The following is a 114,610-nucleotide window of genomic DNA, read 5'->3' as shown; positions in this document are numbered from 1 at the left end:
GTAATAATGAGCCTGTTCTCCGCTGTCGAAATGGCACCCCGCGATCCAATCCTGGGCCTCAACGAAGCATTCAACGCCGATACCCGGACCACCAAGGTCAACCTGGGTGTAGGTGTTTACTGCAACGAAGAGGGGCGAATTCCCCTGCTGCGCGCGGTGATCGAAGCCGAAACCATTCGCGCTGCTCAGCACGCCTCCCGTGGCTATCTGCCGATCGACGGCATCGCGGCCTACGACCAGGCGGTGCAAAAGCTGCTGTTCGGTAACGACTCGCCGCTGATCGCTGCCGGTCGCATCGTCACCACTCAGGCTGTCGGCGGTACCGGCGCACTGAAAATCGGTGCCGACTTCCTCAAGCAACTGCTGCCGAACGCCGTCGTGGCGATCAGCGACCCGAGCTGGGAAAACCACCGCGCGCTGTTCGAAACCGCTGGCTTCCCGGTGCAGAACTACCGTTACTACGACGCTGCCACCCACGACGTGAACCGTGCCGGCATGCTCGACGACCTCAACGCCCTGCCGAACGGCTCGATCGTTGTGCTGCACGCCTGCTGCCACAACCCGACCGGCGTCGACCTGACCCCGGCCGACTGGAAAAACGTTCTGGAAGCGGTCAAGGCCAAAGGTCACGTGCCGTTCCTCGACATGGCTTACCAGGGTTTCGGCGACGGCATCGACGAAGACGCGGCGGCTGTGCGCCTGTTCGCTGAATCGGGCCTGACTTTCTTCGTCTCGAGTTCGTTCTCCAAGTCGTTCTCGCTGTACGGCGAGCGCGTTGGCGCCCTGTCGATCGTCAGCGAATCGAAAGAAGAAAGCGCGCGCGTGCTGTCGCAGGTCAAGCGTGTGATCCGTACCAACTACTCCAACCCGCCGACCCACGGTGCAAGCATCGTCGCCGCTGTGTTGAACAGCCCGGAACTGCGCGCCCAGTGGGAAGCGGAACTGGCAGAAATGCGTCTGCGCATTCGCGGCATGCGCGAGCAGATGGTTGCCCTGCTGGCCGAGAAAGCCCCACAGCGTGACTTCAGCTTCGTCGGCCGTCAGCGCGGCATGTTCTCCTACTCCGGCCTGACCACCGAACAGGTGCACCGCCTGCGTAACGAGTTCGGTATCTACGCCCTGGATACCGGCCGCATCTGCGTCGCGGCACTGAACCAGAGCAACATCAAAGCGGTCACGGATGCGATCGTTCAGGTCATCTGATTTCGCCTGGCAATGAAAAACGGGAAGCCTTGGGGCTTCCCGTTTTTTATTTGTCCGAAGGAATGCAACATTCCCTCTAAACTGCACACAAATCTGAATTGTGGGAGCGGGCTTGCTCGCGAAAGCGGTGTATCAGCCAAAGATCATGGCGACTGACCCGACGCTTTCGCGAGCAAGCCCGCTCCCACAGGTTTCGTATATATCCAGGAATTCTGTGAGAACCCAAATGAAAAACGACAACCTGCGCGCCGACCGAGACGATCTGGATGATTTCATCCCTCGCACCACGGCCAAGCGCGACAAGAGCCTGGTACTGCAAGTCGCAGCGGGCGTGTTCCTTGGTGGCCTGGCCTTGTGGCTGGTGCAACTGGCCGCCACCGCGGCTTATGCCAAGCTGATGCTCGGCACCATCACTTTCGGCGGTTAAGCCAGTTCCGTCGCACGCTGACTGGCCGCATCGTCATAGGCGACGTACAGCGATTCGGCGATCTGGCTTTTGATTGCCTTGGTGCTTTCCAGGCCGAGCACGAAACCTTCGGCCTTGCCGCCGGCGCGATTCAACTCTTCAGCGGTGCTGGCCTGGGTAATCGCGTCGAAGAGTTTCTCGGCGTGCGGGCCGACCCCTTTGGGCAGGCTGATCTGCGTGACGCTCATACGAACACCTCGCGTGAAAGAGAAATCAGAACGGTTTGAGTCATGGCGCGTACCTTTTGGCGAATGGCCGGCAGCGCGTGTGTCCACTTCCGGGCAGCCATGGTAGACCTGTGAGGCGGTTCTGGTAATCGCTAATCGCTGACAAAGCACCGTCCGTCCTGCTCAAACCAGAAATTTTATATCCCGTGCTTGACTTCTCTTTTTGAATCAGTAACATACGCACCAATTCCGCAATAGCTCAGTTGGTAGAGCAAATGACTGTTAATCATTGGGTCCCTGGTTCGAGTCCAGGTTGTGGAGCCAAATAGCAAAGCCCCTGAATCGAAAGATTCAGGGGCTTTTTTGTGGGCGATGGAAAATCTGCTGCGAAACGAAAAGGGCCGATCTGTCTCACAACAGATCGGCCCTTTTCATGCATTCAGCGATCAGACGTGTTCGCTGCTCTTCACTTGGGGCTTCGGCGTACCGTGACCGTGGTCATGATCGGCATCGACCTCGATCACCGGCACTTCCTTGCCATCGCAATCGTGCAGCTTACCGTCGCTGAAGTAATCGCCTTCACGCAGCGCCGCCAGGTCGCGATAACGCAGGGTGCGCTCTTCCGCTGCGGCAAACACCGACTGCTGGTCCGAATTGCCGGCAGTGAAGTGGTTGAAAGTCAGGTTCAGCACGATCGCCATGATCGCCGACGAGCTGATGCCCGAGTGGAAAATGGTCGCGAACCAGCTCGGGAAATGATCGTAGAAGTTCGGTGCGGCAATCGGGATCATTCCGAAGCCGATCGAGGTTGCGACGATGATCAGGTTGACGTTGTTGCGGTAATCGACCTTCGACAGCGTGCGAATCCCGCTCGCCGCCACCGTCCCGAACAGCACGATACCGGCACCGCCCAGCACTGACGTCGGCACCGCAGCGATCACCCGCCCCATGAACGGCAGCAGGCCGAGGATCACCAGGAAAACACCGCCGGTGGCCACGACATAACGGCTCTTGATTCCGGTCACCGCCACCAGCCCGACGTTCTGCGCGAAGGCGCTCTGGGTGAACGAACCGAAGATCGGCGCAAACATGCTCGACAGCATGTCCGCGCGCAGACCGTTGCCCAGGCGCTTGGAGTCGACTTTGGTGCCGATGATCTCACCGACCGCCAGAATGTCTGCCGAGGTTTCCACCAGCGTCACCATGACCACAATGCACATCGACAGGATCGCGGCGAAGTGGAAGGTCGGCATGCCGAAGTGAAACGGCGTCGGAAAGCCGAACATCGGCCCTTGGGCGACACCGGAGAAATCCGCCATGCCGAGGAACACCGCGAGAATCGTGCCGATCACCATGGCCAACAGGATCGACAAACGCGAGATGGTCGAGCTGCCGACCTTGCTCAACAGCAACACCAGTACCAGCGTCACCGCCGCCAGACCGATGTTCTGCATGCTGCCGAAGTCCGGCGCATGGCTGTTGCCACCCATGGCCCAACGCGCGGCCACCGGCATCAGCGTCAGACCGATGGTAGTGATCACGATGCCGGTTACCAGCGGTGGGAAAAACTTGGTGATTCGCGAGAACACCGGGGTGATCAGCAAGCCGATCAACGACGCGGCAATCACCGCGCCCAGCACAGACTGGAAGCCGCCCTCCCCGCCACTGCTGACGATGGCAACCATGGTCGCCACACCGGAGAACGACACACCCTGCACCAGCGGCAACTGACAGCCAAAAAACGGTAGACCCAGGGTTTGCAGCAGTGTCGCCAGCCCCCCCGCAAACAATGAAGCAGCAATCAACAAACCAATGTCCGCCGGCGACAGCCCGGCCGCCTGGCCGATGATCAGTGGCACCGCAACGATACCGCCGTACATGGTCAGAACATGTTGCAGGCCGTAAGCCATATTCGCGCCGACCCCGAGATTTTCGTCCTCGGGCCGTTGGTGTGAAACATGGGGCGTTTTCATGTGGGGGGTTCCCTGGTTTTTGTTATGCGCACACTGTATTCAATACTCGTGACAAATGTCCATAGAGTTGTATACAACTTATCAGTCACATAATGGATAGGTAGCCATCCAAGCTTCTATCCCGGCGCTTCGATCCCCCACAAATCCGGGAACACACCCACTCCTGTCCCCGGTTTTTATCTCACCAGGCTGATAGTGTTCATGGCGACCAGCGGCGCTCAATTAGACCCGTGTCGCATGGTCAGGCTGGCAGAATCATCCGCCCCAGCGCCTGGCGCACATGCGGCTGGTCAGGCACGCGCAGGCCGAATTCCTGCTCCAGCACTTCAAGCAGTTCATCGACATCCGCCACCTCGCGTCGCTCGCTGGCGGCGCCCATATGATGAATCGCGAAACTGCCGTTGTTCAGGGTCCGGCGCCAGCCATCGCCAGTGCGCGCAACCATCAGCCGCTGAGCAAACGGTGATTCCGGATGAGTCGATACGTACCAGTTGCCGAGGGTGTAATCGATGTCTTCCTGGCGTTGCAGATCAAACAGGTACATCGCGCGCCATTCGCCGGCGACATTGGCGCGCAGCATGTAGCCATCGGCCTGTTTCTCGATGCGATAGGACTCGTGCGGCGTCGCCTGTTCAGCCTCGGTATCGAGCAGCAGCGGCGCGGTCGGCACCATACCGCCAAAGCCGACGTCGGTGATGTAGCGCTCGCCATCGATGATTACCAGGCTCAAGCGATGGGTACGCGCCGTCCACGTGCCTTCGGGTTGCGCCAGCACCACACGCCCGGAGATGCCACGGGCGTCGAAGCCCAGCTCCAGCAATAACGCCAGAAACAGATTGTTCAGCTCGTAGCAGTACCCGCCACGGCCACCGTGGAGAACCTTTTGTTCGACCGACGCCAGATCGATCAGCACCGGTGCACCCGTGATCGTCGACAGATTCTCGAAGGGAAAGATGCCGGTATGGCGCAACTGCAACTGCCGCAGGGTTTCCAGCGTCGGTGCCGGTGGGGCATCGAAGCCCAGGTGTTGCAGGTACAACGTCGGATTCGCCAGACGTGGCTCGCTCATTGCTCAGTCCTTTTGCATGTGGCCGCGGATCGCTGCGCCGCTGGCCGACATGTATACGGGATTGGGCGCCGATTCCGACAATTGATTTCGCCAATCAACGTTACCGACGTTTGCGCGAACCGATGCGAATCCAGGTCGGCGCATGGTCGCTGGCATGCGGTTCGTTGCGCACCCAGGCGTCTACACCGGCTTCGTGCAAGTACGGGCTGAGTGCCGGATTGAGCAGCAGATGATCGATGCGCAGGCCAGAGTTGGTTTGCCAATGCTGACGAAAGTAATCCCAGAACGTGTAGAGGCGATCGTCGGGATACAGATGGCGCAGCGAATCGGTCCAGCCCTGATCAAGCAGCCGTTGATAACACTCGCGGCTTTCGGGTTGCAGCAGCGCATCCTTGAGCCACGAGCGGGTGTTGTAGATGTCCATGTCGGTGGGCACCACGTTGTAATCGCCAGCGAGCACCACCGGATGATCGCTGCCTTGCAGATCCTTGGCGTAGCGGATCAAGCGCTCGAACCAGGCCAGTTTGTAGTCGAACTTCGGCCCCGGCTGCGGGTTGCCGTTGGGCAGGTACAGGCAGCCGACCAATACCCCGTGCACCGCCGCTTCCAGATAACGACTGTGCTTGTCCTCGGGATCGCCCGGCAGGCCGCGGCGGCTCTCCAGCGGTTGCGCATCGCGGGCGAGGATCGCCACCCCGTTCCATGACGCCTGACCGTGCCAGATCGCGCCATAACCGGCGGCTTCAAGTTCAGCTACCGGAAACGCACTGTCGACTGACTTGAGTTCCTGCAGGCACGCGATGTCCGGTTGCTCGCGCTTGAGCCACTCCAGCAGGTTCGGCAAGCGTGCGCGCAGGCCGTTGACGTTGAACGTGGCGATCCGCAGGTTTTTCATCGTCCAGACTCCGGCGACAAGGTGTGAAAATTGTGACTCTGTAGCGGCGACGGTGGTTGCATCGGATCAACCGGCTGCGGCGTAATAGGCGCTCGCCACTGCCCCAAACTGCCGAGACCTGCTCCCAGGCTCACCACGCTGCAAGGCCCGCGCATCCTCCTGCGCCCGCTTCAGTACACCGACGCCGACGCCCTGCTCCAGGCCGCCGCTGACGGCGAACTGTGGAACCTCACCGTCACCGTGGTGCCTTCGGCGAGCACCATCGACAGCTACCTGAAGAAGGCCCTGGACGGCCGCGACGCCGGCACGGTCATGCCCTTTGTGATTGTGTTGAAGGATAGCGGCGAGGTCATCGGCTCGACCAGTTTCTGGAAGATCGACCCGCTCAATCGCAAGCTGGAAATCGGCAGCAGCTGGATCTCCGCGCGCTGGCAGAAATCCTTCGTCAACACCGAAGCCAAATACCTGATGTTGCGTCACGCCTTCGAGGTGCTCGACTGCGTGCGAGTGCAGTTCACCACCGACGAGAACAACCAGAAGTCGCGCAACGCGATTCTGCGCCTCGGAGCGCAACAGGAAGGCATCGTGCGCCACGAGCGGATCATGCCGGACGGGCGCAAGCGCAACTCGGTGCGCTTCAGCATCATCGATGACGAGTGGCCGCAGGTGCGTCAGGCGCTGGAGCAGAAACTGGCTGACGACAGGCGCTGAGGCTGAACAACCGCTCGTCAGCCAATCGGCACCAACGGGCAAAAGTGTCAGACCAAAGTCAGGTAACCGACCCTTACTGGAGACGTACCATGACCACACGCACCCTCACCTCTTTGTTGCTCGCCGGCCTGCTCGCCGCCACCTCGGCTGCCAGCTTCGCGGCGAACGACAGTTCTGGCACATCGAGTACCAACCCCGACGTCAACAAAAGCACGCCTAAGCCGCCGGACAACACCCCGGGTGCGCCTGCCGGCAGTAACGGCGCTGGTAGCCCTGGTTCTGGCAACGGCACCGGCACCAACGGCGGCGCCATGGGTTCGGGCTCCGGCGCTGGCGGTGGCACAGGCGCGGCCGGGGGCGGAACCGGCGGTGCGGGCGGTGGCTCGGGCAGCTGAACGAACCGGCGTTACGGTTGGTGATGAGACCCGCGTGAGGGAGCTTGCTCCCTCACCCTTTTTGAAGCGTCGAAACGTCAGCGATCCGAACGAATCAACTCGGCAAAGCCTGCATCCAGCGACAACACCGCCGCGCGATTGCGGCCGGCATTTTTCGCCTGATACAGCGCTGCGTCAGCCCGCTGGATAAACACTTCGAGGCTGTCATTGCCGCTGGGAATGAATGAATAGCAGCCCAGGCTCACCGTCAGATACCCGGTCGGCGAGCCGCTGTGGGTGATGCGTTTGTCCATCACGCTGCGACGGATCTGCCCGGCAATCGCCAGCGCGCCGTTGATGTCGGTGTCCGGCAACAGCACCGCAAACTCCTCACCACCGTAACGCACCGCCAGGTCAGACTTGCGCTGGGTACAATTCTTCAGCACCTGCGCCACCTGCGTCAGGCAGTGATCACCCGCCACGTGACCGTAGGCATCGTTGTAGCGCTTGAAGAAATCGATATCGAGCATGATCAGACCGACCGGACTCGACTGCCGTGCGCCCCGGGCGAATTCGATCTCCAGAGATCGCTCGAACAGCCGCCGGTTTGCCAGCCCTGTCAGGCTGTCGTGGGTAGCGATCTGCTCCAGTGCGCGCTGCGCCTTGCGCAGGTTTTTCTCGATACGCTCGCCGTCGCGCACCTGATGAATGAACACCCAGCCGAACAGGCCGACGCCAAGAATCACCAGCGCCACAATCACGCTGGACTGAAAGGCCCGCTCATACCAACCCTTGAGAATCGTATCGCGCGATGACGCCGCCGCGACCACCAGCGGATACGACGCCAATTGCCGGTAGCCGTACAGACGCACCACGCCATCGACCACCGACTTGATCATCGCGGTACCGGCCGGGGCTTCGGGCAACAGCTTCTGGTAAATCCTGCCTTTGGCCAGCGACGAACCGATCAGGCCTTCGTCGAACGGCCGCCGCGCCAGCAACGTGCCGTCCTTGAGGCCGAGAAACATGATGCCGTTGTCATCGAGGCTGAAGCTTTTGAAGAACCGGTCGAAGTACGCCATCTTGATCCCGGCCATCAGCACGCCCTGGAAATTGCCGGCACGGTCGTTGATGCGTTTCGAGATCGGGATGATCCACTCGCCATTCTCACGGCTGCGAATCGCCGGGCCGATGTGCGCCACGGAGGACACGTTCTGCTGGTGAAACTTGAAGTACTCACGGTCGGCCACACCATTGCCACGAGGCAGATCCGTAAATGACGTGATCACCCACTGACCGTCGCGATCGAACAGGAACATGCCATGCAACTGTTCCAGTTGTTGCACCCGACGCGCGAAGGTTTTTTGCAGACGTGGTCGTTGCGCGGCGCCGTAACCATCGTCCTCGACCCAATCGACCAGGCTGGTGAGCACCAGATCGGCGGCCAGAAACGTGTCTTCGGCCTGCTGCGCCATGGCCCGGGTCAGGTTGGTGGAGGCGATCTGCGCATTTGCCAGATCCTGGCGTCGGGTCTGCTCCAGTTGCAGATACAGCAAGCCGGACAGGCACAGGCACACCGCAACGATGAACAGCGCTGCCGCCTTGCGCAGCGGCAGGCGTTTAAGCGTGCCGGGAGTCTGATGCGGATCGTGAATGGGGATTGGCAAAAACGTGTCCTGGGCAGGTACGACAGGGGCCGCAGCCCGAAACCCTTACTTTTCGTGAGCGTAGCCCACCGGGGTGCGCACAGCAAACCCGCCGCGCCAACACTCGCCCGCCCCGTTGTATCGGCGCGCAAGAGATTTGGATGAACGCTGTGCCTCGATTTATTTTCAGTTGTGGTTTTGCGCGTGATCACCCTAGCGTATATGCGCCGGGCAATCGCGTGGGGCACCGATTACGCCTATCGGGGTTTGTTGATTTCGCGCAGCAGGTCCGCAACTGGCAGGTTCATGGTGTTTGAGTAGTAGGGTTTGTAGCCGTACGCGGTGACGACGACTTTGCAGGGGATTTGTTGTTTGTTGGCGAGGAGGTGATTCAGTTCTGTCACTGAAAGATTTCTCTCAGAACTTCGGTTGCTGGAAGTTTCACTGAGGAATGCGCGAGTAAGGTAGGAAAACTTTCCCTTGTTGTTTTCATTTTTTTCCGACCGTATCAAACCGGAGGCGGAAAACTGTATGGCTTTGCCTACTGAGAAATCATGATCATCCGCCAATGCGCAATGAAGCATGCCCGAAATCATCCCAACTCGCTCCCCGCGATCAAAAAGATCCAACACATCAACGTCCGACTGATACCGGATGATGTATAGCAGCGACTTTTCTCTTTCCACAGATTCGAAGCTCAGGTTTGCGGGAGGCTTTGTGTGGTCTTTCGCACAACCTGAGCAAATAACGAGCAAGCAACAAATGAGCACCCTGTACATCATGGAAAATCCTTCATGATTGAGTCGAAAAGCATATCGGCTGCCGATTTGCTCCCCGCGATACGGGCAGTAAACAACCCCAATGCATTTGCATGATTAGTGTCTACATTGACGTTCAATGAAGGGCCACAGGAGATAAGCCACTTTTCACCAAAATCAGCGACCCCATCTGACGAATCTCTTTTAGTTGGCATCGCTTTGATATTGATCCAGTCGGCAGCAATTGGATTGGGGCGTTCGCGATAAATATCCGACCCCAACCAGATCAGGGCCCCTTCACCCACGGGATCAAGGGTAATCAGCATCTGAATCCTGTAACCCCATTCCGACATGATCTTTGTCAGATGCGCACCGTTCCACCCACCGAGGCTATGACCCACGATATAGACAGGACAGCTCTTGTAGGGGATCAGACTCAAGACATGTCGCTGAATATCCTGTTTTCCTCTGACTTCGTTATAGCCCAGCCACTCAGACTTATATTTACCCTCCTTTGCCAAGCTTGTCGTGCGCTCATCAAAGTCCTGCCGTGCCTCTTGGATGTTTCCATAAGGCCCCGAAAAATAATAACGTTCCTTATCCCCAGCGCCTCCGACGAAAACAACAATCGCCTTGGTACTCTCCACCGGCACCTGCTTGTCACTGACATCCTTCTTATCCGTCAGCGCATGTTCCTTGTGCAGCTTGTAATTGTTGCCTTTCGCGCACGTTACTGTTTCAGCGGCCATGCCTCACTCCTCCAAAAACAGCTTGATGGTTTCAGGCAGGTGCGAGCTGACTTCGTGGGTGAACCCGTTAGCGTCAGACACCCCGTGTTCCAGACGCCCGTCTGCACGCTGGATCACGTAGGGATGATTGGGCCAATCCGTCGAAATTCACATTCGGCGAGCCACTGGCAATCGGATTGGTGCCATGTCCCGGGAGCGGGCAGGCGGTTGGATCGGTGACGCGGGCGGCGGGTTTCCGCTCATGAACAGCTCCTTGCAGTGTTGCGGGTCATCCTTTGGGGGGCGCAAGCATGCGTGAATTTTCCGGGTGCTTCAAACCTTCAGGCGAAAAAAAGGCGCCTGCTTGGGCGCCCTTTCCTGTTCGTGAAACCGCTCACATCAACGCGACGGCGGTACCCGAATATCTCCCGCCCGGCACTGGGTCTTCACGCCCTTGCCGCACGCGCCGAACTGCAGATCCTTGCCCATGCACACTCGCACTTCCGAGAGTTCCGGGCCGCTGCAGATCACCGCGATGCCATCCGCCGGGATCCCCGGGTTGGCCTTGCGGAACAGGTCGGCGATTTCCTGGGCTTCGAAGTAGTACGAGGAACTGAACGGTTGCAGCTCTTGCGGGATTTTCACCGCGCCGACCGCTTTGTCCGCTTCGTCCAGATAACCCATCGCGCCCAGACCGCTGCAGGTGCCGTGCTTGGACCATTCGTGGTCAAGCAGTTTCTTGGTCGGGAACAGCGTCAGGCCTTTGGTCGTTTCCGCCGCCGACAACGTGGTCAGCGGTGGGCAGGACTCCGGCCAGCCGCCATTGGCGTATTGCGGCCACAGACCATGCAGCACAAAACCGTAGCCCTTGCCGGAACACTGCACGTCGTCCTTGTGTGTCAGGCAAAAGGTCGGCGACCAGGACAGCGTCAGCAGGTAGTAATCGAACTGCCCCGCCACCGCTTCCGTTTGCACCTTGCTGGCGTTCGACTGACGCGCCGAACTGAGGCCGATGCTACCGGCCGTCAGCGCAATCACTGCCAAAATTGTAAACAGCTTTTTCATCTACCCGCTCCTTGGGACGCCTGCGTCCGTGGTTTTCGATCCTGACCAGACTTGGCCAGCGCTGATTTCGACATGCTTGTGTTGCAAGCGCATGACGCAAGGCAACGCCGTACGCCGTTGAAAGGTCTACGATTAACAGGCAGACATCAAACCAAGGGATCCGAAATGAGTAAAGCAGACGAACTCGCCGCCAAACTCAAGCAAACACGGCACACCCATGCGGATGCCGCGCTGGAGATCGATTGCTGGCCGGCGCAGGTCTACGATCTGTACCACCGCATCGAGGGCTGGCTGCAGCCAGTCACCGAAGTCGGCCTGAAAATCCGCCGCAATCCGACCCACGTTTGCGAAAGCTCACCCGACGGCGAGAGCCACGATTACGCGATCGACCAACTGGTGATCGAAGCCAATCAACAAACTCTGACATTTGATCCCATCGCCCGGTTTACCAAGGACGGCGCCGGCCGCGTGCAGATCACCCTGCCCGAGCGCAACACCTATCTGCTGCGCACCGTCGATGAACATCACGAAAGCCATTGGTGGTTGCAAACGGTGGAAACCGGTCAGGAGCTGGATGCGATTGCCCTGACGGAGAACAATCTGTTGCAGGTGGTGCAGGAAGGTCTCGGCCTCTGACCGCGAGCTACCCATAGGGATCAGCGCCGAGAACGTGGTTAACTTCTCGCTCCGATCCCTTTGAAGCCCGACAGACATGCCCATCAATAAAAAACTGCTCTTGCTCGGTTCATTGCTCGCGCTGAATTTAAGCGCTCAGGCCGCCGAGCAACCGTCGCACCTCGACACCATCCAACAACAAGGCCAACTGCGCGTCTGCACCACTGGCGACTACAAGCCCTACACCTTCAAACGCAGCGACGGCGACTTCGAGGGTATCGACATCGCCATGGCGCGCTCGCTGGCCGACAGCCTCGGGGTGAAAGTCGAGTGGGTGCAAACCACCTGGAAAACCCTGATGCCGGACATGCAGGCCGGCAAGTGCGACATCGGCATGGGTGGCATTTCGGTGACGCTGGAGCGGCAGAAGAAAGCCTACTTCAGCAACACCCTCGACAGCGACGGCAAGATCCCGCTGGTGCGTTGTGCCGATCAGTCCAAGTACCAGACCGTCGAGCAGATCAACCAGCCCAACGTACGCCTGGTCGAACCGGCAGGCGGCACCAACGAAGCCTTCGTCCACGCCTTCCTGCCCAAGGCGCAACTGGCCCTGCACGACAACGTGACGATCTTCGAGCAACTACTCGACAACAAGGCTGACGTGATGATCACCGACGCCTCGGAAGCGCTGTATCAGCAGAAACTCAAACCGGGTTTGTGCGCGGTGAATCCGCACCAGTACATGCAGTACGGCGAAAAAGCGTACCTGCTGCCGCGCGATGACATCAGTTGGAAACTGTACGTGGACCAGTGGCTGCACCTGAGCAAAGTCACTGGCAGTTATCAGAAGGTCATTGGTGAGTGGCTGGCGCTGCCGCAGTAATCTTCCAGGCACAAACATTTGTGGCGAGGGAGCTTGCTCCCGCTGGGCTGCGCAGCAGACCTTCTTTTTGGGGGGCGCTGCGCGCCCCAGCGGGAGCAAGCTCCCTCGCCACAGGTTCAACCTCGATTTTGATCAATCGTCGTGCAACATCCCGGAGCTGTACTGGTTCAAGCTGCTACCAATACTGTTACCGCCGAATTTGAGGGTCGTTGCATTTGTGCGACCCTCCGGCGATTGGCAATCCGAGGAGAAACAACTGGTGGTGGTCAGCCCACCGGAGCCCGAACAGGCACTCAATACCGAGACAGCTGCAGCGATCAACAGCACTTTGACGACATTGGTGCACATGGTACGGCTCCCCTTGGGATGATCTTGTGCAAGCATCCTAGGCCTAAGTCGCGCCCGGCAAGATGAAATTTTGCTGATCGACAGCGCGGGTTCAGAATCCAGGGCTGCGGCAATCGGCTGGTCTGCCGACAACGCCGCAAAAGACTCTGTCACCCCATTGGAAAAACGCCCCCGGCCCGCTCATTCCCTTCCCGGTCTGGGTATCGCAATACGGCTACTGGTCTTGACCTCACGCAACGCCAGGCTGGACTGGATGGACGCAATCCCGACTTGGCGCCTGAGCACCTGCTCGATGAAATCGCTGTAGCTATCCAGATCCTCGGCCAGCACCTGCAACACATAATCGGCATCGCCGGTGATCTTGTGACAGGACAGCACCTGGGGCAGTTGCGCAATCACCGACTCGAAGGCGTCCGGCGCGTGATCGGCGTGGGTGGAAAAACGGATGTGCACGAACGCCATGATGTCCAGCCCGAGCATTCGCCGATCAAGGTTGGCCTGATAGCCCTTGATCACCCCGGCCTCCTCCATTCTTTTGCGCCGCCGCCAGCAAGGCGTAAGGCTCAACGACAGCCGCTCACTGAGTTCAGCGTTGGAAATACTGGCGTCTTCCTGCAACAACTCAAGAATCGCCAGGTCGGTCTCGTCGAGACTGATGCGTTTGGATGATTTTTTCTGCATGACGCCAATCCTGAGTAAGAACGCCCGATTAATCTACTGAATCAAGAAAACAAAGCAAAGAAAGCGCAGGTCAGCCGGAACAGAATATTTGCACTGGCTCACATTAACGGATGCGCAGAATGTTTACAGTTTTCAGTGATTCCCACCGTTTGCACCATGGCACCGAATTGAAGGACGGCGTGCTCAAGCCGTCATTCGAACAACCGAGTCGGGCCGATACGGTGCACAACCGCGTCAAACAGGTCGGGCTGGGGCAAATCGTCGAACCGCGTGCGTTTGACCGCTCGTGCTACGTCAACGCGCACAGTGAGCGCTACGTCAGTTTTCTGGAAAGTGCCTGGACCGAATGGTGCGCAACCGGACGCACGCACGATGCCTTGCCCCTGATCTGGCCGGTACGCGATCTGGCCAACGAGCAAGTGCCGACGTTCATCGACGGCAAGCTCGGCTTCTATGCCATGGATGCCGGTTCGCCCATCACCGCCACGACCTGGCAAGCGGTGAAAACCAGCGCGGATATCGCCCTCACCGGACTCGCACTGATTGATGAAGGCCACGACAGCGCCTTTGCCCTGTGCCGCCCGCCCGGCCATCACGCCGCGCGCGAATACATGGGCGGTTATTGCTACCTCAATAACGCCGCGATTGCCGCGCAACAGGCCATCACCCAAGGCGCCAAACGTGTCGCGGTTCTCGACGTCGACTTCCACCACGGCAACGGCACGCAGAACATTTTCTACCAGCGCAGCGACGTCATGTTCGTCTCGCTGCACGGTGAACCTGCGGTGTCCTACCCGTACTTTTCAGGTTACAGCCACGAAGTCGGCGCGGGTGTCGGCGAGGGTTACAACCTCAACTACCCGCTGCCGAAAAACACCACGTGGGAGAGCTACCGCAACGCCCTGCTCCACGCCTGCAAAAAACTCCAGCAGTTCGCACCTGAAGTGCTGGTGATATCCCTCGGTGTCGACACGTTCAAGGACGATCCCATCAGCCACTTCCTGCTGGAAAGCGAGGACTTCATCGGCATCGGAACGCTGATCGCCAGTGTCGGCTGCCCCACCCTGTTCGTGATGGAGGGCGGCTACATGGTCGATGAAATCGGCATCAATGCGGTGAACGTGCTGCATGGTTTCGAAAGCAAACGCAGCTGAACCATCCCCGCTCTGCGGCCTTTGAATGACTGAATCGGAGAACAACAACATGACGCTTTTTATTGATGTCGATGATGCTGCACGCCTGTTCACCCAGGTCGGCATCCGCCGGGCCATCCGCGACATGGCGGGCTACATCGAAGCGGACTACGCACGCTGGGCGCAATTTGATAAATCGCCGCGCACGGCCAACCACTCGGCAGACGGCGTGATCGAGCTGATGCCCACCGACGATGGCCAGCAGTACTCGTTCAAATACGTCAACGGCCATCCGGACAATGGTCAGCGCAACTTGCTGACCGTCATGGCTTTCGGGCTGCTGGCCGATGTGCAGAGTGGCTATCCGACCCTGCTCAGCGAACTGACCCTGACCACCGCTGTGCGCACGGCTGCCACCTCAGCACTGGTTGCGCAGTCGCTGGCTCGCCCGGGTGCGACCTCGATGGCGATCATCGGCAACGGTGCGCAGAGTGAGTTTCAGGCGCTCGCCTTTCATGAAATGTTGGGCATCAGCGAAATCCGCATCTTCGATATTGATCGCGACGCTTCGCTCAAGTTGAAGCACAACCTGGCGGCGTTTCCGCAGATCGAAGTGATTCTGGCCGACTCGGTAAAGGACGCGGTCAAGGGTGCGCATATCGTCACCACGGTCACCGCCGACAAAGCCTACGCAACGATTCTCACGCCCGAAATGATCGAACCCGGCATGCACATCAATGCGGTCGGCGGCGACTGCCCGGGTAAAACCGAACTGCACGCCGACATCCTGCGCAACGCCCGGGTCATCGTCGAATTCGAGCCGCAAACACGCATTGAAGGCGACATTCAGCAATTGGCAGCCGACTCTCCAGTGGTCGAGTTTTTCCGGATTGTGCAGGGCGAAGTTCGCGGCCGCGAGAGCGATACGCAGGTGACGGTCTTTGATTCGGTGGGCTTTGCTCTGGAAGATTTTTCGTCACTGCGCTACCTCAACGACCTGGCTCAGCAACAGCAAATCGGCCAGCGCATCCACCTGGTACCGACGCCGGCCAACATCAAAAACCTCTTCCAGTTGCTGGAGCCGCAACCGGCAACAGCCTCACGTCTGCGCACTGTCAGTTAAGCAGTAAGGGCCGCCCCCAAGCGATTTTGCGAGGGGGCCATTCACTCTCCAGGCATCGCTGTGATTAGCCGCTGCCTCTCTAACAAGAACGCTCGACACCTACTTTCTGCCAAAACTCAAAAACATAAAATCAAGAGGTTTTGCAATGAAATCGAATCCTTCCGGGCTGCTTGAACAGCCCGCGCTGCAGCGCACGCTCAGCAATCGTCACATCCAGTTAATGGCCATGGGCGGTGCCATCGGTACGGGCCTGTTCATGGGCTCCGGGAAGATCATCGCCCTCTCCGGGACGTCGATCATCCTCATCTACATGATCATCGGTCTGTTCGTTTTTTTCGTCATGCGCGCCATGGGCGAAATGCTCCTGTCCAACCTGAACTTCAAAACCTTTGCCGACTTTGCCGGCGCCTACCTCGGCCCGCGCGCGGCATTTTTTCTCGGCTGGTCGTATTGGTTGAGCTGGAGCGTGGCGGTGATCGGCGATGCCGTCGTGGTCGGTGGATTCTTCCAGTACTGGTTCCCCGAGGTACCGGCGTGGATACCCGCCGTCGGCATGCTGGCGACGTTGTTTGCGCTGAATGTGCTGACGGTCAGGCTGTTCGGTGAGGTGGAGTTCTGGTTCGCGATCATCAAAATCATTGCCGTCGTGACCTTGATCGGCGTCAGCATCGTGCTGATTGCCACGTCCTTCGTGTCCCCGAGTGGCGTCACCGCATCCCTGAGTCACCTGGTGGATAAACAGGCGGCCTTCCCTAACGGCTTGTTCGGCTTCTTCGCCGGATTTCAGATGGCAATTTTCTCCTTCGCCGGCACCGAGTTGATCGGCACCGCCGCCGCTGAAACCCGATCTCCAGAGAGGACTTTACCCAAGGCCATCAACTCGATTCCGCTGCGGATCATCCTGTTCTACGTGCTGGCACTGACCTGCATTATTGCCGTGACCTCGTGGCAGCAGGTGTCTCCGGTCAAGAGCCCCTTCGTCGAACTGTTTCTCGTGGCAGGGTTTCCCGCGGCCGCCGGTATCGTCAACTTCGTGGTCCTGACATCGGCGGCATCATCGGCCAACAGTGGCGTGTTTTCATCGAGCCGCATGCTGTTCGGCCTGGCCAACCAGCAAAACGCTCCGGGCATCTTCCGGCGACTGTCAGGAAACAGCGTGCCGCTGCTGAGTCTGGCGTTCACCACACTCTTGATGCTGATTGGGGTGCTGGTGCTGTTCATCGTTCCGGAAGTGATGACCGCCTTCACCATCGTCTCCACCGTGTCGGCGATTCTGGTGATTTTCACCTGGTCGACCATCCTCGCGTCGTACATCGCCTATCGCAAAAAACGCCCGGACCTGCATGCGAAGTCGGCTTATAAGATGCCCGGCGGCGTACCGATGGCCTGGTTTTCCCTGGCATTTCTAGGCTTTGTGCTGTGTCTGCTGGCATTGCGACCTGACACGCGGATCGCCTTGATGGTCATGCCGGGTTGGTTCGTATGGTTGGCGATTGCTTACCAGTTGACCCGCTCAAGGCAGACGAAATCGGCAGTTGAGTCGGCGAGCCAGTTTGGCTGAATCTGCACGCCTGAGCCGTCACCTCAACGTGATGGCTCAGGCTCAAAGACCAGCCGCCGTCAAATCGGCTGCCACGCCTCCACCGGAATCTGCGCCATCGCCTCAAACGCCGGTCTGGCGAACCAGAAACCCTGCATCAGATAAATCCCGCAATCGGCGAGAAAATCCCGCTCCTCGGGGTGCTCGATGCCCTCGGCAATCACCTCGACGCCCAACTCGGCACACATGCCCACCACGCCACGCACAATCGCCTGGCGTACGCGGTCGCGATGGATATCGCGAATCAGCGCCATGTCCAGTTTGATCAGATCCGGCTGAAAGTCCGCCAGCAGGTTCAGCCCGGAATACCCCGCACCGAAGTCATCAATGGCGGTCTTGAAGCCGAACTCGCGGTATTCGCGCAAGATGTTCATCAAGTGTTTGTTGCTTTCGACGTGCTCGCCTTCGACCGCTTCGAAGATCAGCCGATCGAGCGGGAACGCATGTGCGCGGGCCGCCTCCAGCGTGCTGCGAATGCACATGTCCGGGCGATACACCGCGTTGGGCAGGAAATTGATCGAGAGAAACCCGGTGAGCCCCAACTGCGCAGCCGTGGAGATCGCACGCACGCGGCACAGTTGATCGAAGCGATAGCGGTTCTGGTCATCGACCTGCTCCAGCACCGACAGCGCACCCTCGCCCTGCACGCCCCGGACCAGCGCCTCATGGGCGAAGGTCGATTGATCACGCACATCCACAATCGGCTGGAAAGCAAAGGAGAACGCCATATCGGCCTCGCCTTTTTGCCGGCATCCTTGGCACCCCCCGCTGGGCTGGGGGAAAACGGGAATATTGGTCATGACGCCCCCTGAGAGCGGGTTGTAACCTTCCATGGCCCAGAAAATAACAGCACGGACCGGATGGCCGCCGCTCGGCGGCCCCCACTTATACACGCTGACCGGTCAGGCCAGCCCAAGTTCATCTCAAAACGCCATCAGATTCGAAAATGCGATGTCATGCGCTGCAGGTCCTGCCCCAGCGACGCCAGTTCAATGGTCGCGGCAGCACTTTCTTCGCTGGCGACGGCCGACTGATCGGCCACATCGCGCACACTGACGATGCTGCGATTGATCTCATCGGCCACCGCACTTTGCTGCTCGGCGGCGGCGGAAATCTGCAGGCTCATTTGCTGGATCGTGCCGATCGAATGGTTGATCTCGGTAATCGCCTGCTCGGCCTTCTGCGCCAGCACCACGGTGTCCAGGGTGCGCTCGCGGCTGGATGTCATCAGTGTAGATGCCGCTTGCGTGCCCTGTTGCAGGGTGACAATCAGCGCTTCGATTTCCTTGGTCGAATCCTGCGTGCGCTGCGCCAGCGACCGCACTTCATCGGCAACCACCGCAAAACCACGGCCCTGCTCTCCCGCCCGCGCCGCTTCAATCGCCGCATTCAGCGCCAGCAAGTTGGTCTGCTCGGCGACGGCCTTGATCACATCGATGACCTTGCCGATCTGCTCACTGTCCTGGGACAGTACGTTCATCGCTCCGCCCAACTCTTCGATCGCCACCGACAATTCGCTGATCTGCACGGTCGCCTGCTTGACCACTGCACTGCCGTGACGCGCCTGCTGATCGGCGAGGGTCGCAGCGGCGGATGCGTCCGTGGTGTTGCGCGCCACCTCCTGCACCGTCGAGGCCATTTCGTGCATCGCCGTGGCGACCTGATCCACCTCGACTTTCTGCTGGCGCACACCGGCGCTGGTCTGCTCGCTCATCGCCGATAGCTTCTCCGCCGACGTCGAAATATGCGTCACGCCGTTACCGATCCCCTGCACCAGCGTGTTCAGGCTTTGCGCCATGTCCTGCATCGCATTTTGCAGATCGCCCAACTCATCCTTGCGGCTGGATTTGGCTTGCACCGTCAGATCGCCCTTGGCAATCCGTCGCGCCAGCTCCACCGTCAGCGCCAGCGGCCCGGTGATCTGCCGCGAGATCAGCACCGAAGCAAACAGACCGACCACCAGCGCCAGCACCGTCAGCACTGCAATCTGGATAAACGCACGCTGTTGATCGTCCCGCGCCAGACGCTGCTGGGTGTCCATCAGGCCGGTCATGATGCTGTCCATCGCCTGGCTCTGCTGATCCACCTGCTGACGCAGGCTCTGCTTCTGCTCGAACAGCGCGGCGACCTCCACCAGCACCTCACGATAACGGCGCATGCCGGCCTGCGCCTCTTCAAGCTGACTCGACAGGGCCGCCGGCAAACCGCTGCGCGCCTTGCTCATGTCGGCCAGAAACGCATCAGTGGTGTCCAGCAGCACCTTCTTGTTGGCCTCGCTCGGCACCGCGATATAACGCCGCAACATCAGACGAAACATCGTCATGCCATTGCGCAGATCCGCCACCGTGCGCAAGTCCGCCACCCGCGCGCTATCAGCAGACGCCAGCGCACTGGCCGTGGTGCTCTCGAACATCCTGTTGAAGGTCTCGGCGTACTTGTCCGACATCGCCCCCAACGGTTTCAACGCATCGCTGGTCGCCTTGTCCGCCTCGATCAAGCGCTTGACCCGCTGATCGTAGCCCAGCGTGGTGTCCTGCAACTGCTTCAAGGCCTGCTGGTTTTCCGCCCGCGTCAGGGTCTGCAGCGCCTTGGCGATCAGCCCCTGCAACACCGTCAGCTGCGACTGATAAGACTCGGCAAACGCCGCATCCGCCGCCGCTTCGTACTGCTTCTCTGAAAGACGCATGTCCTGCGACGCATCGTTGAGCGTGCCGATCAGGCGCGTGGTGTCCAGGCGATCCACCAGCACATTACTGCTGCTATAGCCAATGAAGGCCACCGCCCCCACCGCCAGCAAAAGAACGCCAAACCCGGCCCCCAACTTTCGGGAAACCTTGATGTTGCCCAGGAAATTCGATGCTTCTGCCATGTTCAGCCTCTAACGCCCTGACGCGATTCAGCGTCAGGCACAAAAAAAGTAGATCTCTGATAACCGGAGTTACCACTCATATTCGGGGTCGTCGTCCTGGGCGAAATACGGGCAGCTTCCACTGACCCGGCTGCAAATAACCGCTGCGAAAACCGTTTTGACGGCCCACGCACCGGCGGACAAATCCAGGACTCAAGCTGGATTTATCGTTTCAGCAAAGGTGTTGGGAACGGATGCTATAAACTTTGGGAAAAGTTGTACAACTTTATATTTTTGTACAAGCAGTGAACTTTTTCGTGCGCATGATGACGCATTGCCATCATTTTTCGTGGCACATCGCTATTGCAGCGGAAACAAGCTGAAAACCGCCATTTTGAGCGGTAGTTTGCGTATCGACAGAACGCCCTCCACGACCACGACCTCGCCGCTCGCCACGGAGGGCAGCGCTCTACGCCTTGAGCTCGACGTTATCCAACGCCTGATTCACCGCCAACTCCCCCAACATCACCACCTGTGCAATGCCCAACAGCGTCTTACGGCGCGAGACATCCAGCAACGCGGCGAAATCGTTGAGCATGGTCGTGGCGGAACCCAGGGATTCACTGGCGTTGGCGAGCAGGGATTCGGTGTCGTAGGCCGGGTTGGCAAAGAACATTGGTTTGGATTGATCACCGCTGGCCATGATCTGGCTGGCCGGGGTTAGGTAGTGATCGAGGGCGCGCTCGGCGGCTTCGTGGAGTTTGCGGGAATCGAGGGATTCGTAGGGGGATGCGGGGTTGGATTCTGGGGGATTCGGTGTTGGTTTGAACATGGTGTAACTCCTGACGGATAAACGAAAAGGAGCCATCACTCTCGCTACCAAACGAAGGGTGGAGGCCATACGCAGGTTGGTAGACCGGTCGTCAGGAACCCCGGCGCATCCGAAGACGCCCCGCGCATGACCACCATAAAACGAAGACGAGAAACGCCCTCGCAAGACAGTAGTCTTGTGCTTCTGACGGAGGCGGGCTACCAAACCCGATCACTGGTTTTCAGTGACGTAGGGACGATAGAACCCGCGAGCTAGACGCACAAGCCGGCGGATTCTGTCTTAGGTGTAGGGGGAGGCGCAAGGTGGTGTAGGAGCGGGACTGCAACAATAGGCTTCATTTAAACAGACGCGATTTTTCTGTTCGCAGAGGTTCTAAGAGCACGCTAATAAGATACGGTCACCAGTACAAAGAGCAATTCGGCCCTTTTTCAAGCGCTGTAAGTCGCTCCAGTGAGAGGACGGCAAAGCGTGCTATCAATCGTGAGTGATCAAAACTCCAATCTAAAAGAACTCCGGCAAATTAGCTTTCAAAATAGCGAGCGACATCGCCTCCGGTGCACGAAACCATATGTTGTAAGCCATCAGTAGGCCCGTTATTTCCTTGTCTTGGACCTTCCAATAAAGATGCTCAAAGCCTTGGACCTTAACGAAAAAACTCAGCATCTCATTGCTGAAGGCATAAAACTCGTCGTGATCTAGGCTGAAAGCTTCCGCTGACTCAAGCAGTTTTAGGTAGTAAAAAGCGACCTCATCTTGATCGTCACCACCTTGTGCCCCTATTGGCAAACTGAAATCAGGTCGCCCATTGAATCCCTCATGTGCGATCTTGTGACATTGATAGCAAAGCGTGATCCCATTGCCGGTTTCGTATCTAGCATGTGGAAGCAAGGTTCTTCTGAACACATGATGCGCCTGAATCCGATCGTCAGAGCTGCAGACTACACATTGCTGGCCGTCTCTAGCCCTAATAAATCGACTCCAAAGCGACAAACACCACCTGTCAGATCGCTTGTTTACGATCGCTCTAAGCAATTTTTCCCTGAGCCTCCTCAACTGCTCCTGATCAATTACAGGTCCTCCAGAACAACTCATCATTCACTCCTTGGTCATCAAACGCGCGTTACGCCGACCACCTTTACGAAATGACTCCCCAACCAAAAAATATTTCCGATTGAAACAACTATCAAAGGTAATAAGTATGGCAAGTAGCCGCAAATCAAAGCCATCTAATGAGAGGAAAAATTTTGGAAAGTCAAAAAGCCCCATTTTCTACTTTTGAGTAGAAAAAGAAAAAACGAAATCCTCCATGGACACGGGACGAGTTAATTCTTGCTCTTGATCTCTATTTCCGCCATCGACTGTCATCGCCCCCACGATCCTCACCAAGACCTCGCTGTACTCTCCGCTTTCCTAGGCCGAATGGGGAAATTACTCGGCATCGCTAGTCAGGAGATGTTTCGAAATGAGAATGGCGTGACCATGAAAATGAGTAACTTCAGTCGACTTGATCCTGGGTACACCGCTGACGGTAAAGTTGGCCTGCAAAGAGGGAATCAGGACGAGCAAGTGGTATGAACAAATGGGACGGATTTATTTGCCGCCGGCTTTTTTACCGTCGAGCACCTAGCATTAAATAAATCCGTCGCTTTTTCATCCACGATGAATGATTGAGTCATTTATCGCGCCAACGACTCTGGAAATCCAAGAAAGATCCGCATCTTGCAGAGCTTGCTGCTCCCCAGAAGACGTAGTAAGTACAATTGTATATATCGTCTTCTGCATAAGGAACCAAGCAAGACCTGCAAAAAACAAGACGACGGAAGCGGTATTTATACCTTTGTTATATCCGATAATCGCCCCGACAATCATCAGCAGTATGGGCCAAGTACGGTTAGGATTTATTTGAGAGGTTTTCACTGCCGTGACTCCGCTCATCGCGAACGTCTTTTGCCCCGGAAGGATGAATCGGCTGTTGGTAACCTTTACTTCACGTTCGTCAAAAAAGACTTTTTCTTGCTGAGCGTCCATTGCTTCTCCCTGCACAGGCTTGGTTTTGTTGGTTTAGAAAATAGGGATTTAGCCATCAAATAGCCACCCTATGCTAGTCAGATGATTGAAAAAAGCACTCACAAATGTCGCAATCATCGCGGGAGAGCATCTGCAAGCCCGCCACTCTCAATCCTGATAAACTCCCCCACCTCCCAGCCCCACCCAATCCAGAACCGCCAATGTCCCCTATCACCGCCACACCCGCCCCACTCTCCCGCCGCTTCTCCGTCGCCCCGATGATGGATTGGACTGACCGCCACTGCCGTTTCTTCCTACGCCTCCTGTCGAAGAATGCCCTGCTCTACACCGAAATGGTCACCACCGGCGCGCTGCTCAACGGCGATCACGAACGCTTCCTCCGTCACAACGAAGCCGAGCACCCGCTGGCGCTGCAGCTCGGCGGGAGTGTTCCGCTGGATCTGGCCGCTTGCGCGCGCATGGCGCAGGAGCATGGTTACGACGAGGTGAATCTGAATGTTGGCTGCCCGAGTGATCGGGTGCAGAACAATATGATCGGTGCGTGCCTGATGGGGCATCCGCAGTTGGTGGCGGATTGTGTGAAGGCGATGCGCGATGCGGTGTCGATTCCGGTGACGGTGAAGCATCGGATCGGGATCAATGGTCGCGACAGTTACGCCGAGTTGTGTGATTTCGTCGGCACGGTGCGGGATGCCGGGTGTACCAGTTTTACCGTGCATGCGCGGATTGCGATTCTGGAGGGGTTGTCGCCGAAGGAGAATCGCGACATTCCGCCGTTGCGGTATGACGTGGCGGCGCAGTTGAAGGCGGATTTTCCGGAGCTGGAGATTGTGCTGAACGGCGGGATCAAGACGATGGAGGCCTGCCATGAGCATTTGCAGACCTTTGACGGTGTGATGCTCGGGCGTGAGGCTTATCACAATCCGTATTTGCTGGCGGAGGTCGATCAGCAATTGTTCGGCAGCAGCGCGCCGGTGATCAGCCGTGCTGAGGCGCTGGCGCAGTTGCGGCCGTATATTGCCGAGCATTTGCAGGCGGGCGGCGCGATGCATCACATCACCCGGCATGTGCTGGGGTTGGGCACCGGGTTCCCGGGTGCGCGTAAATTCCGCCAGTTGTTGTCGGTGGATATTCACAAGGCCAAGGATCCGCTGGCCTTACTGGATCAGGCTGGCGAGTTGCTGCAAGGCCGTTGATAGATGGTTTGAATGTGCGGGCAACGAATGAGCGTTGCCCGGAGTTTTGATGTGCTGACAGGATGTCTTTTGTTTATGCCCGCGTTTCGCTGTGTTTCGTTCAAGCGCTTTATCCCCCTCGCTCTACTCGCCACCGCCTCTGCCAGTACTCACGCCCACTGCGATTTCATTTGTGGCGCGGGTGAGGAAAGCCCTTTGCAGATCACGCAGTTCACCGGTTTGATGGTGGCGACGACGGTGTTGTCGCCGTTCTACGCAACCTCCAAAGTTTCCGGTCTCAATAAACGTGTTTACTCGCCAGAGGAAATCGAAGCGGCGCGCTATTACCTCGCCAGCGACGGCATGCTGCAAGCCGCGTATTTCACATCAGCCTTGCAGCGCTACCGCCAAGAGTCGCCCAACTCGGAGTTGAACGACCTCGCGGTTGCTACATTGATCAGCAGTCAGTGATCACGCCGCCGCTTCCGTCCAGTTCACCCAGCCAAACACCCACGTCGCCAGAATCAACAAGCCAAACGCGATCCGATACCAGGCGAACGCGGCGTAGCTGTGGTTGGCGATGAATTTGAGCAGGCCGCGCACGGCGATCATGGCAAAGATGAAGGCGATGACGAAACCGAGGGCGAACACTGGCAGGTCGCTGGCCTGGAACAGGTCGCGGTATTTGTAGCCGGAGTACACCGCGGCGCCGACCATGGTCGGCATGGCGAGGAAGAACGAGAACTCTGTGGCGGCTTTCCGGGACAAGCCGAACAATAAACCGCCGATGATGGTCGAGCCCGAGCGCGACGTGCCGGGAATCATCGCCAGGCATTGCACGAAACCGATCTTCAACGCGTCTGACCAGCGCATGTCGTCGACGTGATCGACGCTCACCACATGGTTGCGCTGTTCGGCCCACAACATGACGACGCCGCCCACTACCAAGGCCATGGCCACGGTGATCGGGTTAAACAGGTATTGATGGATTTTGTCAGCGAACAGCACGCCGAGGACCACCGCCGGCAGGAAGGCGATCAGCAGGTTGAGGGTGAAACGTTGCGCATTGCGTTGGGTGGGCAGGCCTTTGACGATGTCGAAGATCTTCGGGCGGAACTCCCAGACTACGGCCAGGATTGCCCCCAGTTGAATAATGATGTTGAACGCCATCGCGCGTTCGCCGCCGAAGTCCAGCAAGTCGGCGACGATGATCTGGTGGCCGGTACTGGAGATCGGCAAGAACTCGGTCAGGCCTTCCACTGCGCCTAAAATCAACACCTGGATAAAGGTCCAGAAATCCATTAATCCTCCGTCAGAGCGCTCTTGATGAGCGACCGGTCAACTGTATTCAGGAATTGAGTATCTGAAGTTAAACAATCGGTATAACGCGACACCCATTGCCTGATCAGGCGACGGAGAATATGTCTTATCAAAAGACACACTCAAGCCATGTTAATAATCGTCCGCCTACGAACCGCTCGAAAAATATTTAGGCATTTAGTAGAAAAAAGTAGGATCAGCCAATAAAGTGTGATCAAGCTCACACTATCTCACGATCACGGACAGTGGCAATTGGACATGAATAAAGCCGTGGCCATAGACTCAAAATAGTGGCACAATTCCACATTGCCACCATGTAACGACTAGTTCACAGTCCCGAGAAAATCAACTAAAAGCTTGAAATACTTAATTATTGTTAGAAAACTCGGGAGCCACGTCTAAAAATCGCGTGAATGTTACCAATTGTCAGTCACAGATGAGAACCGGTGCTTTAACATCCCGATGTCAGCACCTAATTCGAGTCAATGCATGATGCTCTCAGGGAACTTGGCGACTAGAAGTCCGCGCCCGACAAACGACGTACCCGGTGTTCTCACTCTGGGCCGAACCTGTGGCGTGGCCGAACATTTTAGAGCGCTGGTCGCAAAGCACGTACGCACTGATATGGCACTTGAGGCCAGTTCGTACACTAGTTCATTTAAGCACAATGAACTTTCTGGTTCGTATCGAGCCATCTTCATCGTTATCGACACTCCGCAAGCGCTGGAAGACAATCTTGCGCTGATCGAGAACCTGCGCACCAATAACTTGAAGCCGATCATTTGCGCGGTCATTACCGGTCGCGGCGCGTTCAACAAGATCAAGTATTTCCTGGCCGGGGCCGACTTCTGTATCAAGCTCAATACCCTTTCCGACGAGGGCGACGAGTTGCTCGGTGAGTTCTTCACCAGTGAAGAATGGCAGCGGGATATCAACCTCACACTCGACCCTACGCGCATCTGCCTGCTGGGCGGCGCCCGCCAGAAACTCGACATCTCGTTTGCCGAGATGAAGATCCTGGAAGCCTTTGCGCAGACCAGCAATCACATTCTCAGCCATGATGAAATCGCCAGCATCATGGGGCTCAATACCAATTTCTACGACCCGAGGGCGCTGGAAAAATCCATCAGCCGCTTGCGTGGAAAAATCAAGGACATGTATGGTACGAACGCGATTCAGAGCATCCGCGGCTACGGCTATCGCCTGATGCGGGGTCTGATATCGACTGCCTGACTCTCGGGCAGCCATCCTCTTTGCATACTTACGAAGGATCGTCATATGCAACCATACCGCTCTAGTTGTACTTCATACCTAATTATAATCAAGCAATTGAATGAGCACGGCTACACCGAACCATAACAATAAACTTAACAACATAGCAGCAGAACGAGTGGAACTTATCGAGGGCCATTTTGGGCCCAGACCCTGCCTGTCGATTACTTCCAAGGAAGTTATTGCTCGCCTGCCGATTTATCTTTTCGCCCATTTTGGTGCACATTTTAGGAGAGAGACATGGAAACTAGTACAACCCTCCCAAGAAAATATTTTGTCGTCGTGACCAACAGTACAACGTCGCAGCGTGAACTTGAGAGCATTCTGTCCAGCGAGCGCTTCAATTCGTTTGGCACGTCTCAGGCACAAATGTTTATTGAAGGTGCTACTTCGCCCTCTTCCGCCCCGATGCTGATGGAGTTTTCTTACCCAAGCGGCACTCGGAAAAACGTCGCCCGCACGATTGAACACGATACCCAGCGCATACTGGCCACCCTCGAATCGGAATGGCTCGCCGCACAATCGGCAAACCCGTTTCACCAATCCCCGACAATGAACGCGGACACCAGCCACCAGACTTCAGCCAATGAAGACGGCACTCCGTGCAGCGAAACCTGGCACCTGGACAACGATCAAGGCGCTCTGGTCAAGGAAGGCGTCGAGATCAGCCTTACCGGCCTGGAAACCGCACTGGTGCGCAAAATGCTCCATCACGAGGAACGCGTAGTCAGTCGTGATGACCTGATCCTCAGCATCGGCCGCGAGCCGGAGCAATATCGTGGCCTGGAGATGTGCCTGAGTCGCCTGCAGGACAAGTTCAAAAGCGCGAGTAATGGTGAGCGTCTGTTTCGTGCCGTAAGAAACCGCGGTTATTGCCTCATCCAGGAAATCGTTGCGTAAACACGTACGATATCCACGAACAAAACAAACAGAAAACAGTGCGATTACAAAAACAACAAGAGCACTCTGTTTGACTTCACCTCCCTGGTAATAATAGTTCCCTGCCTCCACCCCTCCTACAGTAACAAACACAACATAATTTATTCACCCCCTGCTCTGCGACCTTTTCTAACAACCTTGTATTTGATTATTAAAAAGTTGGCACTGTGCCATCTTGTTAGAACTCGTCAGACACCCTCTCCGGCAATAACTTAGTCTATTGATTGACGACAGTTCGGCCTATCGACGTTGTTACCTCAGGACACTCGTCCAATAACAACAACAAGCCTATCTAGCAACTCGGACTTCAACTGTCGAAACCTGAATGGACGTATTTCTGGGGATATCTCATGGAACTTTCTCTACGGATCAATCGAAATAACGGCCTCAAGGGACTTACCTTCTGGGGCCAATGGGCATTGGCGCAGGCTTTCATTGTTGCGTTGTTATTCATACTGGCTGAACGGCACACAGGCACCGTCGAGTTCTATTACCGCATGTGCGCGACACTGGCGGTACTGGCCTCGGTACCGGCGTATACGTTCAGCGGCGTGTATCGCAAGCAGGACAATTACCTGACCGGGCTCGGACGTTTGTTCATGGGCTGGTCGATGACCATGGTCGCGCTGGCTTGCATCGCGTTCGTGTGCAAGGCCGACGAGGTGTTCTCCCGCGAGGTGACGCTGAGTTGGGCGGTGTACGGTTTCCTCGGTCAGGCGTTGCTGTACGCACCGTTGCACGCCTTTTCCAAGTACTACCAGCGCTCCCGCACCAGCGCGCAGAAGACCCTGATCGTTGGTACCGGCGAGCTGGCACTGGGTCTGGCGAAGAAGATCAGTCAGGTGGAAAACCTGCCGTTGGTAGGCTTGGTGAGCAATGGCCCGACGTCGAATCTGGATGCGGATGCGCCGCGTGTGGTCGGCGATCAGGAAGATTTGCTCGAGCTGATCAAAGACCATGACATCCGTCGTCTGTACATCACCCTGCCGCTGGCGGAGGCGGCGAAAATCGAAGCGATGTACGTCGATTTGCTCGGCGCCAACGTCGATGTGGTCTGGGTGCCGGACTTGAACAGTCTGACCCTGCTCAATCACTCGGTGAAGGTCGTGGACGGTCTGCCGGCGATCTGCCTTAACGAAAGCCCGCTGACCAGCCGCCCTACTGCTGCGCTGAGCAAGAGCCTGTTGGAAAAAGGCGTGGCGTTGCTGGCGATCATCCTGTTGAGTCCGGTGCTGCTGTTCATTGCGTTGGCAGTGAAGATCAACTCGCCGGGGCCGGTGTTCTTCAAGCAGGATCGCCACGGCTGGAACGGCAAGGTGATTCAGGTGTGGAAATTCCGCTCGATGCGCGTGCACGATGACCGCGAAGTGGTTCAGGCCAGCCGCAACGACTCGCGTATTACTGCGGTCGGGCGCTTCATCCGCCGCACTTCGCTGGACGAGCTGCCGCAGTTGTTCAACGTGCTGCAGGGGCAAATGGCGTTGGTCGGTCCACGTCCGCACGCGGTGGCGCACAACAACTACTACTCGGGGAAAATCCTCGCGTACATGGCTCGTCATCGAATCAAACCGGGTATTACCGGGCTGGCACAGATCAGCGGCTGCCGTGGCGAGACCGACACCATCGACAAAATGCAGCGGCGGGTGGAGATGGATCTGCATTACATCAACAACTGGTCGTTGTGGCTGGATCTGAAGATCCTGGTGAAGACGCCGTTTACGTTGTTGTCGAAAGACATTTATTGATGGGCGAGTGGTAGATCAGGCAATACCGCAAGGGGACGAAAGTCCCCTTTTTTGTGGGCGGGATTTGGGTGGTGGAGTCAGGTAGTTGCGATGGCGGCAGTGATGGCGACTTCGCGAGCAAGCCCGCTCCCACAGGGTCCGGCGGCGTTCACTCAAATCGGGCGCACCACAAAATCACTGTGGGAGCTTGCCTGCAAGCGATAGCGGTGGATCAGGCAACATGGATTTTGAATGGACTGGCGCCTTCGCGAGCAGGCTCGCTCCCACAAGGGATCTCGGTGTGGATCGAGATATTGACTTCACCCCGTTCCCCTGTGGGAGCGTGGCTTGCCCGCGAAAGCGGTGGGTCAGGCAGCACAGATGTTGAATGTGCCGATGCCTTCGCGAGCAAGCCCGCTCCCACAGGGATTGTGGGATCGCGTCGGGATGTATGGCCTCACCGCAGCCCCATTGTAGGAGTGAGCCTGCTCGCGATGGCGGTGTTTCAGGCAACAGGGATGTCGACTGGGCTGACGCCATCGCGAGCAGGCTCACTCCCACAGGGATCGGGGGGGATCAGGATATCCAGTTCATCCAGTTCCACTGTGGGAGCGTGGCTTGCCCGCGAAAGCGGTGGATCAGGCAGCACAGATGTTGTATGTGCCGACGCCTTCGCGAGCAAGCTCGCTCCCACAGGGATTGGGGTGTGGATCAAGATATTTGCTTCACCCTCGAACCACTGTGGGAGCGTGGCTTGCCCGCGAAAGCGGTGGGTCTGGTAGCACATATGCTGAATGTGCCGACGCCTTCGCGAGCAAGCCCGCTCCTACAGGGATCGGGGGTATGGATCGGATATTCGCTTCCCCCCGGGCCACTGTGGGAGCGTGGCTTGCCCGCGAAAGCGGTGTGTCTGGTAGCACATATGCTGAATGTGCCGACGCCTTCGCGAGCAAGCCCGCTCCCACAGGTCTCAAGGGGTTTTCGGGACTACTCGGCAATCTTCGAGAAGTTGCGGTAGAACATGTCGCCCTCGCGGCTATCGGTCATCGAGTGCAGCTGGAAGCTGCGATTGAGCCTGGCGCCGCCGTCACGGGTCAAGGGGGCCCAGACCAGGTTGGCGCGGCGCATGGTCGACATGCTCATCATTTCGTCGAACGGGATCGACAGGTAGAGGCCCTTGTCGAAACTACCCTCCCCGTACTCGGCACTGCCCGCCGTGGTGATCGTCGCCCAGGCGCCGAAGCGCACGCCGTTGAAGAACTCGCGAGAGATGTCGAGCGTGCCGCCCCAGTCGCCGGCCAGGTAGCGACCGACGCTGACCGCCGCCAGCGTGTCGTACGGCAAGTCGGTGTAGCCGGTGATGTGCCCGGTCCAGACCGAATAGTCGCGCAGGCCAAAACCCTGGTCGAACTCGCGCTGACGCACATAGTTCAGATCCGCCCCCACCGACCAGCGCTCGCCGGTCGGACGGAACAACACCTCACCGCCGACGCCGGCAAACATCGACTCCAGATAACCACCGTAGACCATGCCATACAGGTCTTTGTCCAACTGCTCGGAATGGCTGACCTGGAACAACGGCATGGTCACTTCCGAGGTGGTCAGGTACTGACGCAAATCGGTACGCACCCGCGGCAGGCCGCTCGGCGCATCGTAGGTGAACTTGTCGAAGTTGTTCACCAGGTTGGCACTGACCAGCCCGCTCCACCAGGTGTTGCGGTTGAAGCGGTACTCGGCGTCCGCATCGGCACTCAATTGATAGAGCAAACCATCCGGGCCGCCGACGTTTTGCTTGAAGCCCAGACCGACGCCATGGCTGAAATGCTGCGGCGCTTCGCTGTAGAGGGTTTTCTCGTTGTGCGGCATCGCCGGGTTGATCTCGGTGGTGCGGTGCAACGACTCCAGCGGCTCCTCGTTGTTGATCACTTCGCGGAAGGTCTGGCGCGGCACGCTGGTCTCTTCCAGCGGCAGGTCGTAACGCTTGTTGACCACGGTGAACCAATTGATGTCGTCATTCACACTGTTGTCGAGAATCCGGCTTGCGCGGCCAACGGCCTTGGACGAATGGAAGTAACGCTGCTGCTCGCCGTAGACGATCAGCTCGGAATCACGCTGGCTGATGCGCTCGACCTTGTACCCGGCGTTTTGCTGCAAGCGTTGCGACACGTCGGCCCAGTTGACCTGTTCCATCGGCGTGGTCGGCATCTTCGCCGGCAGCGGTTCAGGCGTCGGATCGTAGGTCTTGGCCGGCGCCTTGCGGCTGACGAAATTGGTGTGAAAGGTCACGCCGAACATCGCCGTGTTGCCCCGCTCCCACGCCGCGCTGACGTCCACCGAATCCGCCACCTTGAACACCGCGCCGAAGTTGATCGGCGAGTCTTGCTTGATCACGTTGTCCTTGGGCTCGTGCTTGTAGTCGTTGCCTTCGTATTCGAGTTTCAGGCTGAGTCGATCCCACGGTGTCTGATAGCTCACGCCACCGAAGAACGACGGCTTGCCGCGAAAGTACGAACCCGCGTTGACGTCGCCGGTGCCTTCCAGGGCCGGACGGGTCTTGAAGCGATCGTCGAGGTAGCCCAGCGGGTTATCGAGATCGCCACGATTACCGAGATAACCCCAGGCAATGCCGGCGCTGAAATCGAAATTATCAAAGCGCTTGTTGGCGACGAAATATTCGCTGGCGAACAAGCCGGTACCGCCAATGTCTCGGAAGCCCAAAGCGACATCGGGGGCCCAGTGGGTTTCCTGCCACAGCCGGACTTTGGCATCGACCGCCTTGTCCTTATAGCTCTGGCTGCCGCTCATCGACTCCGGCCCGTACGGGCGGTTGGTGATGGCGGTGTAGCGGAACGAGCCTTCGAGCCAGTCCAGCGGCTGCAGCGACACGCTGTAGCGGCTGTAAGGCTCGGTGCGGTTGGCGTTGACGCTCAGCTCGCCGGCCGGGGCCATGCGTGCGGTCGGGGTCTGCAACAGACCGGTGCCACCGAAATCATTCTGGGTAATACGCGGTTCGGCATGCACCAGACCGCACGGCAATAACAACACAGCTGCAACACGTAACTTCAACGAACCACCTCAGCCAGCTGCGTGGCAATCAATTCGGCCAACTGCTGATTCAGTTCAGGAACAGGCGGATCCAGATCATCGTTTTTCACCGGCACCAGAATCTTGCTGCCGGCCACGGGAAACTGCCCGCTCTCGCGATTCCAATGCGCGATACCCACGCGCCGAACCGCACCATTGGGCTGGATCAGCCACAGGTAATCGGCCTCGGCATCGTCCAGCGGCGTGCAGCTTTCCAGGTACTCGCGCGCCTCCAGCAGAGGCTGATAAGGCAGGTGGCAGGTTTCGGCGACGGCGCCCAATACCTGCACCTCGTCGACCCGTTTCGGGTAAATCAGGCGATCGCCATCGTCGAGACGAATGTTGCGCGCAAAACCGACTTCCACCGCGACCGGATCGAGATCCGCGACCTGGCGCCCGGTGACCGGCATCTGCCGCACCTGCTCGGCCAGACGCAGCGCCAGCGCCGCGCGACTGGGTCGGTCAAACAACGAAGCCATGCGTTGCAACACATCAAGATCGAACAGCACCCCGGCCTTGAGCCGGGCCTGCTGTTCCAGCAACGACTGGCGCAGCAACTCACCGGCCAGCCAGTAACCTTCGGCATTCGGTACGGCCACGCTGATCACGTCGACCAAGCGCCCGCCCGGCGGCAATTCCACCGGCCCCGGATTGGCCACATCGCCACTGACCGTGACCGCTGCCTGACTGACGCCGCTGAGCAACAGCAAAACCGCCGATAACATCCGTAAGCGCTTCATGGCAGGTGCCTGCGATCGGGGGTCAATTGCACGATGCGCACGCGCATTTGCGCGGTCAGTTGCTGCTCGCTCTGCAGGATGAAACCGTCCACCGGATCGACCCAGTAATGGTTGGTCGCGCGCAGGCCGATGGCCGGAACGTCAATGCGCTCGTCGACACGCAGCACGGTGTATTGCTTGTCGAGAATGTCCAGGGTTTGCGTGGATCGACGGGAGAACCGGCTGTTGACGATCAAACCGACTTCCTGGCCCTTGTACAGGTCGATCCAGCGCTGACTGGTGAAGCCATCGGCAACTTGATGCAGGCCGCGTTTGAACGGCGCGTTGTCGGCCAGCCGCGTGCCGTCCAGATCGCCTTCCACACCGAGGCCGATGGTGCGCACGGCGAGGCCGTCACGCAGGAGCAACACCTGTTTGCCGGAAGCGACCCAGAACTGCAGATCATCACGCTCACGCACCAGCGCCAGCACTCCGGAGCCGGAGGGCGTGGTCAGTTTGACTTGCGGATACTTGACCTCGGCCACCTGGGCCGCGCTCACGTCCAGCTCATCCGGGCCGATCACCGCCGACTTGAGGTTGCGCACCGAAGCAGTCATCAGCGGGTTACAGCCACACAACATCAAGGCCGCCATCAGGCAGACGCCAACTTTCAAGGTTTTCACGGTCGGCCTTATTTGCTGTTGTTACTGAATTCGCTCCAGTTCTTCGCAGCGGAAGCCCCGGTCCCGACAATCGATGCCGACGGCACCAGTTGGCTGATGAAGCGGTTCCAGCGCGTGACGTTGGCCGGGCCGACGTACACCACATCCTGGGGACGCACTTCAAAGTGCGAAGCGAGTGCCATGGCGGTCGGCGACTGGGCTTCCAGTTGATAGATCTTCGCCGGCTCGACATCGAGGTTTTCCACCCCGCGAATCACGTACACCGCGTTACCGTTGGAAGTGGTCTGGCTCAAGCCGCCGACCGAACCGAGTACGTCGGAGAGGTTCATCGTCGCGGTCTTGAAGCTCAGCGCACGGGGCTGATTGACTTCGCCCATGACGTAAATGCGCTTGTTGTCGTTGTACGGCAGATAGAGCTGGTCGCCGCCCTTGAGAAAGACGTGCTGCAACTCGGAATCCTGATGGTTCAGCGAGTCGAGATTGAGCGGATACACCCGGCCATTGCGGGTCAGCAACAGGCCCGACAGATCGGCGTTGTTGGTGTCGATACCGGCAGTACCGAGGGCTTCGACCACGCTCAACGGGTTGGTGGAAATCGGCTGCGGGCCGGCCTTGGCCACGGCGCCCGAGACCACCACTTTCTGACTGGCGAAACGCAGCACCGCGACATCCACTTGCGGCTCGGCGATGAACGCCGACAGGCGGGATTCGATGTCCGCACGCAACTGTTGAATAGTCTTGCCGGCCGCCTGCACTTCCTTGATGAACGGGTAGTACAGCGTGCCATCGGAGCGCACCAGTCGACCGTTGGCGTCGATCTGCTGTTGTGCCCCGGATGGCGCGGTCAGCTCCGGGTGATCCCAGACCGTGATGTACAGCACATCGTTGCTGCCGATGCGGTATTCCGCCGGCGTCGCCAACAATTCCGCCGGCACCGTCTCACGCTTTTGCGTGGCGCGGGTCATCGAGATCAGCTTGGGCGTGATCGGAATCAGCTCGACCCGACTGCTTTCGCTGGCGCCCTGGCGCGTGATGTCGCCGGTGCTCAGGTATTGGCCGGGGGAAAACATGCAACCTTGCAAAGCGATACTTGCCAACAGCAAAAGAGAAAAACTACGAGTCATAATGGCACTACGCTATTCAAGGGCGAATCTAAAAACAAAGTCACCCGACTTGCGTCGGGCGACCCTGTACTGCACTAACAAATGTTCCTGTTAGTTGTGCGTGCCGGTTGTACCGGTGGTACCCGTAGTACCGGTGGTACCGCCGTTGGCACTTCCACCACTGTTGGACGCCGCCACTGCACTGGCAACCATTGCCGTACTGGCAGCAGGCGCGGTAGAAGCCGCGACACTGCCAGATACATTGGTCACCGCAGTAAGCGGCGCTTCAGCAGCGGACGCCCAGTTGCTCAACATCGTCAACAGGGCAATCGCCATCACTTTTTTCATATCAACTCCTTTCTAACATTCGGCCTGTTAAAAACCGGCCTGTGTTAGCGGTGGTAGCGTTCAAGTCCGCAAAATGCGCGAACAAGATCCGTCGTTCTTTCACAGTCTTACCCAACTGATAAAAGTCGAACGGCAGGTTTATATCTACGGACATGCAAAAGGCATTTCCAGCGTATTTTCCCGACGATATCTAACAGCTGACCGAAACTAACATTCAGTATTAGAACGACATCATTCGAGATAACCGCGCGGATGATTGGATTGCCAGCGCCAAGTGTCGGTGACCATGTCCTGCAAACTGCGCGTGGCTTTCCAGCCGAGCTCTTTGGCAGCCTTGGACGCGTCGGCCCAGCTCTCGGCAATGTCACCGCTGCGACGCGGCATCACCCGGTACGGCACTGGTCGCCCGCTGGCTTGTTCGAAAGCGTGCAGTACTTGCATCACGCTGTAGCCGTCGCCGGTGCCAAGGTTCCAGGTGTGAATGCCCGGGCGTCCGGCAATCGACTGCAAGGCCTTCAGATGGCCATCGGCGAGGTCGACGACGTGGATGTAATCGCGCACCCCAGTGCCATCGATGGTCGGGTAATCGTCGCCGAAGATCGATAACTCCTGCAGGCTGCCGACCGCGACCTGGCTGATGTAAGGCAGCAGGTTGTTGGGAATGCCGTTGGGGTCTTCGCCCATATGCCCGCTGTGATGCGCGCCGATCGGGTTGAAGTAGCGCAGCAAGGCGATGCTCCAGCGCGGCTCGGCCTGACTCAGATCGCGCAACACGTTCTCGACGATCAGTTTGGATTGACCATAAGGGTTGGTCGGAATGCCGGTGGGGAAATCCTCGCGGATCGGCATCTGCTCAGGCTCGCCGTACACCGTGGCCGACGAGCTGAACACCAGCCGGAACACCCCGGCCGCTGCCATCGCCTGACACAAGGTGATGCTGCCGCCGACGTTGTTCTCGTAGTAATCCAGCGGCTTGCGCACGCTCTCGCCGACGGCCTTGAGCCCGGCAAAATGCAGCACCGCGTCGATTTGATGCTCGCGGAAAATCCGGTCCAGCAACGCCCGGTCGCAGACATCGCCACGAATCATCAGCGCGCTTTTGCCGCAAATACCTTCTATCGCGTGCAGTGCGGCATCGCTGCTGTTGCAAAGATTATCCAGTACAACAACTTCATAACCTGCTTCAAGCAGCGCAAGTGTGGTGTGCGAGCCGATATAGCCGGCACCACCCGTTACCAGAATCTTCATAGCGCGGTCCGTCATTGGATAAGTGACAAGTAGCGTGTCAAGTCCCTTTTATTCAATCTGTGGCGCACCACACAAATAAGGACGACAACAGCCTCAAACAAAATTGGTTCAACCACTGGCAATAAATATTTTTGCAGGTCAAACTGTATTGCCCGGTACTTATTAGCACCCCAAGTACACTCATCACTATCAACAGATACCGACTAAAAATAACTAATAACGTTGTTACCGACATCTCATAACATTGTCATGTTTTAGCCTTCGCGCTAATTGCCATTAACAACCTGACTCAGGTATTAAAGTACTCGTTCAATAATCATTGAAACTTGTGCGCTTTCGTAAGTGCGCGCATCCGTTGCCTGTGTTCCATGACTGTCCAGGATACTTTTATGATTCGTAAATGTTTGTTCCCCGCTGCCGGTTACGGCACGCGTTTCTTGCCGGCGACCAAAGCCATGCCGAAAGAGATGCTGCCGATCGTCAACAAACCGTTGATCGAATACGCCGTTGAAGAAGCACGGGACGCCGGCCTGCAACACATGGCCATCGTCACCGGTCGGGGCAAGCGTGCGCTGGAAGACCACTTCGATATCAGCTACGAACTCGAACACCAGATTCGCGGCACCGAGAAAGAAAAATTCCTCGCCGGCACCCGCGAACTGATCGACACCTGCACCTTCTCCTACACCCGTCAGGTGGAAATGAAGGGCCTCGGTCACGCGATTCTCAGCGGCCGCCCGTTGATCGGCGATGAACCCTTCGCCGTGGTGCTGGCCGATGACCTGTGCCTGAACCTGGAAGGTGACGGCGTGCTGTCGCAGATGATCCAGCTGTACAAGAAATTCCGCTGCTCGATCGTCGCCATCCAGGAAGTTCCGGCTGACCAGACCCACAAGTACGGGGTGATCGCCGGCGAGCTGATGTCCGACGGCATCTATCGGGTCAATAACATGGTGGAGAAACCGGCGCCGCAGGATGCCCCGTCGAACCTGGCGATCATCGGCCGCTACATCCTCACCCCGGACATTTTCGACCTGATCGCCGACACCCAACCGGGCAAGGGCGGCGAGATCCAGATCACCGACGCGCTGATGAAACAGGCGCAGAACGGTTGCGTGCTGGCCTACAAGTTCAAGGGCCTGCGCTTCGACTGCGGCGACGCCGAGGGTTACCTGCAGGCGACCAACTTCTGCTACGACAACGTTTACCTCAAGGGCCGCTGAGACGGTCCCCCGCCCACTTCTCTATTCAGGAGACCAGCATGAACATGGCACAACATTCAGCGGACATTGAACGGGAGGTGGGCAACCTCGGGGCGGTGAGTTGGCTGCCACGCCATCAGCCGTTGCCCAGCGCCAACGAGTCGTGGCTGGGCAGCATTCTGCTGGTGGAGCGCATCGGCATGTTTCCGGCGTCCGGCGACATTCGCCGAGCGCTGGCGGATCCCTACCCCCTGCTCGCCCATCTGAAACAACGCTATGCGGAGCAGGCGCTGGAAATGGATGACCGTGATGGGTTGAAAGTGATCTTCAGCGACTGGCGATTCCGCGTACGCCTGTGCTGCAACGAGCCGGCGATCATCATCAATGTCGAGACGCGGTGTGCGACGCAGTTGATGCCGCAGAAGCTCAAAGAGCTACTGAGCCAGATCGAACAATTCGAATAGCACACTACCCCCTGTAGGAGCTGCCGAAGGCTGCGATCTTTTGATTTTAAGAGCAAGATCAAAAGATCGCAGCGTGCCGCAGCTCCTACAGGGGTTTGGTGGTGTCACAACTGTCCGCGTTGATGCCACTGACAATCCAGCGATAGAAGTAATCAGCAATCACCTTCCCGCCCGTGGCCGGCTGCGGATGAATCCTGTCCGGCCCGATCATCGCCGCCGCATAGCGTTTGACGTCAGGACCGAACGCGCATTGCAGATTGGCAAAGCCCAACTGCTGCTCATGCGCCCACGGTTGCAGGACTTGCGCATACGCTGACATCGGATAGGCACTGGAACGCGTGGTGTCCTGACGCATGATCAGGTTGATGCTTGCCGCCGGTTGAATCTCGCGGATCATCGCCACCAAGCCCTGAACGTTGTGCAGGTACTGTTCGGGTTCGACCCCGAAGCCCTGATCGTTGCCGCCGAGCATGATCAGGTAAACGTCGGCGGGAATCTTCGATACGACGGCTTTCCACTGCACCTGCCATTGCGGGTCCTGGTGATAGAAATCCGCCGATGCCGCGCCCGATGCCGCCAGTTTCGAGACCCGCACGCCGCTCTGCTCGTTGCTCATCCACAGGCCAAACAAGGTCGGCGCGCCCTTCACCACTTCCAGTTTGAATGACCAGTCTGCCGCCGAAGAGAGACCTGCGAGCGGTACTTCCTGTACGCCCGAACCCTTGAGCGTCAATGGCTGCCAGTCTTGCGCGGGCGTCCAACGGTAACGCAGCTCACTGGGCTCGCCGTTGCCCAGGTAGAGCAGTTTCGCCTGGGTGACTTTGGTGTCGATGGCGGGTGTCGGACTGGCATCGATTTGCAGCCAGGCACCGGGTTTGCCGGTCACCGTGCGGCTGTCGGGGCTGGCCTGGCCGAGGCCGGACACTTGCCAGCCACCACCGAAGTATTTTTCGCTGCTGCGGGTGTATTTGAAGTGCGTGCCACCAAGCGCCGCGCCATGGTTGAAACCGACATAACCGGGGCCGGCAAAACCGACCTCGCCGGCCACGCGCTGCACCAGTTTGTTCAGATAAAAATTCTGCCCGGCGCTGTAGCTGTCGCCGATCACCGAGACCGACAACACCTTCCCGACCTTGCCTTCGCGCCACTGCGCAAAGCGCTCGCGGGCATCGCCCACTTCCACCACCGACGCCGCGACGGGCTGAGCGTCATCTACTGCCAACATGCGTTATTTCCTTCAGTCTGGAATGGCCCCTTCGCGAGCAAGCCCGCTCCCACATTGGATCTCGGCAACTCACACAATCCCTGTGGGAGCGGGCTTGCTCGCGAAGCTTTTCAGCTATTGGCCGGCACCACCGGAGTAACGCCAACCGCTGGCTTCTTCTTCGCCGCACGCTCCCCGAGAAACAGCACCGAAGTGACATTGAAGCGGCTGAAAATCATCGACAACACCACCGGCCCCAACAAGCCAAACAGCACGCCGCTGAGCACCAGAATGCTTTCGTCTTTTATCCCCAGCCGCCCCATGACAAACCGTGACGTCGCGGCGAACAGCACGTGGAACAGGAAGATCGCGTAAGAGTAGCCGCCCAGCCAGGTCAGCCATTTCGAGCGCATGTCACTCGACAGCAAGGCGATGCACGACACGCAGCCCACGGTCAGACCGATCAGGCTACGGCGGTCGACAATCAGCTCGCGATCAATCGCCGCCACGTACAGCAGCGTCAGCGAGATCAGCACAAACACCAGCGGCCCGATTACCTTGAAGCGCTGCTTCAGCGCCTCGACATTTTCCTGGCCGATCATCCCCGCCACAAAAAACGGCAGCAGGTAAATCGCCCCATTGATGCCGAACGCATCAAGCTTGAACGGTGGCAACAGAAACACCGCCGCAGCGAACCCGAACAGCAGGTACAAGCGCGTCATCGAGCGCAGCAGCCCGCGCCATTCGAGCAGCCCGACAAACATGAAAATGATGAACACCGCCTGCAGGAACCAGAAGTGATTGACCGGCACCCAGAACGACAACAACGCATCGATCACACCCACGTCCTTGTTCACCCCCGGCCCCACCGCCTGCAACACCGAGAACGGCACGCCGACGCAAAACAGCGGCACGATCAGCCGCCGCACCTTGCCGCTGAAGAATGCGGAAAAGTCATTGCCGCGAATTTTGTAGATCGAATAGATGTAGCCGGAAATGAAGGTGAACAGCGGCATGCGCACGTACACCATCGAGTCGGCGATGACGCGGAACGGCGAGCCGAGATCGATTTTCAGCCCCCCGCCCAACGGGCCGATGACGTGATAAAGCACCAGCAGCAGGCACGCCAGGCCACGCAGGGTTTCGATCTCCAGCGATTTTTTCTTGCTCGACATACAGCACCCGCCTTAATTCAGAACTCTTGATTCAACCCGCACCGGTTTGTTGGCGCGCAACATCAAACCCAGGCCGACAAACAACACCGGCACCACCATGGAAAAGTGCCGGGCGAAGGAGCCGAAGTCCGGTTCGAACAAACCCTGCACCAGCAGGAACGCCAGCGGAATCGCGATCAGTTCCTTGGGTTTGGTCTCGATCGGCGCGCCTTTGTAGTCGGTGGAAGTGATGACTTTGAACAGCAGCAGCGCGGTCATGATCATCAGCGCCACAAAGATCACCTGGCCCGGCCCGGACAACAGAATCAGTTCCACCGGGAACGACAGCCGGAAGAAGATGATCATCGAGTCCAGCGCCTGCGATACGAAGTCACTGCCGCTGAGCCACGAGACGATCAGCGATTTCGAGCCCTCCTCCCCCGCCGTACGCAACTCGTTGTTGCTGGCGCGAATCGACGACACCGGAAACCCCAGCGCCAGCTGAATCGCCATGGCCACCGCCAGATAAAACAGGAACAACATCAGGAAGAAAGTGAAGCGCGACACGTACTTCTTCATCACGCAAACGCCGACCCACGACAGCGAAAACAGAATCCAGTAAGGCCGGATCAGCACGCCGTAGATCACCGCCGACAGAAAAAATCCGCCGCGGTATTTGCGCGTCAGCGAGCTGAACAAGATGCTCAGCACCGCCACCGAGACGATGATTTCCTTGGTCAGGTTTTCCAGAAAAAACGAACGCACAATCCCCCATAGACACAGGGTGCCGAAGATCGCCAGCGGCATGCGGCGGAACACCACCACCGGAATCGCCGTGAGGAAGAAATTGCAGAACATCCCGTAGGCCCAGGCGTTGGTCAGGTTGATCCCGGTGGGCCGCAGCAGGAACGCCGAACACTCGTAGGAGGAGCGATCCGGCGAGAACGGGTTCCAGAAATTGCAGTTGTCGGCGCGCGCATAGGAAGACCACAAGGTCATCGCATCCGGGCCCGGAGCGCGGGGGATCAGCAGCGGCATCGCCACCGACAGAAACAGCCCGGTGAACAGAATCAGGAACGACAGCGAGGAATCGAGTTTGCGTCCGCGAAACTCGATGCACGGCAACTTCAACCCCATGCCAACGCCCCTTTTGCACGGGTCGCACGGGTCAACACGGCAATCACCCCGAGCTGGACGATGATCGCGAAGACATTGCCCCACGCCGCGCCATAAATCGAATAGTGCTTGATCAGCAGGTAGCTGACCGGCACCGACACCAGCAGGCAGATCGCCGCGCTGGCGAATGACACCCGACTGTTTTTCGAGGCAATCAGACCGCCCCAGACGATGTCGCCAATGGCCCGCAGGGCAAAGGAAAAGATCAGCACGCCGAGAATCGCGTTATCCGGACGCGGCACGCTGGTGGCGACGTAATCGAGCACCACGTTGAAGAACAGATAGATCAGCACCGCCACCGCCGCCGAAACCAGCAGCGAGCGCATCACCCACTTGTTGACGAACAAATGCCTGACCGTAAACGCCTGCTGATCCGCCTGAAACCGCTTGGCCAGCACCGGAATACCGACCACCGCCACCACCGCGTAGGACAGCGCTTGCAAAGTGTTCGCCGCCGACCACGCGTACACGTATTTACCGAGATTGGCATACGGTTCGAGATCGGCAATCAGAAACCGCTCGGCGTACTGACTGAGCGCGATCAACCCCGTACCGAAGTAGAACGGCAACCCGGCCTTCCACACGGTCGCCGTGGTCAGCGCCGCGCTGACCCGGCCCTTGTGCACGCTCACCACAATCAGGTAACCGGCGATGATCACCAGCACGTTGGCGGCCACCCACAGCCACAGCACACTAGCGATGCCGGGCACCCAGTCGAGCATCATCCCGCCCACCGCCAGCAGCGCCCAGAGGCCGGTCTTGATGAAGAACAGCAACGCGCCCGCCGTGGCTTTCTGCGCGGAAAACACGAACGAATTGATCTCGAACGACAGGTGTTCGGTGAGCAGCACCAGCGTCACGCAAAGAATCAACGCGGTGCCCGCCTCGACCTGCTGGAACAGCGAGTAAATCCCCACCGTCACCAGCGACAGCAGCAGCCCCACCGCCAGATACAGCAGCAGGACTTTGTCGACCACCCGCCGCGAGCTGCCGCCGACGCTGATCAGCCGATTGATCTCGGAACTGAAACCGACGCTGTAGAACTTCGAGGCGATCAGCGACGCTGCGACCACCACGCCATAAAACCCCAGCGCTTCGTAGCCCAGGTAATGGGTGATGGCCAACACCAGCAAGAACTTCGCGCCTAGAGCTCCGCCGCGCAGCAGCAGGCGAAATATCATCGAACGATCCCTTTGATGATCTCGTCCATGGCCACGGTTTTTGCCTCGATCTCGCGGCAGGTGTCGGTCAGGCGCTTGCCGAAATTCGACAGGGCATTCGGCGCGTAAACGGTGTCGATGATCTGCTCGACATCGATGTCGCCACCGTTGATCACCCAGTCTTCCACGCCCATGTCCTGATAGGCGCCAAAGCCCTTGCGCTCATAGCTGATGTGGTACGCCGGGACACCGGACAGCAGCGACTCGATGGCGCCGTGCAGACGCACCGAGATCACCAGATCCGGCTGATATTTGGCAATCGTCGCCTTCAACGACAGCAGGTCTTCGGTGATGCCCAGTTCGCGATAGAACGCACCGTCATCGTTGCCGCGCACGGCGCTTTGCACAGCGCAGACCACTTTGCTTTTGTTGTTCAGGCGCTGCAGCAGCAACTTCAGGTTGGCGACGTAGGCGATCTTCTTTTCCTTGCTCCACTCCGGCGGCTTGCGCAGCACCACGCACACGGTGGCCGGCGACGCGGCGCAGCGGGTGAATTTGGGTTGCTGAAGGATCTTGCTGGCCAACGACTGCACCGCCAGATCCGGCGCGCGGTAGACGTTTTCGCAGGCATCGAACATCGCCGAGGAGCGGTTATCGCGCACGAACACCGCATCGGCACTGGCGTAGTGCTCGACGATCTTGCGGCTCTCGCCATGGAACGGCCCGATGCTTTGCGGCAGGTACACCGACGGCACCTTGCTGAGAATCGCCGTTTCCAGTTGCTTGGCGTGGCCCAGTTTCAGCTTGATGTGTTCGAAGGCACTTTTCGAGCGCATGTAGCCGCCACCGACGCCAACGATCAGATCAGTCTTGCGCAACAGATCCGCCAGCCCGGCATACGACTGATTGAGGAACACCGCCTGCTTGACCCGGCCCAGCCCCTTGGCCGCCATCACCGGTGCGTCGAAACGCGGGTGCGGCAAGTAGGCGAAAGACTGCGGATCGGACGCCACGACATTGATCGCGGTGTCGTCGCCAAAGTTGCGCTGCACCAACGCGATGGCCAGATCGACGAGCAGGCCGTCACCGGAGTTGGACGCACTGTAGCCATGCAAAATCGTTACGTTCATAAGCTTGAGTTCTACTTAATAAGTGGGAGCGCAATACACGTCGTAGGTCTGGCGGATCATCAGCGCGGCGCTGAAACGCTCGCGCACGATGTTCCGGCCCTCGCTGCCGAGGTCGAGCAACCGCGGCTTCTGGATTCGCGCCAGCACATCGGCCAGCGCCTGGTGATCACCGGTAGGAAAGACGTAGCCGGACACCTCATGGGTGACCAGTTCGGGCAGCGACGTGCAGTTGCTGGCAATCACCGGCAAGCCCATGGCCATGCCTTCCAGCGGCACCATGGCGAAGCCTTCCCAGCGACTCGGGACAATCAGCGCGTCGGCCTGTTGATACAGCGCCTGCACCTCGGCCGGCGTGACCCACGGCAGGTACTCGACGGCGTCCATCGGCGGACACTCGACCGTGTCCTCGTTGACCGCACTGCCGACCACCGTCAGTTTCAGATCGCTGCGCTGCACCTTGGCAAACGCCTTGAGCAACACGTCGAAGCCTTTCTGGTAGTCGAGACGACCGACGAACAGCAGATGAATCGGCGCGGGACTCTCGACCTTCGGCGCCTCGTCACGCTGATGAATGCCGTTGTAGATCAGTTTCATGCGCTTGCGCTGAATGCCGAACCGCGCGGCCTTGTCCATCTCGTAGCGGCTGACGCAGATGATCACGTCGGTCACCCGCTGCAGGACGCGCTCGATCCACGCGTAGAGCTTCTGCTTGGTCGGCGAGCTTTCCATCAGGAACGAAAAGGCGTGCGGGCAGTAGACGATTTTCGGCTTGCGCCACGGTCGCAGAAGCACGCAGACCACGCGGCCGATCACCCCGGAAAAAGTGCTGTGCAAATGCACCACATCGGGTTTTTCCTTGAGCATCACTCGGGTCAGTTGCCAGGCAAAACGCAGCAGCGAACGCACATCGCGCCCGCTGCGTTCGAACGTGCGAATCTGCTGCTCATCGATACCGTGCAGCTCTTTTTTCTGGTCGAGCGGCACCAGATAGACCAGCTCGTAATTCGAGTCCTGGCCTTCGGGAGAGGCCGAGATGGTGCGGATAACGGTGGCGACCCCACCTTTTATCGTTTCAGCCACGTGCAGTATTTTCTTCACAACCCACCCACTTCCTTGCATGTAAGGACAATCGCTGACACTCAGGATTTGTCGGACGCGTATTCGTAGTTGTAGTAACCGTAGTTGCCGTTGCCGTAGTAACTGGCGGCGCGCTTCTCGACGCCGTTGAACACCGCGCCCTTGAGTTCGATGCCGTTCTGCGCGAAGCGGCGAATGGTCATTTCGATCTCCTTGGCCGGGTTCACCGCAAACCGCGTGACGATCAGGCTGATACCGGCTTCACGCCCGACAATCGCCGCGTCCGTCACCGCCAGCAGTGGCGGTGTATCGATGATCACCACGTCGTAGCGTTCACTAAGCTCGGCGAGCAGATCGCGGAAGTTGGCGTGCATCAGCAGCTCGGAAGGATTCGGTGGAACCTGGCCACGGCTGATGAAATGCAGGTTGTCGATTTCCACCTTGTTGATCGCCTGCTCGATGCTGCAGCGCTTGACCAGCAGGTCCGACAGACCATTGGCGATCGGTACATTCAGCGTCTTGTGCAGGTGGCCCTTGCGCATGTCGGCGTCGATCAGCAACACGCGCTGACCGCTCTGCGCCATGACCGCCGCGAGGTTGGACGAGACGAAGGTCTTGCCGACCTGCGGGCTGGGGCCGGAGATCATGATGCGGTTGTTGGTCGAATCCAGCGCGGCGAAATGCAGGCAGGTGCGCAGGCTGCGGATCGACTCGATGGACAGGTCGGTCGGGTTGCGCAGCGCCAGCAGATAGGCCGGTGTTTCGGCGGTGATTTTGGCCCGGCCCTTTTTCGTGTCCTCGTCGCGCTGCAAGGCGCTGTAGGGAATCGAGGCGTACACCGGCAACCCGAGCTGTTCGATGGCTTCCGGGCCTTCCAGACCTTTGCTCAGGGATTTGCGCAACAGCACCAGCGCCACACCGAGAAAGGCGCCGAGGAACGTCGCGATCAACACGATCAGGGCTTTTTTCGGTTTGACCGGACTGCTCAGGTCGACATCCGCCGGATCGATCAAGCGCACGTTGCCCACCGCACCGGCGCGGACGATGTCCAGCTCCTGGGATTTGTTCAGCAACTGCGTGTAGATCTGCGAAGCGACTTCCACATCGCGGGTCAGGTTGAGCAGTTCCTGTTGCGTGGCCGGCAGATCACCGACCTTGCCTTCCAGCGATTTCTGCTGCTGGGTCAATTCGCCGATCTGCGACATCAGCGCGCGATACGCCGGATGCTGCTTGGTGAACTTGCGGTCCATTTCCGCCTGCTGCATTTTCAGCTCGGAAATCCGCGTTTCCAGCGCCACGGATTGACCGAGCACCGATTGGGTTTCCAGGGAAATGTTCACGGTCTTGCCACGGGTCTGATACGCGTTGAGCGCATCGCTGGCCTTGGCCAGATCACGCTTGACCTGCGGCAACTGGCTTTGCAGGAACGCCAGGCTTTGCGCCGCCTCCGCCGAAGTGCGACGCACGTTCTGATCGACGTACAGCGCGGCGATCTTGTTGAGGATCTTCACTGCCTCGGCGGCATCGGAACTGGCCAGCGCCAGGCGAATAATCCCCGACTCCTTGCCTTGCTCGGAAATATCCAGCGCATCCTGGTAACCCTGAATGGTCACGATCCGTGGATAGCGCACCACTTCAAAGCGTGTGCCGGGGTTGGCTTGCAGGCGTTCGATCAAACCCTCGACGCCGTCCTGGGCGAAAGCTTCGCCCGCGACGCCCTCGACCAGCAGGTTGTCGTCGTCATCGAGCAACTGGAAGTGCTGTTGTTCGCCAGCCACCAGGGTGAGCTTCTTGCCCAACAGTTCTTTGGGCAGGTTGAGGCGGGTAAACTCCAGACGCTCGCCGCCCCAGGCGTAGCTGTTGAGGCCAAAACGCGGCGGCGCCACGCTGAATTCGGTTTCGCCGCGATAACGCCGTGCGAGAAAACCGCCGATGACCGGGAAGGTGTTGGGGGTGACGTCGATGTCCAGGCGCAGATCGTCGACGGTTTTGCCGATCACCGCGCGGGACTTGATGATGCCGATTTCGGTCACCGACGGCGATTGCCCGCCGAGCATGCTGCTGAGGTCGGAAAAGCCGAGCATGTCGTTCTTTTTCGGTTCGACCTGAACCAGTGCGTTCGCCAGGTACACCGGCGTCGCCAATACCGCATAGGCAACACCAGCGGCCATGAAGGCACCGGTGAATGCACCGATCAGCCATTTCTGGTCGATCAAACTGCCGAATATACCCAGAAGATCAATACTGTCTTGATCGTTATCACGGTTGGCGATTACTGACGGTAACTGCATAAGTCTTTCTTACCATTCACTGATCTGAAGAATATTCATCAATGTCCGAGGCGCTGCGCCCACGAGCTAACAGCATCTTCAATCAATGCATGGGCATGAATAAAAGCGGCCTTACCTTGACGATACGGATCCTGTATTTCTCTTTCGCTCTGCCACTTGCCAAGAAGAAACACTTTGCCTCGGGCGTGTGAGGCAATCTTCAGTACCTGATTCACATGTTGTTTTTCCATGACCAGAATCAGGTCTGATTCATTGACGATATCGGCGGTCAATTGCCTGGCCTGGAAGCCCTCGGCGCTGTGCCCGTGGTCTTCCAGCACCTGGCGCGCCGACGCTTCCATGCCTTCGCCAACCCGCGCCGCGAGGCCTGCGGAAGTCACAGAGATGGTTGAAGGGGTCAGCGCGTTACGCAGCAGAAGTTCTGCTGTCGGACTTCGGCAAATATTGCCAACGCACACGACAAGGATCTTTTTGAACAAGGTTTACATTCCTGTGTAATATCATTCTGCCAACATCTAGAGCGGATCTTAATGAACCCACTAGATCATTCTGCACTCAGAAATAGATTCGCCCTGTCAGTACCAGTGTATTAAGTACCACAGCGCCAAAAGTCGCCAAAATAGAATTACCGGACTAAAAATAACTGTGATTTTCAGGTCTGGTTTTCCTGACAAAAAATAACATTGGCGCACTTAGTGCCAATGTTAGTTTCGAAGCAGTTATCACGAGATACCTTTTCGCCGTTGTCATTTCTCACCTGGAGAACCGACATGAAGTCAGCCCATCTCAAACACCTGAGCGCCCTGACCCTGTTACTGCTGGCGGCAACCGGCGAGAGTCAGGCCAATGAACTGTTCCCGGCATTACCCACCAACAAGACCATCGGAGTTCAGGTCAAAGTCCAGACCTTCTCCGCTGCCGACGCCGAGCGCGTCAAAGCCACCGGATTCAGTTTCGTGCGTTTTGGCGTATGGACTGACAGCCTGCCCAGCGCGGCCTACCAGAAGCAGATCAGCGATGCCTTCGCCGTGGCCCGCGCAGCCGGTCTGCCGGTGCTGATGACCCTGCGCGCGACCAAGCCGTTACCGGCCAATGATCTGGCGAACGCGGGGGTCGCGTATGCCAACGCGCTGACCAGCCTGGCAGCGACCTATGGCTCACAACTGGTCGCAGTCGAGCTGTGGAATGAGCCGGACCTCGACACCTACTGGCCGACCGGCAATTTCGATACGACGTTCGTGCCGTTCATGAGCGCGGCGTGCAAAACCCTGCAGGACAAGCCGCAAGCCATCCCGGTGATCGGTTTTGGCTTTGCCCGCCCGCCGACTGCCGGCTCGGCGTCCACCGTGGCACTCAACCGAATTGTCAGCGAATACCCCAAATGCCTCAGCGCGGTTTCCTACCATCCCTATGGCATGACCGGCACACAGATCAGCAACGCCCAGACGTTTATCCAGCAGAACTTCCATCTGCCGGGGGTGATCAGCGAATGGGGTATCTCGGCGCTTCCCTCCAACGGCGGCACCGAGGGCCAAGCCAGTAAAATCAGTGCATTCGTGGCCGATATCAAAACCCGCAACATTGCCCTGACCTCGATTTACGAGTGGAAAAACAGCGACACCGGCAGCAACGACCGCGAGAAGAACTTCGGTCTGTTGACCGCCGACGGCCAGCCGAAACCGGCGGAAACAGCGGTCAAAACCCAACTGAGCCAGCAATGACCTCCATTGATGTGCTCAAGGGGCGCTGGCCGTCAGTTGCTTTGAACCTGTGACCGCTTTTGGCATCGTATTCATCGATACCGCGCCCCGCCCATCAAGCAGCCGTTCTCAGGTTGTTGCCAGCGGGGCCTCCGATACGCCCGGATACCCTTGAGTGACTGTCAGCGCTCGGGTAATGTCGTCAAACCCACAGGACAGAGCACACCCATGACTTCCAAGCTGGAACAACTCAAACAGATGACCACCGTGGTCGCCGACACCGGCGACTTCGAAGCGATCGCCCGGGTCAAGCCGGTCGACGCCACCACCAACCCTTCCCTGCTGCTCAAGGCAGCCGCTATCCCGGCTTACGCCGAGCTGCTGAACGCCTGCGTCAGCGACTGCAAGGGCGATGTGGGCCTGGCCAGCGACCGTTTTGGCGTCGCCGTGGGCCAGGAAATCCTCAAAGTGATCCCGGGCCGGATTTCCACCGAAGTGGATGCGCGCCTGTCGTTCGACCAGGATGCCGTACTCAAGCGTGCGCATCGCCTGATCGAACTGTACGACAAGGCCGGCATCGGCCGTGACCGCGTGCTGATCAAGATCGCTTCGACCTGGGAAGGCATCCGCGCCGCCGAAATTCTCGAGAAGGAAGGCATCCAGACCAACCTGACCCTGCTGTTCTCCTTCGCTCAGGCTGCCGCTTGCGCTGACGCCGGGGTATTCCTGATCTCGCCGTTCGTGGGCCGCATCTATGACTGGTACAAGAAGGCCAACGGCAACGACTACACCGGCGCCGATGATCCGGGCGTGCAGTCGGTCACTCGCATCTACAACTACTACAAGGCCAATGACTACAAGACCGTGGTCATGGGCGCCAGCTTCCGTAATCTGAGCCAGATCGAGCAACTGGCCGGTTGCGACCGTCTGACCATCAGCCCGGACCTGATCGACAAGCTCGCGGCAGACACCGGCAAACTGGAGCGCAAACTCGCCCCGGGCCACGCCGGCGAAGCCCGCCTGATCCTGAACGAAGCACAATTCCGTTGGTTGTCCAACGAAGACGCGATGGCCACCGAGAAACTGGCTGAGGGCATCCGTCAGTTTGCCCGTGACCAGGAGAAGCTTGAGGCGCTGTTGCAGGCCAAGCTGTGATCTGAGTCGCTGAAACGCAAAAAGGGCGAACCCGGTTGGGTTCGCCCTTTTTTGTTGGTGTTGGCCAGTGCAAATGATGACTTATTGCAGGTGGTGTCCCTGTGGCGAGGGAGCTTGCTCCCGATGGGCTGCGAAGCGGCCCAATTGGCTATCCGAGTTCTTCAGAAACACCGTGCCGGCAGGTTTTATGGCTGCTGCGCAGCCAAGCGGGAGCAAGCTCCCTCGCCACAGAGGCCACTCAGTGTCTTTCGAGGGCATTCACCAGGTCATGGAAGGCTTCACGGTTGGAGTCGTTCAGGCCCATGAGGATCTTGTGCGCTTCGAGCACCTTGATCCGCACCACTTCTTCGGACTGATCCTGATCCGGCAGGTCGTCCAGGCACTCGGGGCAAGGCACCGGGTGGTTGACGATGTTGAACACCTGCTCGAAGCCCATCGACTGCAGCAGACGGGTGATGTCTTCGTGGGTGGTGACGACGGTCGGCAGCAGGCCGACCTTTTGCCGCGACAGGATCGACAGTTTGGCCAGCAGACCGAGGGTGGTGCTGTCGATGCTACGGGTTTCGGTCAAATCGATCACGATCGCGTTGAAATTCAACGCGGTGAAGATTTTCTCAATAGTCGCATCCAACGCCGAACACAGGGTCAGGCGAACTTCACCGACGAACTTCAGGACGAAGGTGCCGTCCTGCTCGGCGAACTGGATTCTACCGGTACTCATTGAAGGTTCCTGCTCAACACCAACAGGGCGATATCATCCGGCATCTCCCCTAGCGTGGCCAATTCAAACACTTGCCGCAGACCATCCAGGCTGCCGCCCGCCGCCTTCACCCGTTGAGGCAAAGCAGCTTCTTTTTCCTTGAGCGTCGGTTCTGGCAACAGATCCAGAATGCCGTCGGACATCAGCGTCAGGCTGAAAGTCGGAGGCAGCTCAAGCACGTGATCTTCGTAGGTGGCCTCATTGAACAAGCCCACCGGCAAACCGCGGCCTTCGAGGTAACGAACACTGTCAGGCGTGTACAACACAGGCAACGGCAGATGGCCGCCGATGCTATAGGTCAACAAACCGGTCTCCTCGTCGATGACTCCACCGACCATTGTGACGTGCTTGCCCAGCTTACAGCTGATCAGCCCCCGGTTGATATGACCAAGCACTTCCGAAGGCTTGAATTCCGGCAACGTGCCGTTGCGCTTGGACTCGAACAGCAAGCGCGTGGTCATGAACTTCAGCAGCACGGTGACGAACGCTGAAGAGGCGCCATGGCCCGAGACGTCGGCCAGGTAGAACGCCACCCGACGCTCGTCGACGCGGAAGTAATCGACAAAATCACCCGACAGGTACAGCGACGGGATGATCTGGTGAGCAAACTGAAATTCGTCAATGCGCCACGGGCTTTCCGGCAGCATGTTCATCTGCACCTGGCGACCGGCGTTCTGGTCTTCCTGGAGCAGGTTCAGGCTGGCTTCGAGCTCGCGGTTGGCCTTCTCCAGCTTCTCGCGGTAGCGCTGGTTCTCCAGCAACAGGCGCGCACGATCGAGTGCACGACGCACCGAGTGCTCGAGCACGGCCAGGTCTTCGAGAGGCTTGATCAGGTAGTCCGCTGCACCCAGGCGCAGCGCCTCGACCGCGTCGTTCATCACGCCCGCACCCGAAACGACGATCATCGGCGTTTGCGGTGACCGCTCGGTGACCTGACGGATGAATTCGAGACCGCCCATCTGCGGCATGCGCAGATCGCAGATGACCAGGTCGGGCTTGTCTTGCTCGAATACCTGAAGACCCTGTTGGCCGTTGCTGGCCTGCAGGACGCTGAAACCACTGTCTTCCAAATAGGCCGCGAGGCTCGCGCGCACTACTTCGTCATCATCGATTATCAGCAGCGTGGCACTGGTTTTTGGCATGTGGGCAAACGGCGCCAGAATTAGGTTGGCGTAGCAGGCGGGGCATCGGCCCGGCTCAGACTACTGGATTCGCTTTCTAGCCTCTCTGCTGCACCGCTTTCGAGCACTGAGCCGGAACGCGATTGCACCAGAGGTGCCCTTCTAAGGCGCAGACGGTACTCCCATCCGCGGGGCGTTTCAAGCATGCGCCGATGGTCGCTTGACGACTTTACTTGTCAAATCACCGAGAGTTATAAGAACAGCTCAAACCGTAACCCAATGGAAGGTCAAAGCCATGAGTCAAACCGGTCGGGACTACAGCGAAAAGCGCGATTTCATCCGCATGCGGGTCGATGCCGATGTGGTGTTGATTCATGAAGGGGATCAGGTGTCGGGCGTGTGCATCGACCTCTCCAGCAGTGGCATGCAGGTCGAAGCACCGCGCCAGTTCGCGGTCGGCGACCGCTTGAGCGTGCGCATCGACTCCGAGCACGCGGCGCTGAGCGGACTGGAGGCCGAGACTGAAGTGGTGTGGGTCAAGCCCCAGGACGGTGACAGCCAGAAACTCGGTCTGACCATTCTGAAGATGAAATAAGCGCACACAAAAAAGGCGGCCTCAAGAGGCCGCCTTCTGCTCATGGATCGACATTAAAAATCGTCTACGACCTTACCGTCCTTGACCTTGAACTCGCGGTTCTGCAGGTAGGCGTTGCGGATGAAGGTGTATTTGTCGCCGCTGATCAGCTTCTCGCTCGACAGCAGGCTGGCGCGGGTGTCGACGATGTTCAGGCCGAACGTCGAGTTACGCACCGGAATGTCGTTGATGTAGCGGTACGGACCGGTGTAGCTGTCGACGTATTTCGACGGCGCGTCACGCAGGGTGCTAGGGCCGAGCAACGGCAGCATCACATACGGACCGCTGCCAACGCCCCAGTAACCGAGAGTCTGACCGAAGTCTTCGTCGCTGCGATGCAGGCCCATTTTGGTGCCGACGTCGAAGAAGCCCAGCAGGCCGAAGGTGGTGTTGAAAATGATACGCGCGGTATCGACACCGGCTGCTGCAGGTTTGGCCTGCAGAATGTTGTTCGCCAGGTTGGTGACATCACCGACATTGCGGAACATGTTGTGGATGCCGTCCTCGAGGAACTGCGGCGTCACGTACTCGTAACCCTGCGCCAGCGGCTTGAGCGCGTAGGTGTCGACGAAGTCGTTGAACTGGAAGATCGGGCGGTTGACGCTTTCCCAAGGGTCTTCTTCCGTTGCGGCGTTGGCGGCGAACGGAACCAGCAAGACGCTGGCACATACACATAGCTGAGCGAGAGGATTGCTCCAGCGCATAGAAAAACTCCTTGGATTTTTACTGGCGCGGGCACCCGGGCCCAGGCGTTAAGACCGCTAGTATAAGCGCAAAAGCCGTTTTGGGCAGTCTACCAATGAAGAGTCGTGTAGGACCTTTCCAAGCCCCCTTCACACGCCTGTCATCCAACTGTCACCGGCGTCCCCTAGCCTCATGACTATTTCAGGGACGTTGCCATGACACACGCTGAAGCCTTGCCTGTCGCCGCACCCGGTCTGACCGCCGTGCTGTTCGGACTCAGTGGCTGTCTGGTGGATTTCGGTGCCCGCGCCCATCAACACGCCAGCGTGCTGCCCGAGCAGGCCGATGCCACGCCCGGCGCCCTCGACAGCCTGCTCAGCCTGCAGCGCCAGCAGATTCCCTGTGCGTGGATCGATGAGCTGCCCCCGGCCCTCGCGCAACCGTTGGCGGCCTCGCTGCCGGGTTGGATCAAACCGACGCAATATTCAGCAACAATCAATCCATGGCCAGCGCCGAACGCCTGCTGGCAGGCGCTGATGGGATTGAACGTCAGCCGTCTGGATGGCTGCGTGCTGGTCAGCGGCGAGCCACGCCTGCTGCAATCGGGCCTCAACGCCGGGTTGTGGACCATTGGCCTGGCGTCCTGCGGCTCGTTGTGCGGCCTGGCGCCGAGCGAGTGGCAAGCCTTGAATCAGAAGGAGCGCGAGCAGTTGCGCGGCAAGGCGACCATGCAGTTGTTTGGCCTCGGCGTGCACTCGGTGATCGATCATCTGGGCGAACTCGACACTTGCCTGGCCGACATCAGCCTGCGCCGCCTCAAAGGCGAAAAGCCCTGACCGGGATCATGCAGGTTGCAGCAGAGTGGATTAATCTAAAGGTCAGCCATAGACCTTTGGCGCGCGGCTGCGGTCAATGCCAGTGCCTATAGATAAAAGGAACCACACCATGCCCGCCCGTGAACTTCAAGAACAGCTCAATACCCTGCGCGAGCAACTGGAGCAGAATCCGCCGTTGTCCGAAGCCGAGCGTGAAGATCTGCGTGCGCTGATGGCGCAGATTGAATCGGAAATCAAACTGGAAACTGCCACTCAGGACGCGAGCATCGCCGACGGTGTGAACCTGGCGGTGGAACGCTTCGAAGTCGAACACCCGGCCATTGCCGGCACCCTGCGCAATATCGTCAATGCGCTGGGCAGCATGGGGATCTGATTCCCGCGCCATACAAAAAAGCCCTGCCATGTCTGGCAGGGCTTTTTCATATTCGTGATGTGAACACGGTCATTGTGGGAGCGGGCTTGCTCGCGAAAGCGGTGTGTCAGCCAATGCATCATCAACTGACACACCGCTTTCGCGAGCAAGCCCGCTCCCACCCTTCAGATGTTCATTGACGCACCAGGCGATGGTTCGGCAGTTGTACCGCTTCAGTGCTGCGATACGGGTTGATATCCAGCCCACCCCGACGCACATAGCGCGCAAACACCGTCAGTTTCTCTGGCTTCAGCAAACGTTGCAGGTCGAGGAAGATCCGCTCCACGCACTGTTCGTGGAAGTCCGAATGCTGGCGGAAACTGACGATGTACTCCAGCAGGCTCGCGTGATCCAGCGCCGCGCCGCGATATTCAACTACCACGCTGCCCCAGTCCGGCTGACTGGTCACCGGGCAATTGGATTTGAGCAGATGGCTGTGCACGCTCTCTTCGACAATCCGCGAATCATCGCAACGCAGCAGTTCCGGACGCGGATGCTCATAGTTGCTGACGCTGATATCCAGATCGTCGATGCACACGCCCGGCAACGCCACGACGCCTTCGGCTTCGACATCTTTCAGGCTGCGCACGCGCACGCCGACCGGTTTGCCGGCAGCGGCCGACAGGTCCTTGACCAGCGTCGCTTCCAGGCTGGCGATGTCGGCAAACGGCGTCTGGTTCAGCGAGTTCAGGTACAGCTTGAACGACTTCGATTCGATGATGTTCGGCGAATCCGCCGGAATGCTGAATTCACCGATCGCCACCACCGGTTTACCCGAGGGCAACAACCACGACAGTTCAAAGCAGTTCCAGAAATCCACGCCTTTGTACGGCAGGGTTTCGGCGGTCAGGCCCAGCTCGGCCCATTTCGCGGTGCGCGGAATCGGGAACAGCAGGGACGGCGTGTAAGTGGCGATGTATTCGCTGGATTTGCCCAGCGGCGAATGTTCGGCTGCGGGATGCATGGCGGAAACCTGACTGAAGAATCAGCGGATTCTATCAGCCTTTGCGCCCGCCTTTGAGTGCTTACTGACTGACAGTCAGTTTGCCGACCATGCCTGCCTGGTAGTGACCGGGAATATTGCAGGCAAATTCCAGGCTGGTGGCTTTGCTGAAGGTCCAGGTCAGCTCGGCGGTCTTGCCCGGCTCGACCAGCACGCTGTTGGGGTCGTCGTGCTTCATGCCGTGGTCCATGCTGCCGTGATCCATGCCGGTCATGTCGTGGGACATTTCTTTCATGCCGGTAGGCGTGAGCATGCCGCTTTGCTGCATCTGCAACATTTCCTGCTGATGCCTGGCATGCATCGCCGCGTCGCCGAGGTTGAATTCGTGCAACAACTGGCCTTTATTCACCAGCACAAAGCGAACCGTCTCACCGGCCTTGACCTGAATCGCCTTCGGCTCGAACGACATGTCGTTCAGCACCACCTCGATGTTGCGGCTGGCCTTGGCCGCTGGCGCCGGCTGGCCGAAGTCATAGCTGTGCGCGGGTGCGGCCCAGACAGGTGAACTCAGCGCCAGCAAACAGGCGGCGACGGCCAGAGGGTTGCGCAAAAACATTGTCATACTCCAACAAGAAAAGGTTCAGCCTGTGGGAAACTCTAGCCCGCCTGCGCTGGCAGCTACCTGACAGACAGATTACAACTTTGTCAGGTTGGCGCCTGTCGCCTGCTCTCACGGTATAAAGCTTTCGTTTCTACAACCCGAGCCGCCCATGAAACTGCTGATCGTCGAAGACCAACCGAAAACCGGCCACTATCTGCGCCAGGGCCTGACCGAGGCCGGGTTCAACACAGAGCTGGTGGCCGACGGCAACAGCGGTCAGCAACTGGCCTTGAGCGGTGATTATGCGCTGCTGATCCTCGACGTGATGCTGCCCGGGCGCAGCGGTTGGCAGATCCTGCATGCGTTGCGCACTGCCGGCCTCGACACGCCAGTACTGTTTCTGACCGCCAAAGATGCCGTCGAGGATCGGGTTCACGGCCTCGAACTCGGCGCCGACGATTATCTGGTCAAACCCTTCGCTTTCTCCGAACTGCTGGCCCGGGTGCGCAGCCTGCTGCGCCGGGGCAGCGCCCTGCCCCAGGAAACCAGCCTGCAACTGGCCGATCTGCGTCTGGACCTGATCCGTCGTCGCGTCGAACGCAGCGGTCAGCGCATCGACCTGACCGCCAAGGAGTTCGCCCTGTTGGAAATGCTTCTGCGCCGTCAGGGTGAAGTGCTGCCGAAATCGCTGATTGCCTCACAAGTCTGGGACATGAACTTCGACAGCGACACCAACGTGATCGAAGTGGCGATCCGGCGCCTGCGCCTGAAGATCGACGATGACTTCCCCAACAAACTGATCCACACCGTGCGCGGCATGGGTTACGTGCTTGAAGAGCGTCCGGCCTGATGCCTCGCCTGTCCCTGAGTTCGCGTCTGGCGCTGCTGTTTGCCGGCTGCACCGCCGTGGTTTCGCTGTTCGCCGGGGTGCTGTTCAGCCGCGCCAGCGAAGCGCACTTCATTGAGCTCGACCAGCAATTGCTCGACAGCAAGCTGATCGGTTTGCGCCGTGCCTTGCAGGATGTTCAGGCCAGCGAGAGTGAAACGCGGCTGACCGATGAACTCAGCCGGCAGGCCGATCTTTCGCTGCGCATCACCGGGGCCGATGGCCAGCGCTGGTACGACAGCTCGATCAAGGTGCCACCGGACTTGCCGCAACAGCCCGGCTTGTCGACCATCAGCAATGACGGCATGGACTATCGCGTGCTCAATGCCCCGCTCTACCCGGACAAACCCGATACGCCACAACTGACACTGCTGCTGGACATCACCCATCACCAGCACTTTTTGCAACGCATGCAGCACCTGATCTGGCTGACCGTCGGGCTGTCAGCGCTTGCCACCGCGCTGCTCGGCGCCTGGGCCGCACGCAGCGGCTTGCGTCCGCTGCGGCGCATGAGTGCAGTGGCGCGTGGGATTTCTGCGCATTCGCTCAATGCCCGACTGCCGGAAGCGCAAATGCCGCCAGAACTTGCGGAAATGGCCCACAGCTTCAACGCCATGCTCGGACGCCTCGACGACTCGTTTCAACGGCTGTCGGCGTTCTCTGCCGACATCGCCCATGAACTGCGCACACCGCTGTCGAACCTGCTGACCCACACCCAGGTCACCCTCACCCGCCCGCGACCGATCGAGGATTACCGCGAAGCCCTGCACAGCAATCTCGAAGAACTGCAATGGATGGCGCAACTGGTCAACGACATGCTTTATCTGGCCAAGGCTGACCACGGTTTGCTGATGCCCAAGCGTGAGGCGCTGGAACTGGCGGATGAGAGCGATGTGTTGCTGGAATTTTTTGCGCCACTGGCCGAGGACGCCGGGGTGACGCTGAGCCGCGAAGGTCATGCGCGCATGGAAGGTGACCGCAATATGTTGCGCCGGGCCTTGTCGAATCTGCTGGACAACGCGGTGCGCTTTACTCCGGCGACGGGCAGCGTGCGCCTGTCCATCATCGATCAACCGCACATAGCGCAGGTGTCGGTGGAGAACAGTGGCGAAGGCATTTCGGCAGAGTTGTTGCCACGGCTGTTTGACCGGTTTTATCGAGCAGATCCGGCGCGGCAGGAAGGCAGCAGTGAACATGCGGGGCTGGGGCTGGCGATTACCCAATCGATCGTCCGCGCCCATGGTGGGCAGATTCATTGCGAATCGGCTGCGGGGTGGACGCGGTTTGTGATTGAGTTGCCCAAGGGAGTCTGAGGCCAGCAGGTCCGGCCCCTTCGCGAGCAAGCCCGCTCCCACATTGGATCTGCGTCGTACACAAATCCCCTGTGGGAGCGGGCTTGCTCGCGAAGGAGGTATTGGCGCTTACGAATATCTCAGCGCGTGAGCCGGCTCGATCTTCGCCGCCCGCAACGCCGGGTACACCGTCGCCAGGAAGCTCAGAATAAAGCCTGCCGAGCAGATCAACAGCACATCCCCGCCCTGCAATTCCGAAGGCAGGTTGCTGACGAAGTACACATCGGAACTGAAGATGTGCTGGCCGGTGACACGCTCGACCCAGCCAACCATTTCACTGACGTTGAGCGCCGCGATCACCCCGAGCACGCCGCCAATCAGTGTGCCGACAATGCCGATCACCGTGCCCTGCACCATGAAGATCGCCATGATCTGCCGTGGCGTGGCGCCGATGGTGCGCAGGATCGCGATGTCCGCGCCCTTGTCGTTCACCACCATGATCAGCGTGGCGATGATGTTGAACGCCGCCACCGCGACGATCATCAGCAACAGCAGGCCGATCATGGTTTTTTCCATTTTCATCGCGCTGAACAGGCTGCCCTGGGTGTGAGTCCAGTCATCCGCCTTGAAGTCGGCACCGAGGCCTGCGGCGATGTCCGAGGAGACTTTCGGCGCGGCGTACAGGTCCTTCACCGCCAGGCGCACGCTCTGCACCTGATTCGGCTGCCAGTGCTGCATGGTCGCGGCATCGGCCACGTGAATCAGGCCCATCGAACCGTCCAGTTCGGCGCCGACCTTGAACACACCGACCACGTTCAAGCGCTGCATGCGCGGGGTGATGCCCCCCGGTGCGGTGCTGACTTCCGGGACGATCAGGGTGATCTTGTCACCGACATTGAGACGGAAGCGCCGCGCGGTGATTTCACCGATCACCACACCGAACTCGCCGGGTTTCAGATCATCAAGACGGCCCTGCACGATGTGCTGGGCCACGATCGACACCTTGCCTTCCTGGGCCGGATCGACACCGCTGATCTGGATCGGCTGCATCGAGCCCTTGTAGGACAGCATGCCTTCCATCTCGGTGAACGGCACGGCGGCGGTCACTTCGGGATTCTTCAGCGCGGCAGCGGCCACTGGCTGCCAGTCATCGATCGGCTTGACGCCAACGATGGTCGCGTGCGGCACCATGCCGAGGATGCGCGAGCTCATCTCGCGCTGAAAACCGTTCATCACCGACAGCACCACGATCATCGCCAGCACGCCGAGGGCGAGCCCGATCATCGAAGTCATCGAGATGAACGAAACAAAGCGATTGCGGCGTTTGGCGCGGGTATAGCGCGTGCCGATAAAGATCGATAACGGTCTGAACATTCGCTGGGGCACCGTATAAAAATAAAAGACCCGATGCCTTTTCAGGTACCGGGTTTCGGTCGGTCAGATGGTGGTCAAGCAGCCTTCCTGCAATTGCAGGACGCGGTCCATCTGGCGGGCCAGGTTCATGTCGTGAGTCACCACCAGGAACGCCGTGCGCATCGAGGTGCTGAGTTCCAGCATCAGATCCTGAATGCCTTCGGCGGTGTGCGAATCGAGGTTGCCGGTCGGCTCATCGAGCATTACCAGGCCTGGATTGTTCACCAGTGCACGGGCGATAGCCACACGCTGGCGTTCACCACCGGACAGCTCGGCCGGTTTGTGCTCCAGACGATGACCCAGACCTACGCGCTCGAGCAACGCCGTAGCGCGCTGACGTGCTTCCGGGATCGCAGTCTTGCCGATCAGCAGCGGCATGCAGACGTTTTCCAGCGCGGTGAACTCCGGCAGCAAGTGGTGGAACTGGTACACGAACCCAAGGGCGCGGTTACGCAGCAGGCCACGCTTCTTCTCGCTCAGGGCCGACAGTTCTTCACCGTCGAGCCAGACGCTGCCCTCGGTCGGCGTATCGAGACCGCCCAGCAGGTTGAGCAAGGTACTTTTGCCCGAACCGGATTTGCCGACGATCGCCACTCGCTCGCCCGGGTGCAACTCCAGTTGCAGACCGGCCAACACTTGCACCGACTCCGGGCCTTCCTCGTAGGATTTGCCGAGGTTGCGGCAGCTCAAGATTGCTTTATCACTCATGCCCGACTCACTCATAACGTAGCGCCTCCGCCGGCTGGGTGCGCGCGGCACGCCAGGCGGGATACAGGGTGGCGAGGAAACTCAGGACCAACGCAGCCGCGCAGACCATGACCACGTCCTGGCTCTGCACCTGCGACGGCAGGTAATCAATGAAATACACATCGGCGTTGAGGAACTTGTGGCCGATCAGCCCTTCGAGGGCGGAAATCGCCGCGCTGACGTTCAACGCCGCGAGAATCCCGACCACCGCGCCGATGGCCGTACCGACCACGCCGATCACGGTGCCCTGCACCATGAACGTGCGCATGATCGTCCCCGGCGTAGCGCCGAGGGTGCGCAGAATGGCGATGTCGCTCTTCTTGTCATTCACCACCATCACCAGCGTGGAAATGATGTTGAACGCAGCCACGGCGACGATCAGCAGCAACAGCAGACCGATCATGGCTTTTTCCATGCGGATCGCCTGATACAGATTGCCGTGGGTGCGGGTCCAGTCGCGGGCGTAGTAATGGTCTTCGCCCAGTTGCTGGGCGATGGTCCAGGCCACGCGCGGCGCCTGGAACAGATCATCGAACTTCAACCGGATGCCCTGCACCTGATCAGGCTTCCAGCGGTGCATCTTCGCCAGATCCTGCAGGTTGGTGACGCCCAGATAACCGTCCAGCTCACCGGCGCCGACATGAAAGATGCCGACCACGGTGAAACGCTTCATGCGCGGGAACATCCCGGCCGGGGTCACGCTGACCTCCGGCGCGACGAAGGTGACCTTGTCACCGAGGCCTACGCCGAGCTTGGTTGCGGCCTTGTCGCCGATGACGATGCCGAAGCTGCCCGGCGTCAGGTCGTCGAGTTTGCCCTGCTTCATGAAGTTGTCGATGATCGACACATTGCGCTCGAGCGCGGGGTCGATGGCGTTGAGCAACACCTTGGACACCTGGCCGTTGTTGGTCAGCAAACCCTGCATCTGGGTGAACGGCGCAACGGCCGTCACCTCCGGGTTGCGCTTGACCTTGGCGGCGAGGCTTTGCCAATCGTTGATCGGTTCGCCGGTTTCAAGAGTCGCGTGGGGCACCATGCCCAGCACGCGGGTGCGCATCTCATGATCGAAGCCGTTCATCACCGATAGCACCACGATCATCACGACCACGCCAAGGGCGAGCCCGATCATCGAAGTCAGGGAAATGAATGACACAAAATGATTGCGACGCTTTGCACGGGTATAACGCGTGCCGATAAATACGAAGAGAGGTCTGAACATGTCGGGGCTTGTTCGGAGGGAAAAGGAACGTCCTTGTGGCGGGGGTCGATAACCAGCTTTACACTCAGACCACCGCCGCTACCATGGGTTCGCCATGTCGACATTAGATGAAGAAGATCGCCGCGAATACTACCGTATCGAGGACACGATCGCACTGGAAATTCGGCCCCTGTCCGCTCCCGAAGCCGCTGGCCAGGAAGTGTTGCAGGATGCTTCCCCGCTGTTCAACCTGCTCAGCGAACTGCACCTGAGCGAATTCGAGTCGCAGCACCTGTTGCGCCAGATCAGCGAGCGCGACCGGGCCATCGCCGCGTTCCTCAAATCCCAGAACAAACGTATCGACCTGCTCAGCCAGGTGGTCGCCCTGACCGTGCTCGGCCATATCGGCGAGCCGCAACCGGTGATCATCTCCGAAGGCGGGATCGATTTTCAGCACCCGACCGCGCTGGCCACTGGCGCGCACCTGTCGGTGAAACTGGTGCTGATGCCGCAGGCGCTGGGTCTGTTGCTACGCGCCCGCGTCACCCATTGCGACCGCAAGGGCGATGGCTACGACGTCGGCACCGAGTTCGAACACTTGACCGACGCCCAGCGCCAGTTGCTCGCCCGCTATATCCTGCAGAAACAGGCCCAGGAACGACGCCTGGCCCGTGAACAGAACGAATCAGGCATTTAAATTAAGGAAGCACCGTGACCCTCATCTACGGCCACCGCGGCGCCAAGGGCGAAGCACCGGAAAACACCCTGACCAGTTTTCAGGAATGTCTCAAGCACGGCGTACGCCGTTGCGAACTGGATCTGCACCTGTCCAAGGACGGCGAGCTGATGGTGATCCACGACCCTACCCTCAAGCGCACCACCGACCGGCGCGGCAAGGTGGTCGAGCACACCGCCGCCGAGCTGGTGACCTACGACGCGCGCAAGGGCGGCCCGGGCTGGATCAAGCCGTGCCCGATTCCGACACTGGAAGAGCTGTTCGAAAAATGTGATTTCGAGCACTGGCAGCTGGAAGTCAAAAGTGCATCGCGCACCCGCGCGGCGACCACCGTGCTGGCGATTCGCGAGATGGCCCAGCGTCATGGTTTGCTGGACAAGGTCACCATTACTTCGAGTTCGCGGGAAGTGCTGAAAGCGGCACTGGACCTGGTGCCGGACGTGTCGCGGGGACTGGTGGCCGAATACGCCTGGCTCGACCCGCTAAAGGTCGCGGCCAGCTATGGCTGTGAGATTCTGGCGTTGAACTGGACGCTGTGTACGCCGGAACGCCTGCAGAAGGCGCAGCGCCAAGGGCTGCATGTCTCGGTGTGGACCGTCAACGAGCCTGCGCTGATGCGCAGACTCGCCGACTTCGGCGTTGACAGCCTGATTACAGACTTTCCCGGTTTGGCCACTGCCACCCTCGAGAATTGCTGAAATCGGTCTCCCCGGCCGGCTCAGGCCACCGGCCGGAGCCCGTCAAAAAAGCCGGTTGAGGCCGTCGTACGCCGCTACCCGATAGGCTTCGGCCATGGTCGGGTAGTTGAACGTGGTGTTGACGAAGTACTTCAGGGTGTTCAACTCGCCCGGCTGGCTCATGATCGCCTGACCGATGTGCACGATTTCCGACGCCTGATAACCGAAGCAGTGAACGCCCAGCACTTCCAGGGTTTCACGATGGAACAGGATCTTCAGCATGCCTTGCGGCTCGCCGGCGATCTGTGCACGCGCCATGCTCTTGAAGAACGCTTTGCCGACTTCGTACGGCACTTTGGCCTGGGTCAGCTCCTGCTCGTTCTTGCCGATCGAGCTGATCTCCGGAATGGTGTAGATGCCGGTCGGCACGTCATTCACAAAGCGCCAGCTACCGTTATCGACGATGCTGCCGGCAGCCGAACGACCCTGGTCGTGGGCAGCACTGGCCAGGCTCGGCCAGCCGATCACGTCGCCGGCGCCGTAGATGTTCGGCACGCAAGTGCGGTAGGCCTCGTCGACTTCGATCTGGCCACGGCTGTTGACCTTGACGCCGATGTTTTCCAGACCGAGCTGGTCGGTGTTGCCGGTACGGCCGTTGCACCAGAGCAAGGCGTCGGCCTTGATCTTCTTGCCGGACTTCAGGTGCAGGATCACACCGTTGTCCACACCTTCAACGCGATCGTAATCCTCGTTGTGGCGCACAGTTATGTTGTTGTTGCTGAAGTGGTAGCTCAACGCCTGGGAGATTTCCGAGTCGAGGAAGCTCAGCAACTGACCACGGTTGTCTACCAGCTCAACCAGTACCCCCAGACCGCTGAAGATCGAGGCGTATTCGCAACCGATCACGCCGGCGCCGTAAACGATCAGTTTGCGCGGGGTGTGGCCGAGGCTGAGGATGGTGTCGCTATCGTAGATACGCGGGTGATTGAAATCGATGTCCGCCGGACGATACGGGCGCGAACCGGTGGCAATGATGATGTGCTTGGCCACCAGCTTCTCGACCACACCGTTGGCGCAGACCACTTCGATGGTTTGCTCGTCAGCGAAGCTGCCGGTGCCGAAGAACACGTCGACGCGGTTACGGGCGTAGTAGCCGGTACGCGAAGCGACTTGTTTGGAAATGACTTTCTCGGCGCTTTTCAACACGTCCGGGAAGGAGAACCAGCGCGGCTCGCCGATCGCCCGGAACATCGGGTTGGTGTTGAACTGCATGATCTGCCGGACCGAGTGACGCAGGGCCTTGGACGGGATGGTTCCCAGGTGGGTGCAGTTACCGCCGACCTGGCGACGGCTATCGACCATCGCCACCTTGCGCCCTGCTTTGGCGGCGTTCATTGCCGCGCCTTCTCCCGCCGGGCCGGAACCCAACACCACCACGTCGTAGTTGTAGACAGCCATGCGTACTCCTCAGAACAGGCCGCGGTGCCAGCAGCACCGGCGGCTAAATCACGCCGAATCGCGGCGCGAAGGAACAATTGAGGGTCAGTAAAGAACCCGGACACAGTCTATAGAAGCGTCAACGCCGCGCACATTAACCCTTGGTCGCGTCGTAGGCTACTTTTGCCTGCACTACAACGCCAGCTTTCGTACTGTTTTCAGTCAACTTTTGCGCCACTGAGGCGTTCGAAAGCCGTACTGGTGCGGATAACGAAACCTGTATCGGCACGAATGACGAAGAATGCACCAATGTCATGTTTTTCGGCATAGTCCCAAGCCCTTTCAGGCCCGAGAATCAGCAACAGCGTCGATAGTCCATCGGCCATCAACGCTGAAGGATGAATCACCGTGACCGACGCCAGGTTGTGTAGGACCGGCGCCCCGCTACGCGCATCGAAGGTGTGGGAATAGCGCCGGCCATCCTGCAGGAAATAGTTGCGGTAATCACCGGAGGTGGAAACGCCGTAGCCGTCGACCCGAATGATCCGTTCGGCCACCTGTTGATCGTCACGCGGCTCCTCCAGCGCGATGCGCCATGCCGAGCCGTCGAGTTTTTTGCCTTTGGCTTTCAGCTCACCGGTGGCTTCGGTGAGATAGTCATGGATGCCCATCGACTCGAGCCTGGCTGCGATGGTGTCGACGGCGTAACCGGCGGCGATGCTGTTGAAGTCGACTTCGACCGGCGCATCCTTGCACAAGCGGTCGCCGTCGATATGCAAATGGTGGTAGCCGACCCGTTCAAGGGTTTCGGATAGTGCGGCGGGACTGGGGACTTTCTCTTCACGCCCTTGCGGGCCGAACCCCCACAGGTTCATCAGCGGCTCGACGGTCAGGTCGTAGGAACCTTCGCTTTGCTCTGACAGCTGTTCGCCGACACGGACCAATTCGAGCACGGCAGCCGGCATGGTCTGACAGCTGTTCGCCGGCAATGCATTGAAGCGCTCGATGTCTGAGTCACTGCGATAGGTCGACATCTGCTGATCGACGTCGGTGAGGATTTTTTCCACTTCAAGCTGGACCTGCGCGACCTCGGGAAGACCGGCGTGGCGCACGTACTTGATTGAATAGGTGCTGCCCATGGTCGGGCCGCCGAAGCTTTCCATGGAGTCGCCGTTGCCGCAGCCGGACAAAGAGCCCACCAGCATTAAAAGGCTGATCAGCCTCCCTTTAGACAAATCCCCTACTCCCCACACAAAGCTGAAGATTATGCGCCAGAACCTGTAGGAGCTGCCGAGTGAAACGAGGCTGCGATCTTTTGCTTTTGATCTTTTCAAGCAACATCAAAAGATCGCAGCGTTCCGCAGCTCCTACAGGTTTTTCATTCGTTTGATAGCGTCATGCTGGCCTTCGTAATGGCTATATCGTTTAAGCAGTGCCCTAACCAATTGTTGCCTAACGTTCTTTATACACATATGGTTACAAAACTGTTCACGGGTACTGCCTGAGTTTGCCGCGTGACGGCGAGGACGTGTCTAGTTCAGGGATTTCCAATAAGACAGCCAACAGAGAGTACGAACCAATGTCCTCCACCACGGGCAAAGGCAAAGCGATTTTTCGCGTTGTCAGCGGCAATTTTCTCGAGATGTTCGACTTTATGGTCTATGGCTTCTACGCCACGGCCATTGCCAAAACCTTCTTCCCGGCCGACAGCGCCTTCGCTTCCCTGATGCTCTCCCTGGCGACGTTCGGTGCCGGCTTCCTGATGCGTCCGCTGGGAGCGATTTTCCTCGGTGCCTATATCGACCGCCATGGCCGTCGCCAGGGTCTGATCATTACGCTGGCGCTGATGGCCGCCGGTACGGTGCTGATTGCCTGCGTCCCCGGCTACGCCACCCTCGGCGTCGCCGCCCCGCTGATCGTGCTATTCGGTCGTTTGCTGCAAGGCTTCTCGGCCGGCGTCGAGCTGGGCGGTGTTTCGGTGTATCTGGCGGAAATCGCCACACCGGGCCGCAAGGGCTTTTTCGTCAGTTGGCAGTCGGCAAGCCAGCAAGCAGCGGTGGTCTTTGCCGGCCTGCTCGGGGTGGGTCTCAACCACTGGCTGAGCCCGGAACAGATGGGTGACTGGGGCTGGCGCGTGCCGTTCCTGATCGGCTGCATGATCGTTCCGGTGATCTTCGTGATTCGTCGCTCGCTGGAAGAAACGCCGGAATTCCAGGCGCGTAAACATCGCCCTACCCTGCGCGAAATCGTCCGTTCGATCGGCCAGAACTTCGGCATCGTCATCGCCGGCATGGCGCTGGTGGTGATGACCACGGTTTCGTTCTACCTGATCACCGCCTACACCCCGACCTTCGGCAAGGCCGAACTGCATCTGTCGGACTTCGACGCGCTGCTGGTGACCGTGTGCATCGGCCTGTCGAACTTCTTCTGGCTGCCAGTGATGGGCTCGGTATCTGACAAGATCGGTCGCAAACCCCTACTGCTGGCGGCGACCATTCTGGCAATCCTGACCGCTTACCCGGCATTGTCGTGGCTGGTGGCGAACCCGAGCTTCAGTCATTTGCTGATCGTCGAACTGTGGCTGTCGTTCCTGTACGGTTCGTACAACGGGGCGATGGTGGTGGCGCTGACCGAAATCATGCCGATGGAAGTGCGCACGACCGGGTTCTCGCTGGCCTATAGCCTGGCGACGGCGACCTTTGGCGGCTTTACGCCAGCGGCCTGTACTTACCTGATCCATGTGCTGGACAACAAGGCTGCGCCGGGGATCTGGCTCAGCGGTGCGGCGGTGCTGGGGCTGATTGCGACGCTGGTGCTGTTCCGTGGCAACAAGCATGAGCTGCGGACTGCGCAGGCCTCGATAGTCGGCGGCGCCCGATAGGACGCCTTCGGGAGCAAGCCCCCTCCCACAGTGTCCGGTGGTGCCAACACGATGATGTGAACACCGCCAAACCTGTGGAGGGCCTTGCTCCCGAAGAGGCCGGTACAGGCAATAAAGATTCAGCAGGCATAAAAAAACGCCCCGACCAAAGTCGGGGCGTTTTCATTTGCAGCTAAGGCTTAGCGCGGGAACGCTGGCGGGTTTACACCGGCCATGTCTTCCATCACGCGAACCACCTGGCAGCTATAGCCGAACTCGTTGTCGTACCAGACGTACAGAACAACGCGGTTGTCCTGAACGATGGTCGCTTCAGCGTCGACCACACCGGCGTGACGCGAACCCACGAAGTCAGTGGACACCACTTCCTGCGAGTTGACGAAGTCGATTTGCTTGTGCAGATCGGAGTGCAGCGCCATGTAGCGCAGGTACTCGTTCATCTCTTCACGGCTGGCGGCTTTCTCAAGGTTCAGGTTGAGAATGGCCATCGACACGTTTGGCGTCGGAACGCGGATCGCGTTACCGGTCAGCTTGCCGGCCAGCTCAGGCAGAGCCTTGGCAGCAGCGGTGGCAGCACCGGTCTCGGTGATCACCATGTTCAGCGCGGCGGAACGGCCACGGCGATCGCCCTTGTGGAAGTTGTCGATCAGGTTCTGGTCGTTGGTGTACGAGTGAACGGTTTCGACGTGACCGTTGATGATGCCGAACTTGTCATTCACAGCCTTCAGCACCGGCACGATGGCGTTGGTGGTGCAGGAAGCGGCGGACACGATCTTGTCGTCAGCGGTGATTTCGTTGTGGTTGATACCGTGAACGATGTTCTTCAGCTTGCCTTTGCCAGGCGCGGTCAGAACAACGCGAGCAACACCCGGGCATTGCAGGTGCTGACCCAGGCCATCGGCGTCACGCCATACACCGGTGTTGTCCACCAGCAGCGCGTCTTTGATGCCGTACTGGGTGTAATCCACCTCGGTCGGGTTCTTCGCGTAGATCACCTGGATCAGGTTACCGTTGGCGGTGATGGTGTTGTTTTCTTCGTCGATGACGATGGTGCCGTTGAACGGGCCGTGTACCGAATCGCGACGCAGCAGGCTGGCGCGTTTGGTCAGGTCGTTTTCGGCGCCTTTGCGCACGACGATGGCACGCAGACGCAGACCGTCGCCACCACCGGTTTTCTCGATCAGGATGCGCGCCAGCAGACGGCCGATACGACCGAAGCCGTACAGCACAACGTCAGTGCCTTTACGGGCCGAAGCGTTTTGCTGACCAACCACGTCAGCCAGCTCTTCACGAACGAACTGCTCGGCGCTGCGGCCATTGCCTTCGCTGCGGAATTTGAACGCCAACTTGCCCAGGTCTACCGAAGCCGCGCCGAGCTTGAGCTCGCTCATGGCTTTAAGCAGAGGGAATGTTTCGTGGACGGAGAGTTCGCTATCGTCGGAGGAACGGTGGCGAGCAAAGCGGTGAGCTTTGAGAATCGCGATGACAGACTGGTTGATCAGGCTGCGGCCATAGATCGAGCTCACCACGTTGTTATTGCGGTAGAGCTGACCGATAAGCGGAATCATCGCTTCTGCGAGTGCTTCACGGTCGATCCATTCACCAAGACACTGGTCGGGCTTCTGAGTCACGGGAACCTTCCACATGTAGGGGCAGAAAAAAGGGGCTACATTATGCCGCCGAGAACCTCTTGTAGCAATGCGCGCTTGTCGCGCAATCGGTAACAAAATTCCGTTCAAAAAAATTACGCCCCGCGCCAGCCCAGTAAAACCGGGGCTTTCAGCGCAGTCAATTTTTCGACGACTGTTAGACGATGTCTGTAACCCTCCGTAACACCAGTCGATTTCGGCACTACATAACCACTAAAAAAGTGCTCGTTTTTATGGTTACCACTACATTTCGCGCAAACCGCGAAGATAGACGCAGTCTGCAACTGACAGGCGGCACCGGACGCCGCTACAATTACCGACTTTGTCGCAACGCCTGGAGCTCAACCTTCCGTGCCTGTTCTGCGTCTACCGCTTCTCCCTGCCGCGGCAGGTAAACAGCATTGGGGCAACTTGCCCGGTGCCGCCCTCAGCCTGGCGATTGCCGAGGCTGCCAGCGCAGCCAAGCGCTTCACGCTGCTACTGACCGCCGACAGCCAGAGTGCCGAACGGCTGGAGCAGGAGCTGAGCTTCTTCGCCCCGGATTTGCCGGTTCTGCATTTTCCCGACTGGGAAACCCTGCCGTACGATCTGTTCTCGCCGCACCAGGACATCATTTCCCAGCGCATCGCCAGCCTATACAGGTTGCCGGAACTGGCGCACGGCGTGCTGGTGGTCCCGATCACCACCGCCCTCCACCGCCTGGCGCCGACCAGGTTCCTGCTCGGCAGCAGCCTGGTGCTGGATGTCGGCCAGAAGCTTGATGTCGAACAGATGCGCTCGCGCCTGGAAGCCAGCGGCTATCGCTACGTCGATACGGTTTACGAGCACGGCGAGTTCACCGTACGCGGCGCGCTGATCGACCTGTTCCCGATGGGCAGCAAACTGCCCTATCGCATCGACCTGTTCGACGATGAAATCGAAACCCTGCGCACCTTCGATCCGGAAAACCAGCGTTCCATCGACAAGGTCGATTCGGTGAAGCTGCTGCCGGCCCGAGAGTTCCCGCTGCAGAAAGATGCGGTCACGCGCTTCAAGGCGCGCTTTCGCGAGCGTTTCGACGTCGACTTCCGGCGCTGCCCGATCTTCCAGGACCTGAGCAGCGGCATCACCCCAGCCGGTATCGAGTACTACCTGCCGCTGTTTTTCGACGAAACCTCGACACTGTTCGATTACCTGCCGCAGGACACTCAAGTGTTCTCGCTGCCGGGTATCGAACAAGCGGCAGAAAACTTCTGGAACGACGTGCGCAATCGCTACGAAGAGCGCCGCGTCGATCCATCGCGCCCTCTATTGCCGCCTGCGGAATTGTTCCTGCCGGTGGAAGACTGCTTCGCCCGCCTCAAGAGCTGGCCACGGGTCGTCGCCAGTCAGCAGGACGTCGAATCCGGTGCCGGCCGCGAGCGCTTCCCGGCGCAATCACTGCCAAACCTGGCGATCGAAGCCAAGGCCACGCAACCGCTGGCGGCGCTATCGGCGTTCCTCGATGAATTCCCCGGGCGTGTGCTGTTCACCGCCGAGTCCGCGGGCCGTCGTGAAGTCCTGCTGGAACTGCTGGAACGTCTGAAGCTGCGGCCGAAAACCGTCGACAGCTGGCCGGACTTCGTTTCGAGCAAGGATCGTCTGGCGATCACCATTGCGCCGCTCGACGAAGGCTTGATGCTCGATGACCCGGCGCTGGCGCTGGTGGCCGAGAGCCCGCTGTTCGGTCAGCGAGTCATGCAGCGCCGCCGTCGCGAAAAGCGCGCCGACGCCAACAACGATGCGGTGATCAAGAACCTCACCGAGCTGCGTGAAGGCGCACCGGTGGTACACATCGACCACGGTGTCGGACGTTATCTCGGCCTGACGATTCTGGAGATCGACAATCAGGCGGCGGAATTCCTCACCCTGGAATACGCGGAGAACGCCAAGCTCTACGTGCCGGTGGCCAACCTGCATCTGATCGCCCGCTACACCGGCAGCGATGACGCGCTGGCGCCGCTGCACCGACTCGGCTCCGAGACCTGGCAGAAAGCCAAGCGCAAAGCCGCCGAACAGGTGCGCGATGTCGCGGCTGAGCTGCTCGACATCTATGCCCGTCGTGCCGCCCGCGAAGGCTACGCGTTTGCCGACCCGAAAGCCGATTACGCGACGTTCAGCGCCGGTTTCCCGTTCGAAGAAACGCCGGACCAGCAAGCGACCATCGAAGCCGTGCGCGAAGACATGCTCGCGCCAAAGCCGATGGACCGTCTGGTCTGCGGCGACGTGGGTTTCGGCAAGACCGAAGTGGCGATGCGCGCCGCGTTCATCGCCGTGCACGGCGGACGCCAGGTAGCGATTCTGGTGCCGACCACCCTGCTCGCCCAGCAGCACTACAACAGTTTCCGCGACCGCTTCGCCGACTGGCCAGTGACCGTGGAAGTGATGAGCCGCTTCAAATCGGCCAAGGAAGTCAACGCGGCGATCGCCGATCTCGCGGAAGGCAAGATCGACATCGTCATCGGTACGCACAAGCTGCTGTCCGACGACGTGAAGATCAAAAACCTCGGTCTGGTGATCATCGACGAAGAACACCGCTTCGGTGTGCGGCAGAAAGAACAGCTCAAGGCCCTGCGCAGCGAAGTCGACATTCTCACGCTGACCGCCACGCCGATTCCGCGCACGCTGAACATGGCGGTGTCGGGCATGCGCGACCTGTCGATCATCGCCACGCCGCCGGCGCGACGCCTGTCGGTGCGCACCTTCGTCATGGAGCAGAACAAGAGCACGGTCAAAGAGGCCCTGCTGCGTGAACTGCTGCGTGGCGGTCAGGTTTACTACCTGCACAACGACGTGAAGACCATCGAGAAATGCGCGGCGGATCTCGCCGAACTGGTGCCGGAAGCGCGGATCGGCATCGGCCACGGGCAGATGCGCGAACGCGAACTCGAACAGGTGATGAGCGACTTCTATCACAAGCGCTTCAACGTGCTGATCGCCTCGACCATCATCGAGACCGGCATCGACGTGCCGAGCGCCAACACCATCATCATCGAGCGCGCAGACAAGTTCGGTCTGGCGCAATTGCACCAGTTGCGTGGACGCGTCGGGCGCAGTCACCACCAGGCCTATGCCTACCTGCTGACGCCGCCGCGCCAGCAAATCACTTCGGACGCGGAAAAGCGTCTGGAAGCGATTGCCAACACTCAGGATCTGGGCGCCGGTTTCGTGCTGGCGACCAACGACCTGGAAATCCGTGGCGCCGGCGAACTGCTGGGCGATGGCCAGAGCGGGCAGATTCAGGCAGTCGGTTTCACCCTGTACATGGAAATGCTCGAGCGCGCAGTGAAGTCGATCCGCAAGGGCGAACAGCCGAACCTCGATCAACCGCTCGGCGGAGGCCCGGAGGTCAACCTGCGGGTGCCGGCGCTGATTCCGGAAGACTATCTGCCGGATGTTCACGCCCGTCTGATTCTGTACAAGCGCATCGCTTCGGCCACCGACGAGGAAGGCCTGAAGGATCTGCAAGTGGAGATGATCGACCGTTTTGGCCTGCTGCCTGAGCCGACCAAGAACCTGGTGCGCATTACCGCACTGAAGTTGCAGGCCGAGCAGTTGGGCATCAAGAAGGTCGACGGTGGGCCGCAGGGTGGACGTATCGAGTTCGCCGCACAGACGCCAGTCGACCCGATGACCCTGATCAAACTGATCCAGACTCAGCCAAAACGCTACAAATTCGAAGGCGCCACGATGTTCAAGTTCCAGGTGCCGATGGAACGCCCGGAAGAGCGCTTTAATACTGTAGAGGCGCTGTTCGAGCGCCTCCTCCCGAAAACTGTTTGAAGGACGCCGCATGCGCCTGTTTCGCTCACTGACTTTGCTACTTGCCTTGGTAGCCCCTTCGGTTTTTGCCGATGACCTGTATCAGGTCGAAATGATTCTGGTACGCCAGAACGCCGTGCCAGCGATTGTCAGCCGTGCCGCCCCGGAAGACTGGGCCGCCGGCGCTCAACGACTGGGTGATGACAGCCTGCGCACACCCGCGCTCGGCGACGTTGCCAGCAAACTCAGCGCCAGCGGTGATTACAGCGTGCTGCTGCACAAGGCCTGGCAGCAGACCCTCGGCGAAGCGCCGACCAAGGTCGCCGTCAGCGACGGCAAGGAACAGTTCGGCCAGTTCCCGATCGAGGGCACCCTGGAATTGAAACTCGGGCGCTTCACCGACGTGAACGCCGACTTCTGGGTCAACCAGATCGACGCCAACGGCATGGTTACTGCCAGCGAACGCCTGAAGCAGGACAGCCACACCAAGAACGGCCAGCTCAACTATCTCGATAACGGCCACCTGGCGCTGCTGATCAAGATCACCTCCCTGACGGCGCCCGCCCCACGGCAAGCCCCTGAAGCGATTCCGGACTGATCGAAGTCCTTATGTCCCCGCCCCTGAGTAAACCGTTGGCACCCTCCTGGGTCAGCCGATTCAAGGAACAGAGCCTGGAGCGTGGCCGCCGCTACGCCCTGGAGAACCGGGTACGCATCGCCCAGGTCGGCGATGCGACCATTACCGCCAGTTGCGAAGGCTCTGGCGGTAACGTCTACCGTCAGACCATTCACCTGCGCGAGTCAGCCAAAGACACCCTGTTGCTGGTTGACGCCACCTGCACCTGCCCGGTGCGCAACAACTGCAAACACTGCGCCGCGGTGCTGCTGCAAGTGCAGGAAACCCTCGAATACCCTGCCGCTGCGAAAGACGCCGAGCTGCTGGAAAAACTCCAGGCCGTATTGGAGAACCGTAGCCCCAAAGCGCCGCCGCAAGTGCTGGTGGACAACGTGCAACCGCTGCCGCGCCTGTGGCTGGCGAGTGTCGAGTTCAGCGCGTTCGAGCCGCGCAACGGCAAAATGCAGCGTTACATTCAGCATCGAGCAGCGCTGTCGTTCAGCTATCTGGATGAATACGTCAGCGGACAGAAAAACAGCGACATTCTGATTCGTCAGGAAACGCAGACCCTGCGGATAAAACGCCATCCGGAAGTGGAACAGTCCTACCGCGAACAGTTAAGAATCCTCGGCTTTCGCATCGCCACGCGCCAGAGCAAAGCGCTGCCGGAAAGCGCCGGCGAGCTGTACGAGATGGTCAACGACAGCGCCTGGCTGACGTTTACCCTCAACGAACTGCCGAAGCTGCGCACCCAAGGCTGGGAATTGCAGATCGACGAGGAGTTCGGTTTCGACCTGACCGCCGTCGACGACTGGTACGCCACCGTCGAACAGGCGCCGGAGCGCGACTGGTTCGATCTGGAACTGGGGATCATCGTCAATGGTGAACGCCTGAGCCTGCTGCCGATCCTGCTCAACCTGATGCGCTCGCACACGGAAATCCTCAACCCGGAACGCCTGGCGCGGCGCCGCGATGACGAGCTGATTCTGGTCAATGTGCCGCAACGCAACAGTGAGCACGGGCCGTTGCAAGTGGCGCTGCCCCTTGGCCGACTAAAACCGGTACTGGCAACGCTGGGCGAGTTCTACTTGCAGGAACCGGGCGAAACCACCCTGCGCCTGAGCAAGGCCGACGCCACGCGCCTCAATTCGCTGGAAGGCATTCCCCTGCTGTGGGAAGGCGGCGAGCAGATCCGCAGTTTCGCCCAACGCCTGCGCGATATTCGCGATTACACGGCCAAAGCGCCGAAGGGCTTGAACGCGACGTTGCGTCCTTATCAGCTCGAAGGCTTGAGCTGGATGCAGTCGCTGCGTCAGCTTGAGGTGGGCGGGATTCTGGCGGACGACATGGGCCTGGGCAAAACCCTACAGACCCTGGCGCATATTCTCAGCGAGAAAAACGCCGGACGCCTGGATCGACCGTGCATGGTGGTGATGCCCACCAGCCTGATCCCGAACTGGCTCGACGAAGCCGCGCACTTCACGCCGCAACTGAAAGTGGTCGCGCTGTACGGTGCCGGCCGCAAAAAGCACTTCGATCATCTGGCCGACTTCGACCTGATCCTCACCACATACGCGCTGCTGCCCAAGGACGTCGAACGGCTGGCACAACAGCCCTTGCACGTTCTGGCGCTCGACGAAGCCCAGTACATCAAGAACCCCAACAGCAAGGCCGCGCAGGCCGCTCGCGAACTCAACGCGCGCCAGCGCCTGTGCCTGAGTGGCACACCGCTGGAAAACCACCTCGGCGAGTTGTGGTCGTTGTTCCACTTTCTGCTGCCGGGCTGGTTGGGCGATGTCAAAAGCTTCAATGCCGACTACCGCGTGCCGATCGAAAAGCGCGCCAGCGAAGTCAGGCTGCAGCACCTCAATGGGCGGATAAAACCGTTTCTGCTGCGCCGCACCAAGGAACAGGTGGCCACCGAACTGCCGCCCAAAACCGAGATCATCCACTGGGTCGATCTCAATGAGGCGCAGCGCGACGTTTACGAAACCATGCGCCTGGCGATGGACAAGAAAGTCCGCGACGAGATCACTCGCAAAGGCGTGGCGCGTAGCCAGATCATCATTCTTGAAGCCCTGCTCAAGCTGCGTCAGGTCTGCTGCGACCTGCGCCTGGTCAACGACGCCAACCTGCCCGCCCGTGGCAGCACCTCGGGCAAACTCGACAGCCTGATGGAAATGCTCGAAGAGCTGTTCGAAGAAGGTCGGCGGATTCTGCTGTTCTCGCAGTTCACCTCGATGCTTTCACTGATCGAAGACGAACTGAAAAAACGCAACGTGGCCTACGCCTTATTGACGGGCCAGACCCGCGATCGGCGCACGCCGGTGAAGGAATTCCAGAGCGGCAAGCGTCAGATCTTTCTGATCAGCCTGAAGGCCGGCGGCGTCGGCTTGAACCTGACCGAAGCGGATACGGTGATCCATTACGATCCGTGGTGGAACCCTGCCACCGAGAACCAGGCGACTGACCGCGCGTATCGAATCGGCCAGGAGAAACCGGTGTTCGTCTACAAGATGATCGCCCGGGGCACAGTGGAAGAGAAGATTCAGCACCTGCAGAAGGAAAAGTCTGACCTGGCAGCGGGCGTACTGGATGGGCGCAAGGCCGGGGACTGGAAACTGCAGAGCGATGATATTGAAGCGCTGTTTGCGCCGCTGCCGGACAAGTTCGACAAGCGTTGAGATGCGTTTTTTCCGATAAATTGCCATCGCTGGCCAGCCAGCTCCCACGGTGCTTTGCGTTGAGCACTAATTTGTGAACATTACAAAACCTGTGGGAGCTGGCTTGCCAGGGATGGGGCCATCAGATGTCGAACTCTGACCTGGACAGTCAACCCTTGGAAACCGGCAGCGGCGCAAACAGCGCCTCGATGTCACTCTGCTCCAGCTTGAACCCACCTGTCGTACCCCCTTCCAGCACCGCCCCGGCCAGCGCAGCCTTCTCCTGCTGCAGCGCCTGGATTTTTTCCTCCACGGTACCTTTGGCAATCAACTTGTAAACAAACACCGGATTGTTCTGCCCGATACGATAAGCGCGATCAGTTGCCTGACTCTCCACCGCCGGGTTCCACCACGGGTCGAAGTGGATCACCGTGTCCGCAGCCGTCAGGTTCAGACCGGTACCGCCAGCCTTGAGGCTGATGAGGAACAACGGCACCTTGCCGCCCTGGAAATTCTTGACTGGCGTGCGCCGGTCGGTGGTGTCGCCAGTCAGCAACGAATAATCGATAGCGCGCTGCTGCAACTCCTGTTCGATCAGCGCCAGCATCGAGGTGAACTGGGAGAACAGCAGGATGCGCCGACCTTCGCCAAGCAACTCTTCGAGCATCTCCATCAGGCTGATCAGCTTGCCGCTGCCCGAGCGCAATGCCTTCGCCGTGAGCGGCATGTTGATCAAGCGCAGATCGCAGCAGACCTGACGCAGCTTGAGCAAGGCATCAAGAATGATGATCTGACTGCGCGCCACACCACTGCGGGCAATTTCGTCGCGCACTTTTTTGTCCATCGCCACGCGCACCGTTTCATAGACGTCGCGCTGGCCGTCGCTGAGTTCAACCCAATGGATGATTTCGGTTTTCGGCGGCAGCTCAGTGGCGACCTGATCTTTCTTGCGACGCAGCAGAAATGGCTTGATGCGCGCCGTCAGGTGCTGCATGCGCTGGACATTGCCATGCTTCTCGATCGGTGTGCGGTAATCGCGGTTGAAGGATTTGCTGTCGCCCAGCCAGCCAGGCATGAGGAAATGAAACTGCGACCACAGCTCGCCGAGATGGTTTTCCAGTGGCGTGCCGCTCAGACACAAGCGCTGACGGGCCTGCAAGTCACGTGCGGCCTGCGCCGCTTTGCTCAGCGGGTTCTTGATGTTCTGCGCTTCATCGAGAATCAGTACGCTCCACGACTGCGGCCGTAAAGTTTCAAGATCCCTGGGCAGCAAGGCGTAAGTGGTCAGCACCAAGTCGTATTCGGCGAGATTGGCGAAGTCTTTTTGCCGCCCGGCCCCATGCAGCGCCAGGACCTTCAACTGAGGCGTGAAGCGCTGGGCCTCGTCGAGCCAGTTGGGAATCAGGCTGGTCGGCATCACCGCCAGTGCCGGGCAATCGAGGCGCCCGGCGTGCTTTTCCGTGAGCAGATGCGCCAGGGTCTGCAGGGTTTTGCCCAAGCCCATGTCATCGCCAAGAATGCCGCCGACCTCCAGCTCCCGCAGAGTCTGCATCCAGCCAAGGCCTTCGAGCTGATATGGGCGCAGCTGCGCATTAAGGCCGGCTGGCGCAGCAATGTGGGTGTGACTGGAATTGTGCAGCCGCCTGGCAAAAGTGCGCAGGCGTTCGCCGCCCTGCCATTCCAGTGGCACGCCATCGAGCATACTCAGGCGCGCGGCGTCTGGAGCAGTCAAGCGCAGCGCATCGCCCTGATGTCCGCCCAGGTACAGCTCGCCCAGCGTCGCCATCAGCGGTTTGACCCGACTCAGCGGCAACGCCACCTTGGCGCCTGCCGGGTCGCCAAAACCGCTGGGCTTGAGTTCGATCAGGAGTTTTTCGTCGTCGCTGCGTTGCGCCAGATTCACCGGGTCGAGCAAACGTGGCTGGGTGCGCAACAGATGCAGAAGGATCGGCAACAAGCTGTAGCGCTCGCCATTGACGACGATGCCCAGTTGCAGATCAAACCATTGATGCCCGGCCTCTTCTTCGACCTCCGCGTACCAGTGTTCGACCGGCTGCACATCGAAATGGAAGCCGGGACTGATTTCGATTTCCCAGTCCGCGGCGCGCAGTGTGGCAAGCCCTTCATGCATGAATCCGAGCCAGGCGGAATCATCCGGCAAGGTGAACATCTCGCCGAGACGATCCATAGCGCTCTTGTGCGTGGCTTTTTTGAAGCCGTGCTTTTGCAGGCTCTGGCGCAGCTTCTTTTCCATCGCAGGCTGGCGTCGAATGCGCTGGGTTTCAGTGCCATTGAGGACCATCACTTCCGGATTACGATCCACCGCCGGATGACCGTTGTAGGTAAACACCAGAGCGGCGCGGTGCTCCAGAACGTATTCCCAGCGCGAACGCTCCCGGCCGCTGACCAAGGTCAGTTGCGGCTGCGGAAACACGTCATCGATGATTCGTTCGGTGAGTTTGTGCGGCGGCGGGATTTTGGTCATCGCGCTCATGCGATGGCTGAACTGCATGGCCTGACGCGCCGGGATGTCTGGGGCGAGGGTCAAATGGCAGGCCAGTTTTTCTTCCAACTCACTGAACAGAGGGCCAACCTGTCGCTGCTCACGATCGAGGTAATAAAGCGGCTCCAGCGCCAGCACGGTTTCCTGCGCAGCCTCGGCACTGCTCCACTGGGCGCGGAACCCACCGTCGGCCTGCTCGGCCCAAGAGAACAGACCCATGCGTTTCGCGCCCGGCGTCAGTGGCTGCAAGTTTTCGAAGTCGAGGAACAGGCGCGAGGTGCGCAGGAGCATTTCCAGCAGTTCAGCGCCACTGCTGCCTTCCAGCGGATAGCCGCTGTAATAGGCGTGATGGGAATGCATGGCGACCAACAGCCTGGCGACGCGCAGATCCAGTTCGGACAGATAACCGGGCTGACGCATGAGCATGTCCGACAGCGAATACACCGGTTTTACTTCGCGTAACTCGCCGCTCTTGAGCTGATAGACCTTGAAAATATCGAGCAGCCACTTGCCGTTCGCAGACGTGGGTTTGAGTTTGTAAAACAGGCGCGTGCCCGCGGTTTGCGCCCCTTCGTCGACGGGCCTGGCCGGGACGGGGACTGTCGAAAGCCAATGCTCCAGCGCCCGACCCAAGGGGATCTGTGCGTCACTTTCGGACGTATCGTCGTCAATGCCCTGCAGGTGATAGAGCACCGCCGCGCAGTGCTTGCAATCAATCACGACGGGGCAGGTGCACAAGCAACGCAAATTAACCGATCCCAGGCGATCTTCGGACAGGTAGATGCTTTGTTCATATGCCTGAGTTTCCGAACCGACGCAGAACGCCTCGATCTTCCTGTCATCGATCTCGATGATCTCTACCCGATCATCGGCAGCATAAGCGCGGGCCTTGGCCAACGCCTTGCTACTGAATGCGTCAGTCCATGCCAGCCCTTTAAGCCGCTCGATGAAAGTGGTCATGGACAGTCCTTAGCTGGCCAACACCCGCGCCAACGTCGATTTCACCTTGCCCATCCCGTCATGCAGCGCCTGCTCGATTTCGGCCATGGTGATCACCGCCGTGGTCTTGCCTGCTGCCGGGTTCACCACCAGCGACAGGCAGGCGTAATCCAGATCCAGCTCACGGGCCAATGCCGCTTCCGGCATGCCGGTCATGCCGACGATGTCGCAACCGTCACGCTCCAGACGCACGATCTCCGCCACGGTTTCCAGACGCGGGCCCTGGGTGCAGGCGTACACCCCCTGATCGCTGTATTCGCAGCCTTCGGCAGCCAGCGCGGCGATCAATTGCTGACGCAGCGGCTCACTGTAAGGGAAGCTGAAATCGATATGGGTGACGTGCTCCAGATCATCGGCGAAAAACGTGTGTTCGCGGCCACTGGTGTAATCAACGATCTGATGCGGCACGCAGAAATGGCCGGTACCCATCGCCGGATGAATCCCGCCCACCGCATTGACCGCGATGATCGCCTCGGCGCCGGCCTGCTTCAGCGCCCACAGGTTGGCGCGGTAGTTGACCTTGTGCGGCGGGAAACGGTGCGGATGACCGTGACGGGCGAGGAACAGCACTTCCTTGCCGGCGTACTCGCCGATTTGCACCTCGGCCGAAGGCGCACCGTAAGGGGTGTCCACCGCCAACGACTGACGAATGCTCAAGCCTTCGAGCTGGGTCAGGCCGGTGCCACCGATGATTGCGTAAACCGTCATAACGAAGAGTCCTTAATCGATCAATTGAGCGTCTTTTAGCGCGCCGATGGCGGTGAGCCAGCGCGGATCCTGACGGTAGTCGGTGCTGGCGAACGCCTGCCCGCGCATCCGCGCAATGCGTGCGGACGGCTTGACCTTCATCCGTTGCGCAGCACTCAGGGCCAGTTCGGCCGCAGCGCGGTCGTTGCACACCAGGCCCATGTCGCAACCGGCGCTGAGCGCGGCTTCAATGCGACTGGCGGCGTCGCCGACTACATGGGCGCCGGCCATCGACAGGTCGTCGCTGAAGATCACGCCGTCGAACTGCAACTCGCCGCGCAGGATGTCCTGCAACCAACGGCGGGAGAACCCGGCCGGCTGCGAATCGACTTGCGGATAGATGACGTGCGCCGGCATCACCGCTGCCAATTGCTTGCTGAGTCTGGCGAACGGTACGAGGTCGTTGGCGCGGATCTCGTCGAGGCTGCGTTCGTCATTCGGGATCGCGACGTGGGAGTCGGCTTCGGCCCAACCGTGACCGGGGAAATGCTTGCCGGTAGCGGCCATGCCCGCGCTGTTCATGCCGCGGATGAAGGCGCCGGCGAGCAACGCTGCGCGCTCGGGATCCCCTTCGAACGAACGCGTGCCGACCACGGCGCTGCGCTGGTAATCCAGATCCAGCACCGGGGCGAAACTCAGGTCGAGGCCAACCGCCAGCACTTCGGTGGCCATGATCCAGCCGCATTGTTCGGCGAGGTATTCGGCGTTCGGGTTGTCGGCAATGGCGCGCATCGCCGGCAGGCGCACGAAGCCCTGACGCAGACGCTGCACGCGACCGCCCTCCTGGTCGACCGCCAGCAGCAGATCCGGGCGAATGGCGCGGATGGCGGCGCTCAACTCACGCACCTGGCGCGGATGCTCGATGTTGCGGGCAAAAATGATCAGGCCGCCCACTTCGGGCTGACGCAACAATTGGCGATCCTCGGCCGTCAGCCAGGTACCGGCGACGTCCACCATCAACGAGCCTTGCAGGCCAGCAGTCATAGAGATTCCTTGAAAACGAAAAACCCGATTCGCACGACATCGCCACCGAGAGCGGTGGCCGGCAGGTTGGCGATGTCGATAGGAAACGGGTTCAGAACGAGAGTCGGCATGGGCGGCTAGCTTAGCGGATGTAAACTGCCGCGCCCACCCGTGTGCGGTTAAACCTTGGCGGCTACCGGGGTCGATTTGCTGCGCGGACGAAGTTGCGCAGTCGCCATGGCCGGGTCGGTGACACCGGTTTCGGCACGCATGCCGGCGGCAAGGAACGGCACCATCAGACGCATCACCTGTTCAATCGAGGTGTTGACGCCGAAATCGGTCTCGGCAATCGCACGCAAGGCCTTGATCCCGGACATGCTGAACGCCGCAGCGCCGAGCATGAAGTGCACGCGCCAGAACAGTTCGATAGGTGGAATGCGTGGAGCTGCTTCATTGACCAGCAGCATGTAGCGGCGGAACACCTTGCCGTACATGTCTTCCAGATAGCGACGCAAGTGTCCTTGGCTCTGGCTGAACGCCAGGCCGAGCAGACGCATGAAGATCGACAGATCGTTACCGCTGCGTGGCTGCACAACGAGCGCCTGCTCGACGAGGATTTCCAGCAGCTCTTCAAGGGTCGGCTTGTTATCAGGCTTGGCCTGGCGACGCTCCAGCTCCTTATCGAGGCTGATGCAGAACGGCCCGAGGAAGCGCGAGAAGACCGCCTGGATCAGCGCTTTCTTGGAGCCGAAATGATAGTTCACCGCCGCCAGGTTTACTCCGGCTTTGCTGGTGATCAAACGCAATGAGGTTTCCGCGAAACCTTTCTCCGCGAACAACTGCTCGGCAGCATCAAGAATGCGTTCAACGGTTTCCGACTGGGCCATGGCTACTCCGCCTGACAAACACTTGTTTGAAACATACGTTTCAGCCTGTGCCTTGTCAAGCCTGCCAGTCCGTTTTGGGAATGGTCGGTCAGCTATTTAACCACACTGGACCGCTCCTTTAATAAGCACGGCTGCCGACCGTCCGGCGGCCTGCAAAAAAACGGGCATTGCCAAGACCGCTTCACTGTATATAATCCCAGTCACTGTATAAAAAGACAGAGCGATCAATATGCTAAAGCTGACGCCACGCCAAGCCGAGATTCTGGCCTTTATCAAACGCTGCCTCGAAGACAACGGCTACCCGCCAACCCGCGCGGAAATCGCTCAGGAACTGGGGTTCAAGTCGCCCAACGCGGCGGAAGAACACCTCAAGGCCCTGGCCCGCAAGGGTGCGATCGAGATGACCCCGGGCGCCTCCCGCGGCATTCGCATTCCCGGGTTTGAAGCCAAGGCTGACGACTCTACCCTGCCGATCATTGGCCGGGTCGCCGCCGGTGCACCGATCCTCGCCCAGCAGCACATCGAAGAGTCCTGCAATATCAACCCCGCGTTCTTCCACCCTCGCGCTGATTACCTGCTGCGCGTACACGGCATGAGCATGAAGGACATCGGTATTTTCGACGGTGACCTGTTGGCGGTTCACACCACCCGCGAAGCACGCAATGGTCAGGTCGTGGTTGCGCGAATCGGCGACGAAGTCACCGTCAAACGTTTCAAGCGCGAAGGCAGCAAAGTCTGGCTGATTGCGGAAAACCCCGAGTTCGCCCCTATCGAAGTCGACCTGAAAGATCAGGAACTGGTGATCGAAGGCTTGAGTGTCGGCGTAATCCGCCGCTAAAGGAGGCTTTATGCAGTTCCCACACACACCTCAGCAAACACAACTGCCGTTATTCGAAGCGTTTCTGGCACAACCGATGGCGCCGATCCTGAAAGATGTGGTCGAGCGCCCATGGATTGCCGAACCGGAAGTATTCAGCGAGCTGTCACTGCGCGGTGCGACCGGGAACTGCCTGAACCTGCTTGCCCCGATTCTTCGCGAACTGAGTGAAGATCAGGACGCGCGCTGGCTGACGCTGATTGCCCCTCCTGCCAGCCTGACCCAGATCTGGCTGCGCGAGGCCGGCCTGAACCGTGAACGCATTCTGCTGCTGCAACCACGTGGCGCGCAAAGCGCCCAGCAACTGGCCTGCGAAGCACTGCGTCTGGGTCGTAGCCACACGGTGGTGACCTGGCTCAACCCGCTGAACACAAGCTCACGGCAGCAGTTGATCAGCGCTGCGCGCACGGGCGACGCTCAGAGCCTGAATATTCGATTGGGTTGATTCACTTGTGACACGCGCTGTGTGAAGCGCATGGCTTCTCCAAGGACAGAGAAGCCGATCTGATGCGGTAACAGCAAACGCCGACAGGCGGGGCTCAGTGAAGAACCCGCGGCCCTTCTTCCTTATCAAATTCGCCTTCAACCATACGACCGGCCATCTGCACGCCGACGCTCAACATCGCCTTGGCGATTTCTACGTGCTGGCCTTGCAGGAACGCCTTGGCATCCTCGGAGAAATCCAGCGTCACCAGAGACCCCTCGTCCTCAGCCCTGCGCAGTTCGATTCGGCCGTCTGGTAACTCGACAATTTCTAGAAAGGACGTTGGCATATAGGTCTGTTCTCCACGAAAGGCAGGGATTATATAGACATCATTCAGGCTTCGCTCGGTATCTTGACCAGCAGCATGTTTCAGATTGCCACCGTGTCAATTGTCCTCAGCATTCGTTCAAGCCTTCGCGAAAGCGGATGGCCAGGCCTTTGAGATTTTGCCGCCAGCTCTCCAGCTCTTCGCGGCGCAACTCTTGCGGCGTCTCTTCTTCATCCAGATTAACGGCCTGAATCAATGGCTGTGTCACATCACCCTTGGGCTTGTGTGGCACCCGTGGCGGCTGAAACAACGCCGAGTGCGCCGCCAGCAGTTTTGCCAGCCAGGTTTCAGGATTGCCCGCCAACTCGATCATCTCGGCCAGCTCAGGGATCGCAATCGATTCCAGGACTTCGCGAGTCAGCAACGCTTCCGCTCGCGACGCATTGGCCTGAGGCAGACGGTAGAAACCGGCAATCTCATGGCACAGCCCGAGAAGCGCGCCATAGAGGTGAAACAACGCCGATTCACGCCCAGCTTGAATCAACGCCAACGAATTCATCGCCCGCCCCTCTTCGGCGCGAGCCAGAGCGTCCAGCGACAGGCCGGCGAAATAGATCTTCTGATTGGTGCGGGTATAGAGTTCGTGCGCCATGCCGGCAGTCTCCACAGCGAAATAATTGCGTCACACAGACCCGACAGTGTCATGGATCAACGGATCCGACCGCAAGCACAAAACCAAAAGGCCGCATGAAAACCCGAGGGTCATCATGCGGCCTTTTGTGTATCAGGCTAACGCTTACTCGGCCTTGGCTTTCGTGCGCTTGTCTTCAACAGTCCACTTGCCACCGTCGTAATAAGCCTTCCAGCCGGTAGGCTTGCCGTCGATCTCGGTCTGCACGTATTGCTCCTTGGTCTTACGGCTGTAACGGATGACCGCTGGCAGACCATCAGGATCCTTCTGCGGTGCTTCGCAGAGGAAATGGTACTTCGGATCGATCTCGTCCTTGTGCGGCAGAATCTCGATCACCAGCGGAGCACGAGTCTCGCGGTTTTTCGGGAACTGGCTGGCCGCCAGGAACAGACCGGAAGCACCGTCGCGCAGAATGTAGGTGTCGTTGACCTTTTCGCATTTCAGCTCAGGCATCTTCACCGGATCCATCTTCGGCGGCGCCGCATCACCGCTCTTGAGCAGTTTGCGGGTGTTCTTGCAGGTCGGATTGGTGCAACCGAAGAACTTGCCGAAGCGGCCGGTCTTGAGCTGCATCTCGCTGCCGCACTTGTCGCATTCCAGGCTCGGACCTTCGTAGCCCTTGATACGGTAGTTGCCCTCTTCGATTTCGTAGCCGGCGCAATCCGGGTTGTTACCGCAGATGTGCAGCTTGCGCTTCTCGTCGAGCAGGTAAGCGTCCATCGCCGTGCTGCAGATCGGGCAGCGATGCTTGCCGCGCAGCACCAGCGACTCCGATTCACCCTCGTCGTCCGCCGCAATCTCGTCGCCCGGAACCAGATTGACGGTGGCCTTGCAGCGCTCTTTTGGTGGCAGGCTGTAACCCGAGCAACCGAGGAACACGCCAGTCGATGCGGTACGAATCTGCATCGGACGACCGCACGTGGTGCACGGAATGTCAGTCATGACCGGCTGGTTGGCACGCATGCCGTTGTCCGGGTTTTCGGCCACTTCGAGCTTTTTCTTGAAGTCGCCGTAGAACTCGTCCAGCACGTTTTTCCAGTCGCGCTCGCCCTGAGCCACGTCATCGAGGTTCTCTTCCATGCCGGCGGTGAAGCCGTAGTCCATGAGATTCGAGAAGCTCTCCGACAGACGCTCGGTGACGATGTCGCCCATCTTTTCCGAATAGAAACGACGGTTGTGCAGGGTCACGTAGCCGCGATCCTGAATGGTCGAAATGATCGCCGCGTAGGTCGAAGGACGACCGATGCCGCGTTTTTCCATTTCTTTCACCAGACTGGCTTCCGAGTAACGGGCCGGCGGCTTGGTGAAGTGCTGCGATGGATCAAGCTTGATCAGCTTCATCACGTCGCCCTGCGCCATGTCCGGCAGAACATCGTCATCGCCAGGCTTGGCGATCTGCGGCATGACGCGGGTGTAACCGTCGAACTTCAGGATGCGGCCCTTGGCGCGCAGCTCGAAATCCCCAGCGGCGACACTGACGGTGGTCGACAGGTACTGCGCCGGCAGCATCTGGCAGGCGAGGAACTGGCGCCAGATCAGCTCGTAGAGGCGCTCTGCGTCACGCTCCATGCCCGCGAGCTTGCTCGGCGTGGTGTTGGCGTCAGACGGACGAATCGCTTCGTGAGCCTCTTGTGCGCCTTCCTTGCTGCTGTAGACGTTCGGCGTTTCCGGCAGGTACTTCTTGCCGAACTCGTCTTCGATGTAAGTGCGCGCCATTGCCACGGCATCAGCCGAAAGATTGGTCGAGTCGGTACGCATATAAGTGATGTAGCCGGCTTCATACAAGCGCTGGGCCATCATCATGGTTTTCTTCACGCCGAAGCCCAGGCGGTTGCTCGCCGCCTGCTGCAGGGTTGACGTGATGAACGGCGCCGACGGCTTGCTGCTGGTCGGTTTATCTTCGCGCTTTACGATGCTGTAGCTGGAAGACTTGAGCTTCTCCAGCGCGGCCGTGGCCTGGGCTTCGTTGAGCGGCTTGAAGGCTTCGCCCTTCTCGCGAGCCACTTCGAAGCGTACGGTCGAGCCTTTGGCGGTGCCGAGATCAGCGTGCACTTCCCAGTATTCTTCCGGGTTGAATGCACGAATCTCGCGCTCACGCTCGACCACCAGCTTCACGGCAACCGATTGCACGCGACCGGCCGACAGACCACGGGCGATTTTGGCCCACAGCAGCGGCGAGACCATGTAACCCACAACGCGGTCGAGGAAACGACGCGCCTGCTGGGCGTTTACACGATCGATGTCCAGCTCGCCCGGCTCGGAGAAGGCTTCCTGAATCGCCTTCTTGGTGATTTCGTTGAACACAACGCGCTTGTAGCGGCTGTCATCACCACCGATGGCTTCGCGCAGGTGCCAGGCAATGGCTTCCCCCTCGCGATCCAAGTCGGTTGCGAGATAGATGGTGTCAGCATCCTTGGCGAGCCGGCGCAGCTCTTCGATGACCTTTTCCTTGCCCGGGAGGATCTCGTACTTGGCTTTCCAGCCGTGTTCCGGATCGACACCCATACGCGAGACCAGCTGCTTGCGCGCCTTCTCTTTCGGCGTGAGCACCGGCCCTTCACCTGCGGCAGCCTTGCCGCGCTTGGCGGCTGGTTCTTTGCTGGCGCTAGCCGAACCGCTGGTGGGCAGGTCTCGGATATGGCCGATACTCGACTTCACCACGTATTGGTTACCCAGATACTTGTTGATGGTCTTGGCCTTAGCCGGGGATTCCACAATGACCAGCGATTTGCCCATGGATCAGAAAATTCCTGAATTCTAGAAGTGAAAGGCGGTTGGCGCCTGACGCGGCACCGCTATATATAGTTGATACAAGGTGAGGTCAAGCGCAGGGTTCTGCACGCACTCGTCTCATACCTTGGAAAAAAGGCTCGGTTCGGCTTGCACCAAAGCAAAGCGTGGCACCTGCTCGCCGTCAACCTCGACCGACTCCAGAAACATGCTCAAGGGGCGCACCCAAAAGCCGTATTCGCCATACAGGGCTTGGTAAAACACCACTTCCTCTTCGGTCTCGGAATGCCGCGCAACACTGAATACGCGGTACTGCGGCCCCTTGTAATGTTGGTAGAGCCCAGGTTGTATCGGCATGCTTCGGCCCTCACTCAAATTTTTTCAAAATAAATACAAAATAAATCCACAAAAACAAAAACCGGGGCACTTGGCCCCGGCTTCCATCGACGAGACGCTTAAACGCGTTCGAAGACGGTGGAGATGCCTTGGCCGAGACCAATGCACATGGTAGCCACCCCGAAGGTGCCGCCATTCTGCTTCATCACGTTCAGCAAGGTGCCGGAAATACGGGCACCGGAGCAACCGAACGGGTGACCCAGGGCGATCGCGCCGCCGTGCAGGTTAACCTTCTCGTTCATCTTGTCGAGCACTTTCAGATCTTTCAGCACTGGCAGGGCCTGTGCAGCGAAAGCTTCATTGAGCTCAAAGAAGTCGATATCGTTGATGCCAAGGCCCGCACGCTTCAGGGCTTTTTGTGTTGCCGGAACTGGACCATAGCCCATGATCGCCGGATCCACACCCGCCACTGCCATCGAACGGATCACGGCCATCGGCTGGATCCCCAGATCCTGTGCACGCTGCGCCGACATCACGATCATGCAAGAAGCACCATCGGTGATCTGCGACGAAGTACCGGCAGTCACGGTGCCGCCCTTTGGATTGAAGGCAGGCTTGAGGGCCGCCAGACTTTCCAGGGTGGTTTCCGGACGAATGGTTTCGTCGTAGTCGTACAGCTTCAGGAAGCCGTTTTCGTCGTAGCCCTGCATCGGGATGATTTCGTCTTTGAACTTGCCTTCCACAGTCGCCTTATGAGCGAGCTGGTGGGAGCGCACGCCAAAGGCGTCCTGCTGCTCACGGGTGATGCCATGCATCTTGCCGAGCATTTCTGCAGTCAGACCCATCATGCCCGAGGCTTTCGCCGCGTACAGCGACATATGCGGGTTCGGATCAACACCGTGCATCATGCTCACGTGGCCCATATGCTCGACGCCACCAACCACGAATACGTCACCGTTGCCGGTCATGATCGCTTGCGCCGCCGTGTGCAGAGCACTCATCGACGAGCCGCACAGACGGCTGACGGTCTGGCCGGCAGAGGTGTGCGGGATCTGGGTCATCAGCGACGCCATGCGTGCGATGTTCCAGCCCTGCTCCAGGGTCTGGTTTACACAGCCCCAGATCACGTCCTCGACTTCAGCAGGATCGACCTTGGCGTTGCGCTCCAGCAGTTTGCTGATCAGGTGTGCCGACATGTCTTCGGCACGGGTGTTGCGGTGCATGCCGCCCTTGGAGCGGCCCATCGGAGTACGACCGAAGTCGACAATCACGACGTCTCTAGGATTCAAGCTCATAAGTTCACTCTCACTCTAGTTGGGGGCGCTTAACCGAAGAAGCTCTGGCCGTTTTTGGCCATTTCGCGCAGCTTCGCGGTCGGGTGGTACAGCGCGCCCAAATCAGCGTACTGGTCAGCCAGGGCAACGAACTCGGCAACACCGATCGAATCGATGTAGCGCAGCGCACCGCCACGGAATGGAGGGAAACCGATACCGTAGACCAGACCCATGTCGGCTTCGGCGGCAGTTTCAACGATGCCGTCTTCCAGGCAGCGCACGGTTTCCAGGCACAGCGGGATCATCATCCAGTTGATGATGTCTTCGTCAGTGACTTCGCGCTGCTCATAAACGATCGGCTTGAGCACTTCGAGTACCGACGGATCGGCGACCTTCTTCTGCTTGCCTTTCTTGTCGGCCTCGTAGGCGTAGAAGCCCTTGCCGTTCTTCTGCCCCAGGCGTTTGGCTTCGTACAGCACGTCGATGGCCGAACGACGGTCATCCTTCATGCGATCCGGGAAACCTTCAGCCATCACGTCACGACCGTGGTGACCTGTGTCGATGCCGACCACGTCCATCAGGTACGCCGGGCCCATTGGCCAGCCGAATTTTTCCATGACCTTGTCGATGCGGACGAAATCCACGCCGGCGCTGACCAGTTTGGCGAAGCCGCCGAAGTACGGGAACAGAACGCGGTTGACCAGGAAGCCCGGGCAGTCGTTGACGACGATCGGGTTCTTGCCCATTTTCTTGGCGTAGGCAACGGTGGTGGCAATCGCCAGCTCGCTGGACTTCTCGCCACGGATCACTTCCACCAGCGGCATCATGTGCACCGGGTTGAAGAAGTGCATGCCGACGAAGTTTTCCGGACGCTTGAGGGCCTTGGCCAGCAGGCTGATGGAAATGGTCGAGGTGTTGGACGCGAGGATGGTGTCCTCTTTGACTTTGTCTTCGACTTCAGCCAGTACCGCTTGCTTGACCTTCGGGTTCTCGACCACGGCTTCTACAACCAGGTCGACGTGACCGAAGTCGCCGTAAGACAGGGTCGGACGAATGCCGTTGAGCACTTCAGCCATTTTCGCAGCAGTCATGCGGCCTTTATCAACGCGGCCAACCAGCAGTTTGGCGGCTTCGGCCAGACCCTGCTCGATTCCGTGCTCGTTGATGTCCTTCATCAGGATCGGCGTACCTTTGGAGGCCGACTGATAGGCGATGCCGCCACCCATGATGCCGGCGCCCAGTACGGCAGCCTGCTTCACGTCCTTGGCGATTTCGTCGTAGGCCTTGGCCTTTTTCTTCAGCTCCTGATCGTTCAGGAACAGACCGATCAAGCTCTGCGCGGCAGAGGTCTTGGCCAGTTTGACGAAACCTGCTGCTTCGACTTCCAGCGCCTTGTCACGACCGAAGTTCGCGGCTTTCTGGATAGTCTTGATCGCTTCGACCGGCGCCGGGTAGTTCGGGCCAGCCTGACCGGCCACGAAACCTTTGGCGGTTTCGAAAGCCATCATTTGTTCAATGGCGTTGAGCTTGAGCTTTTCCAGCTTCGGCTGACGCTTGGCCTTGTAATCGAACTCGCCGGAGATGGCGCGCTTGATCAGTTCAAGGGCAGCTTCCTGCAGCTTCTCTGGAGCAACCACAGCGTCGACGGCACTGACTTTCAGCGCGTCTTCAGGACGGTTTTCCTTGCCGGCGGCAATCCACTCGATGGCGTTATCGACGCCGATCAGACGTGGCAGACGCACGGTACCGCCGAAGCCCGGGTAGATGCCCAGTTTGACTTCCGGCAGACCGATCTTGGCCTTGGTCGACATGACGCGGTAGTCCGCAGCCAGGCACATTTCCAGACCGCCACCCAGAGCGATGCCGTTGATCGCGGCCACGGTCGGAACGTTGAGGTCTTCGAAATCGCTGAAGATCTTGTTGGCTTCGAGATTGCCAGCAACCAGCTCGGCATCCGGCAGCTTGAAGTTGTCGACAAATTCGGTGATGTCGGCGCCGACGATGAACACGTCCTTGCCACTGCTGACGATCACGCCCTTGATCGAAGCATCTGCCTTGATGGTGTCCACGGCCTGACGCAGTTCGTTCAGGGTAAGACGGTTGAACTTGTTGACGGACTCACCCTTGAGGTCGAATTTCAATTCGACGATGCCACTTTCAAGAGCTTTAACCGTGATGGCTTTACCTTCGTAAATCATCAACTGATCTCCACGATATGGAAGCTGAACAGTACACGTCGGACGCAGGTAAATGGCTCGGCAGGACGTTTTTTCGTCGATGCTGACGCCAATCCACCCGGCACACCCGCCAACGCGATAGTCGGGATTCTGTAGGAGCAGTCTGTAAGACAAACGCTCAATTCATACGCCCGTTTGATTTGGGTACGTCACCTTCACGGAATTTCCAACAATTGTCAATCGCCCAAAATACGGGTGGAAATGCGACTTTGCGGTCACTTCCGTCGCACGCAGAGCTGCAATACGCCTCTGCATGCAAAGCCATTCATAGAATCAATAGTTAGAAAAGTCGCCCTAATTCGCAACGAGCCCTGTTTAAAAGGCTACGCTGGCTGGACTACAGGGATATCCGCTGACTGCAAAAAGCCGAGTCAGCGACAAAAACAGTTACCGGCCTGCCTGGCCACCCCGCCCGATGAATCATGTCGGGCTTTTTATTGCTCGTCTGCCGGACGCTCCCCACCCTTGCAGTGGGAAAAGTCCGCGAGTCATGCCAGTGCTTTCAGAGTCGCATCGATATCCTGCAGAACCGTGGCTTCGCCCTTCTCCCCCCAGTACAAAGCGATCATCTGCTTGTCGGCCTCGACCTTGAACACGTTGCCCGGCAACTTTTCGAAATGATTGAGCAACAATCGGTCTTCGCACACTTCCTGCCACTGATTGACCCACACGCCCGGCGATTTCTGCCAGTAGGTCCAGCACGCCGGCTGACTGCCACGCCGTGGCCGATGATATTGCGCACACGGGTTGGGCGGCTCCTGAGACAGCCAGTGCGGCCACTCCTGAGGCGCTAACTGCATGGCCAGTCCGATGCGCCGAGCCTCCATGCGCAGGGCCATCCGGCCACTCTGCACGCGCGATGGGCGCAACCATGCCAGTGGACTCAGAACCACCAGCAGGATTGACACCACCAACCAGACCGTCATATCTCTACTCCCGACTTATAGGTGAGCGCATTGCGTCACTTTGGAACCAATGCGCTTGAAACCAGCCATACTTAACAATATTGAACCGTCACGAGGAGCACCTCATGCCCTACACCCATATCTTGGTCGCCGTAGACCTGACCGAAGAGTGCGACCCTGTGATCCACCGCGCCCGCGAGCTGTCGGCGAGCAACGGTGCCAAGCTGTCGCTGGTGCATATCGTCGAACCAATGGCGATGGCATTCGGCGGCGATGTGCCGATGGATCTGTCACAACTGCAACAGCAGCAGTTCGATCAGGCCAAGGAGCGCCTTGAACGCCTGAAAGCCAAATATGTAGAGCTTGAAGGTGCCAATTGCCACCTGACCTATGGCCAACCACGCCAGGAAATCCATCATTTCGCCAAGGAAAACCAGTGCGACCTGATCGTGGTCGGCAGCCACGGCCGCCACGGTCTGGCGCTGCTGCTCGGGTCCACGGCCAATGACGTGCTGCATGGCGCGCCTTGCGATGTGCTCGCAGTGCATCTGGTCAAACGCTGAAACACTGATCACTGTGGGAGCGAGCCTGCTCGCGAAGGCGTCGGAACATTCAGCATTAATGCCGCCTGACACACCGCATTCGCGAGCAGGCTCGCTCCCACATTAGATCTCCACCCGTATATGAAAAGCCCGGCGCTCATCACTGAACGCCGGGCTTTTTCATGGCCGGATCAATCAGGCATCCAGCTCTGCCCAACGCTCCACCAGCGCATCCAGCTCAGCCTGCAACTGCTCCAGCGAAGCAATCACCTTGGCCGTTTCTGCCGGCGGACGCTGATAGAAGCCGGCTTCAGCCATTTCGGCTTCGACGGCCGCGATCTGCTGCTCCTTGGCATCGATATCGCCCGGCAATGCTTCCAGCTCGCGCTGCAGCTTGTAGCTCAGCTTTTTCTTGGCCGCCGGTGCCGCAGCAGGTACGGCCACCGGCGCAGGCTCAGCGGTGACCACCGCCGAGTTGAGGTCAGCCTTGCCCGACTTGCTCTCGGTCACGCCCAGCAGGCGCGGCGAACCGCCCTGACGGATCCAGTCCTGATAGCCACCGACGTATTCACGCACCTTGCCTTCACCTTCGAAGACCAGGGTGCTGGTGACCACGTTGTCGAGGAATGCCCGGTCGTGACTGACCATCAGCACAGTGCCGTTGAAGGTCAGCAGCACTTCTTCGAGCAGTTCGAGGGTTTCCACGTCGAGGTCGTTGGTCGGTTCGTCGAGTACCAGCAGGTTCGCCGGTTTGCTGAACAGTTTGGCCAGCAGCAAGCGCGCACGCTCGCCACCGGACAGCGCCTTGACCGGCGTGCGGGCACGCTGCGGACTGAACAGGAAGTCGCCGAGGTAGCTCAGCACGTGGCGGCTCTGGCCGTCGATATCGATGAAGTCGCGACCTTCGGCGACGTTGTCGATCACGGTCTTTTCCAGATCCAGCTGATGGCGCAACTGGTCGAAGTAGGCCACGTCGATGCGCGTACCCTCTTCCACTTTGCCGCTGGTCGGTTGCAGACCGTTGAGCATCAGTTTGAGCAAGGTGGTCTTGCCGGTACCGTTGGCACCGAGCAGGCCGATCCGGTCGCCGCGCTGCAGGACCATCGAGAAGTCCTTGATCAGGTACGGGCCATCCGGGTGATGGAAGCTGACATTTTCCAGCACCATCACTTGCTTGCCGGACTTGTCGGCGGTTTCCAGCTGGATGTTCGCCTTGCCGGTACGCTCGCGACGCTCGCTGCGCTCAACACGCAGGGCTTTCAGCGCGCGAACGCGACCTTCGTTGCGGGTACGACGGGCCTTGATGCCCTGACGGATCCACACTTCTTCCTGAGCAAGACGCTTGTCGAACAGCGCGTTGGCAGTTTCTTCCGCAGCCAGCGCAGCTTCTTTGTGCACGAGGAAGCTGGCGTAGTCGCCGTTCCAGTCGATCAGACCGCCGCGATCCAGTTCGAGGATGCGCGTGGCAAGGTTTTGCAGGAAGGAACGGTCGTGCGTGATGAACAGCACGGCGCCCTGGAAATCCTTCAGCGCTTCTTCAAGCCAGGCAATCGCACCGATGTCCAGGTGGTTGGTCGGTTCGTCGAGCAGCAGCAGATCCGGTTCCGAGACCAGCGCCTGCGCCAGCAGCACGCGACGACGCCAGCCGCCGGACAACTCGGCGAGGGTCTTGTCGGCAGGCAGTTGCAGGCGGCTCAGGGTGCTGTCGACCAGGGTCTGCAAGCGCCAGCCGTCACGGGCTTCGAGGTCGTGCTGAACGTGCATCAGCTTGTCCAGATCGGCGTCGGTGACGATGTTCTGGCTCAGGTGATGGTATTCGGCGAGCAAGGCGCCAACGCCGTCGAGGCCTTCGGCAACCACGTCGAATACCGTCCGCTCGTCGGCCACCGGCAATTCTTGCGGCAATTCGCCGATTTTCAAGCCGGGGGCACGCCACACCGAGCCGTCATCGGGCTTCTGGTCGCCCTTGACCAGTTTCATCATGCTGGACTTGCCAGTGCCATTGCGGCCGATGATGCACACCCGCTCACCACGGGCGATCTGCCAGGACACCTTGTCCAACAACGGCATCGCGCCGAATGCAAGGGACACATCGCTGAATTTGAGCAGGGTCATGAGCTTCTCCAAAAACCGGGCGCGCATTCTACCTGAGTTAGGCCCTCAGCAGGCCGGCAATTTGTCTGCTGAAGCACTCTGCACAACATTTGTTGCGAACTTGTGCTGCGAGACCCGCAAAGCTTTCGCCGCTCGCTGGCAAAAGGCTAAGCTACAGACAATTCAGTGCTGATCGAGGTCGGCACTTGTCATGATTTCTCTGCCCGGATGTCTCATGCGCAGTCGCCTTTTCAGTGTCTTGTCCTGTTTGCTACTCACCGCCGCTGCCGCTCAATCCGCTCAGGCGGTGGATCTGTCCACCCAACGCCAGTATTACGATGAAGCCAAGCGCGCGCTGGCCAAGGGCGATACCGGCCCATACTTCCGCTACAGCCAGGCCCTGGCCGATTATCCGCTGGAACCGTACCTGGCCTACGACGAACTGACCGCACGCCTGAAGACCGCCAGTAACGAGGAAATCGAGAAGTTCCTCGCCGAACACGGTGACCTGCCACAGGCCAACTGGATGAAATTGCGTTGGTTGCGCTGGCTCGCCGACCGTGGCGACTGGGCGACTTTCGTCAAGTATTACGACCCGAAACTCAATTTCACCGAACTGGACTGCCTCAACGCGCAGTACCAGATCAGCAGCGGCCACAAGGCCGAGGGTTACGCCAACGCCGACAAACTGTGGCTGACCGGTAAATCGCAACCGGCCGCCTGTGACGGGCTGTTCGGTATCTGGGCTGCCGATGGCCAGTTGACCGAACAGAAACGCTGGGAACGTACCAAACTCGCCGCTCAGGCGCGCAACTATCCATTGGCGAACAGCCTGGTCAACGGCCTGACCACCCTCGCCCCGCGCGGCCGTTTGCTGGTCGATGTGGCGCAAAAACCTGAACTGCTCAATCAGCCTTCGCGCTTCACCCCGAACGACGAGCCGATGTCCGACATTGTCAGCCTCGGCCTGCGTCGCCTCGCCCGTCAGGATCCGGACAGGGCCATGGCCCTGCTCGACGGTTACGCCAGCAGCATGCATTTCTCCCGTGATGAGAAGGTCGCGATTGCCCGGGAAATCGGCCTGACCCTGGCCCGGCGTTTCGACAGCCGCGCGCTGGACGTGATGACCCAATACGATCCCGAGCTGCGTGACAACACCGTTTCCGAATGGCGCCTGCGTCTGCTGTTGCGCCTGGCACGCTGGGACGATGCCTATCAATTGACCCGTCGCCTGCCACAGGATCTGGCGACCACCAACCGCTGGCGCTACTGGCAGGCCCGCAGCCTGGAACTGGCGCAACCGCAGAATCCGGAAGCGCAGACCCTGTACAAGAATCTGGCCAAGGAGCGCGATTTCTACGGTTTCCTCGCCGCCGACCGTTCGCAATCGCCTTATTCGCTAGTGAACAAGCCGCTTGTGCTCAGCCAGGCCACCATCAACAAGGTGCGCAATACACCGGGCATACGCCGTGCTCTGGAATTCCATGCCCGTGGGCAGATCGTCGACGGGCGTCGCGAGTGGTATCACGTCAGCCGCCATTTCAATCGGGACGAAATGGTCGCCCAGGCCAAACTGGCCTACGACTTGAAATGGTACTTCCCGGCGATCCGCACCATCAGCCAGGCGCAGTACTGGGACGACCTGGACATCCGCTTCCCGATGGCCCACCGCGACACCCTGGTGCGTGAAGCCAAGGTTCGCGGGTTACATTCGAGCTGGGTGTTCGCCATCACCCGCCAGGAAAGCGCCTTCATGGACGATGCCCGCTCCGGCGTCGGCGCCAGCGGTCTGATGCAGTTGATGCCCGGCACCGCCAAGGAAACCGCACGCAAGTTCAGCATCCCGCTGGCCTCGCCACAGCAAGTGCTTGATCCTGATAAAAACATCCAGCTCGGCGCCGCTTACCTGAGTCAGGTGCACAGCCAGTTCAACGGCAACCGCGTGCTCGCCTCCGCCGCCTACAACGCCGGCCCCGGCCGGGTGCGTCAGTGGCTGCGCGGCGCCGATCACCTGAGCTTCGACGTGTGGGTGGAAAGCATCCCGTTCGACGAAACCCGTCAGTACGTGCAGAACGTGCTGTCGTACTCGGTGATCTACGGCCAGAAACTCAATTCGCCGCAGCCGCTGGTGGATTGGCATGAGCGGTATTTCGACGACCAATGACAGGTGCTGATTACCTGAAATGAAAAATGCCCGCATCAATCGATGCGGGCATTTTTTTGTCGTCAGCAAAGGCCTGCGCCAGTTCTAAACCGCCACGGCGTGCCCATCATTGAACTGCAGCGCCGCCAACCGGGCATACAGCGGATTGCTCACGATCAGCTCCTGATGGGTACCGATCGCTACCAACTGGCCCTGATCCATCACGGCGATCCGGTCGGCGTTTTTCACAGTGGCCAGTCGGTGCGCGATCACCAGCGTGGTGCGGTTTCGCATCAGGCTGGGCAAGGCTTCCTGAATCAGATGTTCGCTTTGCGCATCGAGGGCGCTGGTAGCTTCGTCCAGCAGCAGAATCGGCGCATCCACCAGCAGCGCGCGGGCAATCGCCAGGCGTTGACGCTGGCCGCCGGAAAGGCCGAGGCCGGCGTCCCCCAGATGGGTCTGATAGCCGTTGGGCATCTTCTCGATGAAGTCATGAGCATGGGCAATTCTAGCCGCTTCCTTGACCTGCTCCAGTGTCGCGCCAGCATTGCCGTAACGAATATTTTCTTCGACGCTGCCGAAAAACAGCGCGGGCGATTGCGAGACCAGGGCGAAATTGCGGCGCAGGTCCAGCGGGTCGAGACTGGTCAGCGGTACGCCGTCGATCAGGATCCGGCCCTCAATCGGGTCGTAGAAGCGCAACAGCAAGTCATACACCGTGGACTTGCCTGCACCGGATGGCCCGACAAGGGCCAGGGTCTCGCCGGCCCTGATGGTCAGGCTCAAGCCGTTGACGGCGTAGCTGTCCGGACGCGACGGGTAGGAAAAGTGCACATTCTGCAATTGCAGTTCGCCCTTGATCCGTTCTGGCAACGTCACCAGCCCGATGGTCGGTGGCTGGATGATGTTTTTTGAACTGAGCAACTCAGCGATGCGCTCGGCGGCACCCGCCGCACGTTGCAGCTCACCGATCACCTCACTCAACGTGCCGATCGCACTGCCGACGATCAGGCTGTAGAAGACGAAAGCCGCCAGTTCGCCGCCGGTGATGCGCCCGGCAATCACGTCCATGCCGCCGACCCACAACATCACCGCCACCGCGCCCAGCACCAGCACGATCACCACAGTGATCATCCAGGAACGCTGAAAAATCCGTTTGCGCGCCGTGTCGAATGCATCCTCGACCGTTGTGGCGAAACGCCGCTCGTCCTGCACCTGATGGTTGTAGGCCTGCACGGTCTTGATCTGGCCGAGGGTCTCGGAGACATAGCTGCCGATGTCGGCGACCCGGTCCTGGCTCAGCCGCGACAGATTGCGCACGCGCCGACCGAAAATCAGAATCGGGGCGACTACGAACGGCAAGGCAATCACCACGATGCTGGTGAGTTTCGGGTTGGTGACGAACAGCAGGACCACCCCGCCGATCACCATCAACAGGTTGCGCAGAAACATCGACAGTGACGAGCCGATCACCGATTGCAGCAACGTGGTGTCGGCGGTCAGCCGTGACTGAATCTCCGAACTGCGGTTGTTCTCGTAAAAACCGGGATGCAGATACACCAGATGGTTGAACACCTCGCGCCGGATATCCGCCACACAACGCTCGCCGATCCACGACACCCAGTAAAACCGCGCAAACGTGCCGACCGCCAGGCCCAGTACCATCAGCATGAAGATCCCAATGCTCTGGTTCAGCTGGTGCGGCGACTGGGTCATGAAACCCCGATCGACCAGCAATTTGATCCCCTGCCCCATCGACAAAGTGACGGCCGCGGTGACGATCAACGCCAGCAGCGCAGCGCAGACTTGCCAACGATAAGGCGCCAGAAATCGGCTGGTCAGACTCAGCGCGCGACGGTGCCGGGAAGAAAGCTTCGAGATCATTCAGGTACACATCCGTGTTGGTGAAAGGGCTAGCCTAAACCTTCTATGGGGCGGAACTCTGTAAATCACAATGAGTCAGGTTAAATATGCCCCCAAAGACTAGGCCATAGTTGCTATTGGTCTAATGTCCCGGTTGAGACGAGCGGTCATTTCTGTTGGAGTGGAGATGCCGCTTTTGACAGACCCAAAGGTGTTGTCACAGCCTGGTCACGTGGCGGTTTTAATCTACGTGCACAACCTGATGAGGAGACAGGCCATGTCCTTGCAACACCGCAGCGATGACAAGATTCAAGTGATCCGCACCAAGCCCGGCCAACCTCTGGGTTGCTCGATTATTGATAAGGACGGGCGTGAAGTACCGATCACTGAAGACATGATCCAGCAAGCATGCCGCGAACTGGAGAAGCGATTGGTCAAGCCTGCCGAACAAAAGTGATATAGCCACCGTCTTCCTGACCCGGCCCCTGTTTGGCCGGGTTTTTTCTGCCTGCCGTTCTCTTCTGTTCTGTTCTGTGTAGGAGCTGCCGAAGGCTGCGATCTTTTGACTTTGTTTTTCAAAGGCAAGATCAAAAGATCGCAGCCTTCGGCAGCTCCTACAGGGTTTTCAGACAGCAACTGCTCCCAGCGCCGCCACAATCTTTTGCAACTGCGGCGAATTCCCGTCGACCCGCACCTTCAGCCCTTCAATCTCGCGTCGCACCGGATACTGCTTGCGCAACACATCGAACGCCGCACGCTGTTCACCGACATTGCCTACAAGACTACGGCGAAAATCCGCGTCATCGCGGCGTGGGTCGTACACCCCGCGGCACAACATCGCCAGCGCCCAGGCCGGATCGCTGTCGGCGTGCAGGGTCACTTCTGACAGCCACGGTGCCGGCAACAGGTCACTGAGCTGGATACTCGGCGGCTGACCGATAAACTCGCAATAAGCCTGATAGATCTGCGCCGTACCGCGCTGTTTGCCATCAAGGCTGTAGCCGGCAATGTGCGGCGTGGCCAGCACGCAAAGTTCGGCGAGGGCCACATCGACTTCAGGCTCGGCTTCCCAAACGTCGAGCACTGCTTGCAGGTCTTCGCGCGCCAGCAGCACTTTGCGCAGAGCAGCATTATCCACCACCGGACCACGGGCGGCGTTGATCAGCCAGGTACCGGGTTTGAGCTGTTGCAAACGCTGCTCATCAAACAGGTGCCAGGTCGCGCCTTCGCCGGTACGGGTCAGCGGCGTGTGCAGGCTGATCACGTCGCACTGCTCGATGATCTGCTCGAGGCTGACGTAATCGCCGCCCTCGGCCGCCTGACGCGGCGGGTCGCAGACTTTGACATTCCAGCCCAGGCCCTTGAGGACCTTGATCAAGCGGCCGCCGACTTCACCGGCACCGATGACGCCGTAAGTACGTTGTGGCAGATCGACGCCTTCAATTTCCGCCAAAGTCATCAGGCTGCCGAGTACGTAATCGACCACGCCCCGCGCATTGCAACCGGGTGCGCTGGACCAGGTGATGCCGGCCTCGTTGAAATAATCGAGATCCAGATGATCGGTGCCGATAGTGCACGTGCCGACGAAACGCACCTTGCTGCCTTCGAGCAGCGCGCGATTGACGTTGGTCACCGAGCGCACCAACAGCACGTCGGCCTGCTCGACCGTCGCACGGTCGATGGAGCGGCCCGGGACCCGACGGATCTCGCCGAAATCGGCAAAAAAGGCATCGAGCAGCGGGATATTTTCGTCGGCAACAATCAGCATGGCGGGCTCCTTGGGGGGATCGGCAGTTTAGGTGCTGATCCACCGTTGAGCCAGCGCAGACTGCACGGTGGCGAGGGCGCTTCGCTTCCCGGCGGGAGCAAGCTGCCTCGCCACAGTGGATGGCCTTGATGATTACAAATCCGCAACAGAGGATTTTTCCTGACTGTCACGTCAGCGGCGTAGAATGCGGCGCCTTGCGCATCAACACCTGTGGACGCTTTGCCTGTGAATTCTGTTACTGATCAACCTCTCGCTGCCTCACTCACCCGCCCCGCGCGAATTCGCCTGGAGTTCAGGAACCTGCTCGCCCTGGCGTTGCCGATCATCATCGCGCAACTGGCGACCACCGCCATGGGCTTCGTCGATGCCGTGATGGCCGGCCGCGTCGGGCCACGTGATCTGGCGGCGGTGGCGCTGGGCAACTCGATCTGGGTCCCGGTTTTTCTGTTGATGACCGGCACCCTGCTGGCCACCACACCGAAAGTCGCCCAGCGTTTCGGCGCCGGCACCCACAGTGAAATCGGCCCGATCGTCCGTCAGGCGTTGTGGCTGGCGCTGGTGGTGGGGTTGATCGCGACTTGCATGCTGGTCGCCGCCGAACCGGTGCTGCACCTGATGAAAGTCGATCCCGAGCTGATCGGCCCGTGCATGCAATACCTGCACGGCATTGCCAGCGGCCTGCCGGCGGTGGCGTTCTATCATGTGCTGCGCTGCACCAGTGACGGCATCGGCCGCACCCGTCCGGCGATGGTGCTGGGCCTGTGCGGTCTGGCGCTGAACATTCCGCTGAACTACATCTTCATCTATGGCCACTTCGGCGTACCGGCCATGGGCGGCGTCGGCTGCGGCTGGGCCACGGCGATCGTGATGTGGGTCATGGCGCTGGGTCTGGCCGGTTACGAGCGCTGGGCGCCAGCTTATCGTTCGAGCGAGATCTTCAGCCGTTTCGACTGGCCACAATGGGCGGTGATCAAGCGTCTGCTGGCGATCGGTCTGCCGATTGGCATCGCGGTGTTTGCCGAGTCGAGCATCTTCGCCGTGATCGCCCTGCTGATCGGCAGCCTCGGCGCGACGGTGGTGGCCGGGCACCAGATTGCGCTGAACGTCAGCTCGCTGGTGTTCATGATTCCGTATTCGCTGGGCATGGCGGTCACCGTGCGTGTCGGCCAGGCACTGGGCCGTGAAGAACCGCGTGAGGCACGCTTCGCCGCCGGCGTCGGCATGGGCACTGCGTTGGCCTACGCCTGTCTGTCGGCGAGCATGATGCTGTTGCTGCGCGAGCCGATTGCGGCGATCTACACCGCCGACCCGACGGTGATTCATATCGCGGCGATGCTGATTGTGTATTCGGCGCTGTTCCAGTTTTCCGACGCAATCCAGGTGACGGCTGCCGGCGCCCTGCGCGGTTATCAGGACACCCGGGTGACGATGATCCTGACGCTGTTCGCCTACTGGGGCATCGGCCTGCCGGTGGGTTACGCCCTCGGCCTGACCGACTGGCTCGGCGAGCCGCGTGGCCCGAGCGGCTTGTGGCAGGGTTTGATCGTTGGTCTGAGCTGCGCGGCGTTCATGCTGTCGATTCGCCTGACGCGCAGTGCGCGCAAGCGTATTCGGATGAGTCGCAGCGCGGGTTAAACCAATAACACAGTACAAAAAAGTGGGAGCGGGCTTGCTCGCGAAAGCGGTGTTTCAGTCGAAATTTACAGTGACTGACACATCGCTTTCGCGAGCAAGCCCGCTCCCACATTGGGTTTTGCGTTTGCCTGAGGGTCAGGCTTGTTTCTTGCGGATCCAGTACAGATAAGTACCAGCCTCTTCGTGCTGGCCCACCAGTTCGTGGTCGAGAAACACGCAGAACTTGGGAATGTCGCGACGGGTCGAGGGATCGGTGGCGATCACCTTGAGCAGGCCGCCAGGCGCCAGGTCACGGATGTGCTGGTGCAGCATCATCACCGGTTCCGGGCAATTGAGACCGGTGGCGTCGAGGGTGCCGTCGACCGGCGTGTCGATCATTTCACTCATGATTCACTCCTGAAACTGGCCGGCATTGTCGCGCATTGCCGGGTGCTCAGTCATCTGTGGTGTTACGCCACACCCCTGTAGGAGCTGCCGCAGGCTGCGATCTTTTGACGTTGATTTAAGATCAAAAGATCGCAGCCTGCGGCAGCTCCTACAGGGATCTACGGTGTTAGCGGGACTTGGCTTTCTTGATGTCATGCCGACGCAGGTGGCAGGTCACTTCCTCGCGGTCGTGATACAGCTGCTTGCAGCCAATATCGACCTTGATCCCGCGCGCCTTGAAGCCATCGGCGATGCGCTCAAGCAAGCGCTTCACTTCGGCATAGCGCTGTTTCATCGGCAACTTGAGGTTGACCACCGCTTCGCGACAATGCCCCTCGCCGATCCACTCTTCGAGCATCGCCGCGTTACGCGCCGGTTTCTCGACGATGTCGCAGACCATCCAGTCCACCGGTTGCTTGGGCTTGAAGGTGAAGCCGTCGGCCATCAAGTGCTGTACCAGCCCGGTGTCCATCAGGCTCTCGGCCATCGGGCCGTTGTCGATCGCGGTGACCAGCATGCCGCGGTTGACCAGTTGCCAGGTCCAGCCGCCCGGAGCGGCGCCGAGGTCGACGCCGGTCATGTCGCTGTGCAGGCGCTCGTCCCACTGATCACGCGGGATGAAGTGGTGCCAGGCCTCTTCCAGCTTCAACGTCGAACGGCTTGGTGCCTCGCGCGGAAACTTCAGGCGCGGAATGCCCATCGGCCACATCGCCGAGTTGCCGGCATCGGCCATGCCGAGAAACACTTCGCGACCACTTTTGAAGGTCAGCAGCAGGCGCGGTTTGTTCGCGTCGTCCACCAATTTGCCGGCGCCGGTCAGTGCCTTGCGCAGCGGGCCTTCGAATTTCTTGCAGAAGTTCGACAGTTCTTTACCGTCGTTGGTGTCGACCACTTCCAGCCACAGGCTGCCGCAGACCGGGAAGTCCGCCATGTGCTCGAGGATGACACTGATGCGGTCGGTTTCCGGCAGGTTGATGAAGACGCCACGCGCCCATTGCCGCGTGAAAATCAGCTCGGCGAAGCGTTGGCCGCGCATCAGACGCTCGGCACCGTCTTCTTCGGTGCAGACAAACTCGGCGTAAGCGGTGGCCGGTTTGGCCTTGGCGTAACCGGCCACGTTGAGGTGGGCGGCGAGGTCGGAAATCTCCGAACAGACTTCGCCTTCGAAGCCTGGCCGGCAATGCATGAATAGGGTGTTCATTCTTACTCCTGGGCAGAGGGCGGACATTCGGCCCCTGCGCGCTGCTCAAGCCTTGCGGTGAAGCAAAGCCTGTCACGAAAACCGGCGCATGATAGCCGATGTCGGAACCTTGGTTCCGTCAATAGAGTCCAGTTATTAGCCAGCTACTGAAAACAGGGCTACGTTGATAGCTCTGCCCGTCCCCTCAGTCCGTAGCCGTGCGGACTCAAAGGAGTGATCGTAATGCCGTCCCTCGATAGCCTGAAAACCCTTAAAACCCTGAAAGTAGACGAAAAAACCTACCACTATTTCAGCCTGCCGGATGCCGCAAAAAGCCTGGGCAATATCGACCAGTTGCCGATGTCGCTGAAAGTCCTGCTGGAAAACCTGCTGCGCTGGGAAGATGAAAAAACTGTCACCGGTGCCGACCTCAAGGCCATTGCCGCGTGGCTCAAGGAGCGTCGCTCCGACCGGGAAATCCAGTACCGCCCGGCCCGGGTATTGATGCAAGACTTTACCGGCGTACCCGCCGTGGTCGACCTCGCCGCCATGCGCGCGGCGATGGCCAAGGCCGGCGGCGACCCGCAGCGGATCAACCCGTTGTCGCCGGTGGACCTGGTGATCGACCACTCGGTGATGGTCGACAAATTCGCCACCCCGAGCGCCTTCGAACAGAACGTCGACATCGAGATGCAGCGTAACGGCGAACGCTACGCCTTTCTGCGTTGGGGCCAGAGTGCCTTCGACAACTTCAGCGTGGTGCCGCCGGGCACCGGGATCTGCCACCAGGTCAACCTCGAATACCTCGGGCGCACGGTGTGGACCAAGGATGAGGACGGCCGCACCTACGCGTTCCCCGACACCCTGGTCGGCACCGACTCCCACACCACCATGATCAACGGCCTCGGCGTACTCGGCTGGGGCGTCGGCGGGATCGAGGCGGAAGCCGCGATGCTCGGCCAACCGGTGTCGATGCTGATTCCGGAAGTGATCGGTTTCAAACTCAGCGGCAAGCTCAAGGAAGGCATCACCGCCACCGACCTGGTGCTGACCGTCACCCAGATGCTGCGCAAGAAAGGTGTGGTCGGCAAATTCGTCGAATTCTACGGTGACGGCCTCGCCGATCTGCCACTGGCCGACCGCGCGACTATCGCCAACATGGCCCCGGAATACGGCGCGACCTGCGGCTTCTTCCCGGTCGATGACGTCACTCTGGAATACTTGCGCCTGTCCGGTCGCCCGGCCGAAGTGGTGAAACTGGTCGAGGCCTACACCAAGGCTCAGGGCCTGTGGCGCCTGCCCGGCCAGGAACCGGTGTTCACCGACAGCCTGGCGCTGGACATGGGCAGCGTCGAAGCCAGCCTCGCCGGGCCAAAGCGTCCGCAGGATCGGGTCTCGCTGCCGAACGTCGCGCAGGCCTTCAGTGACTTCATGGACCTGCAATTCAAGCCCACCAGCAAAGAAGAAGGCCGTCTGGAAAGCGAGGGCGGCGGTGGCGTGGCCGTGGGTAACGCCGATCTGGTCGGCGAAACCGAGTACGAATACGAAGGCCACACCTATCGCCTGAAAAACGGCGCGGTGGTGATCGCCGCGATCACCTCCTGCACCAACACCTCAAACCCGAGCGTGATGATGGCGGCCGGTCTGCTGGCGAAAAAAGCCGTGGAGAAAGGCCTGACCCGCAAGCCGTGGGTGAAGAGTTCGCTGGCACCCGGCTCGAAAGTGGTCACCGACTACTACAAGGCTGCGGGGCTGACGCAATACCTTGATCAACTCGGGTTCTCGCTGGTCGGTTATGGCTGCACCACCTGTATCGGCAACTCCGGGCCATTGCCGGAGCCGATCGAAAAAGCCATTCAGAAAGCCGACCTCACCGTGGCGTCGGTGCTGTCCGGCAACCGCAACTTCGAAGGCCGGGTGCATCCGCTGGTGAAGACCAACTGGCTGGCCTCGCCACCGCTGGTGGTCGCCTACGCCCTGGCCGGCAGCGTACGCACCGACATCAGCAGCGAGCCGCTGGGTAACGACCAACAAGGCAATCCGGTGTACCTGCGGGATATCTGGCCGAGCAGCAAGGAAATCGCCGACGCGGTCAGTCAGGTCAACACCGCGATGTTCCACAAGGAATACGCCGAAGTGTTTGCCGGCGACGAGCAATGGCAGGCGATCGAGGTGCCGCAAGCCGCCACCTATGTGTGGCAGGACGATTCGACCTACATCCAGCATCCACCGTTTTTCGACGACATTTCCGGCCCGTTGCCGGTGATCACTGATGTCAAAGGCGCGCGGGTTCTGGCGCTGCTCGGCGATTCGGTGACCACCGACCACATCTCCCCTGCCGGCAACATCAAGGCTGACAGCCCGGCCGGGCGCCATCTGCGCGAGAAAGGCGTGGAACCGCGGGACTTCAACTCCTACGGCTCACGGCGCGGCAACCACGAAGTGATGATGCGCGGCACGTTCGCCAACATCCGCATTCGTAACGAGATGCTTGGCGGCGAAGAAGGTGGCAACACGATCTACATCCCGAGCGGCGAGAAAATGCCGATTTACGATGCGGCCATGCTGTATCAGGCCTCGGGCACGCCGCTGGTGGTGATCGCCGGTCAGGAGTACGGCACTGGCTCCAGCCGTGACTGGGCAGCAAAAGGCACCAACCTGCTGGGAGTCAAAGCGGTTATCGCTGAAAGCTTCGAGCGCATCCACCGTTCCAACCTGGTGGGCATGGGCGTGTTGCCGCTGCAGTTCAAGCTCGATCAGAACCGCAAGAGCCTTAACCTCACCGGCAAGGAAACCCTGGATATTCAGGGCCTGACCGGCGTCGAGCTGACGCCCCGCATGAACCTTACGTTGGTGATCACCCGTGAAGACGGGCGGCAGGAGAAAATCGAAGTGCTGTGCCGCATCGATACATTGAATGAGGTGGAGTACTTCAAGTCGGGTGGCATCCTGCACTACGTGCTGCGGCAGCTGATTGCCTCTTGATTGCTTGATTCCGTGGTGAGGGGATTCATCCCTGATGAACTGCGCAGCAGGCCCTTTTTTGGAGTCGCTTCGCTACCCATCGGGGATAAATCCCCTCGCTACAGGTGCTCGACACAAGCCTTCAACACTTTTCTCCAGGCGAAAAAAAACCCGCCGAAGCGGGTTTTTCCCAAGACCATTATCGACTCCCTGTCGGCAGCGATCCTTGCTAATGGTCGATCATCCGTGATCCTGAAACACTCCCTGTGTCTCAGTTGATGGGTGTAGATTACGCCGTGGATCCAATCGGCAATAGTCGCAAAAGCTACCAACGCGTGTAAGACATTCGCTATACAGGCACTTCCGAAAACCCTTAGCCCCTTCAGGCATCCAGCAGGCAAGCCGCGATTCGCGCGATCTGTAGCTGCCCGGCGGCCTGCTGCTGCTGCGCGTCGTCTTCCAGAAACCACGCCGCGGACAACCCGGCGAACGCCAGCACCCACTGCAGCAAGCGTCGGCGATCAAGCCCGGAAGCCTCGACAATCACTTCGAGCTGACGGCGCAAACGCTGCGGCTCGCCAGCCGTCGGCAGATCCGGATTGCAGATCAGGTTCGCGTAGTCATAACCACGCTCGCCACGGACCCGTTTGGGATCAATCGCCAGCCAGCCGTGTGCAGCGAAATCGAGAACGTTGTCGTGGTGCATGTCACCGTGCAGCACCACTACGTCCTGCGGGTCAGCGAGCAAGGCTTCAGCCGTTTGCAGGCTCAGGGCATAGGTCCCGCCCTGTTCGGCGGCGGCCACCCGCAGCGAGGCGAACCACGGCGTCAGCTCTACCAGCGGCGGTGGCGGCGTCGAACGCGGCGCATGCAAGCGCGCCAGTGTCGCGCACATGATCCGCGTGGCCTCGTCGTCTTCACCGTTGAGCGCCATATGCATCAACGAACGCCGGCCCATGGCCCGTTCCAGCAACAAACCTTCCTCATGATGGGCCAGCACTCGCGCGGCGCCGTCACCGTCCCACCAGGTCATCAGCTGATTGCCGAATTGCTCGTCTGTATCCAGCGCAACCTTGAGCATCGCCGGCGTGTCGCCGAAATGTACCGGTAACAGGCGGCTGCCCGGGGTAATGATCGGTTCACCGTCCGGTACCAGCGCCCAGCATTGCAACCAGGGTGCGAAGATTGCGCAGTCAGTCACCGTCACGCTCGCGAGTCTTGGCGCTTTCGGCGAGAAACTGTTCAAGTCGGTTCAGTTGTTCCTCCCAGCCACGGCTGTCCATGTAGTACGCCTCCTTTTGGCGCACGTCGGGAATATGCGCAAAACCGGACTCAGACACCTTGAGCAAGGTACCGTCCTCGTAATCCTGCAGGTCGAACTTGACCAGCGTCGTCGGTTCCTGGGAATAGTCGATGCTCGGGTTGACCGCGTAGGGGTGCCAGCGAAATGAAAACAGCTGCTGCGGCTCGACCCGCTCGACCAGCACGTTCCACAACACGTGTTCATAACCGGGATAGGTGACCTGCCCTTGCGTCCATTCCCCGGCAATGAACCGCCTGCCCTCCAGCGCCACGCCAAACCACTGGCCAAACGCCTCGGCATCGACCAGTGCGCGCCAGACATAGGAACGCGGCGCCTTCAGCTTGATTTTGCGTTCGAAACTATTGGGTACCGGTTTCATAAGTCACCTCCTGTTCTGAACAGTAGGCTCGTATGACCACATGTCCAACCTGAAGTTGTATCAAAGCAGTGCAACTGTGCAGCATGGGGAAACATTCGGCGGCATTTCCGCTGGTTGAATCGAGCGCTCTCCGCCGATGAACCTGTTACCTTTTCCTGCGAAATGGAAACAAACAAGGACGAACCATGCAGCCATCCCTCTCCGAACGTTATCGCGGCGCTCTGCTCGGCCTTGCCTGTGGCGATGCTGTCGGGACCACGGTGGAATTCAAGCCGCGGGGCTCATTCCAGCCGCTGACAGACATGGTCGGTGGCGGCCCCTTTCACTTGAAGCCAGGGCAATGGACGGATGACACTTCGATGGCGCTGTGCCTGGCGGAAAGTCTGCTGAGCAAAAACACCTTCGATGCGGCTGACCAGATGGGGCGCTATCTGAACTGGTGGAAATGGGGCTATCTCAGCTCCACCGGTGATTGTTTCGATATCGGCATGACGGTCAGCCAGGCGCTGTCGCAGTATCAGCAAACCGGTCAGCCCTTTGCGGGATCTGCCGACCCGTTTACCGCCGGCAACGGTTCACTGATGCGCTTGGCGCCAGTGGTGCTGTTTTACTTTCCTGATGCCCGGCAGATCCGCCAGTTCGCCATCGACAGTTCGCGGACAACCCATGCAGCCCCCGAAGCCATCGAATGCTGTCAGTTGTTTGCCGAACTGATCAGCAAAGCCCTGCTTGGCGCCTCCAAAACAGAGTTGCGCAAACTGCCGGACTTAACCTTCGCTCAACCGAAAGTCGCAGCCATCGCTCGAGGTGATTACCTCGCGAAGTCGGCGAGCGAAATCCGTGGCAGCGGCTACAGTGTCGAGTCACTGGAAGCGGCGCTGTGGTGTTTTCACCGCACCGACAGTTTTTCATCGGCGATTCTGCAAGCCGCCAATCTTGGCGATGACGCCGACACCACTGCCGCTATCGTTGGTCAGGTGGCCGGCGCTTATTACGGCGTTCGGGCGATTCCCACCCACTGGCTGGAAATGCTCCATGACGGCGAGGAGATTGCGGCCACCGCAGATCGCCTGCTCGAAGCATCCCGGCTACGCGTACCTGAATAGAAGCCCCAGAGCCGCTAAACTGCTCGGTACTTCCATCTGACACAGTGAGAACCCCCATGTCCCCACGCCTGCTGCTGGCCCTGACGCCCTTTCTGCTCACGCCCCTCGCCCATGCCGCCGTCGACTGTGCCAACGCGAACGATCAGGCCACCATGAACCAGTGTGCCGGGCAGGAATTCAAGACTGCCGACAAGGAACTGAATGCGGTTTATCAGCAAATTACCGCCCGTTTGAAAGACAACGCCGACGCCAAAAAGCTGTTGGTGAGTGCGCAGCGGGCGTGGATCGGGTTTCGCGATGCCGAGTGCAAGTTTTCGGCATCCGGAGTCGCGGGCGGCAGTGTTTATCCGCTGATTTACAGCAATTGTCTGACGGGTGTCACCAAAGTGCGGGTCGAGGCGTTGAAGCAGTATTTGAAGTGTGAAGAAGGCGACATGAGTTGCCCGGTGCCGGAGGCCTGACCTTGTAGTGGTTTCGAGGACCTCTGCGCGAGCAAGCCCGCGCCCACATTTGAAATACACTCCGATTGTGGGCGCGGGCTTGCTTGCGAAGGCGTCAGCACAGAAGCCACCCATTACCGGACAAACACCTGCGCCGTCGTAATCGCCATATCCCCACCCGGCAACTTGATGCTCCCGTCTACTTCATGGTCTCGGCATCAAAAATCGCCACATCGTTGAACGTCCCGGCCAGATAGATCTTGCTGCCATCCTTATTGAACGAAATGCAGTAGTAGGAATGCTCCGGAGTCGCGGCCTGCAGCAGCTTCTTCTGCTTGATGTCGTACTTGGCCAAGCGATTGAGCACGCCGAACATCAGGTTCGGATCTTTCGGCGAACACATGCCGCTGAAGTAGATTTCAGTCAGCGGGCCGAAGTCCGTGGTTTCGGTCTCATCAAGCGCTCCGCAGCGGTCCGCTTTGCGCTTTTTTGATTTCAGCGCCCTGTGGGCATTCTTCACGTTAACGTCAGGACGATGGCAAGCACCACGGGGCGATTGGGGGTATGCGGCTGGCGGATCGTCTTCTTATCAACGTCACGAGCAGCAATGCGATGCTGACCGCAGAAAAGGCGGCCGCAGAAATAAATTAAAATAAATTATTGTAATTAGATAATTATTCATCGAAAATTCGCTACCCAATTGAAACAACCAGGAATTTTCATGAGTACTCACAACAACGGACTGGCGCTGCAGCGCATGCATTGGATCGGGCTGCTGGCAGCGATACTTGTCTGGGTTCTGGGTGTAACGGAGGTCGGCGGCAACACTACGATCTGGATCTTCAAAAAGGATGAAATGCTGGCAAGCCTGCTCTATGCGTTCGCTGAAGGCTCACCACAATTGCTTGACCCGTTTGTCGAAGGCGCACTGCTCGATCCCGACACCTGGCTGTCGTCATTCGCCACTGCGCTGATCGTTGTCCTGGACTTCCTGCCCGTTGTCCTGTCGGCGTACACGTTATGGCTGACAGGGTTATTTTTCCTGCGCTTGTCGCGCGGCGAAACCTGGACCGACCGCAATATCGGGGTCCTGTGGCGAGTGGGGGTACTGTGCATCGTTTCTCCGGCCGCCTATCCACTGGTAGAGACCTTGCAAGGTCTTGCCTTGTCGATAGATCTGCCGCCGGGGGATCGCATTTTTCAGTTCTCTATCGGCCTGTCCTCCTCTTCTGCCTACGAAATTATCAAAGGCGTATTGCTGTGTTCGTTTTCAATTATCATGCGCGATGCAAAAGTGCTCAGCGATGAGCAAAGTCAATACATATAGAACAATATAATGACCATTATCGTCCGCCTTGATGTTGTTATGGCCACGCAAAAAATTCGCTCGAAAGAGCTGGCCGCCCTGCTCGGGATCACCGAGGCCAATCTGTCATTGCTGAAAAACGGCAAAGTCAAAGGCGTGAAAATGGCAACCCTCGACAAGCTCTGCGCGGCGCTCGATTGCCAACCGGGCGATCTGCTGGAATATCAGAAAGACTAGGACTTTCCCCTGACGGCGAGTTGTTTATCGCCAGTCGCAATCGTTTAACTCTCATTCAATCCTTAGTTTCAAGGCGGCTATTTCATGTCCCGTTATTTGTCATGCGCGCTGTTATTGCTGACAGCGTCACTCAGCGGCTGCGCCACACAATTGGACGTAGCGCTCAACGCGATACCTGATCCGGACTATCAGTTCGACCGCAAGGCAACAGTACTTGTGACCTCGGCAAGCGCCACTGCTGAAAATGCATTGAATGCTCGCTACTATCTTCGCAATATGGTGAATGCGTTGAAGGATCGGGGATTCCAGGAGGTTTATACCGACGCTGATCTGCCCAGAAACCATGCTCCGGTGAAAATGACCATCACCCTCGATATCGGCAGCCGGCAAGTGTCCTACCGTTACACCGCCACCGATTATGGGCAAGTCGTAACCAGCACTTCGACGGTGTGCAAAAACATCAAGAAGAAAGACGATCGGCTGGCCTGCACCAGTACCCCAAACACTACATATGGTCCGGTGGGTACCTCGGAGCGAATCGGTTACACCACTCTCAGCACATTCGTTGCCACCGCCCGGGATGAAGTGAGCAAGCGTACCGTCTACCTGCTTCGGGCTTCGTCCTATAACGACGACTGCCAGGCCACCAAGGTCGAAACCTTTCTGGTGGAGCAAGGCCTGCAGAACCTGAGTTTCGAGGATCGCGTGCAGCGCAACTATACCGTGACGATGCCCGAGGGTTACCGCTGCAAGTAATACGTTTCCGTGGGCGTCTCCCGGCTTTGCTCAGCGTGCGCGAGCCTGTGCCGGGAGACGTCTCAGGTTAAACGTGCGGATCACCCGGCGGCTTGGCAGGCGCAGCGTATTGCGGCTTGAGGTGGCCGTCCTGATCCAATAGCCAGGCGTCCATGATCTGCCGCACCACCGGACCGGCGACGCGACCACCAGCCTCGCCGTTTTCGATCATTACCGAGATGGCGATCTTCGGGTGCTCCGCCGGAGCGAAGCCGACGAACAAGGCGTTGTCGCGATGGCGTTCGAGGGTTTTCTCACGATTGTAGCGCTCGCCCTGCTTGATCGCCACCACTTGCGCGGTACCACTCTTGCCCGCAATACGGTACTGCGCACCCACCGCTGCAGCACGAGCGATCCCCCTGGCATCGTGCATCACCATCTGCATGCCGTGGTTGACCTGATCCCAGTCACGCGGGTTCTTCAGCAGGATGTTGGGCATCGGATGCTCGTCAACCGGCGCCACACCATCGACTGTCTTCGCCAGGTGCGGTCGGTTCCATACGCCTTTGTTGGCGATCAGTGCGGTGGCCTGAGCCAGTTGCAGCGGCGTGACCTGCATGTAGCCCTGACCGATGCCGAGAATTACCGTTTCCCCTGGGAACCAAGCCTGGCGGCGTGTTGCGCGTTTCCAGGCCTGAGACGGCATCAAACCAGGCGACTCTTCAAACATATCCAGCGAGACTTTTTCGCCAAGGCCAAACATTGCCATGTAGTCGTGCAGGCGATCGATGCCTAGCTTGTGCGCCAGATCGTAGAAGTAGGTGTCGTTGGAACGCATGATCGCCGCGTCCATGTCCACCCAGCCATCACCGCTGTGGTTCCAGTTGCGGTACTTGTGATCAAAGTCGGGGAGTTGGTAGTAACCCGGGTCGAAAACGCGGGTCTGCGGGGTCACGACGCCGGCATCGAGACCGGCAATCGCCACTTCCGGCTTGATGGTCGAGCCCGGCGCATACAGGCCGCGCAGCACGCGGTTGAACAGCGGTCGGTCGATGGAGTCGCGTAGCGCCGAATACTCCTTGGAGCTGATGCCGGTGACGAACAGATTCGGGTCGAAACTCGGGTTGCTGACCATGGCCAGCACCTCACCGGTGGACGGATCAAGCGCCACCACCGAACCACGACGATCCCCCAGTGCCGCTTCGGCAGCTTCCTGCAGCTTGACGTCGAGACTGAGCACGATGTTTTTGCCAGGGACCGGATCGGTGTGCTTGAGCACCCGCAACACCCGGCCCTGGGCGTTGGTCTCAACTTCTTCATAGCCTACGTGGCCGTGCAGCTGGGCTTCGTAGAAGCGCTCGATGCCGGTTTTGCCGATGGATTGGGTCCCACGATACTCCACCGAGTCGAGGGTTTTGGACTCTTTCTCGTTGATCCGGCCAACATAGCCGATCGAATGCGCGAAGTGCGGCCCCAGCGGGTAATGCCGCACGAACTGCGGCTCGACATCGAGGCCCGGCAAACGGAATTCGTTGACTGCCAACACCGCGATCTGTTCTTCCGTCAGTTCGTAGAACAGTGTCACCGGGGTAAATGGATGACGGGACTGCTTCATTGCCTTATCGAAAACCGTGCGATCTTCAGCGGGCAGATGCAGGAGATTGATCACCTCGTCCAGCTCCTGATTGACATCAGTGGCGCGCTCGCGGGTGATCACCAGGTTGTAACTGGGTCGGTTATCAGCGAGCAGCACGCCATTGCGGTCGTAGATCAAGCCTCGTGTCGGCGGGATCGGCAAAATGTGCACGCGGTTGTTTTCGGAGATGGTCGAGTGGTAGTCGTACTCAACCACTTGCAGGATGTACAGGCGCACCACCAGCGCGCAGCTGATAGCAAAGACGAAGAGAGCGCAGGCGATCAACCGTTTATTGACCAACCGCTTCTCTTTCTCGTGATCCTTGATGGGAATGGGTTCAGGCATTTCTACAGCGACTCTTTGACATAATTTGAGTGCCGATCCATGGGCATGACATCAGTCCGTTAAAAAACGAGCTGCACCATACCAAAAACCGAGTGGTCACTTCAGAAGGATTTTGCCCAACGGCAGTCCTGGCGACGGTTGGAGCGAGTGTATCGTGCGAGTCTGGCGAT

101 protein-coding genes, 1 tRNA gene and 2 pseudogenes are annotated in these 114,610 nt (G+C 59.2%); 42 read left to right on the top strand and 62 right to left on the bottom strand.

Going from position 1 to position 114,610, the window contains the following annotated elements; genetic code table 11:
- Positions 1–6: 6 nt before the first annotated feature.
- The gene (locus tag LCH64_RS09080; protein WP_223007820.1) at positions 7–1,203 is read left to right on the top strand and encodes an amino acid aminotransferase; all 1,197 of its coding nucleotides are present in this window, start codon (positions 7–9) and stop codon (positions 1,201–1,203) included.
- A 226-nt stretch (positions 1,204–1,429) separates the two neighbouring features.
- Positions 1,430–1,630, top strand: a complete 201-nt coding sequence (locus LCH64_RS09075; RefSeq protein ID WP_003226457.1) for a hypothetical protein — start codon at positions 1,430–1,432, stop codon at positions 1,628–1,630.
- Here LCH64_RS09075 and LCH64_RS09070 read toward each other — a convergent pair.
- Positions 1,627–1,857: a hypothetical protein gene (locus LCH64_RS09070; protein WP_003226459.1), complete on the bottom strand. Its 231-nt coding sequence runs from the start codon at positions 1,855–1,857 to the stop codon at positions 1,627–1,629. The genes LCH64_RS09075 and LCH64_RS09070 overlap by 4 nt on opposite strands.
- 227 nt (positions 1,858–2,084) lie before the next feature.
- Here LCH64_RS09070 and LCH64_RS09065 point away from each other — a divergent pair.
- A tRNA-Asn gene (locus tag LCH64_RS09065) sits at positions 2,085–2,160 on the top strand.
- 122 nt (positions 2,161–2,282) lie between these two features.
- Here the strand turns inward: LCH64_RS09065 and LCH64_RS09060 are convergent.
- From LCH64_RS09060 to xth, 3 genes are all read right to left on the bottom strand, one after another.
- Complete coding sequence (locus tag LCH64_RS09060) at positions 2,283–3,809, bottom strand: nucleobase:cation symporter-2 family protein (RefSeq protein ID WP_003226461.1); 1,527 nt, start codon at positions 3,807–3,809, stop codon at positions 2,283–2,285.
- Positions 3,810–4,050: 241 nt separating this feature from the next.
- Positions 4,051–4,878, bottom strand: a complete 828-nt coding sequence (locus LCH64_RS09055; protein WP_226500027.1) for an arylamine N-acetyltransferase — start codon at positions 4,876–4,878, stop codon at positions 4,051–4,053.
- 100 nt (positions 4,879–4,978) lie between these two features.
- Positions 4,979–5,773, bottom strand: a complete 795-nt coding sequence (gene xth, locus LCH64_RS09050; protein WP_003226468.1) for an exodeoxyribonuclease III — start codon at positions 5,771–5,773, stop codon at positions 4,979–4,981.
- Positions 5,774–5,881: 108 nt separating this feature from the next.
- On the opposite strand from xth, the gene LCH64_RS09045 reads away from it, so the two are divergent.
- Positions 5,882–6,484: a GNAT family protein gene (locus LCH64_RS09045; RefSeq protein ID WP_226500277.1), complete on the top strand. Its 603-nt coding sequence runs from the start codon at positions 5,882–5,884 to the stop codon at positions 6,482–6,484.
- Between the two features lie 89 nt (positions 6,485–6,573).
- Positions 6,574–6,879: a hypothetical protein gene (locus tag LCH64_RS09040; protein WP_003226473.1), complete on the top strand. Its 306-nt coding sequence runs from the start codon at positions 6,574–6,576 to the stop codon at positions 6,877–6,879.
- A gap of 77 nt (positions 6,880–6,956) precedes the next feature.
- On the opposite strand, the gene LCH64_RS09035 is transcribed toward LCH64_RS09040, so the two are convergent.
- The 5 genes and pseudogenes from LCH64_RS09035 to LCH64_RS09015 form a co-directional block, all read right to left on the bottom strand.
- Positions 6,957–8,525, bottom strand: coding sequence for a sensor domain-containing diguanylate cyclase (locus LCH64_RS09035; protein WP_226500026.1), 1,569 nt, complete (start codon positions 8,523–8,525; stop codon positions 6,957–6,959).
- A gap of 236 nt (positions 8,526–8,761) precedes the next feature.
- Entirely contained in the window at positions 8,762–9,286 is a 525-nt protein-coding gene (locus LCH64_RS09030) for a hypothetical protein (protein WP_003226478.1), read from the bottom strand.
- Complete coding sequence (locus tag LCH64_RS09025; protein ID WP_226500025.1) at positions 9,283–10,011, bottom strand: alpha/beta hydrolase; 729 nt, start codon at positions 10,009–10,011, stop codon at positions 9,283–9,285. Before LCH64_RS09025 ends, LCH64_RS09030 begins: the two co-directional genes overlap by 4 nt.
- A gap of 3 nt (positions 10,012–10,014) precedes the next feature.
- A pseudogene (locus LCH64_RS09020) lies at positions 10,015–10,270 on the bottom strand (PAAR domain-containing protein).
- A 119-nt stretch (positions 10,271–10,389) separates the two neighbouring features.
- A complete protein-coding gene (locus tag LCH64_RS09015; RefSeq protein WP_003226484.1) occupies positions 10,390–11,055 on the bottom strand; it encodes a ribonuclease T2 in 666 nt (221 codons plus the stop codon).
- A gap of 165 nt (positions 11,056–11,220) precedes the next feature.
- Here LCH64_RS09015 and LCH64_RS09010 point away from each other — a divergent pair, with 165 nt between their 5' ends.
- Both LCH64_RS09010 and LCH64_RS09005 read left to right on the top strand, forming a co-directional pair.
- Positions 11,221–11,691 carry a hypothetical protein gene (locus LCH64_RS09010; RefSeq protein WP_226500024.1) on the top strand — a complete coding sequence of 157 codons (471 nt, stop codon included), beginning with the start codon at positions 11,221–11,223 and terminating at the stop codon, positions 11,689–11,691.
- Positions 11,692–11,767: 76 nt separating this feature from the next.
- Positions 11,768–12,553, top strand: coding sequence for a transporter substrate-binding domain-containing protein (locus LCH64_RS09005; RefSeq protein WP_226500023.1), 786 nt, complete (start codon positions 11,768–11,770; stop codon positions 12,551–12,553).
- Positions 12,554–12,685: 132 nt separating this feature from the next.
- Here LCH64_RS09005 and LCH64_RS09000 read toward each other — a convergent pair whose 3' ends face one another.
- Entirely contained in the window at positions 12,686–12,901 is a 216-nt protein-coding gene (locus LCH64_RS09000) for a hypothetical protein (RefSeq protein ID WP_226500022.1), read from the bottom strand.
- Between the two features lie 180 nt (positions 12,902–13,081).
- The gene (locus LCH64_RS08995) at positions 13,082–13,582 is read right to left on the bottom strand and encodes an Lrp/AsnC family transcriptional regulator (RefSeq protein ID WP_103484277.1); all 501 of its coding nucleotides are present in this window, start codon (positions 13,580–13,582) and stop codon (positions 13,082–13,084) included.
- Between the two features lie 119 nt (positions 13,583–13,701).
- Here LCH64_RS08995 and LCH64_RS08990 point away from each other — a divergent pair, with 119 nt between their 5' ends.
- From LCH64_RS08990 to LCH64_RS08980, 3 genes are all read left to right on the top strand, one after another.
- Positions 13,702–14,736, top strand: coding sequence for a histone deacetylase family protein (locus LCH64_RS08990; RefSeq protein WP_003226492.1), 1,035 nt, complete (start codon positions 13,702–13,704; stop codon positions 14,734–14,736).
- Between the two features lie 49 nt (positions 14,737–14,785).
- Positions 14,786–15,838 carry an ornithine cyclodeaminase gene (locus LCH64_RS08985; RefSeq protein WP_226500021.1) on the top strand — a complete coding sequence of 351 codons (1,053 nt, stop codon included), beginning with the start codon at positions 14,786–14,788 and terminating at the stop codon, positions 15,836–15,838.
- A 145-nt stretch (positions 15,839–15,983) separates the two neighbouring features.
- Positions 15,984–17,399: an amino acid permease gene (locus tag LCH64_RS08980; RefSeq protein WP_226500020.1), complete on the top strand. Its 1,416-nt coding sequence runs from the start codon at positions 15,984–15,986 to the stop codon at positions 17,397–17,399.
- 59 nt (positions 17,400–17,458) lie between these two features.
- Here the strand turns inward: LCH64_RS08980 and LCH64_RS08975 are convergent, their stop codons facing one another.
- From LCH64_RS08975 to LCH64_RS08955, 5 genes are all read right to left on the bottom strand, one after another.
- Positions 17,459–18,166 (bottom strand): EAL domain-containing protein, encoded by a 708-nt coding sequence (locus LCH64_RS08975; RefSeq protein WP_226500019.1) that lies wholly within the window; start codon positions 18,164–18,166, stop codon positions 17,459–17,461.
- 206 nt (positions 18,167–18,372) lie between these two features.
- Complete coding sequence (locus LCH64_RS08970) at positions 18,373–20,307, bottom strand: methyl-accepting chemotaxis protein (RefSeq protein WP_226500018.1); 1,935 nt, start codon at positions 20,305–20,307, stop codon at positions 18,373–18,375.
- Positions 20,308–20,755: 448 nt separating this feature from the next.
- Positions 20,756–21,118, bottom strand: coding sequence for a DUF6124 family protein (locus tag LCH64_RS08965; protein WP_226500017.1), 363 nt, complete (start codon positions 21,116–21,118; stop codon positions 20,756–20,758).
- 501 nt (positions 21,119–21,619) lie between these two features.
- Positions 21,620–22,021 carry a hypothetical protein gene (locus LCH64_RS08960; protein ID WP_226500016.1) on the bottom strand — a complete coding sequence of 134 codons (402 nt, stop codon included), beginning with the start codon at positions 22,019–22,021 and terminating at the stop codon, positions 21,620–21,622.
- Positions 22,022–22,768: 747 nt separating this feature from the next.
- Complete coding sequence (locus LCH64_RS08955) at positions 22,769–23,146, bottom strand: DUF6232 family protein (RefSeq protein ID WP_103484270.1); 378 nt, start codon at positions 23,144–23,146, stop codon at positions 22,769–22,771.
- Positions 23,147–23,346: 200 nt separating this feature from the next.
- Here LCH64_RS08955 and dusA point away from each other — a divergent pair, with 200 nt between their 5' ends.
- Together dusA and LCH64_RS08945 are read left to right on the top strand one after the other, a co-directional pair.
- Positions 23,347–24,342, top strand: coding sequence for a tRNA dihydrouridine(20/20a) synthase DusA (gene dusA, locus LCH64_RS08950; RefSeq protein ID WP_003226510.1), 996 nt, complete (start codon positions 23,347–23,349; stop codon positions 24,340–24,342).
- A gap of 27 nt (positions 24,343–24,369) precedes the next feature.
- Positions 24,370–24,792 carry a DUF2388 domain-containing protein gene (locus tag LCH64_RS08945; protein ID WP_226500015.1) on the top strand — a complete coding sequence of 141 codons (423 nt, stop codon included), beginning with the start codon at positions 24,370–24,372 and terminating at the stop codon, positions 24,790–24,792.
- On the opposite strand, the gene LCH64_RS08940 is transcribed toward LCH64_RS08945, so the two are convergent.
- The gene (locus LCH64_RS08940) at positions 24,793–25,623 is read right to left on the bottom strand and encodes an undecaprenyl-diphosphate phosphatase (RefSeq protein WP_103520638.1); all 831 of its coding nucleotides are present in this window, start codon (positions 25,621–25,623) and stop codon (positions 24,793–24,795) included.
- Between the two features lie 507 nt (positions 25,624–26,130).
- Between LCH64_RS08940 and LCH64_RS08935 the strand changes: the two genes are divergently transcribed.
- From LCH64_RS08935 to LCH64_RS08925, 3 genes are all read left to right on the top strand, one after another.
- Positions 26,131–26,874, top strand: coding sequence for a winged helix-turn-helix domain-containing protein (locus LCH64_RS08935; protein WP_226500014.1), 744 nt, complete (start codon positions 26,131–26,133; stop codon positions 26,872–26,874).
- A gap of 279 nt (positions 26,875–27,153) precedes the next feature.
- Positions 27,154–27,813, top strand: coding sequence for a helix-turn-helix domain-containing protein (locus tag LCH64_RS08930; RefSeq protein ID WP_103520637.1), 660 nt, complete (start codon positions 27,154–27,156; stop codon positions 27,811–27,813).
- 389 nt (positions 27,814–28,202) lie between these two features.
- Entirely contained in the window at positions 28,203–29,597 is a 1,395-nt protein-coding gene (locus LCH64_RS08925; protein ID WP_103484266.1) for an undecaprenyl-phosphate glucose phosphotransferase, read from the top strand.
- Between the two features lie 966 nt (positions 29,598–30,563).
- On the opposite strand, the gene LCH64_RS08920 is transcribed toward LCH64_RS08925, so the two are convergent.
- The 6 genes from LCH64_RS08920 to galE form a co-directional block, all read right to left on the bottom strand.
- Positions 30,564–32,642 (bottom strand): YjbH domain-containing protein, encoded by a 2,079-nt coding sequence (locus tag LCH64_RS08920; protein ID WP_226500013.1) that lies wholly within the window; start codon positions 32,640–32,642, stop codon positions 30,564–30,566.
- Positions 32,639–33,400, bottom strand: a complete 762-nt coding sequence (locus LCH64_RS08915; RefSeq protein WP_226500012.1) for a capsule biosynthesis GfcC family protein — start codon at positions 33,398–33,400, stop codon at positions 32,639–32,641. The genes LCH64_RS08920 and LCH64_RS08915 overlap by 4 nt, the downstream gene beginning before the upstream one ends.
- Positions 33,397–34,062 carry a YjbF family lipoprotein gene (locus tag LCH64_RS08910; protein WP_103484263.1) on the bottom strand — a complete coding sequence of 222 codons (666 nt, stop codon included), beginning with the start codon at positions 34,060–34,062 and terminating at the stop codon, positions 33,397–33,399. The genes LCH64_RS08915 and LCH64_RS08910 overlap by 4 nt, the downstream gene beginning before the upstream one ends.
- A gap of 8 nt (positions 34,063–34,070) precedes the next feature.
- Entirely contained in the window at positions 34,071–35,132 is a 1,062-nt protein-coding gene (locus LCH64_RS08905; protein WP_003226526.1) for a polysaccharide biosynthesis/export family protein, read from the bottom strand.
- A 144-nt stretch (positions 35,133–35,276) separates the two neighbouring features.
- Positions 35,277–35,513: a hypothetical protein gene (locus LCH64_RS08900; RefSeq protein ID WP_003226528.1), complete on the bottom strand. Its 237-nt coding sequence runs from the start codon at positions 35,511–35,513 to the stop codon at positions 35,277–35,279.
- Positions 35,514–35,744: 231 nt separating this feature from the next.
- Positions 35,745–36,761 carry a UDP-glucose 4-epimerase GalE gene (gene galE, locus LCH64_RS08895; RefSeq protein WP_226500011.1) on the bottom strand — a complete coding sequence of 339 codons (1,017 nt, stop codon included), beginning with the start codon at positions 36,759–36,761 and terminating at the stop codon, positions 35,745–35,747.
- 389 nt (positions 36,762–37,150) lie between these two features.
- Here galE and galU point away from each other — a divergent pair, with 389 nt between their 5' ends.
- Entirely contained in the window at positions 37,151–37,984 is an 834-nt protein-coding gene (gene galU, locus LCH64_RS08890) for a UTP--glucose-1-phosphate uridylyltransferase GalU (RefSeq protein ID WP_103484261.1), read from the top strand.
- A gap of 38 nt (positions 37,985–38,022) precedes the next feature.
- Positions 38,023–38,427 (top strand): hypothetical protein, encoded by a 405-nt coding sequence (locus LCH64_RS08885; RefSeq protein WP_003226530.1) that lies wholly within the window; start codon positions 38,023–38,025, stop codon positions 38,425–38,427.
- Between the two features lie 85 nt (positions 38,428–38,512).
- On the opposite strand, the gene LCH64_RS08880 is transcribed toward LCH64_RS08885, so the two are convergent.
- From LCH64_RS08880 to LCH64_RS08845, 8 genes are all read right to left on the bottom strand, one after another.
- Positions 38,513–39,652, bottom strand: coding sequence for a GDSL-type esterase/lipase family protein (locus tag LCH64_RS08880; protein WP_226500010.1), 1,140 nt, complete (start codon positions 39,650–39,652; stop codon positions 38,513–38,515).
- A 110-nt stretch (positions 39,653–39,762) separates the two neighbouring features.
- Entirely contained in the window at positions 39,763–40,806 is a 1,044-nt protein-coding gene (locus LCH64_RS08875) for an acyltransferase (RefSeq protein ID WP_103485774.1), read from the bottom strand.
- Positions 40,807–40,818: 12 nt separating this feature from the next.
- Positions 40,819–41,922 carry a hypothetical protein gene (locus LCH64_RS08870; RefSeq protein ID WP_003226536.1) on the bottom strand — a complete coding sequence of 368 codons (1,104 nt, stop codon included), beginning with the start codon at positions 41,920–41,922 and terminating at the stop codon, positions 40,819–40,821.
- Positions 41,913–43,142 carry a polysaccharide biosynthesis C-terminal domain-containing protein gene (locus LCH64_RS08865; RefSeq protein ID WP_226500009.1) on the bottom strand — a complete coding sequence of 410 codons (1,230 nt, stop codon included), beginning with the start codon at positions 43,140–43,142 and terminating at the stop codon, positions 41,913–41,915. The genes LCH64_RS08870 and LCH64_RS08865 overlap by 10 nt, the downstream gene beginning before the upstream one ends.
- Positions 43,139–44,251, bottom strand: a complete 1,113-nt coding sequence (locus tag LCH64_RS08860; RefSeq protein WP_226500008.1) for a polysaccharide pyruvyl transferase family protein — start codon at positions 44,249–44,251, stop codon at positions 43,139–43,141. Before LCH64_RS08860 ends, LCH64_RS08865 begins: the two co-directional genes overlap by 4 nt.
- Before the next feature lie 15 nt (positions 44,252–44,266).
- A complete protein-coding gene (locus LCH64_RS08855; RefSeq protein ID WP_346269168.1) occupies positions 44,267–45,349 on the bottom strand; it encodes a glycosyltransferase in 1,083 nt (360 codons plus the stop codon).
- Positions 45,350–45,390: 41 nt separating this feature from the next.
- Positions 45,391–47,619, bottom strand: a complete 2,229-nt coding sequence (locus tag LCH64_RS08850; protein ID WP_226500006.1) for a polysaccharide biosynthesis tyrosine autokinase — start codon at positions 47,617–47,619, stop codon at positions 45,391–45,393.
- 38 nt (positions 47,620–47,657) lie between these two features.
- Positions 47,658–48,098 (bottom strand): low molecular weight protein-tyrosine-phosphatase, encoded by a 441-nt coding sequence (locus LCH64_RS08845; RefSeq protein ID WP_003226547.1) that lies wholly within the window; start codon positions 48,096–48,098, stop codon positions 47,658–47,660.
- Between the two features lie 291 nt (positions 48,099–48,389).
- Here LCH64_RS08845 and LCH64_RS08840 point away from each other — a divergent pair, with 291 nt between their 5' ends.
- Positions 48,390–49,340, top strand: coding sequence for a glycosyl hydrolase family 5 (locus LCH64_RS08840; RefSeq protein WP_103485779.1), 951 nt, complete (start codon positions 48,390–48,392; stop codon positions 49,338–49,340).
- Between the two features lie 207 nt (positions 49,341–49,547).
- Entirely contained in the window at positions 49,548–50,474 is a 927-nt protein-coding gene (tal, locus tag LCH64_RS08835; RefSeq protein ID WP_003226550.1) for a transaldolase, read from the top strand.
- 238 nt (positions 50,475–50,712) lie between these two features.
- Here the strand turns inward: tal and rssC are convergent, their stop codons facing one another.
- Positions 50,713–51,195 (bottom strand): anti-sigma factor antagonist RssC, encoded by a 483-nt coding sequence (gene rssC / locus LCH64_RS08830; RefSeq protein WP_003226553.1) that lies wholly within the window; start codon positions 51,193–51,195, stop codon positions 50,713–50,715.
- Positions 51,192–52,376, bottom strand: a complete 1,185-nt coding sequence (rssB, locus tag LCH64_RS08825; RefSeq protein ID WP_003226555.1) for a two-component system response regulator RssB — start codon at positions 52,374–52,376, stop codon at positions 51,192–51,194. Before rssB ends, rssC begins: the two co-directional genes overlap by 4 nt.
- A gap of 274 nt (positions 52,377–52,650) precedes the next feature.
- Between rssB and LCH64_RS08820 the strand changes: the two genes are divergently transcribed.
- Positions 52,651–52,950, top strand: coding sequence for a PilZ domain-containing protein (locus LCH64_RS08820; RefSeq protein WP_003226557.1), 300 nt, complete (start codon positions 52,651–52,653; stop codon positions 52,948–52,950).
- 53 nt (positions 52,951–53,003) lie between these two features.
- Here the strand turns inward: LCH64_RS08820 and LCH64_RS08815 are convergent, their stop codons facing one another.
- Entirely contained in the window at positions 53,004–53,693 is a 690-nt protein-coding gene (locus tag LCH64_RS08815) for a VacJ family lipoprotein (protein WP_003226559.1), read from the bottom strand.
- Between the two features lie 195 nt (positions 53,694–53,888).
- Between LCH64_RS08815 and LCH64_RS08810 the strand changes: the two genes are divergently transcribed.
- The gene (locus tag LCH64_RS08810; RefSeq protein ID WP_226500005.1) at positions 53,889–54,509 is read left to right on the top strand and encodes an HAD family phosphatase; all 621 of its coding nucleotides are present in this window, start codon (positions 53,889–53,891) and stop codon (positions 54,507–54,509) included.
- A 109-nt stretch (positions 54,510–54,618) separates the two neighbouring features.
- Complete coding sequence (locus LCH64_RS08805) at positions 54,619–54,882, top strand: DUF4404 family protein (protein WP_103485781.1); 264 nt, start codon at positions 54,619–54,621, stop codon at positions 54,880–54,882.
- 172 nt (positions 54,883–55,054) lie between these two features.
- On the opposite strand, the gene queF is transcribed toward LCH64_RS08805, so the two are convergent.
- Both queF and LCH64_RS08795 read right to left on the bottom strand, forming a co-directional pair.
- Positions 55,055–55,885 carry an NADPH-dependent 7-cyano-7-deazaguanine reductase QueF gene (gene queF, locus LCH64_RS08800; RefSeq protein ID WP_003226566.1) on the bottom strand — a complete coding sequence of 277 codons (831 nt, stop codon included), beginning with the start codon at positions 55,883–55,885 and terminating at the stop codon, positions 55,055–55,057.
- Positions 55,886–55,946: 61 nt separating this feature from the next.
- Positions 55,947–56,480, bottom strand: a complete 534-nt coding sequence (locus tag LCH64_RS08795; RefSeq protein ID WP_226500004.1) for a cupredoxin family protein — start codon at positions 56,478–56,480, stop codon at positions 55,947–55,949.
- 154 nt (positions 56,481–56,634) lie between these two features.
- Between LCH64_RS08795 and LCH64_RS08790 the strand changes: the two genes are divergently transcribed.
- Positions 56,635–57,315, top strand: a complete 681-nt coding sequence (locus LCH64_RS08790; RefSeq protein WP_003226570.1) for a heavy metal response regulator transcription factor — start codon at positions 56,635–56,637, stop codon at positions 57,313–57,315.
- Positions 57,315–58,664, top strand: coding sequence for a heavy metal sensor histidine kinase (locus LCH64_RS08785; protein ID WP_226500003.1), 1,350 nt, complete (start codon positions 57,315–57,317; stop codon positions 58,662–58,664). The genes LCH64_RS08790 and LCH64_RS08785 overlap by 1 nt, the downstream gene beginning before the upstream one ends.
- Before the next feature lie 108 nt (positions 58,665–58,772).
- On the opposite strand, the gene LCH64_RS08780 is transcribed toward LCH64_RS08785, so the two are convergent.
- The 3 genes from LCH64_RS08780 to LCH64_RS08770 all read right to left on the bottom strand — a co-directional run bounded on the left by LCH64_RS08780 (position 58,773) and on the right by LCH64_RS08770 (position 62,022).
- Positions 58,773–60,017 carry a lipoprotein-releasing ABC transporter permease subunit gene (locus LCH64_RS08780; protein WP_103485785.1) on the bottom strand — a complete coding sequence of 415 codons (1,245 nt, stop codon included), beginning with the start codon at positions 60,015–60,017 and terminating at the stop codon, positions 58,773–58,775.
- Between the two features lie 63 nt (positions 60,018–60,080).
- Complete coding sequence (lolD, locus tag LCH64_RS08775; protein WP_177327499.1) at positions 60,081–60,764, bottom strand: lipoprotein-releasing ABC transporter ATP-binding protein LolD; 684 nt, start codon at positions 60,762–60,764, stop codon at positions 60,081–60,083.
- 7 nt (positions 60,765–60,771) lie between these two features.
- Positions 60,772–62,022 carry a lipoprotein-releasing ABC transporter permease subunit gene (locus tag LCH64_RS08770; protein WP_003226577.1) on the bottom strand — a complete coding sequence of 417 codons (1,251 nt, stop codon included), beginning with the start codon at positions 62,020–62,022 and terminating at the stop codon, positions 60,772–60,774.
- Positions 62,023–62,116: 94 nt separating this feature from the next.
- Here LCH64_RS08770 and LCH64_RS08765 point away from each other — a divergent pair, with 94 nt between their 5' ends.
- Together LCH64_RS08765 and LCH64_RS08760 are read left to right on the top strand one after the other, a co-directional pair.
- Positions 62,117–62,698, top strand: coding sequence for a PilZ domain-containing protein (locus LCH64_RS08765; RefSeq protein WP_003226578.1), 582 nt, complete (start codon positions 62,117–62,119; stop codon positions 62,696–62,698).
- Positions 62,699–62,712: 14 nt separating this feature from the next.
- Positions 62,713–63,435 (top strand): glycerophosphodiester phosphodiesterase family protein, encoded by a 723-nt coding sequence (locus LCH64_RS08760; RefSeq protein ID WP_003226579.1) that lies wholly within the window; start codon positions 62,713–62,715, stop codon positions 63,433–63,435.
- 42 nt (positions 63,436–63,477) lie between these two features.
- Here LCH64_RS08760 and sthA read toward each other — a convergent pair whose 3' ends face one another.
- Both sthA and LCH64_RS08750 read right to left on the bottom strand, forming a co-directional pair.
- A complete protein-coding gene (gene sthA / locus LCH64_RS08755) occupies positions 63,478–64,872 on the bottom strand; it encodes a Si-specific NAD(P)(+) transhydrogenase (protein WP_003226580.1) in 1,395 nt (464 codons plus the stop codon).
- 197 nt (positions 64,873–65,069) lie between these two features.
- On the bottom strand, positions 65,070–66,056 hold the full coding sequence (locus LCH64_RS08750; RefSeq protein ID WP_226500002.1) for an FAD:protein FMN transferase: 987 nt from the start codon (positions 66,054–66,056) through the stop codon (positions 65,070–65,072).
- Positions 66,057–66,430: 374 nt separating this feature from the next.
- On the opposite strand from LCH64_RS08750, the gene LCH64_RS08745 reads away from it, so the two are divergent.
- Complete coding sequence (locus tag LCH64_RS08745) at positions 66,431–67,732, top strand: MFS transporter (RefSeq protein ID WP_226500001.1); 1,302 nt, start codon at positions 66,431–66,433, stop codon at positions 67,730–67,732.
- Positions 67,733–67,911: 179 nt separating this feature from the next.
- Here the strand turns inward: LCH64_RS08745 and LCH64_RS08740 are convergent, their stop codons facing one another.
- Complete coding sequence (locus LCH64_RS08740) at positions 67,912–69,375, bottom strand: glyceraldehyde-3-phosphate dehydrogenase (RefSeq protein ID WP_003226583.1); 1,464 nt, start codon at positions 69,373–69,375, stop codon at positions 67,912–67,914.
- A gap of 354 nt (positions 69,376–69,729) precedes the next feature.
- Between LCH64_RS08740 and mfd the strand changes: the two genes are divergently transcribed.
- Genes mfd through LCH64_RS08725 form a run of 3 tightly spaced genes read left to right on the top strand, consistent with a single transcriptional unit; the run spans position 69,730 to position 76,458 of the window.
- Positions 69,730–73,179, top strand: a complete 3,450-nt coding sequence (mfd, locus tag LCH64_RS08735) for a transcription-repair coupling factor (RefSeq protein ID WP_226500000.1) — start codon at positions 69,730–69,732, stop codon at positions 73,177–73,179.
- Between the two features lie 10 nt (positions 73,180–73,189).
- The gene (locus LCH64_RS08730) at positions 73,190–73,756 is read left to right on the top strand and encodes a CsiV family protein (protein WP_226499999.1); all 567 of its coding nucleotides are present in this window, start codon (positions 73,190–73,192) and stop codon (positions 73,754–73,756) included.
- 11 nt (positions 73,757–73,767) lie between these two features.
- Entirely contained in the window at positions 73,768–76,458 is a 2,691-nt protein-coding gene (locus LCH64_RS08725; RefSeq protein ID WP_226499998.1) for a DEAD/DEAH box helicase, read from the top strand.
- 148 nt (positions 76,459–76,606) lie between these two features.
- Here the strand turns inward: LCH64_RS08725 and LCH64_RS08720 are convergent, their stop codons facing one another.
- From LCH64_RS08720 to LCH64_RS08705, 4 genes are all read right to left on the bottom strand, one after another.
- On the bottom strand, positions 76,607–79,900 hold the full coding sequence (locus LCH64_RS08720; protein WP_226499997.1) for a DEAD/DEAH box helicase: 3,294 nt from the start codon (positions 79,898–79,900) through the stop codon (positions 76,607–76,609).
- A gap of 9 nt (positions 79,901–79,909) precedes the next feature.
- Positions 79,910–80,647 carry an S-methyl-5'-thioinosine phosphorylase gene (locus tag LCH64_RS08715; RefSeq protein ID WP_103485793.1) on the bottom strand — a complete coding sequence of 246 codons (738 nt, stop codon included), beginning with the start codon at positions 80,645–80,647 and terminating at the stop codon, positions 79,910–79,912.
- Between the two features lie 12 nt (positions 80,648–80,659).
- Positions 80,660–81,670, bottom strand: coding sequence for a beta-N-acetylhexosaminidase (nagZ, locus tag LCH64_RS08710; protein ID WP_025111059.1), 1,011 nt, complete (start codon positions 81,668–81,670; stop codon positions 80,660–80,662).
- 158 nt (positions 81,671–81,828) lie between these two features.
- Positions 81,829–82,536 carry a TetR/AcrR family transcriptional regulator gene (locus LCH64_RS08705; protein ID WP_226499996.1) on the bottom strand — a complete coding sequence of 236 codons (708 nt, stop codon included), beginning with the start codon at positions 82,534–82,536 and terminating at the stop codon, positions 81,829–81,831.
- A gap of 229 nt (positions 82,537–82,765) precedes the next feature.
- On the opposite strand from LCH64_RS08705, the gene lexA reads away from it, so the two are divergent.
- Both lexA and sulA read left to right on the top strand, forming a co-directional pair.
- Positions 82,766–83,374 (top strand): transcriptional repressor LexA, encoded by a 609-nt coding sequence (gene lexA, locus LCH64_RS08700; protein ID WP_003226590.1) that lies wholly within the window; start codon positions 82,766–82,768, stop codon positions 83,372–83,374.
- Between the two features lie 10 nt (positions 83,375–83,384).
- Positions 83,385–83,858, top strand: a complete 474-nt coding sequence (gene sulA / locus LCH64_RS08695) for an SOS-induced cell division inhibitor SulA (protein ID WP_097088550.1) — start codon at positions 83,385–83,387, stop codon at positions 83,856–83,858.
- A gap of 94 nt (positions 83,859–83,952) precedes the next feature.
- Here the strand turns inward: sulA and LCH64_RS08690 are convergent, their stop codons facing one another.
- The 7 genes from LCH64_RS08690 to LCH64_RS08660 form a co-directional block, all read right to left on the bottom strand.
- On the bottom strand, positions 83,953–84,186 hold the full coding sequence (locus LCH64_RS08690) for a hypothetical protein (RefSeq protein ID WP_003226592.1): 234 nt from the start codon (positions 84,184–84,186) through the stop codon (positions 83,953–83,955).
- A gap of 106 nt (positions 84,187–84,292) precedes the next feature.
- A complete protein-coding gene (locus LCH64_RS08685) occupies positions 84,293–84,817 on the bottom strand; it encodes a DUF6586 family protein (protein WP_226499995.1) in 525 nt (174 codons plus the stop codon).
- A 144-nt stretch (positions 84,818–84,961) separates the two neighbouring features.
- Positions 84,962–87,592, bottom strand: coding sequence for a type I DNA topoisomerase (gene topA / locus LCH64_RS08680; protein WP_226499994.1), 2,631 nt, complete (start codon positions 87,590–87,592; stop codon positions 84,962–84,964).
- 114 nt (positions 87,593–87,706) lie between these two features.
- Positions 87,707–87,943, bottom strand: a complete 237-nt coding sequence (locus LCH64_RS08675) for a DUF1653 domain-containing protein (protein ID WP_003226597.1) — start codon at positions 87,941–87,943, stop codon at positions 87,707–87,709.
- 98 nt (positions 87,944–88,041) lie between these two features.
- Complete coding sequence (gene fadA / locus LCH64_RS08670; protein ID WP_003226599.1) at positions 88,042–89,217, bottom strand: acetyl-CoA C-acyltransferase FadA; 1,176 nt, start codon at positions 89,215–89,217, stop codon at positions 88,042–88,044.
- A gap of 29 nt (positions 89,218–89,246) precedes the next feature.
- On the bottom strand, positions 89,247–91,394 hold the full coding sequence (fadB, locus tag LCH64_RS08665; RefSeq protein ID WP_024013640.1) for a fatty acid oxidation complex subunit alpha FadB: 2,148 nt from the start codon (positions 91,392–91,394) through the stop codon (positions 89,247–89,249).
- A gap of 527 nt (positions 91,395–91,921) precedes the next feature.
- On the bottom strand, positions 91,922–92,359 hold the full coding sequence (locus LCH64_RS08660) for a hypothetical protein (protein ID WP_003226602.1): 438 nt from the start codon (positions 92,357–92,359) through the stop codon (positions 91,922–91,924).
- Between the two features lie 104 nt (positions 92,360–92,463).
- On the opposite strand from LCH64_RS08660, the gene LCH64_RS08655 reads away from it, so the two are divergent.
- On the top strand, positions 92,464–92,901 hold the full coding sequence (locus LCH64_RS08655; protein WP_226499993.1) for a universal stress protein: 438 nt from the start codon (positions 92,464–92,466) through the stop codon (positions 92,899–92,901).
- A gap of 174 nt (positions 92,902–93,075) precedes the next feature.
- On the opposite strand, the gene LCH64_RS08650 is transcribed toward LCH64_RS08655, so the two are convergent.
- Positions 93,076–94,995 carry an ATP-binding cassette domain-containing protein gene (locus tag LCH64_RS08650; protein ID WP_201136988.1) on the bottom strand — a complete coding sequence of 640 codons (1,920 nt, stop codon included), beginning with the start codon at positions 94,993–94,995 and terminating at the stop codon, positions 93,076–93,078.
- A 214-nt stretch (positions 94,996–95,209) separates the two neighbouring features.
- On the opposite strand from LCH64_RS08650, the gene LCH64_RS08645 reads away from it, so the two are divergent.
- Positions 95,210–97,138 (top strand): transglycosylase SLT domain-containing protein, encoded by a 1,929-nt coding sequence (locus LCH64_RS08645; protein WP_003226606.1) that lies wholly within the window; start codon positions 95,210–95,212, stop codon positions 97,136–97,138.
- A gap of 84 nt (positions 97,139–97,222) precedes the next feature.
- Here LCH64_RS08645 and LCH64_RS08640 read toward each other — a convergent pair whose 3' ends face one another.
- Positions 97,223–99,001, bottom strand: coding sequence for an ABC transporter transmembrane domain-containing protein (locus LCH64_RS08640; RefSeq protein ID WP_226499992.1), 1,779 nt, complete (start codon positions 98,999–99,001; stop codon positions 97,223–97,225).
- Between the two features lie 256 nt (positions 99,002–99,257).
- Between LCH64_RS08640 and LCH64_RS08635 the strand changes: the two genes are divergently transcribed.
- A complete protein-coding gene (locus LCH64_RS08635; protein WP_045122558.1) occupies positions 99,258–99,437 on the top strand; it encodes a PA1571 family protein in 180 nt (59 codons plus the stop codon).
- A gap of 168 nt (positions 99,438–99,605) precedes the next feature.
- Here LCH64_RS08635 and pdxB read toward each other — a convergent pair whose 3' ends face one another.
- Positions 99,606–100,748 (bottom strand): 4-phosphoerythronate dehydrogenase PdxB, encoded by a 1,143-nt coding sequence (gene pdxB, locus LCH64_RS08630; protein WP_226499991.1) that lies wholly within the window; start codon positions 100,746–100,748, stop codon positions 99,606–99,608.
- Positions 100,749–100,973: 225 nt separating this feature from the next.
- On the opposite strand from pdxB, the gene LCH64_RS08625 reads away from it, so the two are divergent.
- The gene (locus LCH64_RS08625) at positions 100,974–102,383 is read left to right on the top strand and encodes an MATE family efflux transporter (protein ID WP_003226614.1); all 1,410 of its coding nucleotides are present in this window, start codon (positions 100,974–100,976) and stop codon (positions 102,381–102,383) included.
- Between the two features lie 135 nt (positions 102,384–102,518).
- Here the strand turns inward: LCH64_RS08625 and tusA are convergent, their stop codons facing one another.
- Together tusA and rlmM are read right to left on the bottom strand one after the other, a co-directional pair.
- Positions 102,519–102,770, bottom strand: coding sequence for a sulfurtransferase TusA (gene tusA / locus LCH64_RS08620; protein WP_095189156.1), 252 nt, complete (start codon positions 102,768–102,770; stop codon positions 102,519–102,521).
- 166 nt (positions 102,771–102,936) lie between these two features.
- A complete protein-coding gene (gene rlmM / locus LCH64_RS08615; RefSeq protein ID WP_226499990.1) occupies positions 102,937–104,010 on the bottom strand; it encodes a 23S rRNA (cytidine(2498)-2'-O)-methyltransferase RlmM in 1,074 nt (357 codons plus the stop codon).
- Positions 104,011–104,232: 222 nt separating this feature from the next.
- Here rlmM and acnA point away from each other — a divergent pair, with 222 nt between their 5' ends.
- Positions 104,233–106,974 carry an aconitate hydratase AcnA gene (gene acnA, locus LCH64_RS08610; protein WP_226499989.1) on the top strand — a complete coding sequence of 914 codons (2,742 nt, stop codon included), beginning with the start codon at positions 104,233–104,235 and terminating at the stop codon, positions 106,972–106,974.
- Between the two features lie 361 nt (positions 106,975–107,335).
- On the opposite strand, the gene LCH64_RS08605 is transcribed toward acnA, so the two are convergent.
- Both LCH64_RS08605 and LCH64_RS08600 read right to left on the bottom strand, forming a co-directional pair.
- Positions 107,336–108,160 carry an aminoglycoside phosphotransferase family protein gene (locus tag LCH64_RS08605; protein ID WP_226499988.1) on the bottom strand — a complete coding sequence of 275 codons (825 nt, stop codon included), beginning with the start codon at positions 108,158–108,160 and terminating at the stop codon, positions 107,336–107,338.
- A complete protein-coding gene (locus LCH64_RS08600; RefSeq protein ID WP_201136982.1) occupies positions 108,147–108,635 on the bottom strand; it encodes an SRPBCC family protein in 489 nt (162 codons plus the stop codon). Before LCH64_RS08600 ends, LCH64_RS08605 begins: the two co-directional genes overlap by 14 nt.
- A gap of 185 nt (positions 108,636–108,820) precedes the next feature.
- On the opposite strand from LCH64_RS08600, the gene LCH64_RS08595 reads away from it, so the two are divergent.
- Both LCH64_RS08595 and LCH64_RS08590 read left to right on the top strand, forming a co-directional pair.
- Positions 108,821–109,741, top strand: a complete 921-nt coding sequence (locus tag LCH64_RS08595; protein WP_226499987.1) for an ADP-ribosylglycohydrolase family protein — start codon at positions 108,821–108,823, stop codon at positions 109,739–109,741.
- Positions 109,742–109,797: 56 nt separating this feature from the next.
- Positions 109,798–110,202, top strand: a complete 405-nt coding sequence (locus LCH64_RS08590; protein WP_226499986.1) for a lysozyme inhibitor LprI family protein — start codon at positions 109,798–109,800, stop codon at positions 110,200–110,202.
- A gap of 113 nt (positions 110,203–110,315) precedes the next feature.
- Here the strand turns inward: LCH64_RS08590 and LCH64_RS08585 are convergent.
- Positions 110,316–110,635: pseudogene (locus tag LCH64_RS08585) on the bottom strand (hypothetical protein); the annotation flags it as partial.
- A 267-nt stretch (positions 110,636–110,902) separates the two neighbouring features.
- Between LCH64_RS08585 and LCH64_RS08580 the strand changes: the two are divergent.
- The 3 genes from LCH64_RS08580 (at position 110,903) to LCH64_RS08570 (ending at position 112,480) form a co-directional block, all read left to right on the top strand.
- The gene (locus tag LCH64_RS08580; protein ID WP_003226630.1) at positions 110,903–111,508 is read left to right on the top strand and encodes a hypothetical protein; all 606 of its coding nucleotides are present in this window, start codon (positions 110,903–110,905) and stop codon (positions 111,506–111,508) included.
- Between the two features lie 9 nt (positions 111,509–111,517).
- On the top strand, positions 111,518–111,724 hold the full coding sequence (locus LCH64_RS08575) for a helix-turn-helix transcriptional regulator (RefSeq protein ID WP_003226632.1): 207 nt from the start codon (positions 111,518–111,520) through the stop codon (positions 111,722–111,724).
- Between the two features lie 84 nt (positions 111,725–111,808).
- On the top strand, positions 111,809–112,480 hold the full coding sequence (locus LCH64_RS08570) for a hypothetical protein (RefSeq protein ID WP_226499985.1): 672 nt from the start codon (positions 111,809–111,811) through the stop codon (positions 112,478–112,480).
- Between the two features lie 67 nt (positions 112,481–112,547).
- On the opposite strand, the gene mrdA is transcribed toward LCH64_RS08570, so the two are convergent.
- Positions 112,548–114,440 carry a penicillin-binding protein 2 gene (mrdA, locus tag LCH64_RS08565; protein ID WP_103486294.1) on the bottom strand — a complete coding sequence of 631 codons (1,893 nt, stop codon included), beginning with the start codon at positions 114,438–114,440 and terminating at the stop codon, positions 112,548–112,550.
- Positions 114,441–114,610: the final 170 nt, after the last annotated feature.

The sequence above is a fragment of the Pseudomonas sp. MWU16-30322 genome (genome assembly GCF_020515535.1).
Taxonomy (GTDB): Bacteria; Pseudomonadota; Gammaproteobacteria; order Pseudomonadales; family Pseudomonadaceae; genus Aquipseudomonas; species Aquipseudomonas fluorescens_H.
The sequence above is the reverse complement of the archived record's forward strand: the minus strand, read 5'-3'. Positions and strand labels throughout refer to the sequence as shown.

Bases quoted from the DNA above. Each gene is read 5' to 3' on its own strand.
- pdxB (WP_226499991.1), bottom strand. From the start codon at position 100,748: ATGCTGATTGTTGCCGACGAAAATATCCCGCTGCTCGATGCCTTTTTT.
- LCH64_RS09025 (WP_226500025.1), bottom strand. From the start codon at position 10,011: ATGGCCGCTGAAACAGTAACGTGCGCGAAAGGCAACAATTACAAGCTG.
- LCH64_RS08840 (WP_103485779.1), top strand. From the start codon at position 48,390: ATGAAGTCAGCCCATCTCAAACACCTGAGCGCCCTGACCCTGTTACTG.
- LCH64_RS08780 (WP_103485785.1), bottom strand. From the start codon at position 60,017: ATGTTCAGACCGTTATCGATCTTTATCGGCACGCGCTATACCCGCGCC.
- LCH64_RS08635 (WP_045122558.1), top strand. From the start codon at position 99,258: ATGTCCTTGCAACACCGCAGCGATGACAAGATTCAAGTGATCCGCACC.
- LCH64_RS08815 (WP_003226559.1), bottom strand. From the start codon at position 53,693: ATGCGCTGGAGCAATCCTCTCGCTCAGCTATGTGTATGTGCCAGCGTC.
- LCH64_RS09060 (WP_003226461.1), bottom strand. From the start codon at position 3,809: ATGAAAACGCCCCATGTTTCACACCAACGGCCCGAGGACGAAAATCTC.
- sulA (WP_097088550.1), top strand. From the start codon at position 83,385: ATGCAGTTCCCACACACACCTCAGCAAACACAACTGCCGTTATTCGAA.
- acnA (WP_226499989.1), top strand. From the start codon at position 104,233: ATGCCGTCCCTCGATAGCCTGAAAACCCTTAAAACCCTGAAAGTAGAC.
- LCH64_RS08685 (WP_226499995.1), bottom strand. From the start codon at position 84,817: ATGGCGCACGAACTCTATACCCGCACCAATCAGAAGATCTATTTCGCC.
- LCH64_RS08575 (WP_003226632.1), top strand. From the start codon at position 111,518: ATGACCATTATCGTCCGCCTTGATGTTGTTATGGCCACGCAAAAAATT.
- sthA (WP_003226580.1), bottom strand. From the start codon at position 64,872: ATGGCTGTCTACAACTACGACGTGGTGGTGTTGGGTTCCGGCCCGGCG.
- LCH64_RS08930 (WP_103520637.1), top strand. From the start codon at position 27,154: ATGGAAACTAGTACAACCCTCCCAAGAAAATATTTTGTCGTCGTGACC.
- LCH64_RS08955 (WP_103484270.1), bottom strand. From the start codon at position 23,146: ATGGACGCTCAGCAAGAAAAAGTCTTTTTTGACGAACGTGAAGTAAAG.
- tusA (WP_095189156.1), bottom strand. From the start codon at position 102,770: ATGAGTGAAATGATCGACACGCCGGTCGACGGCACCCTCGACGCCACC.
- LCH64_RS08940 (WP_103520638.1), bottom strand. From the start codon at position 25,623: ATGGATTTCTGGACCTTTATCCAGGTGTTGATTTTAGGCGCAGTGGAA.
- tal (WP_003226550.1), top strand. From the start codon at position 49,548: ATGACTTCCAAGCTGGAACAACTCAAACAGATGACCACCGTGGTCGCC.
- LCH64_RS09010 (WP_226500024.1), top strand. From the start codon at position 11,221: ATGAGTAAAGCAGACGAACTCGCCGCCAAACTCAAGCAAACACGGCAC.
- galU (WP_103484261.1), top strand. From the start codon at position 37,151: ATGATTCGTAAATGTTTGTTCCCCGCTGCCGGTTACGGCACGCGTTTC.
- LCH64_RS08995 (WP_103484277.1), bottom strand. From the start codon at position 13,582: ATGCAGAAAAAATCATCCAAACGCATCAGTCTCGACGAGACCGACCTG.
- LCH64_RS08965 (WP_226500017.1), bottom strand. From the start codon at position 21,118: ATGTTCAAACCAACACCGAATCCCCCAGAATCCAACCCCGCATCCCCC.
- LCH64_RS08915 (WP_226500012.1), bottom strand. From the start codon at position 33,400: ATGAAGCGCTTACGGATGTTATCGGCGGTTTTGCTGTTGCTCAGCGGC.
- LCH64_RS08860 (WP_226500008.1), bottom strand. From the start codon at position 44,251: ATGAACGTAACGATTTTGCATGGCTACAGTGCGTCCAACTCCGGTGAC.
- xth (WP_003226468.1), bottom strand. From the start codon at position 5,773: ATGAAAAACCTGCGGATCGCCACGTTCAACGTCAACGGCCTGCGCGCA.
- LCH64_RS08595 (WP_226499987.1), top strand. From the start codon at position 108,821: ATGCAGCCATCCCTCTCCGAACGTTATCGCGGCGCTCTGCTCGGCCTT.
- LCH64_RS08970 (WP_226500018.1), bottom strand. From the start codon at position 20,307: ATGGCAGAAGCATCGAATTTCCTGGGCAACATCAAGGTTTCCCGAAAG.
- LCH64_RS08880 (WP_226500010.1), bottom strand. From the start codon at position 39,652: ATGTTGGCAGTAGATGACGCTCAGCCCGTCGCGGCGTCGGTGGTGGAA.
- LCH64_RS08590 (WP_226499986.1), top strand. From the start codon at position 109,798: ATGTCCCCACGCCTGCTGCTGGCCCTGACGCCCTTTCTGCTCACGCCC.
- LCH64_RS08805 (WP_103485781.1), top strand. From the start codon at position 54,619: ATGCCCGCCCGTGAACTTCAAGAACAGCTCAATACCCTGCGCGAGCAA.
- nagZ (WP_025111059.1), bottom strand. From the start codon at position 81,670: ATGACTGCTGGCCTGCAAGGCTCGTTGATGGTGGACGTCGCCGGTACC.
- LCH64_RS09040 (WP_003226473.1), top strand. From the start codon at position 6,574: ATGACCACACGCACCCTCACCTCTTTGTTGCTCGCCGGCCTGCTCGCC.
- LCH64_RS08580 (WP_003226630.1), top strand. From the start codon at position 110,903: ATGAGTACTCACAACAACGGACTGGCGCTGCAGCGCATGCATTGGATC.
- LCH64_RS08730 (WP_226499999.1), top strand. From the start codon at position 73,190: ATGCGCCTGTTTCGCTCACTGACTTTGCTACTTGCCTTGGTAGCCCCT.
- LCH64_RS08675 (WP_003226597.1), bottom strand. From the start codon at position 87,943: ATGCCGATACAACCTGGGCTCTACCAACATTACAAGGGGCCGCAGTAC.
- dusA (WP_003226510.1), top strand. From the start codon at position 23,347: ATGTCCCCTATCACCGCCACACCCGCCCCACTCTCCCGCCGCTTCTCC.
- LCH64_RS09000 (WP_226500022.1), bottom strand. From the start codon at position 12,901: ATGTGCACCAATGTCGTCAAAGTGCTGTTGATCGCTGCAGCTGTCTCG.
- mrdA (WP_103486294.1), bottom strand. From the start codon at position 114,440: ATGCCTGAACCCATTCCCATCAAGGATCACGAGAAAGAGAAGCGGTTG.
- LCH64_RS08980 (WP_226500020.1), top strand. From the start codon at position 15,984: ATGAAATCGAATCCTTCCGGGCTGCTTGAACAGCCCGCGCTGCAGCGC.
- LCH64_RS09080 (WP_223007820.1), top strand. From the start codon at position 7: ATGAGCCTGTTCTCCGCTGTCGAAATGGCACCCCGCGATCCAATCCTG.
- rssC (WP_003226553.1), bottom strand. From the start codon at position 51,195: ATGAGTACCGGTAGAATCCAGTTCGCCGAGCAGGACGGCACCTTCGTC.
- LCH64_RS08645 (WP_003226606.1), top strand. From the start codon at position 95,210: ATGCGCAGTCGCCTTTTCAGTGTCTTGTCCTGTTTGCTACTCACCGCC.
- fadA (WP_003226599.1), bottom strand. From the start codon at position 89,217: ATGAGCTTGAATCCTAGAGACGTCGTGATTGTCGACTTCGGTCGTACT.
- LCH64_RS08660 (WP_003226602.1), bottom strand. From the start codon at position 92,359: ATGACGGTCTGGTTGGTGGTGTCAATCCTGCTGGTGGTTCTGAGTCCA.
- topA (WP_226499994.1), bottom strand. From the start codon at position 87,592: ATGGGCAAATCGCTGGTCATTGTGGAATCCCCGGCTAAGGCCAAGACC.
- LCH64_RS08975 (WP_226500019.1), bottom strand. From the start codon at position 18,166: ATGGCGTTCTCCTTTGCTTTCCAGCCGATTGTGGATGTGCGTGATCAA.
- LCH64_RS08655 (WP_226499993.1), top strand. From the start codon at position 92,464: ATGCCCTACACCCATATCTTGGTCGCCGTAGACCTGACCGAAGAGTGC.
- LCH64_RS09075 (WP_003226457.1), top strand. From the start codon at position 1,430: ATGAAAAACGACAACCTGCGCGCCGACCGAGACGATCTGGATGATTTC.
- LCH64_RS08600 (WP_201136982.1), bottom strand. From the start codon at position 108,635: ATGAAACCGGTACCCAATAGTTTCGAACGCAAAATCAAGCTGAAGGCG.
- LCH64_RS08640 (WP_226499992.1), bottom strand. From the start codon at position 99,001: ATGATCTCGAAGCTTTCTTCCCGGCACCGTCGCGCGCTGAGTCTGACC.
- LCH64_RS08790 (WP_003226570.1), top strand. From the start codon at position 56,635: ATGAAACTGCTGATCGTCGAAGACCAACCGAAAACCGGCCACTATCTG.
- galE (WP_226500011.1), bottom strand. From the start codon at position 36,761: ATGAAGATTCTGGTAACGGGTGGTGCCGGCTATATCGGCTCGCACACC.
- LCH64_RS08725 (WP_226499998.1), top strand. From the start codon at position 73,768: ATGTCCCCGCCCCTGAGTAAACCGTTGGCACCCTCCTGGGTCAGCCGA.
- LCH64_RS09015 (WP_003226484.1), bottom strand. From the start codon at position 11,055: ATGAAAAAGCTGTTTACAATTTTGGCAGTGATTGCGCTGACGGCCGGT.
- LCH64_RS08650 (WP_201136988.1), bottom strand. From the start codon at position 94,995: ATGACCCTGCTCAAATTCAGCGATGTGTCCCTTGCATTCGGCGCGATG.
- LCH64_RS08990 (WP_003226492.1), top strand. From the start codon at position 13,702: ATGTTTACAGTTTTCAGTGATTCCCACCGTTTGCACCATGGCACCGAA.
- LCH64_RS08925 (WP_103484266.1), top strand. From the start codon at position 28,203: ATGGAACTTTCTCTACGGATCAATCGAAATAACGGCCTCAAGGGACTT.
- LCH64_RS08820 (WP_003226557.1), top strand. From the start codon at position 52,651: ATGAGTCAAACCGGTCGGGACTACAGCGAAAAGCGCGATTTCATCCGC.
- LCH64_RS08945 (WP_226500015.1), top strand. From the start codon at position 24,370: ATGAGCGTTGCCCGGAGTTTTGATGTGCTGACAGGATGTCTTTTGTTT.
- LCH64_RS08690 (WP_003226592.1), bottom strand. From the start codon at position 84,186: ATGCCAACGTCCTTTCTAGAAATTGTCGAGTTACCAGACGGCCGAATC.
- fadB (WP_024013640.1), bottom strand. From the start codon at position 91,394: ATGATTTACGAAGGTAAAGCCATCACGGTTAAAGCTCTTGAAAGTGGC.
- LCH64_RS08715 (WP_103485793.1), bottom strand. From the start codon at position 80,647: ATGACGGTTTACGCAATCATCGGTGGCACCGGCCTGACCCAGCTCGAA.
- LCH64_RS09005 (WP_226500023.1), top strand. From the start codon at position 11,768: ATGCCCATCAATAAAAAACTGCTCTTGCTCGGTTCATTGCTCGCGCTG.
- lolD (WP_177327499.1), bottom strand. From the start codon at position 60,764: ATGAGTGATAAAGCAATCTTGAGCTGCCGCAACCTCGGCAAATCCTAC.
- lexA (WP_003226590.1), top strand. From the start codon at position 82,766: ATGCTAAAGCTGACGCCACGCCAAGCCGAGATTCTGGCCTTTATCAAA.
- rlmM (WP_226499990.1), bottom strand. From the start codon at position 104,010: ATGAACACCCTATTCATGCATTGCCGGCCAGGCTTCGAAGGCGAAGTC.
- LCH64_RS08570 (WP_226499985.1), top strand. From the start codon at position 111,809: ATGTCCCGTTATTTGTCATGCGCGCTGTTATTGCTGACAGCGTCACTC.
- queF (WP_003226566.1), bottom strand. From the start codon at position 55,885: ATGCATCCCGCAGCCGAACATTCGCCGCTGGGCAAATCCAGCGAATAC.
- LCH64_RS08795 (WP_226500004.1), bottom strand. From the start codon at position 56,480: ATGTTTTTGCGCAACCCTCTGGCCGTCGCCGCCTGTTTGCTGGCGCTG.
- LCH64_RS08875 (WP_103485774.1), bottom strand. From the start codon at position 40,806: ATGTCGAGCAAGAAAAAATCGCTGGAGATCGAAACCCTGCGTGGCCTG.
- LCH64_RS08740 (WP_003226583.1), bottom strand. From the start codon at position 69,375: ATGTGGAAGGTTCCCGTGACTCAGAAGCCCGACCAGTGTCTTGGTGAA.
- LCH64_RS08765 (WP_003226578.1), top strand. From the start codon at position 62,117: ATGTCGACATTAGATGAAGAAGATCGCCGCGAATACTACCGTATCGAG.
- LCH64_RS09070 (WP_003226459.1), bottom strand. From the start codon at position 1,857: ATGAGCGTCACGCAGATCAGCCTGCCCAAAGGGGTCGGCCCGCACGCC.
- LCH64_RS08750 (WP_226500002.1), bottom strand. From the start codon at position 66,056: ATGCTGGTGGGCTCTTTGTCCGGCTGCGGCAACGGCGACTCCATGGAA.
- LCH64_RS08705 (WP_226499996.1), bottom strand. From the start codon at position 82,536: ATGGCCCAGTCGGAAACCGTTGAACGCATTCTTGATGCTGCCGAGCAG.
- LCH64_RS08935 (WP_226500014.1), top strand. From the start codon at position 26,131: ATGATGCTCTCAGGGAACTTGGCGACTAGAAGTCCGCGCCCGACAAAC.
- LCH64_RS08810 (WP_226500005.1), top strand. From the start codon at position 53,889: ATGACACACGCTGAAGCCTTGCCTGTCGCCGCACCCGGTCTGACCGCC.
- LCH64_RS08865 (WP_226500009.1), bottom strand. From the start codon at position 43,142: ATGATATTTCGCCTGCTGCTGCGCGGCGGAGCTCTAGGCGCGAAGTTC.
- LCH64_RS09030 (WP_003226478.1), bottom strand. From the start codon at position 9,286: ATGATGTACAGGGTGCTCATTTGTTGCTTGCTCGTTATTTGCTCAGGT.
- LCH64_RS08745 (WP_226500001.1), top strand. From the start codon at position 66,431: ATGTCCTCCACCACGGGCAAAGGCAAAGCGATTTTTCGCGTTGTCAGC.
- LCH64_RS08905 (WP_003226526.1), bottom strand. From the start codon at position 35,132: ATGTTTTCCCCCGGCCAATACCTGAGCACCGGCGACATCACGCGCCAG.
- LCH64_RS08985 (WP_226500021.1), top strand. From the start codon at position 14,786: ATGACGCTTTTTATTGATGTCGATGATGCTGCACGCCTGTTCACCCAG.
- LCH64_RS08785 (WP_226500003.1), top strand. From the start codon at position 57,315: ATGCCTCGCCTGTCCCTGAGTTCGCGTCTGGCGCTGCTGTTTGCCGGC.
- LCH64_RS08885 (WP_003226530.1), top strand. From the start codon at position 38,023: ATGAACATGGCACAACATTCAGCGGACATTGAACGGGAGGTGGGCAAC.
- LCH64_RS08770 (WP_003226577.1), bottom strand. From the start codon at position 62,022: ATGTTCAGACCTCTCTTCGTATTTATCGGCACGCGTTATACCCGTGCA.
- LCH64_RS09055 (WP_226500027.1), bottom strand. From the start codon at position 4,878: ATGAGCGAGCCACGTCTGGCGAATCCGACGTTGTACCTGCAACACCTG.
- rssB (WP_003226555.1), bottom strand. From the start codon at position 52,376: ATGCCAAAAACCAGTGCCACGCTGCTGATAATCGATGATGACGAAGTA.
- LCH64_RS08870 (WP_003226536.1), bottom strand. From the start codon at position 41,922: ATGGGGTTGAAGTTGCCGTGCATCGAGTTTCGCGGACGCAAACTCGAT.
- LCH64_RS08900 (WP_003226528.1), bottom strand. From the start codon at position 35,513: ATGAAAAAAGTGATGGCGATTGCCCTGTTGACGATGTTGAGCAACTGG.
- LCH64_RS08850 (WP_226500006.1), bottom strand. From the start codon at position 47,619: ATGCAGTTACCGTCAGTAATCGCCAACCGTGATAACGATCAAGACAGT.
- LCH64_RS08720 (WP_226499997.1), bottom strand. From the start codon at position 79,900: ATGACCACTTTCATCGAGCGGCTTAAAGGGCTGGCATGGACTGACGCA.